This window comes from Nonomuraea roseoviolacea subsp. carminata, from assembly GCF_024172185.1.
Taxonomy (GTDB): Bacteria; Actinomycetota; Actinomycetes; order Streptosporangiales; family Streptosporangiaceae; genus Nonomuraea; species Nonomuraea roseoviolacea.
Map to the genome: position 1 here is coordinate 3,957,293 of NZ_JAMZEC010000001.1, position 114,994 is coordinate 4,072,286.

Genomic DNA, 114,994 nt, shown 5'->3' on the forward strand with positions numbered 1-114,994 from the left:
GCGGCAAGGAGCAGGAGATCCGCAAGGGCATCATCCAGGACGACCGTCTCGAAGCCGTCATCGGCCTGGCGCCCAACCTCTTCTACGGCACCGGCATCCCCGCCTGCATCCTCGTCCTGCGCGGCACCGATCCCCGACCGGCCGCGCGGCACAACAAGGTCCTCTTCATCAACGCCGACCGCGAGTTCACCGCCGGACGCGCCCAGAACTACCTCGACCCGCAGCACGCCGAGAAGATCGTCGCCGCCTACGAGTCGTACGAGGACATCCCCGGCTTCGCCCGCGTTGTGGACATCGAGGAACTGCGCGAGAACGACTTCAACCTCAACATCCGGCGCTACGTCGACAACACTCCCCCGCCCGAGCCACAGGACGTCCGCGCCCACCTGCACGGCGGCATCCCCAAGTCCGAGGTCAAAGCCAAGGCCGGTCTGTTCCGGGCGTTCGGCATCGACCCGGCGACTCTGTTCGCCGAACGAGACGCCGATTACTTCGATTTCCTGCCCGAAGGCTGGCAGGCGACGGCCTCTCGCCTGCCCGGGCTGGCCGCCCCTGCCGAGGCGCGTCTGCGGGCGGCGTTCGCGGAGTGGTGGGTACGGCACAGCAAGCGGTTGATCGAACTGCCCGACACCCACAAGGTCATGGAGGTCCGCGCCGACCTTCTCGACTCTTTCGTTACCGAGCTCCTGCCCGTCGGCATCCTCGACCGCTTCGAGCTGGCCGGTGTCGTGGCCGCCTGGTGGGGCGAGGCCCAGTACGACATCAAGACTCTGGGACTCAACGGTTTCGAGGGCGTGGTCGAGGGCTGGCTCACCACGATCGAGTCGGCGTTCGAGCTGGATGAGGAGGAGCTCGAATACTGGGACAAGGCCAAGATCGCCTCCGAGAAGCGCAAGGCCCGTGATCATCGCGTTGTTCCGGCGCTCATCCCCGACTACCTCGCGGAACTCGATGAGGCAGAGGCCGCCTATGCCGAGCTGAACGCCCAGCTCAAGGCCGCCGCAGTCAAGCCCTCGGAGGAGGACGAAGAGGTCGACGAACCGGCCGAGGACCAGCTGTCCGAGGCCGAAATCAAGGCCTTGAAGTCTCGTACGGCTGCCGCCAAAAAGAAGGTCTCAGCCTTGAAGGAGCACTTCCTGCCGCGACTCCGCATGGCTGTCGGCGCGCTCGACGAATCCTCACGCCGCGACCTCGTGCTTGAAGTCCTTCGGCTGCAGCTCTCGACTCGCTTGGAGTCTCGTACGGCTGTCGCTCGCCGGCTGTTCGAGACGGCGTTCCATACCTGGGCCGACAAGTACGCAGTAACGCTCAGGCATCTAGAGGCTCAGCGTGATGCCGCTACCAGCCAGCTCAATATCTACCTGAAGGAGCTTGGCTATGCCTAGCCGAGAATGGATATCGACCTTCGTTGGAGATCACGCAGAGGTACGTGCCCGCATCGGATGGCGAGGGCTATCGTCATCCGAATACGTACCAGATGGTCCTTTCTTGATCGCAGGAAAGCATATTGAGTCCGGGAAGGTATCCTGGTCCTCATGTGATCATCTGTCGTGGAAGCGATATCGAGAATCTCCCGAGATTGCACTTCGCCCTGGCGATGTGATCGTGTCAAAAGACGGGACTATCGGTCGTGTCGCTCGGATAGATGAACTGCCTGCGGAGGCGACACTGAACGGCACCATGATGCTGGTCAGACCCAAGAGTCAGCTCAACTATCGCTACCTCTACCATGTCCTTTCCAGCCGAGCTTTTCAGGCTCTCGTCAACGAACGGACTTCTGGAAGCTCCATTCCACATCTGTTTCAACGAGATATCGTTAACCTTCCAATCAAGCTACCCTCCACATCCGAGCAGTGGCGGATCGCGGAGATCCTCGACGCATTTGACGATAAGATCCACGCCGCGAGCGAGATGCCCAAGAAGCACGCTGCACTCAAGGAGCGCCTCATCGACCAACTCCTCGCAAGCGAGGGAACGATCCCACATGTCTCACTTGAGTCCTGCGCGCCACAAGATCGGCCATTTCTAAAAGCGGGACCCTTCGGATCATCACTTAAAGGGAGCGACTGGGTAGAGGCAGGTACGCCGGTAGTCACGATCGCTGCTCTCATTGATGGCGCTATCGATCCTGGCGAACTCTACTTTGTGACCGGCTCAAAGGCATCCAGCCTTTCGGCTTATCGCCTATTTGAGAATGATATTCTTTTCTCCCGGGTGGCCGATGTCGGCCGATCGGCTGTTGTCAGAAAGCACCAGGAGGGCTGGATCATGTCTTCCAATCTGATGCGCATTGCCGTGAATTCCCGCCAGATGAATCCTGATTTTCTTCAAATAGTCATCGCAGGCTCATCTGGCGTTCGCGAACAGATCCGCCGCCTTACAAACTCAAGCGGTCGAGAGGTTATCAACGATCGCATCGTCCGCCACCTACTTTTCCCGAGACCGCCAATCGGCGGACAGCTCAGAATCGTTAATATCGTTCGCGAGTTTGACAACAGCCAGGAGATTGCAGTCCGAATCATTGAAAAACTGAAGCTCGCCAAACATGGACTCATGGAGGACCTGTTGACTGGGCGGGTTCGTGTGGACGCGGCGGAAGCCGTCCTCGAAGATCTCTAGCCCTTATCGGGGCAATGAAAGGTCGCCCCGATGCAGGGTGATTTGTCGGGGGATAACGACAATCAGGCAGTTAGCGAGGGGAGTCGGACGGTGACCGACTATGAATACCTGCTCGTCGAGAAGCCACTCATCGAACAGCTCAAAGATATGGGCTGGGAACACCGGGCGGGAGCCGAGCACGGCGCGGTGATTCCGCTCTACCCGAGGATGTCGGACCGGGGCAGCTTCGACCAGACGATTCTCGAAGACAGGTTGCGCGACGCCATCGAGCGGATCAACGGCACCTGGCTGGACGAGCGCAAGGTGAGCCAGGCTGTCAACGCCATCACCCGGATCCCCACGACCAACTTGTTGGAAGCCAACAAGCAGGCGACCGCCCTGCTGATCAACGGAATCCCAATTGAGGACCCGGCGACCGGCAAGTCCAGGACCGTGCATTACATCGACTGGGAAAATCGTCCGGGCAGCAACGAGTTCACCGCAATCAACCAGTTCCGCGTCGACGTCCCGGGCACTGGCGGTCACAAGCAGATCGTCCCCGACATCGTCCTTTTCGTGAACGGCATCCCCTTGGTCGTGATCGAGTGCAAGAAGACCACTGAGAGCAATCTGGACAAGGCCGTGACCCAGCTTCGTCGCTACCGCGACAGCCGTACTGGGCTGTTCCGGCCGGTGCAGCTGACGGTCGCGACGAGCGGTGAGGATGCCCGGCTCGGCACGTTAACCGCCAAGCTCGAACACTACGTGCCGTGGCGTGACCCGTATCCGATGAGGAAGAAGCAGCTCGCCGACCGGCTGGACAAGGCGGAAGAGCAGCTGAGCAAGCAGGAGATCCTGGTCGCCGGCGTGCTGGAGCCGAACAACCTGCTCAACATCGTCCACAACTTCGTCACCTTCATGACCACCGATGAGGGCGTCACCATCAAGGTCGCCCCCCGGTACCAGCAGTTCCGGGCGGTCGAGCGCGCGGTCGAGCGGTTGTTGACGGGGGAGCCGGAGCATCGCGGTGGCATCATCTGGCACACTCAGGGGTCCGGTAAGAGTCTCACCATGACCTTCCTGGTACGGCGGTTACGGTCGCTGGACAGGCTGGCGCACTACAAGGTCGTGGTGGTCACCGACCGTACCCAGTTGCAGGACCAGCTCACCGAGACGATGGCGCTGAGCGACGAGAAGGTGGACGTCGCCAAGAACACGGCACGGGCCAGGACCCTGCTCGGTCGCAAGGGCCCCGGGCTGGTCTTCGTCATGATCCAGAAGAACCAGAGCGGTCAGCCCAAGGACCGCATGGAGCTGGGTGAGATCAACACCGACGAGTCGATCGTCGTACTGATCGACGAGGTGCACCGCTCGCACACGGCCGCACTGGGCGCCAACCTTCGCCAGGCCATGCCTAACGCCGCCAGGATCGGCTTCACGGGCACGCCGATCATGAAGAAGCGGGGACAGCGGAAGACCAGCGTGGAGCTGTTCGGACCGTTCATCGACACCTACCGCCTCCGTGAAGCCGAGGAGGACGGCGTGATCGTGCCGATCCTCTACGAGGGCATCAAGGTCAAGGGCGCGCTGCAGAACGGCCAGGACATGGACGAGCTCTTCGAGGAGGAGTTCGAGGAGCTGACCGACGAGGAACGCCTGCAGCTGCAGGCCCGCTGGGCCACCAAGGGTAACGTGTCGACGGCGCGGAAGCTGGTAGACGTCAAGGCCAAGCACATGCTCCGGCACTACGTGGACAAGGTGCTGCCCGAAGGCTTCAAGGCGCAGGTGGTCGCCTACGACCGGGAGACGACCGTACGGTACCGGGAAGCGCTCATGGAGGCCCGCGACGAGCTGGTCCGCGACATCGAGAAGCTCCCACCGCACCTGCTCACCCGGACCATCGAAGAACTGAAGCCGCGCCAGGCCCAGCTCGTGAAGGCCCACAAGCAGCTCGACCTGTTGAAGCGGATGGACTTCGTGCCGGTGATCTCCAAGGGAGACACCGAACACGAGGACCGCTACGCCGAGTGGACCGACGAGGCCAAGCAGAAGACCCGGATCGAGGGCTTCACCCGGCCCTTCGGGGAGAACGACATCGCCTTCGTCATCGTGAAGTCGATGCTGCTCACGGGGTTCGACGCGCCGATCGAGCAGGTGATGTACCTCGACCGGAAGCTGGAGATGCACGACCTGCTCCAGGCCGTGGCGCGGGTGAACCGTACGGCCGGCAACAAGCCCTTCGGGTATGTCGTGGACTACCGCGGTGTGGCCCAGAACCTGGTAGAGGCGCTGCGTATCTACGCCGACGAGGAATTCGAGACCGACGAGAGCCTCGACGTCTCGGGCGCACTGCGCGACCTGAAGACGGAGATCGGGAAGCTGGAGCCGCGCCGGCAGCGACTTCGGATGATGTTCCGCGACTACACCGACGTCGAAGGCTGCGTGCAGGAGCTGGCGGATCCGCAACTGCGTGACCGGTTCGGCGTCGAGCTGGCCCGCTTCTCCCGGACGATCAACACGGTGTTGCCCGATCCGGCGGCCACGCCGTACCTGGCCGACGCCAAGCACTTCGCGGTCATCAGGCTCACCGCGAACCGGCGCTACCGGGTCGACGGCGGCGAGTTCGACCCCGGCGCGTACGGACAGAAGATCAAGCTGCTCATCGACGAGCACATCACCGCGCTCGACATCGAGCAGCAGCTGCCGCCCATCGCACTGACCGCGACCAACTTCGCTGAAAGGGTCGAGGCGATGACCGGAGGCTCACGGGCCAAGGCGTCGGAGATGGAAAACGCCATTCGGCATCACATCACCGTCAACGCCGGCCAGGACCCGGCCCGCTACCAGTTGCTGAGCGAGCGATTGGAGCAGATCCTGACCGAGCTCAAGGACGACTGGGACGCCCAGTTGCTGGCGTTCAAGGACCTGATGTCCGACGTGGTGGAGGACCGGCGGGACAATCCCCACGAGTTCAGCCCCGCCGAATTCGCCCTCTACGGGGTGCTGCTTCAGGAGCTGGCCACCTCCGACGCGGACCTGGAAGACCAGCGGTTCGTCAAGGCCACCCGCGAGATCATCCGGCTGGCCGGCCGGACCATCCACCGGCACGGCTTCTGGGACAAGCGTCCCGACGTCGCCGACTTCCGTGACGAGATCTTCGAGATCCTCGTGACCGCTGACCTCGGCGATGTCCATCAGCTGGAGAAGGTGGCGGACAAGGCCCGGGACGCCGTCAAGAACAACCACGCGACGATCCCCAAAGCCTGACCCTGGCATGCTGGTGACCGTGAGTGAAATACCGGGAGTCCTGCGAGTCGGCGACCTGGAGGTCGCCGTCTCGGTGAGCGATCGGCGCAAGAGCGTGCGCCTGACCGTCGAGCGGGACGCCTCGATTACCGCGGTCGTCCCACCCCAGCTGTCGAAGTACGAGTTGGCCAAGGTGGTGGAGGCCAAGAGGCCCTGGCTGTACGGCAAGCTCGCGGAGAAGCGGGAGCTGGGCGACGCCCCACCTGCCAAAGAGTTCGTCACAGGCGAGGGATATCGCTATCTGGGCCGTTCCTATCGGCTGCGCCTGGTGGACGTCGGCGAGGTGCGGCTCATCCGAGGGCGTCTGGAGCTGCCCAGAGGAGGCAGCGCGAAGGAGCTCGTCGGCTGGTATCGCCGCGTCGGTCACCCCTGGCTGTCGAAACGGGTGCGTCCTTGGGCGACGCGGCTCGGTGTCGAGGTGAGCGGATTGCGCGTCCGACCGCTCGGTTACAGATGGGGATCGTGTTCGCGGGACGGGCACGTCAACATTCACTGGGCCACCATGCAGTTGCCTCCGAGCCTGATTGACTACGTGCTTGTTCACGAGCTTGCGCATATTCAGAGGCCTGATCACGGGTCCGAGTTCTGGAGCACCGTAGAGCGGGCGCTGCCAGGGCATGAGGATTATCGCGAGCGGCTCCGCCGTGCCGGAAATGAGCTTTGGTTGCCGGAGGAGGGGCTCTGATGCAAGACGACGTCCTGGTCAATGCCGTTGACATCGCACGGATGGCCGACGTCGGTCGGGCCGCGGTGAGCAACTGGCGCAAGCGGTTCGACGACTTTCCCCAACCTGTGGGCGGCACTGCTTCAAGTCCTGCCTTCTCGCTGAGCGAGGTGGAACAGTGGCTTCGTGATCATGATCGTTATGTCGAAGTGTCGCCGCTGGAACGGTTCTGGCAGCGATTGCGCAGCAGCACTGACGATCTGCGTCTAGGTGAGGTAGTGGCCGAGGTCGGTGCGGTTCTGCTGGAGGAGAGCGCCGAGCTTGACGATGCCCTGGCCAGAGAGGCTCGCGAAATCGGGCAGGCGGAGGGCGCAGTCGCCGCGTTCGACGGGATCTGCGAACGCTACGTCGATCTCCATTCCCGTCGCCTGCTGGCCACTCCGCCAGCAGTGGCAAGGCTGATGACCACGATCGGTGGTACGGAGGGCGGCACGGTACTCGACCCAGCCTGTGGAATCGGCACGATATTGCTGGAAACCCATGGCAGCCAGGTAGCGGGCCAGGAGCTGAATGAGAGCGCCGCAAGACTGACCAGCGTCCGGCTCCGACTTCATGGCTATGAGGCGCAGATCGAAGCCGGTGACTCGCTACGCGACGATGCCTTCGCCGGTGTTCAGTTCGACGCCGTGGTGTGCAACCCGCCGTTCAACGAGCGCGGCTGGGGATACGAGGAGCTGACCAGCGATCCACGGTGGGAATTCGGGCTGCCACCGCGCGGCGAGTCCGAACTCGCTTGGATGCAACACTGCCTGGCGCATGTGAAGCCAGGCGGGCTCGTCGTGATCATGATGCCGAGTGTGGCTGCCAATCGCCGTCCCGGGCGGCGAATCCGAGGAAATCTGCTGAGAGCTGGAACATTGCGAGCCATCATCAGCCTCTTTCCCGGCGCCGCTCCCGCGTCCAGCGGCCCACCCGACCTGTGGGTCCTCCGCAAGCCTGTCGAGGGGGGTGAGCCGCCGTCGGACGTATTGATGGTCAACGCGGGCGAGGATCTGTCTCTGGCCGAGACGGCATGGCGGGCCTACTGCGAGAAGGCGGAGCTGCCGGAGAACAGCCGGGTGGTACGCATCATCGATCTTCTCGATGAAGAGGTCGATCTGACCACGAGCCATCGAGTAGTGACGCAGGAGCGCACTTCCGGGTACCCAGTGATGAGTGACCGCCTCTCATCCGTGGTGAAGGAACTCAGGCTTCCTCGGATCGCGGCGAAACCCCGCCGGGATCTTGTCATGACCAACCTCGGTGAGCTGGCTCGGGCAGGAGTCGTCACCATCATGCAGGGCCCGCTCAAGCTTCCGGAGGGCGGTGACCTTCCCCTGCTCACGGCGAAGGACCTCTTGCTCAACCGAGAGCCCAGCGGCCGTACTCAGGACACTCCAGGTCTTGTCCGCGTCCAAAAGGGCGACGTGATCGCCTCCCTGCTCCTTTCCAGTGGCGCGTTGCCACGGGTGATGACCCAAGCGGGTGCTGTACTCGGTTCGCAGCTTTTGCTTTTCCGAACCGATCCGGAACGTCTTGACCCCCATTTTCTGGCCGGCTGCCTACGTGCCGAGGGTTCCACGGGGAGCCATCACAGCTCGGCCGTCAGGAGGGATCCACGGCGGGCGTCGCTACCCAGACTTCCGATCGAGGAACAGCGCCGGTACGGAGAGTCGTTCGCTCAACTTCTCGCGCTTGAGGACACAGTAAGAGCGTTGCGGGAGATCAGCGATAATCTTGTTGTCGCCGGGATCGACGGGCTTCTCGACGGGAGCCTGACCCCGGAGTAACCCCCGGGAGGCCTGGTGTCCCACTTTCTCGGCCGCTATCGGCTCGACCCGCTCAGGCTCGGCTGCGGTGGAATGGGCGAGGTGTGGGGCGCCGACGACATCGTGCTCGACCGACGAGTGGCGATCAAGTTCGTCCTTCTCCCCGATGAGGAGCTGCACCAGAGGTTCACCCGGGAGGCCAAGGCGCTGTCCAGCCTCGCTCACCCGGGTGTTCCTGCTTTGTACGACTTCGGAACGGTTGACGGCCGCCACTACATGGTCATGCAGTTCATCGACGGGAATGGTCTCCATGACGTCATCGCTGAGCACGCACCGCTCTCCATCGGCTGGGTGGCATCCATCGGCGCCCAGATAGCGACGGTCCTGGAAGCTGCTCATGAGCAAGGCATCCTGCACCGGGACCTGAAACCGTCCAATCTCATGCTTTGCAGAGACGGTTCGATTCGGGTCCTCGACTTCGGCCTGGCGTTCATACATGACGCGGACATGACGATGCTCACTCAGACCGGACAGCAGCTCGGGACTGCCGCGTACATGTCTCCCGAGCAGGTCGAAGGCAAGCGGAGTACGAAGCACGCCGACATCTACTCCTTGGGATGCGTGCTCTACGAGGCGGCCACCGGCCACCGACTGTTCACCGGGCCCAATGACTACAGCGTGAAGACCCAGCATGTCACCACGTCCCCGGTGCCGGCCGGACGGCACCGGGCTGACATTCCACGTGGGCTGGACGAGCTGCTGATGGCCATGGTGGAGAAGGACCCGGCGGATAGGCCCGGCAGCGTTCGCGAAGTGTACGAGCGGCTCATGCCGTACCTCTCCGGTACCGCGCCGCTGGGCGACATGACCGATGCCCTCCCAAGCCCCTTGACGCTCTACGCACGCGCCCTGAGCCGCACCACCATGACCGGCCCCGCACTGCCAGCGACAGAATCCCGAGCCGTCCGAGACGATTTCAGCCACGGCGACGCTCGTCGTGCTCGCCGCAACGCTCAAACTCTGATCAGGGAGTCTCGGTACACCGAAGCCACCTCGATGCTGGAGGAGGCCCTCACCCGTACGCCCGACGCGCCCGGACTTCGGGAACAACTGGCCGAGGCCTATATGGGCGCGGGTGACTACCGACGAGCAGCGCAGGGATTCAGCGAGTTGGCGGCGTCGAGCGAGCCGGGTCAGGCGTTCCACTACCGGCTCCAGGAGGCCACATGTCACGCTCAGCTAGGCGACGTTGACCTGGCACTGCACCTCTTGACGGCGCTGGTGGCCGACGTTCCAGAAGAAGATGACCCGCAAGCTCTGGAGCTGAGGCGCCAGATTGGCGAGCTGGAGCTAAGCTCCGGCTTCTTGGAACGGGCTCGGCGCACCCTCACCGCACTGCTATCTGATCTTGAGCGGATCTATGGCACTGAGCATGCAGCGACGGAGCGCGTGCGGCAGTTGCTCACAGCAACACGATGATCTGTAGATCGGCTCAGCTGCTAAACATATGGGCCTGGCACACGGCATCGTCATCGCCACCGACCGGGTCGCCACCCTTGGCCCCACGGCGCCAACCTGTCGTGATCGCTGGTTCCCTGCACCTTGACCCGGGTGCTATACGTCTTGACCTGTGAACACGGGCAAGGACGCGGCCAGCCCGTAGTGCCTCATCGCGATCGCGCCCCTGTCCGCTACGGGTCTCGTTCGGCCTGCCGCTGTACGGCGGCTGCCTGACCCCATGCCTCCTGCTCGGCGACGTTGGCCTCGACGACAGCAGCGTCGGCCTGTTCGCGGGTCTGCCGGATCTGCTCTGCGGCTTCATCTTGGGCACCGCTCACCCGCTCGTCGGTGCCGCGCGGCGCGATCGCGGCACACCGGGACTGTCGGTGCCGGATGCTTGGGTGGGGGCATGCGTTACGGCATCGACGTCGCGATCCTCGGCGACCTCGCGGAGCCGGCACATCTGGTCACCCTCGCCGGGGAGGCCGAGGCCGCTGGATGGGACGCCGTGCTGGTGTGGGACCACTTGGCCTTCACCTGGGGCATGCCATCGGTCGACCCGTGGGTGACGTTAGCCGCAGCGGCGCAGGTGACCTCGCGCATCAAGCTGGGCACGGCGGTGACGGCCGTGACCCGGCACCGCCCGGAACGGCTGGCGCAGACGGTGGCGACGCTCGACAGGCTGAGCGGGGGCCGCGCGATACTGGGCGCCGGGCTGGGCGGCGTGAGGCAGGAGTTCACCGCCTTCGGCTCAACGCGTCCCGGTGGGGTGGTGCTCGACGAGGCACTCGACGTGATGGTCTCGCTGTGGTCCGGTGAGGAGGTGCACCATCGGGGCGCTCATTACACCGTCGACGGGGTCCGGCTCGCGCCGCTGCCCCTCCAGCGGCCCCGGGTGCCGGTGTGGATCGGGGGCACGGCTCCGGGCGCCCTTCGGCGTGCCGCCCGCTGGGACGGCTGGATCGTCGCCGGCGATGACCAAGAGGGCCGCATGACGCTCTCGCCCGGCTCCCTGGCCGCTCAGGTCGGCGAGCTGCGCCGGCACCGGGTCAACGCGGGCGACCTCGACGTGGCGGTCATCGGGGTGAGTGAGCCAGGCTCGTCTGTCCGGGCCTACGCCGACGCGGGCGCCACGTGGTGGCTGGAGCACCTCCACAGTTACCGGGGGTCGATGGAACGACTGGTGCGGCGCGTCAAGGCGGGTCCGCCCGTGTGAAGCACCTGCGATGCGCGTCTGGCTCGGGACAGCTCGATGCACAAGCTCACAGCGTCCCGGCGTGCCAAGGCGGTGCGCGAGATCACCTCGGCGGTCACCGGAGCAGAGCGTGCCCAAAACACAGCCTCACCTCAGCGGGCCGCGCCAAGGTCAGGTCGAGCGGCGACTGCGTCACGTAGGAAGGTGCGCTTGGAATAGTAGGTACGCTCCTGCGCCAGCCCGCGAGCGGTCAGATAATCCTGGAGCCAGCCTCCGATACGGTCCATCTCCGCCACCACCGTGTCCTGGTCGTGGTCCAGCAACTGCGCGAGCGCCGGTATTCCACCTCGCATTGCGAGAGCACCACGTCCGGTGCAGCGAGGAGCGAGCAGTGGTCGAGGAAGATGCCGTAAATGTGGCCCGTGGCCATGGACTCGCACTGGACGTCGTAGCGGACGCAGCGGAAGGGCGGCATGGCCCGCACCTGAAGGCCCATCTCCTCACGCAGATACTCCTCGAAGCCGCCCGGGGAGACCTGCACATTGGGGGAGAGTCGCTCGCGGCGCGCGAAGGTGTCCTCCGCGTACCACTTTCGCTTCAGCACGTGCCCGCCATTCGCTGCCCGGACGAAGGAGGCGTAGCCGAGTTCCTCCTCGGGCCCAACGACATCGAAGAGGTGGTTCTCAGTGAACTAGGTCTGGAGTTCATCCCGGTATTCTGGTCGGCAGCCGTCCAGGGCGCCGTGACGCAGAGCCTTCAGCAGCTCCATGGCGGTCGCCCAAATGTCCGTTCCCGGTGTCAGGTTGTACTTGAACTCCAGCTCGGTCCCGGCGAAGTGGGTGTGGAAGTACCTCTTATGGTTGTTGAGACGAAGCGCTGAAGCGGCGTGCGCAGCGAGCGCGGGCTCCAGCCAATGCAGCGCCTTCACCGGCCCCGCACCGATCGGTTCGTTGGTGATCCGGAGGAAGCAGGCGTCTTCAGCGTAGAACCGGATCTGCGCGTACACGTGGTAGGCGTCGTGGTGCTCGGCCGGTTAGCACAGCGGCACGAGGCCGGGTGCGGCCGCGTCGCCGACCCGCGCGCGCAGGCGAGCCGCGATGGCGGCGATCACAGCGACCGAGGGCAGGTTTCTCGGTGGGCGTCCGCCGTACGGGTACACGCTCCAGGATGCTGGTCCGCACCCGAACCCCGGTAAGGCGGCCGATGGGCGGAGGCTGCGGCGGCTGTTGCCCGATCCGGTCACCTCACGGATGGTGCGGTGGATCTACAGCGACTTCCTCAAGGGGCGCGGTTATCTGGACATCGCCGAGGATCTGACCCTGCAGGGCATCTTGTCGCCCTCCGCTATGACCCGGAGCGGAACAAGCATCGGGATCAGCGGGCGTGGTCGAAGTACGCCGTCCGGGTGATCCTCACCAATCCGCGCTACACCGGCCGCCAGGTGTGGAACAAGCAGCGCAAGGACGAGATTCTCCTGGATGTGGAGAACGTCGCGCTGGGGACGACCACAAAACAGCGGTGGAACACCAAGGACAAGTGGATCTGGTCGGAGCGCCCTGTCCATGACGTGATCGTGAGTGTTGAGGAGTATCAACGCGTTCAGGAGGTTCTCGCCACGCGTGCCAGGGGCACGTTCAGTCAGCGACCCCACCCCACACGGCCGTCCCTACGCCTTCCGGGGCGTGCTGTTCTGTGGGTACTGCGAGCGCCGTATGCAGGGCAACTGGAACAATCGGCAGGCTTACTATCGGTGCCGCTTCCCCGCTCAGTACGCCATCGTCAACGCGACCGCGCCTAGAGGGCGAACTGAAGGCGATTTCGGTCGCCCAGCCCATCAGCGTCGCGGAGATCAGGTCGATGATCGAGAAGGTCGGCGACTTGGTGCGGCTCGTCGGACAGGCTGATCCCGACGACAAGGCCGAGCTCTACACGCAGCTGGGGCTAAAGCTCACGTACTACCCGGAAAAGCAGTATGTGGGGGCCCGGGTCGAACCGGAACCCCCACATGTGCGAGCGGTGTGTGTCCGAGGGGGGACTTGAACCCCCATGCCCATCACTGGGCACTAGCACCTCAAGCTAGCGCGTCTGCCTATTCCGCCACCCGGACTTGGTGCCTGCACGCGGGACCGTCATCTCGCGTCGGCTCAGTTAGGTTAGCAAACTCTGAGGGGTGCGTGATACCGCGAATCTGAGAGAGCGGGTGACCTGGCGTCCGGCGGGCGGTGCGAGAGCGCCCCGCGCGCTGCCGGACGGCCCGCCGTGCGGGGCTTTCCGCGTCCGGCGGAGTCTCGCGCGCAGGCCCCTTCGGCTCCCCATCGGGCGCGACAACCGGCCTCGGAGCGTCGGGAGAACGACCGTCGGGCGGTTCGTGGTGATTGGTGAGGCTTGGTGCCGCTGGGGCTTGACTGATTCATGGGTCTCCGCTGAAAACGGCTTGCGATCACCTTGGGTGCTGCTACGGTTACGGACCGTTGAGGGGTGAGTCCAGGAACCGGCCTCACGACGTGAGGCCGGTTCCGGAGCTTCGGGAGGTCACGTGACACGCACGCCGGTGCGACGGCCCAGGGCGATGGCCCGAGCCGTCTTCGGCGCGCCCGTGCCCGTGGCCGTCCCGGCAGGCGAGGCGATCACCGAGCGGGCGGACCGGATGGCGCGGTTCGCGGCCGGTGCCCGCCGGGTGGTCGCGCGGGCGGCCGTGGCCGGAGGCGTGATCGCCGCCGGCTGGTTGCTCGCCGTCCTGTTCGGGATGTTCTTCTCCGCCACGCCGGCCGCCGCGAGCACAGCGGCGGCGCACCTGGCCGCGGCAGACGCGGCAGACGCGGCGGGCGGAGCCGCCACGGGAGTCACCGCACGCGACGACTCCCGCTCCAGCACCTCTCACGCCGTCACCGGGTCCATCATGGACGGTTTCCCCACGGGCGACGGCGGCATCTCGGCGGCGGACGACGCCGAGGCCATGGCAGGGCGCACGGTCGACGGGCTGACCAGCCAGTCCGACCCCGGCCTGCCGCCCTCCTCCACCGCGAGCAAGATCCTGGGCACCGACGGACTGGTGCCCGGCGGCGGTGGCGGCCCGTTCGGGCCGGGCATGGGGGACATCGCGAGGTCCGTGTACGACCCGGGGCTTCAGGCCAGGCGCGTCGTCGTGGCTCGCGAGCTTCCCCCCGTCGTCCGCACAGCGGCGGACGACCCTTCTTTCTCACCTGACTGACCCCGCCGTAGCGGCCGGTCCCCACGGGCCGGCGGCGGAGCGCGGCCATGGCCCGCACTCGCCCGGAACCCCCAAGGTTCCGCTCGCCCGGGACCGGCAGGTTCCACCCCGGTCCCGATCGCCCGGGACCGGCGGGTTCCCTCCGGTTCCACTCGTCCGGCACTGTCACGGTTCCACGCGCCACCGGCCTGCATGGCCCGCGGCCGACGCAGCCAGACGCCTGCCACGCAGGGCGCCCGCCGCACAAGGACGGGCCCCACGCGGGACGCTCGTCACACCACGGCGAGCAGTCAGGCAGGACGCCCGCCACGCCAGGGCGGTCGTCCGGCGAAGGCGCTCGTCGCCGGGAAGCGGCCGGCACGCGAAGGGGCCGTCGACCGGATCGGGCGAGGCGACACGGGCGAGAGTCATGGTTCCCGTCCGAGACGGGCCGGGCCCCGGCGACCAGGCCGGCGGCACCGTGAACCCGCCCGTACGAACCGGTGGGGCATGAGCCCCTCCGCCGGCGGGCGACACGTCAGTCATCACTGAACCGCGGTCCGCGAGGTCCCGCTTGTACGGCGACGCGTCACGCTCCCGTACGGCCTCGCCTCCCGCGGTTCGTCAGGCGCAATTCATTTCCCCCTGAAGTCATAGGAGCACTCATCATGCGTACGTGGGCGAAGGCTTCCACACCCGCGGCTCTGCTCGCGGTCGCGGTCATGTCGTTCGGCGGCGGCACCGCGTTCGCCGACACCTCCGGCGACCACTCCGTCGGCGGCGGCAACCAGGTCAACCTGCCCGTCACCTTGCCGATCGACATCAGCGGCAACTCCGTCGCCGCGGTCGGCGAGTCCCGCGCCTCCTCCGAGGGCGGCGCGTCGGTGGAGAACACCGGCCGCTCCAGCATCCCCGGCAGGACGTCCGGCAACTCCAGTGTCCTCGGCGGCAACCAGGTCAACGCGCCCATCACCGCCCCGATCAACGCCTGCGGCAACGCCGTCTCCCTGTTCGGCAGGTCCGACGCCGGCTGCAAGGGCGGCGCCACCGTCAAGAACAACGGCCGCGGCGGCCCGGGCGGCAACCGCACCTCCGGCGACCACAGCGTCCTCGGCGGCAACCAGGTGACGGCGCCCATCACCGCGCCGATCAACGCCTGCGGCAACGCGGTCGCCGTCTTCGGCGAGGCCACCGCCGGATGCAAGGGCGGGGCCTCGGTCAAGAACAACGGCCACGGCGGCGGCGCCGGCCACAACACCACCTCCGGACGCAGTTCCGTCCTCGGCGGCAACCAGGTGGTCGCGCCGATCGCCGCCCCGATCAACGTGTGCGGCAACGCCGTCGCCGCGTTCGGTGAGGCGTTCGCGGGCTGCAAGGGCGGCTCGTCGGTCACGACCGGGCGTCCGGGCGGGCACCACGGTGGGGGCTACGGCGGCGGGCACGGCGGCCACGGCGGGCCGGGCTCCGGGGGCAACGACACCGACGGCCGCTTCGGCGCCGGCAGCGGCAACCAGGTCATCGCCCCGATCAGCCTGCCCATCACCGCCTGCGGCAACGCCGTGGGCAACGCGGTCGCCGGGTGCAAGGGCGGCGCGTCCGTGGAGGGCTCCGGCGGCCGCGGATCCGGCGCCGGCGGCAACCGGACGTCCGGCCGCAGCTCGGTGCTCGGCGGCAACCAGGTCGTCGCCCCGATCACCGCGCCGATCAACGTGTGCGGCAACGCGGTGGCCGTGCTCGGCGAGGCCTTCGCCGGGTGCAGGGGCGGCGCGTCGGTGAAGAACGGCGGCGGGCAGGGCGCCGGCGGCAACCGGACGTCCGGCCGCAACTCGGTGCTCGGCGGCAACCAGGTCGTCGCCCCGATCACCGCGCCGATCAACGCCTGCGGCAACGCCGTCGCGGCCCTCGGCCTGGCCCAGGCCCGCTGCAAGGGCGGCGCCAGCGTCTCGCCGCAGCACGGCTCCAGCGCCGGCGGCAACACGACGTCCGGCCGCGGTTCGGTGCTGGGCGGCAACCAGGTGGTCGCGCCGATCACCGCGCCGATCAACGTCTGCGGCAACGCCGTCGCCGTCCTGGGCGACGCGGCCGCCGGGTGCCTCGGCGGTGCGCACGTCGGCAAGCCGGCCGACGAGGGCCACGGCGGTCACGGCGGGCCCGGGCGTCACCCGTACGCGGCGAGCCCCGGCGCCCAGGGCGGCGGGATGCTGCCCGCCCTGCCCGCGGTCCCGGCCGTCGGCGGACTGGAGGGCGCGGGCAACGTGACGCGTCAGATGCAGGGCGCGGCCGGTATCCCCGTCGTGGGCGACATGTCCGACTCGCTGGGGCTGCCGGTCCTGCCGTCGCTGCCGGGCCTGCCCGACCGCCCGGCCCGGCCCGCGACCCCCGCGCACCCGGCCAAGCCCGCCAAGCCCGCCAAGCCGGTCAAGCGCGGCAAGCACGCCAAGGAGGTCGTGAGCAACGCCGGCGGCGTGTCCGGCCCGCTGTCCGCGGTCTCCCCGGCGACCTCGCTCGTCGCCTCGACGCCGGTCGGCGGCGCGGCCACCTCGGCCACCCGTTCGCTCCCGGTCGGTGACATCGGTCTCATGAGCGCCGCCCGGCCCGCCGGGGTCACGGGGATGAGCTTCGGCGCCCTGGTCGCGCTGCTCATGGGCGGGATGTGCGCCGCCTCGGCGACGCTGTTCGCGGCGACCCGCCGCTTCCGCCTCGGCCGGAAGTAGTCACAGACAGCCGGAGACAGCCGGCAGCGGTCGCCGAAGCCGGTGCGGCACAGGCACGCGGAGTAAGCGACCGGCCAGTCTCACCTGACGTCCCGCGCCTCTCACCCGCTGGTAAGGGCTGACGTCAGCACCCATAAGAAGAGGTACGGTCCGCCGCTCACGCCATGGGCGGCCGGACCGAAAACCCCGCCAGGCTCCGCACCAGGAGGCGGGCGGGTTCACAGACGCTTTGCCCGTCTCGGGGGCGCGGCCCGGGACGGGCAAAGCCATGTCCGCGTCCGGGAGGCGGGACGAGCCCCGCGGGCGGGCCGCGGAAGCCTCTGGAGGCCCTGTACGTTGAACAGACGTCGGAGGGCGTCGGCCGAGGTCCGGCCGAGGTCAGGCGAGGTCAGGCCGAGGTCAGAGGGTGCTGCGGACCCGCATGACCTTGCGGCGCAGCCGCACGTGCCGGCTCCCGTCGGGGTGCAGGCGCACCCGGGAGAGCTCCCACTGTCCGTACTCCGCGTGCTCGGTCAGCAGCTGACGTGCGGCTTCGCGGGAGAGGTCGCGCGGAATGAAGATATCCATGTAGGAGTAGTCGAGCACAACGATTAGTCTCCAGGGTGAGTCAGGGCGCGGTGCCGCTCGTTGGGCCTTATTCTGCGTGCTTGTGGGTGGACCCGAAAGCTAGTGGGTAGCCCCGGGGGAAGGAAATTTCCGCGAGTCGGGTTACCTTTCAGATCTGTGCCGGCTCCCGGCAGGGGGAATTGCAAGCGAACAGCGAGGTAGGAAGCAGCGTGCCAGCCAACAACGGCAGCGCCGGCGGAACACGCCTGGTCATCGTCGAGTCGCCCGCCAAGGCGAAGACGATCGCCGGGTACCTCGGGCGCGGCTACATCGTCGAGTCCAGCATCGGCCACATCCGCGATCTGCCGGAGAAGGCCGATGACATCCCCGAGAAGTTCAAGGGGGAGGCGTGGGCACGCCTGGGCGTCAACGTCGATCACGGTTTCGAGCCGCTGTACGTCGTGAACCCCGACAAGAAGGCGCAGGTCAACAAGCTCAAGCAGCTGCTGCGCGACGCCGACGAGCTGTTCCTGGCCACTGACGAGGACCGCGAGGGCGAGGCCATCGCCTGGCACCTGCGCGAGGTGCTCAAGCCCAAGGTGCCGGTCCACCGCATGGTGTTCCACGAGATCACCCCGCAGGCGATCCGCGACGCCGTCTCCAACCCGCGTGACCTCAACCTGCGCCTGGTCGACGCCCAGGAGACCCGGCGCATCCTCGACCGCCTCTACGGCTACGAGGTCAGCCCCGTCCTGTGGAAGAAGGTCAAGCCCCGCCTGTCGGCGGGCCGCGTGCAGTCGGTGGCGACGCGGCTGGTCGTGGAGCGCGAGCGCGACCGCATGGCGTTCACGCCCGCCCACTACTGGGACCTGCAGGCGCTGTTCGACAGCAACAAGCCCGAGGAGAAGCCGCGCGACTTCACCGCGACGCTGACCGGGGTCGACGGCAAGCGGGTGGCGCAGGGCCGCGACTTCGCCAGCACCGGCCTGCTCAAGAGCAACGACGTGCTGCACCTGTCGGAGGCCGCCGCCGGTGAGCTGGCCGCGCGGCTCCAGGGCGCCTCGTTCTCGGTCCGTTCCGTCGAGCGCAGGCCGTACACGCGCAAGCCGTACGCGCCGTTCCGGACGACCACGTTGCAGCAGGAGGCCAGCCGGAAGCTGGGCTTCTCGGCCAAGTACACGATGCAGGTCGCGCAGCGGCTGTACGAGCAGGGCTTCATCACGTACATGCGTACCGACAGCATCACGCTGTCGGAGACCGCGATCGCCGCGGCCCGCTCGCAGGCGATCAAGCTGTACGGCGCGGCGTACGTGCCCGACAAGCCGCGCGTCTACAGCAGCAAGGTCAAGAGCGCGCAGGAGGCGCACGAGGCGATCCGCCCCTCGGGCGAGGAGTTCCGCACGCCGGGCGAGACCGGGCTGTCCGGCGACATGTTCCGGCTGTACGAGCTGATCTGGCAGCGCACGGTGTCGTCGCAGATGAAGGACGCCGCCGGTGAGTCGATCTCGGTGAAGGTGGGCGGCCGGTCGGCGTCGGGCGAGGACGTCGAGTTCAGCGCCTCGGGCCGGACCATCACCTTCTACGGCTTCCTGAAGGCATACGTGGAGGGGGCCGACGACCCGTCGACCGACCGCGACGACTCCGAGAAGCGGCTGCCCAACCTGGCCGAGGGCGACGCGCTCGGCCTGACGCGGCTGGACGTGGCCGGCCACTCGACCAAGCCGCCGGCCCGCTACACCGAGGCGTCGCTGGTCAAGGAGCTGGAGGACCGCGAGATCGGGCGACCGTCCACGTACGCCTCGATCATCGGCACGATCCTCGACCGCGGCTACGTGTTCAAGAAGGGCACGGCGCTGGTGCCGTCGTTCCTGGCGTTCGCCGTGGTCAACCTGCTGGAGCAGCACTTCGGCAACCTCGTCGACTACGACTTCACCGCCGAGATGGAGAAGGTCCTCGACGACATCGCCAACGACCGGGCCGAGCGGGTGCCGGAGCTGCGGCGCTTCTACTTCGGCCAGGACGGCGACGAGGGCCTGAAGGAGATGGTCACCGACCTCGGTGACATCGACGCCAAGGAGATCAGCTCCTTCCCGATCAGGGGCACCGACATCGTGATCCGGGTCGGCCGGTACGGCCCGTACCTCGACCGCGACGGCGCCCGCGTCAACGTCCCCGAGGACATGACGCCCGACGAGCTGACCGCCGACAAGGCCGAGGAGCTGTTCTCGCGGCCGACGGGCGACCGGGAGCTGGGACACGACCCGGCGACCGGGCACATGATCGTGGCCAAGGACGGCCGGTTCGGCCCGTACGTCACGGAGGTGCTGCCCGTCGCGCAGGAGGAGGGGGCGCCGAAGCGGCGCACCAAGAAGGCCGACGCGCCCAAGCCGCGCACCAGCTCGCTGTTCAAGACCATGTCGCTCGACACGGTGACGCTGGAGGACGCGCTCAGACTGCTGTCGATCCCGCGGGTCGTCGGCGAGCTGGAGGGTGAGCAGGTCGTCGCCCACAACGGCAAGTTCGGCCCGTACCTGAAGAAGGGCACCGACTCGCGGTCGCTGACCTCCGAGGACGACCTGCTCACGGTCACGATCGAGCAGGCCAAGGAGCTGTTCGCGCAGCCGAAGCAGCGGGGCAGGGGGCGGGCCGCCGCGGCGGCGCCGCTGCGCGAGCTGGGCGAGGACCCCAACTCCAAGAAGCCGGTGGTGGTCAAGGAGGGGCGGTTCGGGCCGTACGTCACCGACGGCGAGACCAACGCGTCGCTGCGCAAGGGCGACACCGTCGAGGACATCACCATCGACCGGGCCGCCGAGCTGCTGGCCGAGCGGCGCGAACGGGCGCCCGCGCCGAAGAAGACGGCGGCGCGCAAGCCCGCCGCCAAGAAGCCGGCCGCGGCCAAGAGCACGACCGCGAAGAGCACCGCCGCGAAGAGCACCGCCGCCAAGAGCACGGCCGCCAAGACGGCGGCGGCGAAGAAGCCCGCGGCCAAGTCCTGAGCCGCGTCTCCCGTCGAGAGGCCCCGGGCGGGTTGCCCGGGGCTTCTGGCTGAGAGGGCTCTCAGGGCGGGCCGTCGCTCCGGGCGTCGCGGCTCGTAGCATGACGGCGTGGTCTTGGGCTTCGTCTTCACGATGGTCGCGGCGGTCGGCGCCGTCCACCTGTACCTGTGGCACCGGCTGGTGCGCTCCACCACCCGGCCGGGGCGGCTGCGGCGTGCCCTGACCTGGGTGGTGGCCGGGCTCGGGGCGCTGGTCGTGGTCACGTTCGTGGGCTCGCGGGTGGAGGCGGGGCACTGGCTGGCCTGGCCGGGGTACCTGTGGCTGGCGATCATGTTCTATCTGCTGGTGTTCCTGCTGGTGCTGGAGGTGCCGCGGGCGGTCGCGTGGGCGGTCGTGCGCCGGGGCGGACGGCGGACCACGGCCAGGGCGCGGGTCCTGGAGACGGTCCCGGCCGACGGTGACGGCGGTACGGCGGCAGTCGTTCCGGGGCCGGAGGCGGCTGCGGATGCCGTTCCGGGGGCGGGTGCGGCTTCCGTTCGCGGGCCGGCTGCGGCTGGTGTTCGCGGGCCGGCTGCGGCTTCCGTTCCGGCTGCGGAGGCGTCCGGGATGAGCCGGCGGCTGTTCCTCGGGCGGGCCACCGCCGCCGTCGCGGGCGTGAGCGCGATCGGCACCGTCGGGTACGGCGTGCGCACCGCGCTGGGCGATCCCGTGATCGAGCCGGTCAAGGTCACGCTGCCCCACCTCGACCAGCGGCTGAGCGGCCTGCGGTTCGCCGTGGTGAGCGACATCCACCTCGGACCGCTCACGGGCCGCGCGCACACCGAGCGCATCGTCCGCATGATCAACTCCCTGAAGCCCGACGTGGTGACGATCGTCGGCGACCTGGTCGACGGCACGGTGGCCGAGCTGGGCCCGCTGGCCCGGCCGCTGCGCGACCTGGAATCCCGGTACGGGGCGTTCTTCGTGACGGGCAACCACGAGTACTACACGTCCAAGGGCCCCGGCGAGTGGATCGAGGAGCTGGGGCAGCTCGGCGTGCGGTCGCTGCGCAACGAGCGGGTCGAGATCCGCCACCAGGGCGGCGTGCTCGACCTCGCCGGCGTCAACGACGTCAACGGCGCCACCATGGACGACGGCCCCGACTTCGCCAAGGCCCTGGGCGGGCGCGACACGAGCCGGTCCACCGTGCTGCTCGCCCACCAGCCCGTGCAGGTCACGGACGCCGCCCGGTACGGGGTGGACCTCCAGCTCTCAGGCCACACGCACGGCGGGCAGATCGCGCCGTTCAACCTGCTCGTGCCGTTGCAGCAGCCGGTCGTGTCGGGGCTCGCGACGGTGGACGGGGTGCAGGTGTACGTGACGCGGGGCGCCGGGTTCTGGGGCCCGCCGGTACGGGTCGGCGCGCCTCCGGAGATCACGCTGCTGGAGCTGCGATCGTGACTTTCCGCGATCCCCTGGTCACCGGAGCCCGCCTGGCGTAGTATCCGACGGGATACGCGGGAGGTGGCGATGACGTCTTCACCGGCCGGGAGCATGTACGAGCGGGGCGGCGTCCCCGACGTCACGTTCTGGGCGCAGCGCGGCGGCTGGCTGTTCAAGCAGGCCAGGCACGCCGCGAGCATGAAGCAGGCGGCCCTGGCCAGCGCCAGCGGCACGTCGCGCACGACGCTGTCGGCGTACGAGCACGGGCGCAAGTCGCCGACGCTGGAGACGGCCGGGCGCATCCTCGACGCCGCCGGCTTCCGGCTCGCCCTGGAGCCCAAGGTCGAGTTCACGCGCGGCGTCGCCGACGACGGCAGGCCGTTCCACGTGCCGAGCCGGCTGCCGAGGTTACCGCCGGCACGGGCGCTCGCCTCGGTGACGGTGCGGGGGCGGACGTACGAGCTGGCCGACCGCGCGCAGCGGCGGGAGGCGTACGCCGCGCTGCTCGGGGCAGGCGGACCCGATGATCTGCTGGCGCATGTCGACGGGGTGCTGCTCGTCGAGCTGTGGGACGAGCTGCCCCTGCCCGCCGCCGTGCGCTCGGCCTGGCTGCCGCTGGTCCGGCACGCCCGCGGCGAGCCGGAGCCGGAGCCGTAGCCAGGCCGTCCCGGGGGCCCATTCGCGGTGTGAAACCTGCGCGCCGGCCTGCCGACGTAATACTCTCAGGCGGCGGACAGCCGGGCGTGCCCGGTCCGTCGCATGCCTTCCCAGTCCCGGCGAGCACCTGGATACGCTGACATCATGACCGTCCCTGGCCGACGCCGACCCACCAACGTGCTGGCAAACGCACCGTTCCGCCGGCTGTGGACGGCCATGTCGGTGTGCAGCCTGGGTGACTGGCTCAACATCCTGGCCCTGACCGCATTGGCCGGCAATCTCACCCGGGGCGACGACTACCGCGTCCAGTCGCTGGCCGTCGGCGGCGTGTTCATCGCCAAGATGCTGCCCGCCGTGCTGCTCGGCCCGCTGGCCGGGGCCTTCGCCGACCGGTTCGACCGGCGGCTGACGATGTTCGTCTCCGACCTGGCGCGCTTCGCCGTGGTGCTGTCGATCCCGATCATCGGCAGCTACCAGTGGATCATCGTCGCGACGCTGCTCGTGGAGTGCGTCAACCTGTTCTGGGTGCCGGCCAAGGACGCCACCGTCCCCAACCTGGTGCCCAAGGACCAGCTCGAGGCGGCCAACCGGCTCAACCTCCTGGTCACCTACGGCAGCGCGCCCGTCGCGGCCCTGCTGTTCGCGGCGCTGTCGGTGGCGGGCGACACCCTGCGCAGCCTCGTGCCGTCGCTGTCCGGCCTCGACCCGACCAGCGTGGCCCTGGCGCTCAACGCCCTGGCCTACCTCGCGTCGGCGTTCCTGATCTTCACGCTGCGCGACATCCCGAAGCGCGACGGCGCGATCTCCACCCCGTCGGTGCTCAAGCAGGTCGTCGAGGGCTGGCGGTTCGTCGGCGGCGACCGGCTGGTGCGCGGACTGATCATCGGCATGCTCGGCGCGTTCGCGGCGGGCGGCGCGGTCGTGGGCGTGGCGAAGATCTACGTGATCGCGCTCGGCGGCGGCGACGCGGCCTACGGCGTGGTGTTCGGCGCGGTCTTCGTCGGCATGGCGCTGGGCATGTTCTTCGGGCTGCGGCTGCTGAGCGAGCTGTCCAGGCGGCGGCTGTTCGGCCTGGCCATCACCGTCGCGGGCCTGGTGCTGGTCGCGATCGCGCTGATCCACAACCTCGCGATCGTGGTCATGCTGACCGTGGTGCTGGGGGCGTGCGCGGGCATCGCGTGGATCATCGGCTACACGCTGATCGGCCTTGAGGTCCAGGACGCGATGCGCGGCCGCACGTTCTCGTTCCTGCAGTCCACGGCACGGGTGACGCTGCTGCTCGTGGTCGCCGTGGCCAACCCGCTGGCGGCCCTGTTCGGTGAGCACCGGTTCGACGCGGGGGAGCTCTCCTACCGCTTCGACGGGTCCAACCTGGTGCTGCTGCTGGGCGGGGCACTGGCCGTGGTCGTCGGCTTCCTCGCGCTGCGCCACATGGACGACCGCAAGGGCGTGCCGCTGTCCGACGACCTGATCGCGGCGGTGCGCGGCGAGCGGTTCAGGACCGAGGGGGGCGAGGACATGCCTGGCCTGTTCATCGCGTTCGAGGGAGGCGAGGGCTCGGGCAAGACGACCCAGTCCCGCATGATCGCGATCTGGCTGCGCGACCAGGGCTACGACGTCGTGCAGACCCGCGAGCCCGGCTCCACCAAGACCGGCATGCGGCTGCGCGCCATCCTGCTCGACGCGGCCGAGCGTGGCCTGTCGCCGCGCGCCGAGGCGCTGATGTACGCGGCCGACCGGTCCGAGCACGTGGAGAAGGTCATCCGGCCGGCGCTGCGGCGGGGCGCGATCGTGGTCTGCGACCGCTACGTCGACTCGTCGCTGGCCTACCAGGGCGCGGGGCGGGCGCTCGACTCCGAGGACGTGGCCAGGGTCAACTCCTGGGCCACGGGCGGCCTGCTGCCGGACCTGACCGTGCTCATCGACACGCCGCCCTCGATCGGGCTGACCCGGCTGGGCGGCGCGGCCGACCGGATCGAGTCGGAGCCGCTGGAGTTCCACGAGCGGGTGCGCAAGGAGTTCCGCGCGCTGGCCGCCGCGAGCCCCGAGCGCTACCTGGTGGTCGACGGCACGCTCACGCCGGAGGAGATCACCCGCGCCATCCAGGACCGCGTCCACGAGATCCTGCCCGACCCGGTGCCCCAGGAGGCCGAGGACGCCACGGGCACGATGCCGGCCATCCGCGACTAGCCTTTGTCCGTGACAGTTTTCGCCGATCTCGTCGGGCAGGACCAGGCCGTCTCCGTCCTGTCGCGGGCCGCCGCGGCCGCGCGCGAGGTGGTCGAGGGCGGGCGCGGCGCCGGCATGACGCACGCGTGGCTGTTCACCGGCCCGCCCGGCTCCGGCAGGGAGGACGCGGCGCGTGCGTTCGCCGCCGCGCTGCTCTGCCCCGACGGCGGCTGTGGCCACTGCGACCAGTGCCACCAGGTGCTGATCGGCTCCCATCCCGACCTGGAGTCGGTGCGCCCCGCCGGCCTGTCGTACAGCGTGAAGCAGACCAGGGAGCTGATCCTGCGCGCCGCCGGCGCGCCCACGCAGGGCAGATGGCGGGTGATCCTGTTCGAGGACGCCGACCGGGCCACCGAGTCGGCGGCGAACGCCCTGCTCAAGGCCATCGAGGAGCCGCCGCCGCGTACGGTGTGGCTGCTGTGCGCCCCGGCGCCCGACGACATGATGATCACCATCCGGTCGCGCTGCCGCGTCATCACGCTGACCACGCCCGGCACCGAGGCGGTCGCGCACGTGCTGGCGACGCGTGACAGCGTGCCGTGGGAGACGGCCCGGTTCGCGGCCCGCGCCGCCCAGGGCCACATCAGCCGCGCCCGCGCCCTCGCCCTGGACGAGAGCGTCAGGGGGCGGCGCGAGGCCGTCCTCGGCATCCCCCGCTCGCTCACGGGCGTGGGGGAGTGCGTGGCGGCGGCGGAGCGCCTGGTGAAGACCGCGGAGGAGGAGGCCGCGGCGGCCACGGCGACGCTCAACGAGGCGGAGACGTCCGAGCTGCGCCGCCTGTACGGGGAGGGGTCGTCGGGCAAGGGGCTCAACCGGGGGCTGGTGCGGGGCGGCGCCGGGGCGCTGAAGGAGCTGGAGGACCGGCAGAAGTCGCGGGCCACGCGCATCAAGCGCGACTCGCTGGACGCGGCGCTGCTGGAGCTGGTCTCGTTCTACCGCGACGTGCTGGCGATGCAGTTCGGTGCGGCGGTGGAGCTGGCCAACGACGACATCCGCTTCGACCTGGACCGCATGGCGCGGGAGTCCACGCCGGAGGAGACACTGCGGCGCATCGACGCGATCATGCGCTGCCGCGAACGCCTCGAAGCCAGCGTCAACCCGCAGATCGCCGTCGAGGCGATGATGCTGTCTTTGCGCGGAGCGTAGTTCTCACGGTCTGGCCCGCTCTGTCATGGCCGGTCGGGCGTTTCGGGGTTACGGCCGTCCCTGTCGCCCCGGCTTGCCGGCCGTGCGGGCGCTGTTCCTTGTTCTCGGGGTTACGGCACAGCCGAGTTGCCCCACAGGCCGTCGTCGGTGGCCATCTGTCACGGCCGGTCGTGAAGGCTCACGGGCTGGGCGCCGTGACGAGCGCGTTGCCGGCCGTCTTCTTCGGTAGCCGATGCCGCTCTCTGCCACTCCAAAGATGGCCCCCAGGCGAGAACTCTCGTCTGGATCGCGGAGCCGAGCAGCAAACTGGATCCCCGTGCGTCTCTGTGATGTGGAAGTCGAACTGCTCTCCCATCGGGAGGCCCTGACCCGGGATCGCGTGGATGTGGCGACGATCTTCGCCGAGCATCACGTCGGTCTCGTGCGCCTGGCACTGATCATGGTCGGTGACCGGGCGACCGCCGAAGACGTCGTCCAGGACGCCTTCGCGCGCACCCATGCCGGGCGGTCCCGGCTGCGCGACCCCGACAAGGCGCTGGTCTACGTCAGGTCGGCGGTGCTCAACGGGTGTCGTTCGGTGCTGCGCAGGCGTGCCACCGTGTTCCGGCGTGCCGTGCCGTACGAACCGCCTGTCTGGTCGGCGGAGAGCGCCGCGCTGGTGGGGGAGGAGCGTCGCCAGGTGCTCGTCGCCCTGAGCGCGCTGCCGCCCAGGCAGCGCGAGGCGCTGACGTTGCGCTACTACCTCGACCTCACCGACCAGGAGATCGCCGACACCATGGGGATCAGCGGCGGCACGGCGAGATCCACCATCGCACGAGGGCTCGCGGCCCTCGGCCGAGCACTTGGGGAGGCATTGTGAACAGCCCTGTGGAAGACCGTCTGCGCGAGGCGCTCGGCGAGGCGGGGGCCACGGTGGAGGTCGGCACGCTGCGGCCGCTGATGGTGCCGGATCGACGACGGTTCGGCGTGAACATGAGGCTCGGACTGGTCGGGGCAGCGGCGGTCGTGGTCGCGGGGGCGGCGACGGTCGTGGGCTTCACGGTCTCGGGCGCCGGGGAAGAGGTGAGCGTGGCGTCGGCCCGGGCGCAGGCTCCTGACCCGGCAGATGTGTCGGTGTTCCTGTGCACGGGGCTGGAGGAGGGCAAGCAGGCATGCCAGGGGCGCGCCGCCACCGAGCAGCAGACCAAGGCCCTGGCCGAGTCGCTGGGCCGGCTGCCCGGGGTCGCCAAGGTCTTCTTCGAGGACCGCAGGACCGCCTATGAGCGCTTCCGCAAGGCGGTCGCCGACCGACCGGACATCGTCGCCCGGGTGAAGGCGGACGACGTGCCGGCGTCCTACCGGATCACCCTCGAACCGGGCGCGCGGCCGGAGCCGGTGTCCGCTGCGGCCAAGACTCTGCCCGGCGTGGCGATGGTCTCCGATCGGACCATGACGGACGCCGCCGCGGCCGTCCCCAACAAAGTGGACATCTCGGTGTTCCTTTGCGTTGGCTCGTCCGACCTGCCCTCCTGCGAGAGCTACGAGGCGAGCCGTAAGACCTCGAAGCGCGGCAAGGGCATCACCGCCGAGGACACGGACGCGCTGGAGCGCGAGATCAAGGCGATGCCCGGGGTCCAGAAGGTCACCTTCGAAGATCAGCAGCAGGCGTACAAGAGATTCAAGAAGGCGTACGCCGGCAACAAGACCCTTCTCACCGCCGTGAAGGTCACGGACATGCCCTTGTCGTTCCGCGTCCGCCTGAAAGCCGGGACCGATTCCGCCAAGGTGGCCGCCACCTTGCGGACACGGCCGGGTGTCTCACAGGTGGTCGAGCAGAAGTGCTCCCTCGCCCTATTCAGGCTCATGGCGGACCACGGCATTTCGCGGACGTTCACGGACGTCTGCAACTGACACCCCTCACCACGAGCGGGCTCGCGCACGTAGGGTGGCAACCGAAGGCCGTAAGACCCCCGAGGCCGACAGGAGGCGAGCCGTAGCCCATGGGCATGATCATGGCCGTGAGCTTCACACGCTACGGGAGGCTCTACTACCTCGACCCGGGCCCGCACAGCCCCAAGGTGGGCGACAAGGTGCTGGTGCCCACCGACGCGGGTCCCGAGGTGGCCGAGTGCGTGTGGGCGCCGCAGTACGTGAGCGAGGACATCGACGGGCTGCCGGTGTGCGCGGGCCTCGCGGAGGAGGAGCAGCTCAGCCGCGACGAGACCAACAAACGCCGGCGTGCCGAGGCGCGCAGCGTGGCCAAGCGGCTGATCAAGCGGCACGCGTTGCCGATGAAGGTGGTGGGCGTCGACTACCTTGACGCCGACAACGTCTTCACCGTCTACTTCTCGGCCCCGCACCGCGTCGACTTCCGCGCTCTCGTCCGTGACCTGGCCCGCAACCTGCGGGCCAGGGTGGAGCTGCGGCAGATCGGCCCGCGCGACGAGGCCCGGTTGCAGGGCGGCATCGGTCCCTGCGGCCGCGACCTGTGCTGCGCCACGTTCCTGAAGGACTTCGAGCCGGTGTCGGTGCGCATGGCCAAGGACCAGGACCTCCCGGTCAACCCGCTGCGCATCGCGGGGGCCTGCGGCCGGTTGATGTGCTGCCTGAAGTACGAGCACCCGCTGTACATGGAGACCCGCTACCGGATGCCCCGGGTCGGCAGCCGCGTCAGCACCCCGCAGGGTGAGGGAAGCGTGGTGGGCCACAACGTCCCGTCCGACACGGTGACGGTCAGGCTGGACGACGGCGGCCGCCGCTGCGCCTGCCCGTCGGCGTCGGTCTGCTCGCCTCGCCAGCAGCACGACAAGATGTACGGCTCCGACGCGTCGCCCGGCGCACCTCGACAACCGGAGGCATGACGACGACCTGAGGCCGTTTCCCGAACCGCGCCGCCGGGCTGGATGCTGACGCTTGTTCCCGACCCGCGACACCGGCTGGATGTTGACGCTCCTTCCCCAGGACGCGAGACCGGGCCGGGCCGGACGCTCGGTCCCCACCCCGATGCCGTCTCACGGTGGGGGACGCCCGTCACTCCTCCTGCGCGTCGCCTCTCCGCTGTTCGAAGCTCGCACCACGCGTTCGGTCGGGTCCGGCGCTTCGGGGTCCTGGAGGCGGTCGGTCAGCAGGAAGCCGGGCAGTTCCCAGTCCGGCGCGTGCTCGCGCTCGGTCAGCAGGAACGTCCCGCCCCGGGCGTCCGGGTCCCAGCCGGCCGCCAGGCCGCGTTCGATGACCGCGCGCACGTCGGACGGAAGCGGGTAGGAGTTGTCGGTCGCGCACCCCCACGGGGCGAGGCCGTTGGACAGCAGGTCGGCCTGCAGGGCACGGCCGTTCTTCCCGGAGCCCCACACCCGCAGCCGGACGCATCGGTGGCAGTCCCCGGAGCCGGACACGTGCCGGATGTCGGCCGTCCACACGAACTCACGGCCGCCTGTGGACAACGTCCGCAACCTCGTACCCATGCCGACCACCCCTGTCAGTGCTGGACCTCAGGGAGCAGTCTGCACGGAGGCGGCCTGGACGTGCGACGCATATTCGGGGCACGGCGTACAAGAGACGGCGCGTACGAGGCGCTGAGGAGGGAGGTCGCGCGGGACAGGCTCTAGAGGTCGGCGAAGGGGCCGCGCAGCCGTTCGGTCACCTCCCACAGCCGCCGTGCCGTGGCCGTGTCGTACGAGGCCGCCGAGGACCTGACCGGTTCGTGCCGGTTGTAGTACTGGCCCGCTCGCACGTCCGCGTCGACGGCCAGGGCGGTCACCGGTTCGGCGCCGCGCCGGGCGGACAGCCCCATGGCGGTGACCAGGGCGACCCGCAGGCGCGGGAACTGGCGGCCCAGATTGGTCTTCACCAGGCCGGGGTGCAGGGCGACGACGGTCATGTCGGGCCTGCGCCGTTGCAGTTCGTACGTGAAGAGCAGGTTCGCCAGCTTGGACCGGCTGTAGGCGAGGAACGGATCGTAGGACCGCTCGCTCTGCAGGTCGTCGAAGTCGAGCTCGACGGGCCCCGAGCCCATCATGGGCGCGCGATGCCCCTCGGAGTTGACGTTGACGACTCTGAGGTTCTCGACCGCCAGCGCGGCTGTCAGGGAGTAGGGAGCCAGGTGGTGCACGGCGAAGTTCAGCTCGACGCCCTCGGACGTGGCCTGCCGCTGCGGCGCCATGATCCCGGCGTTGTTGACGAGCACGTCGACCGCGTCCACCGAGGCGGCGAGTTTGCCGATCCCGTCGCGGGTGGACAGGTCGGCCTGGACGAACCTGGCGTTGTCCAGCGTGCGCGCGAGCTCCTCGCCGCGGCGCCCGTCGCGCCCGGACAGGATCAGGTGATGTCCCTGGGCGGCCAGTTGGACGGCGACCTCGCGGCCGATGCCGGAGGTGGCCCCGGTCAGCACGACGCGCTTCATGCCAGCCCCAGGGGCCCGGTCAGCACGACGCGCTTCATGCCAGCCCCAGGGTCCTGGTCAGCAGCCTGTCGCGGAGCCGGGTGGGCAGGCGCGACAGCAGGACCAGCGCACGGGCGTCGGCGCCCACCACGTAGCGGGGGCGTGGCCGCCTGGCTTCGACCGCGCGCACGATGGCGTCGACGACCGCGGTGACCGGGCTGAGCCGTTGACCGGCCAGCATCTTGTCCAGGGCTTCGAGCTGCTTGCCGTACAGCGTCCTGCGTTCGGCGGGGGCCTGGGCGAGCGCGGTCCTGGCGGCGGCGCCCGCCTTGTCGAAGATGGGGGTGGCCATCGCGCCCGGCTGGATGAGGACCACGGGGATGTCCCAGGGCGCCAGCTCGATCCGGGCGGCGTCGGACAGCGACTCGAGCGCCGCCTTGCTCGCGGAGATGGGGGCGAGGAAGGGGATCGCCGTACGGGCGGTGGGGGCGCTGATGTTGACGATGCGGCCCTTGCCCTTGCGCAGCAGCGGCAGGAAGGCCCGCATGACGTTGGCCGGCCCGTACACGTTGACCTCGAACTGCCGGCGCAGCTCGGCCTCGGGGACCAGCTCCAGGGGGCCCTGCACGATGACCCCGGCGTTGTTGATCACGGCGTGCAGTCCGTCGGCGGCCACGTCGGCCGCGACCTGCTCGGCCACGCGCTCCACACTGGCGGGGTCGGTGACGTCCATGTCCAGCTCCGCGCCGCGGCCGCAGGCGTGGACGGTGAAGCCCCGCGCGGCCAGCCGTTCGGACAGCGCCCGGCCGACCCCGCCGTTGGCCCCGGTGATGAGAACAGATCTCATGGTGGATCCCTCACGTGTTCTAGGGGACATGTACTTAGGAACATGAGGAGCATGCACCTGGCCTGTGGGACATGTCAATATGTCCACGAGGAAGGGAGGCGGCGGATGTCGCTGCGATACGGGCTGCTCGGGTTGCTCGCGGAGGGGCCCGCCAGCGGCTACGACCTGACCAGGCGGTTCGAGGAGGTGCTCGGCCCGGTGTGGCCCGCGCAGCACCCCAAGATCTACGCCGAGCTGGGCCGGTTGACCGCGGACGGCCTCATCGAGGTGGACAGCTACGGGCCGCGGGGGCGCAAGGCCTACCGGATCACCGAGGACGGGCTGGCGGCCGTCCGGACCTGGCTGGCCGAGGACGAGGTCGACCACACCATGCGGCTGGAACCGCTGCTGCGCTCGTTCTTCTTCTGGCTGATGACACCCGAGCAGCTCAGCGATCACCTGGTCCGGGAGCAGGAGTTCTTCGCCTCGATGGCCCGGCGCTACCAGTCCTACGCCGAGCGGAAGGACCGCGGCGAATTCGGCCACAGCCCGCGGACGCAGTCGATGCGCGTGGCCATCGAGGCCGGCGTCCGCATGTACGAGGCCCTGGCCGGCTGGGCCGAATGGGCCAGGACGGTGCCGCCCGCCAAGCCCTGAGGCCACGGGCACCTGATCGCTGGACGGCGGGCGCCCCCGCCCGGCTTCTCGAAGAGATCGGCGTCGACTGGGAACCACGCCTCGGTCCCACGGCAATCACAGGAGTCATTGCCGACACCGAAAGGCAACCAGATGCGACAACAGAGCCGGCTGACGCCCGACCGGGCGCCCGGATCGACCCATGATGCCGCGGTGATCCCGATACTGGAGCCGGAGCCGTCCGACGACGCCTCCGTGATCGCGCGATCCCGGCACGACCCCGAGCACTTCGCCGCCCTCTTCACCCGCCACGCCCCCGCGATCAAGCGGTACGTCGTCCGCCGGCTGGGCCTGGAGGCGGCCGAGGACGTCGTGGCGGAGACGTTCGTGGCCGCGTTCCAGCAGCGCGCGAGCTACGACCTGACCCGCGCCGACGCCCGGCCGTGGCTGTACGGCATCGCGACGAACCTGATCGGCCGGCACCGCCGTCACGAGATCGGCCAGTACAAGGTGCTGAGCCGGACGGGCGTGGACCCCGTCACGGAGCCGTTCACCGACCGGATCGACCAGCGGGTCGCGGCCGGCGGGGCGCGCGGCCGGCTGGCCGCGGCCCTCGCGGGCCTGCCGACCGGACACCGGGACGCGTTGCTGCTGGTCACGTGGGGTGAGCTGACCTACGAGCAGGCCGCCCTGTCGCTCGGTGTGGCCGTGGGAACCGTGCGTTCCCGGGTGAACCGGGCCCGTAAGAAGCTGCGCCGGGCTCTCGGCGACATCGACCCGACCGCTGTGACCGAGGAGTTCCGTTCATGAACGAGATGTCCCTGCTCAACCGCCTGCGCGACGAGGTGCCGCCGCAGACCGAGCTGCGGGCCGAGGAGAACCGGCTGCTCGCCGAGATCCGGACCGGATCGGACGCTCCCGCCCCGGCCCGTGCCAGGCTGTCGAGGCCCCGCGCGCGCTGGGGGATCGCTCTGGCCGGCGCGCTCGGCACGGCCCTGGTCGCCGGCGTCGTGACCACGGCCGTGACGGGGCCGGACCGGACCGGCGCCGTGCCGTCCCAGCGGATCCAGGCGTCCGCGCCCCTGGCCCGCTCGCAGCAGCCGAGCGCCGCCGCCGTGCTGGAGAACATCGCGCTCGTGGCCGAGAAGTCCAAGATGCAGGAGGTCCGGCCGGACCAGTGGACGTACCAGAAGGTAAGCCAGCCCGACACGCCGGGGCCCACGTTCGAGATGTGGATGCGGATGGACGGGACCCAGGACGCCCTGCGTGAGAACGGCGGCAAGATCAAGATGGGCCACGAGAAGGGGCCGACGTACCCGCTGAAGACGCAGCAGGAGCTCGACGCGTTCCCCGACGACCCGGACGCGCTGCTGGCGCACCTGCGCGGCCTCAAGCAGAGTCGTGCCGCCCTCTCGTTCTGCCCGCCGGGGTGCCCGGCGGGCACCGAGGAGGACGTGAAGGCGTACGGGGCCATCCAGTGGTACCTGGAGGCCGGGCCGGTGATCCCACCGGCCAAGGCGGCGGCGATGTACCGGGCGATGGCCAAGATCCCGAACGTCGCGATCGAGGAGAACGTGGCCACACCGCAGGGACGCAAGGGCATCGGCGTCGTCCTGGACCTCGGGGAGGCCGGCAAGATGTACACGATCCTGGACGCCGAGGACTACGACTACCTCGGTGCGATGACCGTGACCGACTCCCACAAGAGCGCCCTGTGGGTCCTGGCCTCCGGCGTCGTCGACAAGCCCGGCGACATCCCGTCCTCCTGACCGCCTCGCCTCCCGGCGATCCGGGCCGCGCCCAGGACAAGCCCCGCGGCAACAGGGGCCCGCGGGGCGTTGTCCACAGGCGCCCGTCGGTGTCCACAGGCGACCGTGCGGCGCCGCGGGAGGCCGGGTGACGGGGCGTAGGATCCCCACCCATGTGGTTCCGTGCCCTGACCGTCCTCGTCGCGGTCGCGCTGCTGGCCGCCGGCTGCGTCCGCGACGAGCGGCCGCTGTCCGCGACCGGGGCTCTGGCCTGGACGGACTGCGGGGACGGGTTCCAGTGCGCGAAGCTGGCGGTGCCGCTCGACCACGACGTCCCGGACGGCGAGCGGATCCGGATCAGCGTCATCCGGCTGCCCGCCACCGGCGACCGTATCGGGTCACTCCTCCTCAACCCGGGCGGTCCCGGCGGCTCCGGCGTGGCGTACGCGCGGGCGGCGCAGGCGGTGGTGAGCCCTGGCGTGCGGGCGCGGTTCGACATCGTCGGATTCGACCCGCGCGGCGTGGGGGAGTCCGCGCCGGTCGACTGCCTGGACGACCGGCGCCTCGACGCGTTCCTGGCGCTGGACGCCACCCCGGACGACGCGGCCGAGCGGGCGGCGCTGGAGCGCGGGTCACGCGAGTTCGCCCAGGGCTGCGCGGCGCACGCGGGCAAGCTGCTGCGGCACGTGGGAACGGTCGACGCGGCCCGCGACATGGACGCGCTGCGCGAGGCGCTGGGCGACCGGAAGCTGACCTATCTCGGCAAGTCCTACGGCACCTTCCTGGGGGCGGTCTACGCCGACCTGTTCCCGGGGCGTACGCGGGCGCTCGTGCTCGACGGGGCCGTCGACCCGGCGCTGTCGAGGTTCCGGTTCAACGCGGACCAGGCGGCCGGGTTCGAGGTGGCGTTCCGGGCGTACGTGGACGACTGCCTCGCCCGCGGCGACTGCCCGTTCCGCAGCCGCGACGCCGACGGCGCCCTGGAGGAGCTCACGGAGCTGCTGCGCCGTACGGACCGGCACCCCCTGCCCGCCGGAGCCGGAGGAGACGCGGGGGACCGCGTGGTCACCGAGCCGCTGGCCCTGCTCGGCGCGCTGACCCCGCTCTACGACCGCGGCGGCTGGCCGATGCTCACCGAGGCGCTGACCCAGGCGTTCAAGGGCGACGGCACGATGCTGCTGCACAACGCCGACACGCTCGTGGACCGCGCATTCGACGGCTACTCGAACCAGACCGAGGCCAACATGGCCGTCAACTGCGTCGACGGCGTCTACCCGAAGGACGTCGCCGCGTACGAGCGGGCCGCCGCCGACCTGTCCCGCACGGCGCCCCGCTTCGGCCCGTACATCGCCTGGAGCTCCCTGCCGTGCGCCTACTGGCCGGCCCGCCCCACCTTCCAGAACCACCCGCTCACGGCGAAAGGCGCACCCCCGATCCTCGTCGTCGGCACGACCCGCGACCCGGCGACCCCGTACGCCTGGGCCCGCTCCCTCGCCGGCGAACTGGAGTCGGGGGTCCTGCTGACGTACGACGGCGACGGGCACACGGCCTACAACAGCGGCGACACCTGCGTGGACACGGCCGTGGACCGCTACCTCGTCACCGGCGCCCCGCCGAAGAACGGCGCCACCTGCCCGTAGCGCGGGAAGATCGGGGGCGGGCGGGAGCGAGAACCCCTTGGGCTCCTGTAGACTCGGTCACGCCGCACGGCACGCCGCCTTAGCTCAGTCGGCCAGAGCACTTCACTCGTAATGAAGGGGTCTGGGGTTCGAATCCCCAAGGCGGCTCCAGCGCAAAGGCCCTCTCGGACGATCCGGGAGGGCCTTTGACGTTGCATGGCCCGGTCCAGCGGAATCCTGTTGCCCGAGTTCCGGGCGTGCCTTTAGTGAGTGCCGGGCAGCGTCATCGGTATGAATGGCAGAAGACGGACAAAGACCATCATCGGCACCATTTTCGCCGGCTCGGCCCTGCTCGCGGCCGCGGCCTGTGGGGAAGCTCGGATTCAGCCCAGTGCTGTCGAGGCGCCGCCCGCGGGAGACGCTGTGGCCGGCCTCATGTCATCGTCGGCGCCGCTCGCCGAGCCCAGCGGCGACTCCGGTCAGCAGTCCGGTGATACGGCCGGCGAGAGGGCGAGCGCCGCCGCCATGAACGCCGTCGAGGGCTCCAAGGTCCTCTCGATCCAGTCAGAGAACGGCGGCCGGATCTGGGAGGTGCAGCTGGCCGCATCCGACGGCACAGAGCGGCTGCTGGAGGTGGACACGTCGGGCAAGGTCTCGGCGGTCAGGGTCAAGGACACCGGCGAAGGGGAGAAGGCCAGGGTCATGGGCATCGTCAAGGACGCCGAGCTCACCTTCAAGGACGCGGCGGAGAAGGTGTCGACCGCGGTGCCGCAAGGCAAGATCCTCCACATGAGCTTGGACAGGTACGGCGACAACCTCCTCGTCTGGGACGCCGATGTCATCACCTCGGACGGGGCGTGGCACGGGGTCAAGGTCGACGCCAAGACCGGCACCGTGACCAAGACCGGCTAGTGAGGCTGCACTCGCCTCTGCGCGGCGCCATTCTGGGTGGCCGACGTGCCGACCTGCTCGCGACCGACCCGACCCGACCTGGCCCGACCAGACCCGTCTCCGGCCCGGCCCACCTGGCGCGACCCGGCCCGGAATGACGGAGCCGGCCTATATGGTCCCGGGCATGAACTCCGCTTCTTCGAACATCTCGGGCTCGTGGCGAGCGCAGCTGACCGGCGCCTTCGAGATCCTGCTCGGCCGCCCGCTGACGAGTTTCGACGCCGACGCCGTCTACGCGACGTTCTTCGGCGGCGACCTCATCAACGAGCTCGGCTTCACGCGGGACACCGCCTGGGTGAACGCGGCCGCCCTCGGCGGCGCCGAGCCGGTCGTCTGGGACTACCCGGTCTTCGACCTGGACGATCCGTTGCCGGCGTTCGACGCGAGCCGGTCGGTCTTCGAGTTCGACAAGGCCGGGCTGCCGCCGGCGTTCGAGGCGGATCTCGCGGCGGCGTGCTTCTCGGGCCGGCTCGTCCTGGGCGGCGACCTGGTTCCCCTGCTGGCACGGTACGACCTCACCGCGTCCGATCTGCGCGACACCTGGACCGCCTGCTACCCGCGGCTCGTCTCGGACGGCACCCTCTTCGACGCGATGCGGGTCGCCACCGCGCTCGGCACGGGCCCCGAAAGCCTCCTTCCCCTTGAGGCGGAGGCGGCCGAGGAGTGGCGGGAGGCGCTGGCCGACCTCACGCCGCCCGAGCTGTTCGCCCACCTGAGCTACTTCTGCACCGAAGGCGAGGAGGGGCTGATGTACCTGCGAACCGAGCGGTCGGGCGGCGACCTGCTCGCCGACGAGGGTTGCAGGCTGATCGCCAACTGGGAGGAGGGCCAGAGCCAGGTGGAGTTCGCGGTCGTCCAGGCCGGCGAGCTCCTGGCGGGGCCGCGTCAGTCCTGACGTCCACACCGGACTCGCCTCACGGGACGATGGCGCAGAACACCGAGAGCGCCCGATACCTGACGAAAGTCATGGTCAGAGCCTGCCGATCGGGCGCTGCCCGGCCGCCTCACCGGCTTCTAGCGTTCGTACGCCGACGAACGAACAGCTTGAGGAACCATGATGAAGACCGGAAAGAGCGCCGCCATCGCCGTTCTGACAGGGGCGTTGCTGCTGACAGGCGCGACAGCCGCGACCGCCTCCCCGAAGACACCCCATGGGTCGAACGCGCCGAAGGCCGGCGAGCTGACCGCCGCCACCATCGACGCCTACATGCGAGACTACGCCCAGCGGACCGGCCTGCCCGGCGCGCTGGTCGCGGTCACCAAGGGCGATCAGGTCGTCCAAGTCGCGGGCTACGGCCACACGGCCGACGGCCAGGCGATCACCAAGGACACCCCGATGCCGCTCGCCTCGCTCTCCAAGTCGTTCACCGCCCTGGCGGTGCTGCGACTCGCCGACCAGCACAAGATCAGCCTGGACGAGCCCGTCCGGAGCTACCTGCCGGAGTTCACCATGGCCGACCCCCGCGCCGGGAAGATCACGGTGCGGCAGCTCCTCCAGCAGACCTCGGGCATGAGCGACCGGACCTTCCCCGAGCTGACCCTCCCCGCGCCGGACACCCTCAAGGACGCCGTCGCGATGCTGCGGACCGCCCCGCTCGCCACCGACCCGGGCACCAAGATGGCCTACCACAACCCCAACTACGCCGTCGCGGCCCGGCTGACCGAAGTGGTGACCGGGATGCCGTTCGGCGACTACCTGGCCGCCAGCGTGTTCCGCCCGCTCGGGATGACGTCCACCACCACCGTGAACACCACCCGCGACCACCCCGGCGGGGCCGCCGGCTACATCCGCGCGTACGGCCGGGTGCTGGAGCGCGGACACCCGAAGTGGTTCGTCAACGGCAGCGCCGGCGTCGTCAGCACCGCCGCCGACCTGGCGAAGTGGCTCATCGCGCAGAACGGCTCCAGCCGCGCCTTTCCCGAGCGAACCGTGAAGACCGCCCAGACCCCGTCCGGCGTGGGCGGCAGCACGTACGGCATGGGCTGGCAGGCCGGGAAGACCGCCGGCGGAGCGCCCGAGCTCCAGCACACCGGCTGGCTGCTCACCCACAACTCCGCCCAGACCCTGCTGCCCCAGAGCGGGTACGGCATCGCCGTCGTCACCGACACCGGGATGATCTCCGGCGACGACGCGCTCCTCATCACCGACGGCCTGATCGACATCATCGAAGGCCGCCCCGACGCCGGCGCGGCACCCTTCACCATGTCCGCCGACCCCTGGCTCGCCGGTCTGTCCCTGCTCAACCTCGGACTGGGCGTCCTCGGAGTGCTGCGCGCCCGCCGCTGGGCCCGCCGCCGCGCGGGTCGCCCCGTGTGGCGGCTGATCGCCCGCCTGGTCCCGTACGTGCTGCCGATCGCCCTCTTCGCCGGCCTCGCGGACCTGATCGGCCTCCTGATGAACAGGGTCGGCACGATGGAGATGATCACGTACGTCTGGTTCGCGCTCTACGTCTGGGCCGCCACCGCCGCGCTGGCCGCCACCGCCGTCATCGTCGCCCGCACCGTCCACACCGTCCGCGCCCGCCGCCCGCATGTGCGACAGGAGCCCGGCGTCGGCGTGGCCGAACCGACAGCGCCCTTCCAGGCGTGAGGCGCCATTTGTCGAACCGGCGTCCTGTCTTCCCTTGCCCGTGCTCGGCAGCACGTCGCCGCCGGGGCCGAGGGCCAAGCTCCGCACCTCTCCACTGTGCTGCTTCAGCAGGTGAAGTGTCCGGCGCGGGGCTCTCTGGAGGCGTGTCCACCAGGGTTCCGAGCTGTGAGCGTGGCTCAGTCGGCAGGGCCGAACTCGGCCTCCAGCACCCCCATGAACAGGCTGATCGGATCGTTCCAGTCGCCGTTGACGTTCTGGACGACCATGCGCTCCCCGTCGCGCGTGCCGTACGCGAAGGAGAACGAGCCGTTGATGGCGCCGCCCATGCCCCAGACCGTCCGGCCGCCGGGCAGCCGCAGCGAGGACATGCCGAGGCCGTAGGCGGGCGTGCCGGGGATCCACTTGCCCTCGGGGGTGGGCTCGGCGGCGAACATCTCCTCGTGCTGCGCCCGCGGCAGGAGCTCGCCCTTGAGCAGGGCGGTGAAGAAGCGGTCGAGGTCGGCGGCGTGGGACACCATGCCACCGGCGGCCCAGCCGACGGAGACGTTCATGTCGGTGACGTCGTGTACCTCGGCGTCGGCGTCGGGAGCGTAGTTCGTGGAGTAGTGGCGGGCGTGCGGGCCGTGGATCCCCACCTCGTCGCCGGGCACGTACGTCCCGGTCAGGCCGAGGGGGCGGACGACGCGGCGCGAGACCTGCTCGGCGAACGTCTCGCCGGTCACCCGCTCGATGATCATGCCGGCGAGGACGTAGCCGGTGTTGGTGTAGGTCCAGCCCTGGCCGGGCGCGAAGTCGGGAGCGTGGGACATGGCGGTCCGCACCAGTTGCTCGGGGGTGTGGTGGTCGTAGCGGTGCTTGAGGAAGGCCGGGCCGTAGTAGCGGCGCAGCATGTCCGGGTCGAGGGAGTAGTTGCTGATGCCGCTCGTCATGTTGAGCAGTTGCCTGACGGTGATGGCGCGGCCGTCGTGCCCGTTGCCGCTCACCAGGCCGGGCAGCCAGGCGTCGACCGTGTCGTCGAGGCTCAGCTTGTCCTCGGCGGCCAGTTGCAGCACGACCGTGGCCGTGAAGGTCTTGGTGATGCTGCCGACGCGGAAGCGTTCCTCGGGCCGGCGCCGCTCGCCGGTGCCGGTGTCGGCGACGCCGGCGGTGCCGAACCGGGCGTCCTCGCCGTCGCGGACGATCGCGAGGATGCCGGGCAGGCGGCGCTCGGTCACGGCTCGGTCGAGCGCCTGCTGGACGGTGGGACGGGGGAAGGTGGTGGCCATGACAAGCAGCTCCCTGCGATCGCCGATCATTTTCCCGAACACGTGAAAGCTACATTGCGTTTCTCGCCGCTTCAATGTTCGATGGCATCCGTAAAGCGCGTATAGGCAGCTCATGCAGTAGATAATTCTTGCAATGAGGTTGTCGGTTAACGCAAAGATGTGTTGCAATGAGATGGCGGTGAATGCATACTGACGGCGTCCCACCACCCGTACGAGGGAAGGAGGCGGCGCGCATGCCTGGCGGCAGGCTCACCCAGCCGGAACGCAGGCGCATCGCGGCCGGGCTGGCCGAGGGGCTCAGCTACTCCGAGATCGCCCGAAGCCTGCGGCGGCCCACCTCGACCGTCACCCGCGAGATCGCCCGCAACGGCGGCCCCTCCGGCTACCAGCCCGACCGGGCCCACCTGGCCACCGAGCGGCGCGCCCGGCGGCGCAAGCCGGGTGTCCCCGCGCGGCCTGCGCGAGTCCCGGCCGCGGCGCACGGGCGCGACCCCGAAGCGGTGGACGAGCTCCTGCGCGGCCTCACCGCGCTGCTCGCCACCACCGGGCTGCCGCGGATGATGGCCGGGGTGCTGGCCTGCCTGTACACGAGCGACAGCGGCAGTCTCACCTCGGCCGAGCTGGTCCAGCGGCTGCGGGTCAGCCCGGCCTCGATCTCCAAGGCCGTCGGCTATCTGGAGGAGCAGGAGCTGATCCGGCGCGAGCGTGACCCGCGGCGGCGGCGCGAGCGCTACGTCTGCGACAACGGGGCCTGGTATCGGGCGTTGCTGGCCAGCGCCAGGGTGAGCGCCGAGCTGGCCGACCTCGCGGAGCGGGGAGTAGGCGTCCTCGGACCGGCCACACCCGGCGGCGCCCGGCTGGAGGACATGAGCCGGATCCACCGCCACCTCAGCCACGACCTCCTCCAGCTGACCGAGCGCTGGAGGCCGCTCCTCGTGAGTGAGCCGTTTCTCGTGGGCGAGCCGCTTCTCATGGGCGAAAAGGGACGACCCCCGGCCGCCGAAGCGGGCCGGGGGTCGTCGGCGATCCCGTCGGGAGACGGGATCAGGGAGGCGTGGATCAGCCGGTGAAGCCGACGATCGCGTAGTCCAGCGACTGGTAGCCCTTGGCGCCCCAGTTCGCCAGCGTCTTCTTGGTCGCCTGGATGTCGGGGCGCTGGTACAGCGGGATCGTGTGCACCATGTCCCAGATCAGCTTGTCGGCGGCGTTGGCCTTCTCGATGGCCTTGGCCGGGTCCATCTCGCTGACCGCGGCGTCGATCGCGGCGTCGAGCGCCGGGTCGCTGCCCTTCGGGAAGTTGCTCTCGGAGCCGGTCTTGTAGATCTGCGGCAGGGAGCCCATCGGCAGCGGCGTGCCGATCCACGAGAACGGAACCAGGTCGAAGTCGCCCTTGATGATGTAGTCCGTGAAGAACTTGTCATCGGGGACCGGGCGGATCGTCAGCTTGATCCCGGCCTCCTTGAGCATGGCCTGGGTGAGCTCGCCCTCGGTCTTGGCGTACGGCAGGCCCGCCGGGACGGTGAAGCTCAGCGCGAACTCCTTGCCGTCCTTCTTGCGGTAGTCGCCCTCCTGCTTCCAGCCGGCCGCGTCGAGCAGCTCCTTGGCCTTGGGCAGGTTGTACTTGCCGAGGTCGCCGGAGTTGTCGACGTAGCCCTTGTGGTTGTTCATGAAGACGTGGTTGCCGAGCGTCTGCAGCGGCCAGTCCATGTCCTTCAGGTCGGACTGCGTGATCACGTCACGGTTGATCGCGTACTCGACGGCCTGGCGGACCGACTTGTCCTTCAGGAACGGGCTCTGGTTGTTGACCGTGATGTGCCGCCAGTTCGGGCTGAGCGCCTTGCGGATGTCCACGTTCGGGACTTCCTTGGCCCGCTTGAGGTCGGCGGGGCTGCCCGGCGGGACCTCCACGCCGTCGAGCTCGCCGTTGGCGAAGGCGTTGACCTGCGCGGCGGGCGTCTCGATGGTCCGGAAGATGATCTTGTCGAGCTTGGCCTTCTTGCCCCACCACTTGTCGTCACGCACGACGGTGAGGGTCTTGGTGGCCTCGTCGATCTTCTCCACCTTGAAGGGCCCGGCGGTGATCGGGATCTTCTGCAGGTAGTTCTTCTCCTCGGCCTCCGGCGTCTCGTTCGCCGAGGCGGGGTAGAAGTGCGGCGAGCGCGAGAGCAGGCCCTTCCAGTCCGGGTACTGCTTGGCGAAGGTCATGACGGCGACCTTGTCCGAGGAGCCCTTGGTGACCGACTCGATCCGGTCCCAGCCGTCGGTGGAGGCCGGCTTGTACTTCTTGTTCTTGCCGTTGTTGGCCTTCCACATGCCCTCGACGTCTTTCCACGTCATCGGGGTGCCGTCGGACCACGTGGCCTTGTCGTTGAGGGTCCAGGTGACGACCTGCTTGCCGGAGGACGTGTCCATCTTCACGTCGGTCAGGTAGTCCGGGTTCGGCGTGAAGTTCGCCTCGGAGTCGGACACCATCAGCTGCGGCATGATCGGGTCGAGCATGTCGGCCGTGTCGGCCTGGTTGCCGTCGACGTGGTTGCCGTTCCACTGGGTCGGCCACTGGCCGACCGCGAGGGTCAGGGTGCCGCCGTCCTTGACCTGCTCGTACGGGACCGGGTTGATGCTGATGGCCGGGGTCTCGGACATCTGCTTCTGCGCCTGCTGGGACTGCTCGGCGCTCGGCTTCTTCGCCTCGCCGCCACCGCCGCCGCAGGCCGCGACGGCCATGGCGAGGAGTGCGATTCCCGCCGCCGCCCGGTATCCAACCTTCACTGTTCCTCCTGGTGTTCCGAGGCCGTGATGACCTCGATCTCCTCCGCGTAGTGGCAGGCGGCGCCGTGATCCTTGGCGCGCGCGAGCCGGGCAACCGAGGGCTCTTCGTCCACACACCGCCGCTTGTCCGCCTCGCTCAGGCGGGCGAACTTGGGGCAGCGGGTACGGAACCGGCATCCCGATGGGGGATCGGCCGGACTGGGCAGGTCGCCTTCGAGCAGGATCCGCTTGCGGCTGCGCTCCATCTCCGGGTCGGGCAGCGGGATCGCCGAGAGCAGCGCCTGCGTGTAGGGGTGGGCCGGCCGGTCGTAGACGTTCTCGACGGCGCCGATCTCGGCGATCCGCCCCAGGTACATGACCGCGACCCGGTCGGCGAGGTGCCGCACCACGGCCAGGTCGTGCGCCACGAACAGGTACGACAGCCCGAGCCGGTTCTTCAGCTCCTCCAGCAGGTTGATGACGCCCGCCTGGATGGAGACGTCGAGCGCGGAGACCGGCTCGTCCAGCACGATGAGCTTGGGCTCCAGCGCGAGGGCGCGGGCGATGCCGATGCGCTGCCGCTGGCCGCCGGAGAACTGCTGCGGGTAGCGCTCGGCGTGCTCGGGCGCCAGCCCGACCAGCGTGAGCAGCTCGGCCACGCGCTGGGACACGTTCTTGCGCCCGTGGGCGCGCAGCGGCTCGGCGATGATGTCGCCGACCGGCATGCGCGGGTCGAGCGCCGCCATCGGGTCCTGGAAGACGATCTGCAGGTCGCCGCGCAGCGCCTTGCGGGCCGCCTTGTCCAGCCGGGAGCTGTCCTTGCCGAGCACGACGACCCGGCCGCTCTGCGGGGGCGTGAGCTGCATGATCTGCTGGAGCGTGGTCGTCTTGCCGCAGCCCGACTCGCCGACGAGGGCCAGCGTCTCGCCCTCGGCGATGTCGAACGTGATGCCGTCGACGGCGTGGACCGTGCCCACGCGCCGCTTGAACACCGCGCCCTTCATCAGCGGGTAGTGCCGGACGAGGTTGTCGAGCTCCAGCACGGTCTCGCGCTCCTCGCGCGGGACGCGGGCCACGTCGCTCGGCGGGATGACCGGCACGGGGAAGACGTCGGCGCCGGTCATGCCCTTGTGCTCGATCTCGCGCGAGCGGATGCAGGCGACGTACCGGCCGCCGCCGATCTGGGTGAGCGGCGGCTCCTCGTCGTCGCACGCGTCGATGTGCATCGGGCAGCGCGGCGCGAACGGGCAGCCGGGCGGCAGCGCCGCCGGCGACGGCGGGTTGCCCTCGATGGGGACGAGCGTGTCCTGCTCGCCGTCGACCCGGGGGATCGAGGCCAGCAGGCCCATCGTGTACGGCATGCGCGGCCGGTAGTAGATGTCGTCCACGACGCCCTGCTCGACGGGCCGGCCCGCGTACATGACGAGCACCCGGTCGGCCATGCCGGCGATGACGCCCAGGTCATGCGTGATCATCACGATGCCGGCGCCGGTCTCGGCCTGGGCGGTCTTGAGCACCTCCAGGACCTGCGCCTGGATGGTGACGTCCAGGGCGGTGGTGGGCTCGTCGCAGATGAGCAGGTCGGGGTCGTTGGCGATGGCCATCGCGATCATCGCGCGCTGGCGCATGCCGCCGGAGAACTCGTGCGGGAACGCCTTGGCCCGCACGTCCGGGTGCGGGATGCCGACCAGGTCGAGCAGCTCGACGGCGCGCCTGGCGGCCTTGTCCTTGCCGACCTTCTGGTGGACGCGGACGGCCTCGGCGATCTGCTCGCCGATCGTGTAGACGGGGGTGAACGCCGACAGCGGGTCCTGGAAGATCATGCTGATCGCCTTGCCGCGGACCCGGGTGAGCTCACCCTCCTCCATGCCCAGCAGCTCCTGGCCGTGCAGCTTCACCGAGCCGCTGACCACGGCGTTCTGCGGGAGCAGGCCCATGATGGCCAGCGAGGTCACGGACTTGCCGGAGCCGGACTCGCCGACGATGCCGAGCACCTCGCCCTGGGCGACGTCGTAGCTGACGCCCCGCACGGCCTGGATCCCGCCGGGGAAGGTGACGGTGAGGTCGCGGACCTCCAAGATGCTCATGAGTTGCTCCCGGGATCGAGCGCGTCGCGCAGTCCGTCGCCGATCAGGTTGATGGCCAGCACGAGGAGCACCAGCAGGCCGGCGGGGAAGGCGAACAGCCAGGGGTAGCCGGTGGCGTTCCGGGCACCCTCGGCGATCAGGGTGCCGAGCGAGACGTCGGGCGGCTGGATGCCGAAGCCGAAGAACGACAGCGCGGCCTCACCGATGACGGCGCCGCTGACGTTCAGCGTGGCGTCGATGATCAGCAGGGAGGACAGGTTGGGGACGATGTGCCGCAGGATGATCTTCCAGCGGGGGATGCCCATGTAGAGCGCGGCCTGGACGTACTCCCGCTCGCGCAGCGACAGCGTCATGCTGCGCACGACCCGGGAGGTGATCATCCAGGCGAACGCGGCCAGCAGCACCACGAACCACAGCCACGAGGCGCCGCGCAGCCGGGGGGAGATGATCGCGATGATGAGGAAGCTGGGCAGGACGAGGAGCAGGTCCACGCCCCACATCAGCACCTTGTCCACCCAGCCGCCGAAATATCCGGCGAAGGCGCCGACCAGCGCGGCCAGGCCGGTGGCGAACAGCGCCACCAGCAGGCCGATGACGATCGACTTCTGCATGCCGCGCAGCGTCACCGCGTACATGTCCTGGCCGATCGATGTGGTGCCCCACCAGTGGTCGGCGTCGGGCGGTGACAGGAAGGCCAGGAAGTCCTTGTCCGTCCAGTCGTACGCGCCGAGGTAGGGGCCGATGTAGGCCAGCGCGATGAGCAGGATCAGGGCGATGCCGCCATAGCGGGCCTGCCGGTTGTGCAGGAGCCGCCCGAGTACGACCTTGGAACGCACCTAGCTCACCCGCACCCGAGGATCGAGGGACGCCACCAGCAGGTCCGACAGGAAGGCGGCGAACAGCACGCAGACGGCGGTGAACAGGCTCACCGCGGCGACGGAGTTGACGTCGTTCTGGTTGATCGCGTCGACGAGCCAGGCGCCCATGCCGTGCCAGGAGAAGATCTTCTCGGTGAAGATCGCCCCGGTGAGCATGGTGCCGAACGCGAACGCGAAGTAGGTGGCCGACGGGATCAGCGCCGTGCGCAGCGCGTGCTTGAACAGCGCCGTCCGGCGCCGCAGGCCCTTGGCCATGGCGGTGCGGACGAAGTCCTGGTTCAGCACGTCGAGCATCATGTTGCGCTGGATGCGGCTGTAGAAGGCGATCGAGCCGAGCGTGAGCGAGATGGTCGGCAGGATCAGGTGGTTCAGCCGGTTGAGGAACTGGTCCCAGCCCGACAGCCGCGGGTTGTACTCGCCGGTGTACTCGATCAGCGTGAAGCCGAGCCCCCGGTTCAGGTTGTAGGTCGCGATGGCGAGCAGCGTGGCCAGCAGGAACACCGGGACCGCCATGACCACGAACGAGCTGACGCCGATGGCCCGGTCGCTGAACCGGTACTGCCGGACGGCCGAGTAGGCCCCGACCGCGACGCCCAGGGCGAAGCCGAGCAGCGTGCCGATGAGCAGCAGCCGCAGGCTCACCATGATCCGGCGGCCCATCTCCTCGTTGACCGAGCCGCCGTTCCACGTCTTGCCGAAGTCGCCGGTCACGACGCCGCCGGCCCAGGTCAGGTAGCGCTCGAAGACCGGCGTCTTGTCGTTGAGGTTGTAGGCGTCAAGGGTGGCGTCGATGACCTCTTCGGCGACCGGCGGCTGCCGACCCTCGTACGCGCCACGAGGATTCATCGTCGTGGCGGCGAGCATGTACGCCAGGCTGGCCGCCAGGGCAATCAAGATCACATTGGTTGCCAGCCGGCGGAGCAGGAACTTGCCCATTTCCCTCCGTACACCGTGCACGGGGGTCGAAGTCCGAGGTGGAGGGCCCCCGCAAGGAAAAGCCGTCGCGTCGCCAAAAATCACTTGACGTGACGGCGACACGCAAGCCGCAGAATATCCATCCAAACCTTGCAGCTAGCAAAGCGTTGATATAACAGTCAGGTCACTACACAAAGTCGCGACATGATCTCCCTGCGCGGGAAAGCCCTTCGAGCTGGGGTGATGCGCCGTTTGGTGGTCTTTTTCGGGGGCCCAGAGCGCGGCAAGTGTCACAAAACCCGGACAAACCTGACTGCGACGCAGAGTGAGCGGAACGTTAACGAACGGCGACCTGGCGGCCGTGTGCGGACGGTCAGGCCAGATGGCGATCACGGGCGTCGAGGAGCGTCTCCATGTGCTCCCGCGCCCAGGAGCACATCGCCGCCATCGGCTCCAGCAGCGTGCGGCCGAGCGAGGTCAGCTCGTACTCGACGCGGGGCGGGATCTCGGCGTACGCGGTGCGCGTGAGCAGCCCGTCGCGCTCCATCGCCCGCAGCGTCTCGGTGAGCACCTTGGGGGTGATGCCGCGCAGCGGCACGCGCAGCTCGGAGAAGCGGCGGGGGCCGTTCTCCAGGCATCGGATGATCTTGCTGGTCCACTTGTCGCCGATCTGGATCAGCGGCGTGACGTTCGCGCACTGGGCGAACATGTCCGGATCGAGGGCGTCAGTCACTCTGCCGAGCGTACGTAACTATCGTTGCGGGAACCAAGGGGGCGGCCGTTAGCGTCCGCACAGCGCCGATGACCCCCATCGGCCTGTGCGAACGGAGCTGTCCCATGAGCGAGATCGTTGTGTTCGGCGCCGGTGGCCGCGCCGGGCGGGCCACGGTGGCCGAGGCTGCCGGACGGGGTCACCGGGTCACCGCGGTGGTCCGCGACCCGGCCCGCCACCCCGACCTCGGCGGTGCGGGCGTGACGGTGGTCGCCGGCGACGTCACCAGCGCCGAGGACGTCGCGCGGATCGCGGCGGGCCACGACGCGGCCGTGAACACCGCGCTCCGCCTCGACATGCCGTCGACGGACTTCCTGCCGGCCGCGACCGCGGCGCTGGCCGAGGGCCTGGGCCGGGCCGGCGTGAAGCGGGTGGTGCTGGTCGGCATCGGCACCACGCTGGAGAGCGCCCCCGGCGTGCTCGTCCACGACGCGCCCGGCTTCCCGGCGGAGTACCGGGCGTTCTCGCTCGGCCACCTGGCCGCGGTGGAGGCGCTGCGCGACGCGGACCCGGCCCTGGACTGGGTGGTGCTCGCCCCGCCGCCCACCATGCTGGACGCCGACGCCCGCGCACCGGGAAGTACCGGATCGGCGGCTCGGCGGTCCTGCCCGACGCGGACGAGCGGCTGTTCGCCTACGCCGACCTGGCGGTGGCGCTGGTCGACGAGGTCGAGAACCCCCGGCACCACCGCGCCCTGACGGCCGTCGGCTACTGACGGCTCACCGCGAAGGCGCGGACGTCCTCGACCAGGAGGTCCGGCGCCTGCAGGGAGGCGAAGTGCCCGCCCCGGTCGTACTCGGTCCACCTCACGATCGCGTACTGCCGCTCGGCGAGCGTGCGGATGGTGCTGTCACCGGGGAAGAGCGCGACGGCGGTCGGCGCCTCGACGCGCGGCCCGCCGCCGAAGGCCGCCCTCGCCTCCCGGTAGAGGCGCATCGACGACCCGGCGGTGCGGGTCAGCCAGAACGTGGTGACGTTCGTGAGGATCGCGTCGCGCTCGACCGGGGTCTGCACGGCGCGGGCGGGGTCGTAGTCGACGAACCATTCGAGGTTCCAGGCGAGCAGGCCGAGGGGCGAGTCGGTGAGGGCGTAGGCGAGGGTCTGCGGCCGGGTCGACTGGATGGTGGCGTAGCCGGAGCGCTCGCGCCACTTCTCGGCGGTGGCCCGGGCCTTGGCCAGCTCCTCCGGGGTGAGCCCGGAGGTACCGGGGGCGGGCGTGGAGGCGGTGACCACGGCGTTGAGGTGGACGCCCATGACGTGCTCCGGCGCCACCCGGGCGACCTCGGGGGAGATCAGGGACCCGAAGTCGCCGCCCTGCACGAGGTAGCGGTCGTAGCCGAGGCGGCGCATCAGCTCGGCCCAGGCACGGGCGATGCGGGTGACGTCCCAGCCGCGCTCTCGGGTGGGTCCGGAGAAGCCGAACCCGGGCAGTGACGGCAGCACCAGGTGGAAGGCGGGCACGCCGGCCTCGCCGGGCTCGGTCAGCGGGCGGACGATGTCCAGGAAGTCGGCGACGGTGCTCGGCCAGCCGTGGGTGACGAGCAGCGGCACGGCGTCCGGCTCGGGGGAACGCACGTGGGCGAAGTGGATGTTCTGCCCGTCGATCTCGGTGGTGAACTGCGGCAGCTCGTTGAGCCGGCGCTCGTGCGCCCGCCAGTCGTACCCGTCGCGCCAGTGCCCGGCAAGCTCCTCCAGGTAGCCGGAGGCGACGCCGTAGTCCCAGTCGGCGCCGGGCAGCTCGTCGGGCCAGCGGGCCGCGTCGAGCCGGCGCGCCAGCTCGTCCAGGTCGGCCTGCGGGACGTCGATGCGGAACGGCGTGATGTCGTGGCTCATGGACGGCGAGATTAGGAGGCGATGCGGCCGATTCGCTTCCGCATTGCGGGGACGGCTGTCATCGTTAACTATTAAGAAGGTTTACTTATCAATCCCGGTCCGAGCGGGAGGCGACGAGGGATGAGGCGGACGGCCCCGGCACTCGTCCTGATGACGGTCCTGCTGCTCGCGCTGCCCGGCTGCGGCGCCCGCGGCACCCCGGCGCCCCCGGTGAACGCCCAGGACGTGATGTTCACGCAGATGATGATCCCGCACCACCGGCAGGGCATCGAGATCGCGAAGCTGGGCGCCGCCCGGGGCCGCTCGCCCGAGGTGCGGACCCTCGCCGCGGCCGTCGCCGCCACGCAGCAGGACGAGGTCGAGATGATGCTGCGCTGGCTGTACGCCTGGGAGCAGCCGCTCACCGCGCCCTCCGGGGCGCACGACCATCACGGCGGGATGCCGGAGACCGACCGCGCGCGGATCGCCGCGCTGGCCCGGTCGAAGGCGTTCGACCGGGACTTCCTCACCCTGCTCATGGCCCACCAGGACGACGCGGTCCGGATGGCCGGGACCGAGGCGGCGAGCGGGGCGAACCCGGAGGCCAGGAGCTGGGCCGAGCGGGTGCGCGAGTCCCGCCGCGCCCAGATCGCCCAGATGAGGAGCCTGCTCCGCCGGTGACGCGGAGGTCAGCGGCCGACCCTGGTCGCGAAGTCGCGTAACGCCCGCTCGTAGCGGGCCGGGTCGGTGTTCCACGAGCCGACGTGGCCGCCGCCCCGGGTCCGTACGAGGGTCACCAGGTCGGGCCGCGCCGCGGCGAACCGCAGCGCCGGTCCGACCGGCACCGACGCGTCGGCGTCGTCCACGAACAGCAGCACCGGCACGCGGAACTCCCGCGCGTGCCGCACGTGGTCGAGGTCGTCGAGGGAGGCGCCCGTGCGGCGCTCGACCACGAACTTGCCGACCGAGGCCAGCCACCGCGGCACCCCGCGCTGGTCGGCGCCGAGGTCGATGGGCGCGTTCCAGTCGAGCACCGGGCTGTCCAGGATCAGCCCCTTGACCGGCTCACCGGGCATCCGGCGCACGGTCATCGGCACGATGCCGCCGCCCATGCTGAACCCGTAGAGCAGCACCCCGGTCGCCCCCTGGCCGCGGGCGTAGGAGATGGCCGCGGCCACGTCCCGCCACTCGGTCGCGCCGAGGTGGAACAGGCCGTCGCCGGCGGGCGCCCCCTCGTCGTTGCGGTAGGTGATCCCGAGCACCGGCATCCCCAGGCTGTGGAAGACCGGCACGAACCGCAGCGCCTCCGACGCGGTGGCGTTGCGGCCGTGGACGGCGATCACCCAGGTCGTGGAGGAGCCCTCGGTGCGCCAGGCGGGCAGCTCGCCCAGCTCGCCGGGCACGCTCACCGTCCGGTACGGCAGGCCGAGCGCCGTGCCGGGGTCCTCGTGCCCCCACATCCACCGGTCGAGGTAGGCCCGCACGCCGGGCCGCAGCGTGCCGCGCCGCACCTTCTCCACCCGCCGCACCACATCGCCGCCGCTGGAGACCACCGCGCCGAGCGTGGCGCTGCCGCCGTCCCAGGTCAGCCCGTACGTGCCGGGCGCCGCGGTGTCGTCCCCGCCCCGCAGCGTCACCAGGTCGCCCGTGTACGCCACCACCTCCAGCGGGTACGAGGACCCGTGCGAGGGCTCGATCACCAGGCCGGAGTAGTACCACCCGGCCGCGCCCACGCCGGCGACGGACAGCACGAGGAGGACGGCCACCACCCACGCCAGGACACGCCGGAGACGCTTCATGGCCGGAAAAATACTCTCCTCAAAGACATGAAGCCCTCATAGACGTGAAGCCCGTTAAGTGATTAGATCACTTGATATGTCCGAGGTTGTGCGGCCAACCCTGTCCGACGCTCTGACCGAGCGCATGCTGGAGCTCATCCGTGCCGGTGGGCTCCGGCCGGGCGACCGGCTGCCCTCCACCCGGGAGCTGTCCCAGCGCTTCGCCGTCACCACCCCGACACTGCGCGAGGCGCTCCGCAGGCTTGAGGCCACCGGGGCCATCGAGATGCGGCACGGTTCCGGCATCTATGTCGGAGCCGACATCGAGCGTGTCGTGCTGCCCAACCCCAACATGCGCGAGATGGACGGCGAGCAGCTCCTGGAGCTGCTCGGCGCCCGCGTGGTCATCGAGCCCCCGCTCGCGGCCATGGCGGCGCAGCGCGCGGCGGGCGCCGAGCTCGCGGCGCTGGAGCGAGTGCTGGACGAGGCCGCCCGGCACCTGCGCGGCGAGGACGCGGAGCTGCACGAGACCAACATGACCTTCCACCGGGCCACCGCGAGGCTGGCCGGCAACAGCGTGCTGCACGAGATCGTCGACTCGCTGCTCACGGTCCACGGGGCCGAGCAGCGGGCGATCCTGCAGCTCTTCGACGACCGTCGCCGGGACTACGAGGAGCACCGGGCGATCCTGGAGGCCATCGTCGCGGGCGACGCGGCGGCGGCCGAGGAGCGCATGCGGGCTCACCTGGTGGACGTCAGGACCGTAGTTGAGCAGAGGTTGCACAACCCCCCCAAGTGAAACAAGGAGGCCGGGGCATGATCCGGTCAGGCATGGCCACGCTCGGCGTGGCAGCCCTCTTCCTCGCCGCCTGCGGCGGCACCGGCGGCGGAACCCCGCAGAAGAAGACCGAGCTGACGCTCTACAACGACAAGGGCGCCTGGACCAAGTACTTCGACGAGATGGGCGCGCTGTCCAAGCAGAAGATCGGCCTCGGCATGAAGCCGACGGGATACACCGACTCGGCGCAGTACCAGGCGTTCATCAAGGCGTCGTTCCGCACCAACGTCAAGCCGGACCTGTTCACCTGGCAGACCGGGGGGATGCTGGAGGAGATCGTCAAGCAGAAGCAGGTGGCCGACACCACGGCCGTCTGGCACGAGGCGATCAAGGCCGGCGACCTGTCGCAGGACCTCGCGCCGTACTACACGATCGGCGGCAAGCAGTACTGCGTGCCGATGAACGTCGCCTACTGGGGGATGTTCTACAACAAGAAGCTCTTCGACCAGCACGGCCTGAAGCCCCCGACGACCTGGGACGAGCTGGTCAAGGCCGCCGCCACGCTCAAGAAGGCCGGCGTCACGCCCTTCTACCACACCAGCGTGCTGTTCTCCTTCGTCTGGTTCGAGCAGCTCATGGCCGGCTCCGACCCCGACCTGTACGACCGGCTGTCCACCGGCAAGGCCAAGTACACCGACCCGGGTGTGGTCCAGGTGATGGAGAAGTGGAAGGAGCTCATCGACGCCGGATATTTCGTGAACCCGGGTGACAAGACGGACCCGGGGGACGTGATGAAGAACGGCAAGGCCGCGATGATCTCGTTCGGCACCTGGTTCAACACCAGCATGACCCAGCGGGACATGAAGGCCGGCACCGACTACGGCTTCTTCGTGATCCCCAACGTCAACCCCGCCCTCCCCAAGACCTCCGTGATCTTCGAGAGCGGCCCGCTGTGCTCCCTCGCCAAGGCCGCCGACCCGGACGCCAGCACGAAGTACCTCAAGTGGTGGACCAGCGCCGAGGCCCAGGAGAAGTGGGCCACCAGCCGCGGCGACGTGAGCGCCAACCCCAAGGTCCAGATCAAGGACGAGGCGCTCGGCCAGATCACCAAGGACGCCGGCAGCGGCAAGTACCGCCTGGTCAACCGGTACTTCGAGGCCACGCCGCCGCCCGTACTGACGGCCGCCCTCGACGGCTTCGGCAAGTTCGTCACCGAGCCCGGCACGTACAAGGAAGTGCTGGCGACGATCCAGAAGGAGGCCGACGAGTACTGGAGCACCCACCAGTGAGCGAGGGAGCGCCGTCGCCTGGACTGAGGAGCGGCGGGAGCGCAGCGACCAGAGCGACGAGGGAAGGCGACGGGTTCGAGCGACCGAGCCCGCCTCACGGAGTGAGGCCATGAGACGGAGTTCTCCCATTCTCGGGCGGTTCCGGTACGGGTATGTGGCGCCCGCGGCCCTGCTGGTCGCGGGGCTGCTCTACGCCCCCTTCGTGTGGACCGCGTACCTGAGCCTGACCCGATACGACGGCCTGGCCCCGCCCGAGTGGGCGGGCCTGGCCAACTTCGGCAAGCTCTTCGACGACCCCGCGCTGCTGACCTCCCTGCGCAACACGCTGCTCTGGGTCGTCGGCACGATGGTGCTGCCGGTGGGTCTCGGGCTGCTGGTGGCCGTCCTGTCCTACGACATCAAGGGCGGCGCCTGGTACCGGGTGCCGTTCATGCTCCCGTACGCGCTCAGCGGCGCCGGGCTCGCCCTGGTGTGGAGCCCGATCCTGTCGCACGGCGGCATCGCCAACGTGCTGCTCGGCGTGGACACCGCGTTCCTGCAGAGCGCGCCGGTCAACACGCTGGCCATGCTGCTGGTGTGGACCTGGCAGCAGCTCGGCGTCAACACGCTGCTGTTCGTCGTGGGCCTGCAGTCGATCCCCAAGGAGCCGATCGAGGCCGCCCGGCTGGACGGCGCGTCGGGGTGGCGGCTGTTCCGGCACATCACCTGGCCGCTGATGCGCCCGCTGACCGCGGTCGTCGTGGGCCTGGCGCTGGTGGCGAGCCTGAAGACGTTCGACATCGTCTGGGTGCTGACCCAGGGCGGGCCCGGGCGCAACTCCGAGACGCTCGCGGTGACCATGTACAAGGAGACGTTCGTGGCCAGCGACTACGGCTACGGCTCCGCGGTGGCGGTCATGCTGACCGTCGTCACCGGCCTGGCCTCCTACCTCTACCTCAAAAGGCAGGTGGCCTCGTGATCCGGCGCGCCGTGCTGGTCGTGCTGGGCCTGGTGTGGCTGTACCCGACGTATCTGCTGCTGGTCAACGCCGCGCGCCCGGCCGCGTCGTACGACCCGGCCACGGCGTGGGCGCCTTCGGGCGACTTCGCGCTGTTCGCCAACTTCGCCGCCGCGCTGGACAAGGCGGACCTGGGCTCCAGCCTGGCCAGCACCGCGCTCTACAGCGTGGTGTCGCCGCTGCTCGGCGTCGTGATCGGGGCCATGGCCGGGTACACCATCGTGGTGCTGCGGTTGCGTCACGGCTTCTGGTGGTTCCTGCTCATCTTCGGCGGCACGGTGTTCCCGTCGCAGATGCTGCTGGTGCCGCTGTTCGTCGGCTACAGCGACGCCGGGCTGTACGACACCAGGGCCGGCATGCTGCTCGTCTACACGGCCGTCAACGTCCCGCTGGCCGCGTTCGTGCTGCGCAACTTCTACAGCGGAGTGGCGTTCTCGATCTTCGAGGCGGCCCGGATGGACGGCGCGTCCACCTTCCGCATCTTCTGGCGGGTCTACCTGCCGATCTCGACCAGCGCGCTCGCGGCCGTGTTCATCCTGGAGTTCACCTTCATCTGGAACGACCTGCTGTTCGGCCTGACCCTGACCACGACCGAGAGCGTGCGGCCCGTGATGACCGCGCTCGCCGGTCTGATGACCGACGTCTACGCGGGCACCCCCGTGCCCGTGGGGCTGGCCGCGGGCCTGATGTGCTCGCTGCCGACGGTCCTGCTGTTCCTCGCCACCCAGCGCCTCTTCGCCCGAGGCCTGTCCCTAGGGAGTGTCTGAATTGACCAGCCGGTTGCTGCAGCGGAGCCTCGGCTCCCCCGACTACGACGGGATCAGGCAGGCGCTGCGCAACGACACCTCGACCCCCGTCATCGAGCTGCGGGGGCTGGAGGTGCGGGTCGCGGTGCTGCCGCTGTTCACGCACGACGGCCGCCAGGCGGTCCGAGTGTCGAGCACCCGCCCGCTGACGCACGTGCTGGTCGGGGTCGACAGCGCCACCGGCTCCGACGTCACGCTGCTCGTGCCCGAGGTGTCCGCGCCGCGCGCGTTCACGCTGGAGTCGCGTGACGACGAGGGGCTCGTCGGCTCGGCGCGGATCACGGTGACGCCGCAGCGCAAGTGGAGCGTGTTCGTCGTCCACCACTCCCACCTCGACATCGGCTACACCGACCCGCAGGGCACGGTGCTGCGCCACCACCTCGAATACCTCGACGCCGCGGTGCGCCTGGCCGAGGAGACCGCGTCCTGGCCGGACGACGCGAAGTTCCGCTGGACGGTCGAGTCGTCGATGCCGGCGCTGAAGTGGCTGGCGGCCCGGCCCGCCGAGCAGGTCGAGGCGTTCGCCGCGGCGGCCCGCGCGGGCGTCATCGAGGTGACGGCCCTGCCGTTCCAGCTCCACACCGAGGCGTGCTCCACCGAGGAGCTCTACCGGCAGCTCCGCTTCACCTCCGAGCTCCAGCGCGAGTACGGCTTCGCCACGCGCTCGGCCATGCACACGGACGTGCCCGGCGCCGTGGTCGGCCTGGTCGACGCGCTCAACGCGGCCGGGGTCCGCTACCTGGCCGCGGCCCACAACTGGGCCGGCCGGTCGGTGCCGTACCTGCACGGCGGCGACAAGCTGACCCGGCCGTTCCGCTGGCGGGCGCCCAGCGGCAACGAGCTGCTGGTCTGGTTCACCGACACCCCGCACGGCATGGCGTACATGGAGGGCAACACGGTCGGGCTGACCGACTCCTACGAGCTGGCCGACGACCTGCTGCCGCGCTACCTGGCCGCCCTGGCCACGCGCGGCTACCCGTACGGGCCGGGCACGTTCGGCTGGCAGGGGCCCGACGCGCCGCGCGAGCCGTACGAGCTGGACGTGCTGCACATGCGCGTGCAGGGCGCGCACGCCGACAACGCCGGCCCGTCCATCGTGCCCGCGGCGATCGCCCGCACCTGGAACGAGCGGTGGGCCTGGCCGCGCCTGCGCTCGGCCGTCAACAGCGACTTCTTCGAGCACGTCGAGGAGCGCTACCACGACCGGCTGGCCGTCCACGAGGGCGACTGGACCGACTGGTGGGCCGACGGGCTCGGCTCGGGCGCGCGCCCGCTCGGCTACGTGCGGCGGGCGCAGTCCGCGCTGCGGGCCGCCGAGACCCTGCACACGCTCGCCGGGGCCGACGCCACCGCCCGCATCGACGAGGCGTACGACAAGGTGGCGCTGTTCAACGAGCACACCTGGGGCGCCGCCAACCCGTGGGAGGACGCCGAGGAGGCCGGCGACTCGGGCGGGCTGCAGTGGACCCGCAAGTCGTCGGGCGCCTACGACGCCCAGGACGACGCGGCCGACCTGCTGCACGCCGCCGTGCGCCGCTTCGGCGCCGCGCTGGCGGAGGACGGCGACCTGCCCGAGGGCACGCTGGCCTCGTTCGCGGTGTTCAACCCCGCGACGCGGGCCCGCACCGACCTGGTGCGCGCGTTCCTGCCGCGCGACGTGGTGGCCGCCGACATCCCGATCGCGCTCGTGGACGCGCGCACCGGCGAGACGCTCGCCCATCATGAGGAGTACGTCCACCCCGAGGACTGGCCGACCCGGCCCATCGGGCGGCACCTGCACGCCGTGGTGCCCGACGTCCCCGGCAACGGCTACGCCCGGGTCGACGTGGTCACGGCCGCGAGCCAGGCCGCCGAGCCGGTCGAGGCCGACCCCGGCGGGGTCATCGAGAACGAGTTCTACCGGGTGACGTACGACGTCCGCGAGGGCTACATCGGCTCGATCTTCGACAAGGTCGCCGGCCGGGAGCTGGTCAACCGCGACGCGGCGGCCGGGTTCGGCCAGTACGTCTACGACAGCTACGCCACCGCCCCGCACTTCAACCACCTGTCCGGGCACGTGGGCGCGCACGACCGCACGCTGCTCGGCGACCGGGCGATCGGCCGGGGCGCCACGATCGTCAAGGCGCAGCGCACCGCCGTGAGCGAGCGGCTGGTCGTCGAGCTGCACGGCAAGGGCGTTGACTGGCTGCGCACCACGATCGAGCTGCACCGCGGCGTGCCCCGGCTCGACCTGACCTACCAGCTCGCCAAGCAGGGCACCCCGGCGAAGGAGGCGGTCTTCCTGGCCTTCCCGTTCGCCGCCGGCCCGGCGACGGCGTGGGAGCTGACCGGCGGCGTCGGCGGGCGCGACGTGCCGCAGGTGCCCGGCTCGGCGGCGTACATGCTGCCGATCCGTCACTGGATCGCCTTCGACGACCCCGAGCTGACCGTCGCCTGGGCCACGCTGGAGGCGCCGCTGGTGCAGCTCGGCACCATCCACATGCCGTACGCGCCGTTCCCGCCGACGCTGGAGCAGGAGGACGGCACCGTGTACTCCTGGGCGCTCAACAACATCTGGGACACCAACTTCCCGTCGCAGCAGCAGGGCGAGACCACGTTCCGCTACGCGGTCATGTCGCAGGCGGGCGCCGACGGGCGGCGGCTGGGCGCGCTCGCGGCCTCCGGGCTGACCGAGCCGTTCGCGGGCGTGCTGGTCACCGGGCCGTCCGGCGCCGCCGCCCGCTCGTACGCGTCGGTGGACCACCCCGACGTGCTGGTCACCTCGATCGGGCAGGCGGGCGCGCAGCGGGTCGTCCGGCTCCAGTCGCTGGCCGCCGAGCCGGTCGAGGTCGTGCTCACCCTGCCCGGCCTGCGCTCGGCCGAGGTCAGCGCGGGGCTGGAGCGCGGGCGCGAACCCGCCGAGGTGGCGGGCGAATCGGTCAAGGTACGGCTGCCCGCGTGCGGGGTCGCCGCGGTCTGGGGGACGTGCGCGTGAAGATCGTTGACATCCGGGCCACCACCGTCGCCGTCCCGCTGGAGGCGCCGCTGCGGCACAGCAACGGCGCCCACTGGGGGCGCTTCGTCCGCACGCTCGTGGAGGTCGAGACCGACGAGGGATTCGTCGGGCTGGGCGAGATGGGCGGGGGAGGCGAGAGCGCCGAGGCGGCCTTCCGGGCGCTCCTGCCGTACCTGAAGGGGCACGACCCGTTCCAGCTCGAAGCGCTCCGCTTCAAGATCGCCAATCCGACGGCGTCGCTCTACAACAACCGCACCCAGCTCCTCGCGGCCATCGAGTTCGCCTGCCTCGACGTGATCGGGCAGCGCCTCGGCGTGCCCGTGTGCGACCTGCTCGGCGGCCGGGTCCGCGACGAGGTGCCGTTCGCCTCGTACCTGTTCTTCCGGTACGCCGCCGAGGGCCACCCCGAGATCCGCACCCCCGACCAGCTCGTCGGGCACGCCCGCGACCTGAAGGAGGCGCACGGGTTCACCGTGCACAAGCTCAAGGGCGGCGTGTTCCCGCCGGACCACGAGCTGGAGTGTTACCGGGCGCTCGCGGAGGCGTTCCCCGGCGACCGGCTGCGCTACGACCCCAACGCGGTGCTGTCGCTGGCCGAGGGGCTGCGCTTCGGCCGGGCCATCGAGAACCTGAACAACGACTACCTGGAGGACCCGGTCTGGGGCCTGGAGGGGCTGCGCGCCGTGCGCGAGCAGGTCCGGGTGCCGCTCGCGACCAACACCGTCGTCGTCAACTTCGAGCAGCTCGCCTCCAACGTGCTGCGCCGCGCCGCCGACGTCGTCCTGCTCGACACCACGTTCTGGGGCGGCATCCGGCCGTGCGTGAAGGCGGCGGGCGTGTGCGAGACGTTCCAGCTCGGCATCGCCGTGCACTCCTCCGGCGAGCTGGGGGTCCAGCTCGCGACCATGCTGCACCTGGGCGCGGTGCTGCCCAACCTCACGTACGCGGCCGACGCCCACTACCACCAGCTCCGCGACGACGTCATCGAGGGCGGCCCGCTGCCGTACGAGGGCGGCGCCATCGCGGTGCCCACCGCGCCCGGTCTCGGCGTGCGGCTGGACAAGGACAAGGTGGCCCGCTACGCCGAGCTCTACCGCGAGCTGGGCGGCTACCCCTACGACCGCGACCCGGGCCGGCCCGGGTGGTACGCCCGGGTGCCCAACGAGCGCTTCGCCGACCCGACCGTCTCCCAGGAGGTCCCGCTGTGACCACCAGCCGGTAACCACCGGCGCACCGCTGCCTCTTACCCGACTCGGCATGTCATACCGGTCCGTATTCGGAACGACACGCTAGGTTACCGATCAAGGACGGTCCCTCGTCGGGGAGGCAGCAGTGAGGACGATCATCCGCGTGGCCGGCGCCTGCGCCGCGGCCGCGTCGCTCAGCCTCGCCCTGCCGGCGGCATCCGCGCTGGCCGGGCCGGACGGCGGCTGCGACCGGGGCGCGGTGTGCCTGTACGCGTACTACGGCTACAACTACAGCGGGGCCTACCCGCGCGACCTGTGGCGCGACTTCACCGAGAGCGACGCCTACCTGGGCGACGACCTGTGGCTCCAGGGTGACACGGCGGTCGAGACGTCCCGGATCGTCAACAACGACGCCAGCTCGGTCAAGAACCGCAGCGGCTGCGAGGCCGTCCTCTGGCAGAACCCCCTCTTCACCGGCGCACACAGCACGTTCGCGGCCGGTCGCGCCGACCCGTTCCTCGCGAACGGCACGGTCGGCAACAACACCGCGAGCTCCCTCAGCATCTGGTGCGCCTGACCACATGCGGCGGGGCCGGTTTCCGGATCGGGCCTCCGGAGACCGGCCGCCGCGGACCCACGCGCGGCCCGGCGCTCCTCGGCGCGCTGCTGACCGGCGCCTGCGCCGCCGTCTGCGCCGCGGGCTGCGCTCCCGCGCCGCCGCCCGCCACCCTGCCGTTGCCGCCCTCCGCTTCGCCGCCAGGCGCTGCCCCGCCACTGCGGCCGTCCGTGCCGCTGCCGCCCGGCGCTCCGCCGCCGGTCCGGGTGGCCGACCTGGTGCTGCCCTTCGACGCCTACCGCCCCACCCCGGGCCAGCGCGCGCTGATGGCGCGCGCCCGCGCCGCGCTGCTCGCCCGCTGCATGCACCGCCGCGGGCATGCCGTCTCCCCGCCCCGCCCGGACGCCGCCGCCTACGCCGCGGGCGACCCCGGCAACAGCCGCCGCTACGGCGTCGCGGACCCGGCCCGGGCCCGCCGCCACGGCTACCACCTGCCAACGTCCGGACCGCCGGGCCCCGGTTGGGACGCCGCCCTCGGCCGGTCCGCCCGCCGCGACCTCCACGGCACGCCAGGCCGTACGGGCTGCGACGAGCGCGTCACGGCCGAGCTGGACCGCCGCACCAACCCGGGAGCCGACTGGCAGTGGCTGGCGCTCCAGGACGCGCGGACGGTCGAAGGGACCGCCCGGCACCCGGCCGTCGTCGCGGCCGTAGCCCGCTGGAAGACCTGCATGGAACGCGCCGGACACCCGTACCCGTCGCCGGAGGCGGCCATCGCCGACCCCCGCTGGGACCTGCGCTCGGCCGCCGTGACGGCCCGCGAGAAGCGCACCGCGACGGCCGACACGGGCTGCAAGTGGTCCTCGGGGCTGGTGCCCGCCTGGTTCGCCGCCGACACGGCGGCGCAGCGGGCCGTCATCGCCGCCGAGCCGGCCCGCTTCGCGAGCCTGCGCGACGACCTGCGCGCCCGCCTCGACCGGGCCGCCGAGGTCTTAGAACGCTGACGCCCGCGCGCTGGGGCGGCGGCGCGCGGGCGTGGTCAGTCGGGTAGGGCGGCCGGGTTCCGCGCCAGCAGGCCGCCGTCGACGCGGTGCTCCGCGCCGGTGATGAACGACGAGCGGGGGCCCGCGAGGAAGGCCACCAGCTCGGCCACCTCCTCGGGCCGCGCCACGCGGCCCAGCGGATGGGCGCGGCCCCACTGGGCCACCTGCTCCTCCTGCGACAGCGGCCCGCGCCACAGGTCGGCCGCCCAGCGAAGCATGGGCGTGTCGACCGAGCCGGGGCACACCACGTTGACCCGGATGCCGTCGGCGGCGTGGTCCAGCGCCATCGCCCGGGTCAGGCCGTTCAGGGCGGCCTTGCTGGCGGTGTAGGCGGCGACCTGCGCCTGCGAGGCGAACGCCTGCACCGACGACATCACCACGATCGAGCCGCCGCCGCGCGCCCGCAGCCGGGGCACGGCCGCCTTGCAGGTGAGGTAGACGCCCTTGAGGTTGATGTCCATGACCTCGTCCCAGACGTCCTCGGGGGTGTCCTCGACCGTGCCGTACCTCTGCACGCCCGCGCACGTCACCACGATGTCCAGCCCGCCGTACTTCGCGACCGCGAGGTCCACCAGGTCGCGCATGTCGCCGGCGCGCCGCACGTCGGCGACGACGCCCGTCACGTGCTCGCTGTCGAGCGCCGCCTCCTCGTCGGCGCCGCAGAACACCACGGACGCGCCGCCGTCGGCCAGCCGGTCCACCACCGCGCGGCCGATGCCCATCGACCCGCCGGTGACCAGCGCCACCTTGCCGCCGAACTCACTCATGCCAGAACCTCTGCCCGCATCGTCAGCGTCCTCGTCCCGCGCGGTCCCAGGGTGAGCGCGGTGCCGTTGGCCACCGCCCGCGCCAGCCCGTCGGTCGGCATGCCGGCGAACGGCTCAAGACCGACCGTGTACAGGCGGCCCCACCAGGGGTAGTCCTGCCAGGCGCCGAGCTCCTGCCACATCCACAGGTACGGCAGCACCTCGGCGTCCCACTCGACGCGCATCCCCACGTCGGCGACGATCTCGTACCAGCCCTCGGTGAACCCCGTCAGGTAGACGACGTCGCCGGGCGCCCCCGGCTCCGGGACCACGCTCAGGTCGGTCTCGCCGCCGCCGTCGGCCGGCACGACCGGCCAGCTCCACGGCCCTCCGGCCCGCACGCGGCGGCCACGCGGGTTGACGGCCGTCTCGTGCGGGATCACGGTGACGCCCTCCGGCAGCCGGATCCGCGCGCCCGGCCGCAGGAACGGCCGGCCGAACACGATGTGCTGTCCCCACATCGCGTGCAGCTCCAGGTCGGACTCGTTGTGCACGCTGCTCTCGACCTCCAGCGCGGCCGTGCCCGCCCGCAGCCGGAAGGTCTTGTCCACCCGGTACGGCAGGCGCCGGGTCCGCACGCTCAGCCGTACCGCGACCTCCTCCTCGGAGTCGGCCGTGACCGCGCAGTCCCAGGGCAGCCCGGCGACCTCGCCGTGCTGGGCCAGCCGCGCCCCCCGGTACTCGCTGGGCGCGCCACCGCTGGGGAAGATCTCCTGCCAGCCGCCCTCGTAGTGGTCGACGAACTGGGCGACGTCGTCGGCGGCACCCTGGAGGTGGTGAGCCGGGTCGCGCAGGCCCTGCGGCGAGAGCCAGACGAAGTCGGTGTCGGTGGGCTTGTGCAGGAACTCCACCACGTCACCGCCCTTGCCGGGCACCACGGTCACGCGCAGCCGCTCGTTCTCGAGCACGACCGCCCGCAGCCCGTCGATGGTGACGGACCGCAGGCGCGCCGCCCAGTTGCGCCTCACCCGAAGCTCACGTCGATGAAGCGAGGCCGGTAGATCGAGGAGTCCCGGTAGTGGTCGGTGTTCACGAAGCTGTTCACGTTGTACGACACGACCAGGCCCTTGCCCGACACCTCCGGGTGCGCGTGGGCGTTGTAGGTGAAGATGTTCCCGTTCGTCTCGGGCGTCGTGTAGACGTGCTGCTTGCCGGTGAACGGCCCGAACGGCGAGCACGAGGAGTAGGCCACGATGTTGGCGCTCAGCACCTCGGTCGTGTCGTGAGTGATGAGCACGTAGCCGTCGCCGACCTTGGTGACGCTGTACTCGTTGGCCACGCCGCTCATGATCCGGGCCGAGTCGGCCTCGTCCGGCGACCACGTGTTGTCCGCCTTCAGGTACTCCCAGCTGCCGAGCAGGCTCTGCCCCTTGACCCGGGCGAGGTGCATGTACTTCGGCGAGCCGAGGTCCTCCACGCCGTAGACGTAGGTGTAGCCGCCGTCCTTGAGTGTGGCCGAGGCCCAGGAGACGCCGTGCCCGGAGGGCAGGTCGTGGACGCTGACCGGCCGGTCCAGGCGACCGGGGGCGAACCTGGCCACCACGTTGCGGTGCCAGCGCCAGTCCCACGCGCCGGTGCCGTAGCGCTCGTACTCCTGGTAGGTCACCTCGACGAGGCCGCCGGCGAGCGTGGCGTCACCGGCCCAGTACCAGTGGTTCCTGTCGCGTGGCGGCATCACGGCGACGGGCTTGTCGGGGGTCCCGGCGTGGATCGTGGACAGCCGGCCGTCGCGCTCGGTGGCGAAGGTGTTGTTGAGGAAGACGGTGGTGCCGCCCTCCTCGACCACCGGCGGCCGGGAGCCGTCGGGGTTGATCCGGCCGAGGAACGTGTCGGAGAAGATCCACAGCTCGCGGCCGCCGGGGAGACGCAGCGAGTAGGTGCCGTCGGCGCCGGTCCAGTCGTCGAGCCGGCTGTTGTCGTTGCCGTACGCGGTGAACAGGCTGGTCAGCCGGGCGTCGGTCGCGGCGCCCTTGACCGTCGGCGCGCACGCGGACGGGCTCGTGAGCGTCGTGGCGGACCGGTCGGCGGAGACGCTCGGCACCGGTTTCGGGGGTGCGGCGACGGCCTGGGAAGGCAGTGCGGTGAGGCCGAGGAGCGTGGCGGCCAGGGGGATGAGGGCAGCACGGAATCGCGTCATGGCACGTCCTTAGGGGGGCGATTCCTACAGTTCTAGTCATTAGATCACTTGCTGTCCACCCCTGTGGTGAAGATCGGCTACTGTCGCCTCCTTGAACGGTGCTGTGCCGCGCACCCCCCAGCCGAGCCGGAGTCCGCCGATGTCCCCAGCCGTGGTCCGCCTGTTACGCCTCGGCGCGGTCTGCCTGTCCGCCACGCCCGTCGTGCTCGTCGCGGTTCCCTGGGGGTCCTACGGCTGGTCCTCCTACGGGCCGCTGGTGCGGGGCCCGGTGACTCTGATCGCGACGGAAGCGCTGGCCTGGGCCGACCCGCTGCTTCCCGTGGCCCTGGCCCTGCTCGTGCTGTGGGCGCCCACGCGGACCCGCCTCCTCGGGCTGCCGCTCACGCTGCTCGTCATCGCGGCCGACGTGGTGATCCCGCTGCGTTACCCCTGGATCCCGCCGCTGCCGCGCCAAGGTGGCGCCCTAGCGGCCCTGGCCGCGGCGGCGCTCCTGCTCGCGGTCGCCCGACCCGCGCCAGGGACGGCGGGACGGAGGGCGGCGGCCGGGTGGACGGCCGCGCTGCTCCTCGCGCTGTGGCCGGCGCTCCGTCTGCGCCTCGGGCTCGCGGACCCCGGCCGGTGCGGTGACTACGTCGACGGGGTCCTGGCCGGCGACGGGCTGACCAGCTTCAGGCTGACGGCCATGATCGCGTTCCACTCCGTCGTGGTCGTGCTCGTGATCACCGCGGTCGCCGTCGCGGGACTCGGGCCGCGCGGCGCACGCGTCGTCGCCCTCGTCACCGCGGCCGGGGTGGCGCTGCTGGCGCTGCCGGTTGACGGCCTGCCGTTCGAGACGACCTGCCTCACGGACATGGCGCGCTGGCCGTACCTGGTGGCCGCCATGTGCGTCCTGGTCGCTGGCCTCGGGACACCGGTGCGGCGGCTTCGCCCGTGGCCGGGGTGGCGGATATGAAGGGGAGATGCCCTTCGCGAAGGGGAGCCGGCCCGAGCGGCTGACGGTGATCCTGGTCCTGCTCACCGGGGTCACGGGCGTGGTCGAGGCCGTGAGCTTCCTCGGGCTCGGCCGCGTGTTCACGGCGGTGATGACGGGCAACGTGCTGTTCGCCGGGTTCGGAGTGTTCAACGACGCGATCCGGCCGGCCGGGCCGGTCATCGCCCTGGCGGCGTTCGCGGCCGGGGCCATCGCCGGTCACTGGGCGCACGGCGTGCTGGTGAGGTGGCGCGGGCCGCGGTGGCTGACGTTCGCGATCGCAAGCGAGGGCGTGCTCATCCTGGTCGCGGCGCTGCTCGCGCTGCTGCTCGGCGACCGCCTGCAGCACGATCCGCACCGCTTCGCGGTGATCGTCACGCTCGCCCTGGCGATGGGCTCGCGCAACGCCACCGTGCTGCGCGTGGCGGCCCACGACCTGCCGACGACGGTGGTGACCCGCGCGCTGGCGGGGCTGTTCATGCTGTCGTCACTGGCGACCGCGGAACGGCGCTTCGCGACGGTCGCCGCCACCTTCGCCGGAGCGGCGCTGGGGGCGCTGCTGCTCGGTGTTCATCCCGCCCTGCCTCTCCTGGCCGCCGCCGCGATCGAGATCGTGGCGGGCGTCGTCTGCCCTCCCGCCGCTAGGTGAACAGCCGGTCCAGGTGGGCGGTCAGCAGGGCCACGGCCTCCGGGCCGTCGTACTGCCCGGCCAGGACGCTCGACTGGAGCCCCGTCACCAGGGCGAGCACGATGGCCGCCGCGACCCCCGGGTCCTCGTCCCCGGACGCCTGACCGGCCTCCTGCGCCTCCCGGATGTGGCGGGCGACCAGGTCGCGCAGCGCGTTCGCGTACGTCAGGCCGTCGGGGGCGAGCTCCGGCCGGGTCAGCGTGAGCGTGTAGTGGGCCTGGTAGGCAAGCACGATCCGGCGGCTCTCGTCGTCCGTGGGGATCAGCGCCGGCAGCGCGCCGTACAGGAACGTGCGCGGCGTGACCGGCTCGCCCAGCGCCGCCACGGCCCGGGCCACCCGCTGGGCGATCAGCCGGCCCAGGTGCGCGAGCACGCCGCGCAGCAGCTCCTCCTTGGTGTGGAAGTAGTACTGCACCAGCCGCAGGGAGACGCCGGCCTCGGCGGCCACCTCCCGCATGCTGGCCGCCTCCAGGCCGCGTGACGCGGCGATCCGGACGACCGCCTCGGCGATCTGGCTCCGGCGCTCCTCGTGGTCCACTCGCTTCGGCACGTTTTCATGGTACACATGTATCAAGAACGGGGTCGAACGGAGGGAATCCATGGCAGATCACCCCAAGATCGGTCGGTTCCGCAACGACAGGGCGGAGGAGCGGTACTTCGCGGGCTACGACGCGGCCATCCGTGACTTCCCGGTGCCGCTGGAGCCGCTCGACGTCCCGACCGCCTACGGCAGCACCCGCCTCTACCGCACCGGCGCCGCGGACGGGCTTCCGGTGGTCTTCCTGCCCGGCCACGGCGGCAACTCCCTGGGCTGGATCCACACCAGCGGCCCGGTCGGCGCCGCCCACCCCGTCTACCTCGTGGACCCGGTCGGCGCCGCCGGCCGCAGCGTCCAGAGCCGGCCCCTCGACGGCGCCGGCGACCTGACCGACTGGCTCGGCCAGGTCCTCGACGGCATCGGCGCGCCCGCCGCGTACCTCGTGGGCTTCTCCTACGGCGGCTGGCAGGCGCTGCACGCGGCCATCCGCATGCCCGGGCGCGTGGCCGGGATGACGCTCCTCGACCCGGCCGCCTTCCGGGTCGCCGGCCTGCGGCACTACGCGTGGGGCTTCGCCTGCGGGCTCGGCCTCCACGCGCCGCCGTGGATCAGGCGGCCCCTGTCCCGGCTCATCCACACCGACTCGATCAACCGCAAGAGCCGGATCCTCATGGTCGCCATCTCGGGCACGTACCTGTACGAGCAGGCGCTCCCGCCGATGGTGCCGCTGACCGACGACGACCTGGCCGCCGTCACCGTGCCCGCCCGGATCGTGTTCGGCGCCCACAGCACCATGCAGGACTCGGCCGCGGAGGCCCGGCGGCTGGCCCGCCTCACCCCGTCGACCGAGGTCGAGCTGGTGCCCGGGTGCGGCCACTCGATCGCGTTCGACGTGCCGGATCTCATCAACGCGCGCATCCTGGAGCACGCGGGCCGCGTGGCCCGGCGGCCCGGCTGAAAACGGAATGACCGGGTCGCCCGCGCCCGGGTACCCTGCGCGAGGCGGATCGACCGAGGGAAGGCGCCATGGGGCATGTGGAGATCGGGCATCTGACGTACGTGCTGCCCGACGGGCGGCCGCTGCTCAACGACGTGTCCTTCCGCATCGGCGAGGGGGTCAAGGCCGCGCTCGTCGGCCCCAACGGCGCCGGCAAGACCACGCTGCTGCGGCTGATCGCCGGTGACCTCCAGCCCGTCGAGGGCAGCGTGGCCAGCTCCGGCGGGCTCGGCGTGATGCGCCAGTTCGTGGGCAGCGTCCGCGACGGCAGCACCGTCCACGACCTGCTGCTCAGCGTCGCCCCGCCGGCCGTGCGCAAGGCCGCCGAGCGGCTGGAGGCGGCCGAGCTGGTCATGATGGAGCGCGACGACGAGAAGGCGCAGCTCCGCTACGCCCAGGCCATCACCGACTACACCGACGCGGGCGGCTACGACATCGAGGTCCTGTGGGACACCTGCACGGTCGCCGCGCTCGGCGTGCCGTACGACGACGTGAAGTACCGCGACGTGTCCACCCTGTCGGGCGGCGAGCAGAAGCGGCTGGTCCTGGAGGCGCTGCTGCGCGGCCCCGACCAGACGCTGCTGCTCGACGAGCCCGACAACTACCTCGACGTGCCCGGCAAGGAGTGGCTGGAGCGGCAGCTCAGGGAGACGCCCAAGACGGTCCTGCTGGTCAGCCACGACCGCCAGCTCCTCGCCAACGCCGCCGACCGCGTCGTCACCGTCGAGGCCGGCAACATCTGGATCCACGGCGGCGGCTTCGTCACCTACGCCGAGGCGCGCAGGGCCCGCAACGAGCGCCTCGACGAGCTGCGCAGGCGCTGGGACGAGGAGCACGCCAAGCTCAAGGCCCTGGTCAACATGCTGAAGAACAAGGCGCGCTACAACGACGGCATGGCCGCCGCCTACCACGCGGCGCAGACGCGGCTGCGCAAGTTCGTCGAGGCCGGCCCGCCGGAGGTGCCGCCCGCCGACCAGAACATCAGCATGCGGCTCAAGGGCGGACGCACCGGCAAGCGCGCCGTCATCTGCGAGGGGCTGGAGCTGACCGGCCTGATGCGGCCGTTCGACCTGGAGGTCTGGTACGGCGAGCGGGTCGCGGTCCTCGGCTCCAACGGCTCGGGCAAGTCCCACTTCCTGCGGCTGCTCGCCGGGGAGCCGGTGCGCCACGACGGCACGGCCCGCCTCGGCGCCCGCGTCGTGCCCGGCCACTTCGCGCAGACCCACGCCCGTCCCGACCTGCTCGGCCGCACCCCGGTCGAGATCGTCATGACCGAGCACGCCCGCGACAAGAGCCAGGCCATGAAGGCGCTGGCCCGCTACGAGCTGGCCGGGCTGGTCGCCGAGCAGCGCTTCGACACGCTGTCCGGCGGGCAGCAGGCGCGGCTGCAGATCCTGCTGCTGGAGCTGTCCGGGGCCACGCTGCTGCTGCTCGACGAGCCGACCGACAACCTGGACCTGGCCAGCGCCGAGGCGCTCCAGCAGGGCCTGGACGCCTTCGACGGCACGGTGGTCGCGGTCACGCACGACCGCTGGTTCGCCGCCGACTTCGACCGCTTCCTCGTCTTCGGCTCGGACGGCGCCGTCTACGAGTCGCCACACCCGGTGTGGGACGAGACCAGGGTCGTGCGCGCGCGTTAAAGATTGGGTACGGCAGGCGCGTGTCCTCTGCCAGCCGTACCCATGAAGCGGCTATCACGGCAAAGTGATCCCGCGTAGCCGAACCGTCAGCCTCCTCGCACTCGGGGCGATCTGCCTCACCGGGTGCTCCACCGAGGTGCCGTCAGAACCCAAGCTCAAGCCGCTCACGCTCAAGGAGCAGGTCTCGCACGTCACGAAGTCGTCCGACGGGTACGTCGTCAACTGGGCGGGGGTCCTCGCCAACGACAACCCGTGGCACTTCGGCGAGCACGTGGTGGCCACGATCGTCGGCCGCGACGCCGGCGGGCATGAGGTGGTCCGGATGGACCAGCCGCTCGACGCCGTGCCGCCCGGCGGCGAGCTGGCCTTCACCGGCCACGCCAACGCCGAGCACAAGCCGGTGAAGGTGTCCATCGAGTACCGGCCCGCCCAGTGGCGGACCGCGGCTCGCGTCCCGTCGGCGTTCCGGCCGTTCCCGGTCACGCGGGTGCAGACGCTGCCGCAGAAGGACGGCTCCGTCGTGGTCACCGGCTACGTCGGCAACCCGTACCGGCTGCCGGCGGGCAGCCTGGTGGTCAACGCGCTGGTCCGCGACCGGGACGGCAAGCTGCTCGGGGGCGGCAGCACGTTCGTGGACGACGTCAAGCCGGGCCGGACGCCGCGTTTCGTGCTGACCGTGGAGGGGCTGCCGGGCAAGGCCAAGCCGGCCGACGCCGAGGTGACGGCCCGTACGTGGGGCTCGACGGCGCGGCCGTACGAGGAGCTGGCGCTGGGCGGCGCGGTGCCGCTGCACACGATCAAGCCGTCCATGCCGCCGTTCGCGGTGGACCGGGGCAGCTCGGCCCTGACCGAGCACAAGGAGTGATCGGGGCCGCGTCCGTTTCCTCCCGGGACGCGGCCTGCCGAGTAATGCGAAATATTCTCTAAAATAGCTGATAAATGGGTTTGGGGGATTTATTGCGGAGCGGTTCCGCCCGGCGAGGTGAAGGAGCCACGCCGGAGGCTCCGAAACGGTAGAACTACAAGTTACTAATCCATTACATTCGGTCATATGAATGACCGCGTCCTGGTCGAAGCGCTCCGCGCCGGCGACCCGGATGCCCTCGCCGCGCTCTACGACGCGTACGCCGAGGGCATCTATAGATACTGCTGGTCCCTTCTTCCGCACTCCGACAGCGCCCAGGTGGCCCTCCGCGACACCCTGATCGCGGCGGCCGAGCACGCCGGTTCCCTTTCCGATCCCGGGCGTCTGAGGACGTGGCTCTACGCGCTCGCCCACGCCGAGTGCCTGCGCCGCCGGCTGGCCGCCGGCCGCCCCGACGCCGCGGCGCCGGCGGACGCGCCAGGAATGTCCGTCGCCGGCCCCGGCTGGCCGGCCGACGAGCCGTCCTTCCCGGCCGATCCGTCGTTCCGGGCTGATCCGTCCCTTCCGGGCGAGCCGTCCTTCCAGGGGGAGCCGCCCTTCCCGGGCGAGCCGCCCTTCCTGGGTGAGCCGTCCTTCCGGGACGAGTGGTCCTTCCCGGCCCAGCGGGCTTTCCCGGCCGAACCGCCCGCCGCGGGAGAGCCGCCCGGCGACCCCGCCGACGCCGACCTGCGCGTCATGGCGGCCAACGCGGTGCGCGGCCTGCCCGTCGCCGACCGGGCGGTGCTGGAGCTGACGACCCGCCACGGTCTGACCGTCCCCGAGGTGGCGGCGGTGCTCGGCGTGCGCCAGCGCCAGGTCGAGGCGGCCCGCGCGCAGGCCCGCGACCGCCTGCGCGACGCGATCACGGCCGAGGTGCTGGCCCGCAAGGGCCCCTACGACTGCGCCACGAGGGCCCGCATCCTCAGCGGCTTCGCCGGCGAGCTGACACCGCGGATGCGCGAGCAGCTCGTCCGGCACCTGTCCCGGTGCGAGACGTGCGCGCCGCACCGCGACCGGCCGGTCTCGGAGTCCAAGGTCTTCGACCTGGTGCCGCCGGTCCCGCTGCCCGCCGCGCTGCGGGTCAGGGTGCTGAGCTGCTTCGCCGACCCCGAGCTGATGCCGTACCGGCGCTACGTCGCGAGGCGATCGGGGGCGCTCGGCCCCGACGGGTTTCCCGAACCCGGTGACAGGCGGCCTCGCCGCTGGCCTCAGGCGCTGGCGGGCACACTGGCGGCGGTCGCGTCCATGGTGGCGATAGCCGCCGTCTTCCACCAGTTCCAGGGCGACCTGCACCAGGGAGGCGGCACCCCGGCGGCGCTCCCCGCGACGGCCGGGCCGCCCGGCGCCCGCATGCCGTGGCCGCCCGCGCCCGACGGCCAGCCCGTGGACGTCAAGCCCATCGTCGAGCCGATCGTCGACTCCCGGGCGACGTTCCCGTACGGGATGTTCCACTCGATCACGCCGGTGGAGCCGGCGCCGACCGCGGCGATCGTCCCCACGCAGGGCGTCCCCACCCAGGGCTCCCTGCCGTCCAGCACGAGCGCCACCGGCGCCCCCGCGACGCCCTCGTCGGCACCGGGCCGCCCGACCCGCGACCCGGGCACTCCCGTCACGCCGCCGCCCCCCGGCACCCCGGCCGACCCCGGCGGCAGGGAGCACCAGAGCCACGGCCCGGCCCCCACGCCCTGCCCCACCGGCAAGCCGACCGCCGCACCCACCGGCAAGCCCACCGGAAAACCCACCGGAAGGCCCACGGGCAAGCCCACCGGCGACCCCACCGGCCATCCCGTCCCCAGCCAGGTGTCCAGCCCGCCGGCCGATCCCCACCCGACCCCGGTTCCCGCCCCCACCCCGCCCCCGGCCGCCACGCCCGTCCCCACCCCCGAGCAGCCCCCCACGCCGTCCTCCTCGGCGACCGCCTGACCCCGCCGATGCCCGAGGCCTACCAGCTCCGCGACGACCCGCATCTCGGTTGCCGGGTCTGCCCGCTGCCCGTCCGCGCGGAGCTGGCCGAGGCCGTGGCCAGGAGCCACCGGATCACCTGGCCGACCTGGATCGACCGCGGGCCGCGCATGCTCCGCCACGTCCTGGAGCTCTGCCGCCTGCGCACCGCCCGCGGCCTGGCCCTGCTGCACTGGCTGGCCGCCGACCTGCCGCCCGGCGAGCTCGACTGGTTCTGGCTCCCGCTGCGGCTGACCGGCCCGCGGCAGGACCGCATGTACGCGGCGGCCGCCGCGGTGCCCGCACCGGTGCTCGCGCTGGTCGTGGCCAACTGGACGTGGGTCCTGGCCAGCCCCCACGGCGGCCGGATCACCGCGTCCTACCTGGCCGGGGCGGCGTACCGGGGCGACGGCTTCCTGGCGGCCGACGCGACCATGACGCTGTACCAGACCTACGACCGGCACCCCGAGGCGCGCCCGGCCCTCGCCGCGGCCTGGGCGGCCGCCCGGGTGGGGGCCGACTGGTGCAACGCAGCCGACCTGAGCGCCCGCTACCAGGCGCCGGCGCCGGTCTTCACCTATCCGCGCGACACCCTTCCACCACCCCTGGGTGTACGACCTTGGATCCAGCGCCTGTTCCGCCTTGAGTGAACACGCTCGGTGAGCCTCACGTGTGCGAAGAGTGACCTCTGGGCAAGGTGGTGCGTAATGCCACCATCGAGGAGGGGGAAGCATGCGCTCCGTGAGGGTGGGCCTCGCCGCCTGCCTGGTCGTCGCCCTGTGCCCGCCGGCCAACTCCGCGTCCGCCCCCGTCCTCGCGCCCGGTCTCGCCCCCACGCCCGGTCTCGCCCCCGTCCTCGCGCCCGGTCTCGCCCCCACGCCCGGTCTCGCCCCCGTCCTCGCGCCCGGCCTCGTCGACGCGGCCTGGCGGCCGCCGTCCACCCGTGAGGTCTCGCGCGCCCGCCGCGCCGTACGCCGGCGCACCAAGGAGCTCGGCGTCGCCAGCGCCGCGCTGGTCGAGGCCCGCGCCCGCCTGGACGAGCTCACCGCCAGCGTCGAGCGCCTGGTCGAGGCGTACAACGGCGAGATGGTCCGGATGCGGCAGGCCAGCCAGGAGTACGACCAGGCGCGCGCCCGGCTGGCCTCGGCCGACGCGCAGGTCGAGTCGGCGCGGACGAAGGTCGCCGCGCTCGTCGCGGAGAGCTACGGCGGCTTCGACCTGAGCAAGCCGTACCTGTTCATGATGAACGACACCGGCGACGCCGACGGCTACCTGTACCGGGCCAGCGTGCTGGAGCACATGAGCGCCGAGCGCGCCCTCATCCTCTCCCGGCTGCGCGACAGCCAGTCCGTCGCCGGGATCCTGCGCGCGCAGGCGGCCGACGCCTACGCCGCCCAGCAGGAGGCGTCGGAGCGGGCGGAGCGGGCCAAGGCCGCGGCCGAGCAGGCCGTCGCCAGGCAGCGGGAGCAGACCAGGAGCCTGCGCAGGGAGCTCCACGCGCTGGAGCACCGGGTCGACGCGGCCCGCAGCAGGGCCGACCGGCTGGCCAGGGAGCGGGAGGCGGCCCGCCAGGCCCGGCTCGCCGGCCTCGGGGCCGCCGGCCTGGTCGCCAAGGGCTCGGCCGGCGGCGACCTGGCGGCCAACTGGGCGCTCACCCAGCTCGGCAAGCCGTACGTGTGGGCCGCCGCCGGGCCGTCGAGCTACGACTGCTCCGGCCTGACCATGCGGGCCTGGGAGCAGGTGGGAGTGCAGCTGGACCACTGGACGGGCACCCAGTGGACCTCCGGCCCGCACATCCCGTACGACCAGCTGCGCCGCGGCGACCTGCTGTTCTTCGGGTACGAGAGCGCCGACCCCGGCACCATCCACCACGTGGGGATCTACGTGGGAGACGGCATGATGGTCCACGCGCCCCAGACCGGAGACGTGGTGCGCGTGGCCTCGATGTGGCGGCCCGACCTGGTGGGCGCCACCAGGCCGGCCTGAGAGGGGTGGGTCAGTGGGCGTGCCCGGGAGGTCAGTGGGCGTGGCCCTCTTCGCGCGCCCGGTCGAAGGAGCGCTTGATCTCGACCTCGGCCTCCATGCGGCCCACCCAGTTGGCGCCCTCGACCGACTTGCCGGGCTCCAGGTCCTTGTAGACCTCGAAGAAGTGCTGGATCTCCAGCCGGTCGAACTCCGGCACGTGGTGGATGTCGCGGATGTGCTCCATGCGCGGGTCGGTGGACGGGACGCAGAGGACCTTGTCGTCACCGCCCTTCTCGTCGGTCATCCGGAACATGCCGACCGCGCGGCAGGTGATGTAGCAGCCCGGGAACGTCGGCTCCTGGAGCAGCACCAGCGCGTCGAGCGGGTCGCCGTCCTCGCCGAGGGTGTTCTCGATGAAGCCGTAGTCGGCGGGGTACTGCGTGGAGGTGAACAGGAGCCGGTCAAGCCTGATCTTCCCGGTCTCGTGGTCCACTTCGTACTTGTTCCGTTGTCCCTTGGGAATCTCAACGACAACGTCGAACTCCACCGCGGTTCCTCCGCTCATACCCCCCGGCACCCCCGGGCGGGCGTTAATGTCTCGTAGGCGAACACCAGGAGAGAGGTCAGGGACGTGGCGCGGCACGAGCGGTGGGTGATGCTGACCACGCTCGCCCTGCTCCAGATCCTGACGATCGTCACCGGCGTCTACGCGGTGACGAGCGGCCTGGACCTGGACGCCCTGACGAGGCAGTCGTCACCGGACGAGCCGACGGCGTCTCCCGAGGGGTCTCCCGCGGCCCCCGTGGTCACCGCTGGCCCGGTTCTGTCCGGGCTTTCGGCGAGGGCCGGAGACGGACCTCTCCCGACTAAGAGTACTTTGACCCGTCAGCTCACCGACGCCCTGGGTGACAAAGAGCTGGGGGCCCGGGTGGGCGCGGTCGTCCTCGACGCGGCCACCGGACAGCGGATCTTCGCCGCCAACGCCGACACCGGCATCACCCCCGCCTCCACCACGAAACTGGTCACCAGCACCGCCGCCCTGGCCTCGCTCGGCCCCGACACCCGCTTCGCCACCCGCGTCGTGCAGGGCGCCACGCCGGGCGCGGTCGTGCTGGTCGGCGGCGGGGACCCCACGCTGGCCGGCCCGTCGGCCAAGCCCGGCGCCTACCCCAAGCCGGCGTCGCTGGCCATGCTCGCCGCGCGCACCGCCGCGGCGCTGAAGGCCAAGGGCGTCACCAAGGTCACGCTCTCGTACGACGCCACCCTCTACACCGGCCCGCGGGTGTGCTCCTGCTGGAAGCCGAACTACATACCCGACGGCGAGGTCGCGCCGGTGTCCTCGCTGGTGATCGACGAGGGGCGCCGCTACCCCAGCCAGTCCACGCCGCGCGTCACCGACCCGCCGCGCTTCGCCGCCGCCGCGTTCGCCCGGCTCCTCGGCCGCCAGGGGATCGGCGTGTCGGGCTCCGCGCGGCCCGCCAAGGCCCCCGCGGGCGCGGCCGAGCTGGCCCGCGTCGAGTCGCCGCCCGTCTACGCCCTGGTCGAGCACACGCTGACGTTCAGCGACGACGACCTGGCCGAGGCGCTGGCCCGCCAGGTGGCCGTCAAGGAGGGGCAGCCCGCCTCCTTCGACGGCGGCGCCGCGGCGACCCTGCAGGTGCTCAAGCGGCTCGGCTTCCCGGGCGGGGTGCAGATCCGCGACGGCAGCGGGCTGTCGCCGTTCAACCGCATCAGCCCCGACGCGCTGGCCCGGGTCATCGCCACCGCGAGCAGCGCCGCCCACCCGGAGCTGCGGGCGGTGGCCTCCGGCATGCCCGTCGCCGGCTTCTCCGGCACGCTCGGCAACGGCCGCCGCTTCACCTCCGCCGACAGCAGGGGACAGGTGGGGCTGGTCCGCGCCAAGACGGGCACGCTCAACAACGTCAACACGCTGGCGGGGCTCGCCACCACCAAGGACGGCCGCCTCGTCACGTTCGCCTTCATGGCCGACCGCGTCCCCCTCAACGCCGAGCCCGTGCTCGACAAACTCGCCGCCCTGGTCGCCCGCTCCTGAGCTCTCCTCAGTCCAGACCTCGGCGCTCCTTCGCGTGTCTGATGGCGATCCTGCGGATCGCGGCTCAGTCGCTGGGGTCCGGTGTCTTCCCTCGTCGGTCGGTCGCTTCGCTCCCTCTCTCCTCAGTCCAGACACCGGCGCTTCTTCGCGTGTCTGATGGCGATCCTGCGGATCGCGGCTCAGTCGCTGGGGTCCGGTGTCTTCCCTCGTCGGTCGGTCGCTTCGCTCCCTCTCTCCTCAGTCCAGACACCGGCGCTTCTTCGCGGGTAAGGATCGGACAACGTACGGTGGACGGTATGCAGGTGATCGACTGGGATCTGGCCGTCTCGACCGGCACGCGCCTCGTGCGCCCCGGTCCCCAAGTGAGCCGTGAAGAGGCCAGACAGGCCGTCACCGAGCTCCGCACGCTCTCCCGCGAGGCCGAGGGCCACGTGCGCGAGTTCACCAAGATTCACGCTGACACCGCCCCCCAGACGGCGACGGTCGTCGACCGGCCCGGCTGGATCAGGGCCAACGTCGAGGGCTTCCGCGTCGTGCTGGAGCCGCTGACCCAGCGCATCGGCAGCGGCGCCAACCCGCCGCCGCCCATCGTGACCGCCGTGGGCTCGCGCATCACCGGCGTCGAGGTGGGCGCCGTGCTCGCCTTCCTCGCCTCGCGCGTGCTCGGCCAGTACGAGCTGTTCCTGCCGCCGGACCCGTCGGGCCGCGAGCCGGCCGGCCGCCTGACGCTGGTGGCGCCCAACATCGTCCACGCCGAGCGGGAGATGAACGTCGACCCGCACGACTTCCGCCTGTGGGTGTGCCTGCACGAGGAGACCCACCGGGTGCAGTTCACCGGCGTGCCGTGGCTGCGCGAGTACATCCGCTCGCAGATGACCGAGTTCCTGCTCGCCTCCGACCTCGACCTCGGCACGATCGTCGAACGCCTGCGCGGCGCCGCCGACACCGTGGCCGACGTGGTGCGCGGCGGCGAGGGCAACCTCATCGACGTCATCCAGTCGCCGGCCCAGAAGGAGATCCTCGACCGGCTGACGGCCGTGATGACGCTGGTGGAAGGGCACGGCGACTACGTGATGGACGCCGTGGGCCCGTCCGTGGTGCCCTCGGTGGCCGACATCCGGGCCAAGTTCGCCCAGCGCCGCGAGGGCGGCTCCAAGCTCGACCGCACCATCCGCCGCCTGCTCGGCATCGAGCTGAAGATGAAGCAGTACGCCGAGGGGTCGGCCTTCGTGCGCACCGTGGTGGGCAAGGTCGGCATGGACGGGTTCAACCGGGTGTGGACCTCGGCGGAGACGCTGCCGACGACGGGTGAGATCTCCGACCCGGACGCCTGGATCCGCCGCGTCATCGGCGCCCCGGCGCTGCCGGCCTGACCGGAGCCGCCGCCCGTGGGTCCGCATCCGGCCGTGGCCGACGTCCGGCGGGCCGTGCGTGAGGCGCTGGCCGCGCTGACGCCGGACGTCCCGGCGCGGGACGAACCGGCGCGGGAAAAGCCTGCGCCGGGTGTCCCGGCATCGGGTGTCCCGGCGTCGGGCGGGCCCGCGCCGGAAGGGCCGGTGCTCGTCGCGTGCAGCGGCGGCGCCGACTCCCTCGCCCTGGCGGCGGCGCTCGGCTTCGTGGCGCCCCGCGCCGGCCTCAAGGCGGGGCTGCTCACGGTGGACCACCAGCTCCAGCCCGGTTCGGCCGAACGGGCCGAGCAGGTCGCCGCCCTGGCCGCGCCGCTGGGCCTTGACATGGCCGAGGTGCTCACCGTCGAGGTGGGCACCGAGGGCGGGCCGGAGGCGGCGGCCCGCGAGGCCCGCTACCGGGCCCTGGCCGAGGCCGCCGACCGGCTCGGGGCGCGGGCCGTGCTGCTCGGGCACACCCGTGACGACCAGGCCGAGACCGTGCTGCTCGGCCTGGCCAGGGGCAGCGGGCCGCGCTCGATCTCGGGGATGGCCGCGCGGAGCGGACGCTATCTCCGCCCGTTCCTCGACATCCCGAGGGCGACGACGGTGGCGGCGTGCCGCGCGCTCGGCCTGACCCCGTGGGACGATCCGCACAACGAGGACCCGCGCTTCACCCGGGTCCGGGTGCGCGCGCGGATCCTGCCGCTGCTGGAGGCGGAGCTCGGGCCGGGGGTGGCCGAGGCGCTCGCCCGGACGGCCGCGCTGGCCCGGGAGGACGCCGACGCGCTCGACGAGTGGGCGGATCGGGCCTACCAGGATTGCGCTCTTAGCGATATCGGCGGATCAGTGACGCTGTCCGTTCCGGCGCTCGAAGCCCTGCCCGGGGCGGTGCGCAGGCGGGTCCTGCGGCGCGCGGCGGTCGCGGCGGGCTCGCCGCCGGGGTCGCTGTCGGCCACGCATGTACGCGCCGTGGACCGCCTGGTCACGCACTGGCGCGGCCAGAAGCCCGTCGACCTGCCCGGGGGTCGGGCGGCCGTCAGGCGGTATGGCACCCTGATAGTCGCCATCAGTCCCATCCCGTAAGGAACCACAGGTGGACGCTGCCGACATGGGCCAGGACCTGGAGAAAGTCCTCATTCCCGAGGACGAGCTCCAGGCGAAGATCAAGGAGCTCGCCGAGCGGATCGACCAGGACTACGCGGGCAAGGACGTCCTGCTCGTGGGCGTGCTGAAGGGCGCCGTCATGGTGATGGCCGACCTGGCCCGGGCCTTGCACGTGCCCGTGCAGATGGACTGGATGGCGGTGTCGTCGTACGGCGCGGGCACCCGGTCGTCCGGCGTGGTGCGGGTGCTGAAGGACCTGGACACCGACATCATGGGCCGCCACGTGCTGATCGTCGAGGACATCATCGACTCCGGCCTGACCCTGCACTGGCTGCTGGAGAATTTGAAGTCGCGCAATCCCGCGTCGCTGGAGATCTGCACCGCGCTGCGCAAGCCCGACGCGGTGAAGGTGCCGATCGACGTGAAGTACGTGGGTTTCGACATTCCCAACGAGTTCGTCATCGGTTACGGACTCGACTACGCGGAGCGCTACCGGAACCTGCCGTTCATCGGAACGCTCGCGCCGCACGTTTACGAGTAGCAATCCGAAGAGGAGCCGGGAACACTACCAGACCTGACGTACGTTGGTAGGGCAAGACCGGTGTAGCGGGCGGTCCCTCCGCGCGCTCTGCCGGTGTACCTTCTGACTCCTGAAGGGTGACCGCGCGTCCTCTTCGGGTAGTCGGAAGATCTCGCGGTATCGGATGCCGCGGCCCCCGGGACGCGTCCCGGGGTTCAAGGCCATGGTCAGGAAGGGACGGGCCCGCAAGGGGTTCCGCATCGGATGGATCTCAAGCGATTTACACGTGGGCCACTGCTGTGGATCCTGGGCATCGTCGTGCTGCTCCTGCTCGTCACCCAGCTCTGGAGCGGCGGCGGTAACTTCAAGCAGGCCGACACGTCCACGGTCCTTCAGCAGATTCGCAATGGAAACGTCAACAACGCGAAGATTGTCGACAAGGATCAGCGGATCGAGCTGACGCTCAACAGCCCGATCGTGGTCCGGCCGGGCGACACCCCGACCAAGACGATCCAGTCTGACTGGGTGGGCGGCTACGGCACCAAGCTGACCGAGGAGCTGCAGGCCCAGGTCGACGCCAAGAAGACCAAGAGCTTCACCACCGAGGTGCCGCAGGAGAACTTCCTCGTCAGCATCCTGGTGAGCTTCCTGCCGCTCGTCATCATCGTCCTGATCTTTCTGTTCGTCATGAACCAGATGCAGGGCGGCGGCTCGCGGGTCATGAGCTTCGGCAAGTCCAAGGCCAAGCTGATCACCAAGGACACGCCGAAGACGACCTTCGCCGACGTCGCGGGAGCCGACGAGGCCATCGAGGAGCTCCAGGAGATCAAGGAGTTCCTGCAGGCCCCGGCCAAGTTCCAGGCGATCGGCGCCAAGATCCCCAAGGGCGTGCTGCTGTACGGCCCGCCCGGCACCGGCAAGACCCTGCTGGCCCGCGCGGTCGCCGGCGAGGCCGGCGTCCCCTTCTACTCGATCTCCGGTTCCGACTTCGTCGAGATGTTCGTCGGTGTCGGCGCCTCCCGCGTCCGTGACCTGTTCGAGCAGGCCAAGGCCAACGCGCCGTCGATCATCTTCATCGACGAGATCGACGCCGTCGGCCGCCACCGCGGCGCCGGCCTGGGCGGCGGTCACGACGAGCGCGAGCAGACCCTCAACCAGCTCCTCGTCGAGATGGACGGCTTCGACGTCAAGGGCGGCGTGATCCTCATCGCCGCGACCAACCGGCCCGACATCCTCGACCCGGCGCTGCTGCGTCCCGGCCGCTTCGACCGTCAGGTCACCGTCGACCGGCCCGACCTGGAGGGCCGCAAGGGCATCCTGCGCGTCCACGGCCGCGGCAAGCCGTTCTCGCCGGAGGTCGACCTCGACGTCATCGCCCGCCGCACGCCGGGCTTCACCGGCGCCGACCTGGCCAACGTGATCAACGAGGCGGCGCTGCTGACCGCGCGCGCCGACCAGAAGCTGATCACGATGGACGTCCTAGAGGAGTCGATCGACCGCGTCATGGCAGGGCCCGAGCGCAAGACCCGGGTCATGTCCGACAAGGAAAAGAAGATGATCGCCTACCACGAGGGCGGTCACGCGCTGGTGGCGCACGCGCTGCCGAACTCCGACCCGGTCCACAAGATCACGATCCTGTCCCGGGGCCGCGCGCTCGGCTACACGATGACGCTGCCGATGGAGGACAAGTTCCTCGCCACGCGTTCGGAGATGATGGACCAGCTCGCGATGCTGCTCGGCGGCCGCGCGGCGGAGGAGCTCGTCTTCCACGAGCCCACCACCGGCGCCTCCAACGACATCGAGAAGGCCACGGCCGTCGCCCGGCGCATGGTCACCGAGTACGGCATGAGCGAGCAGCTCGGCGCCCGCAAGTTCGGCACCGGCCAGGCCGAGGTGTTCCTCGGCCGCGAGATGGGCCACGAGCGCGACTACTCCGAGAAGATCGCCTCCACGATCGACGAGGAGGTCCGCCGCATGATCGAGACGGCGCACGACCAGGCGTGGGACATCCTGGTCCAGTACCGCGACGTCCTCGACAACCTCGTCCTGGAGCTGATGGAGAAGGAGACGCTCTCCCGCGAGCAGGTCCTCCAGATCTTCGCTCCGGTCGTGGTCAAGGAGCACCGCCCGTCCTACGCCGGCTACGGCAAGCGGCTCCCGTCCGACCGTCCGCCGATCCTGACCCCGAAGGAGCAGTCGGCCAACGGCTCGCTCACCCCGGGCCACCAGGACGCGCTTCCCTCCGGAGACGGTGCGTGAGTTCGCACGACGTAGACCTGGGCCGGATCGAGAAGGCCGTCCGCGAGATCCTCTACGCCATCGGCGAGGATCCCGACCGTGACGGCCTGCTCGACACCCCGGCCCGGGTCGCCCGCGCCTATGCCGAGCAGTTCTCCGGCCTCGGCCAGAACCCCGAGGACGTCCTGAACAAGGTCTTCGACGTCGACCACGACGAGATGGTGCTGGTCAAGGACATCGAGGTCTACTCCACCTGCGAGCACCACCTGGTGCCGTTCCACGGGTTCGCGCACGTGGGCTACATCCCCAACGACCGCGGCCAGGTGACGGGCCTGTCCAAGCTGGCCCGCCTGGTCGACGTCTACGCCCGGCGCCCGCAGGTGCAGGAGCGGATGACGTCGCAGATCGCCGACGCGCTCATGCACGTGCTGGAGCCGCGCGGGGCGATCGTGGTGCTGGAGTGCGAGCACCTGTGCATGACCATGCGCGGGGTCCGCAAGCCGGGCGCCAAGACCGTCACCTCGGCGGTCCGCGGCGACTTCCGCACCAGCGACAAGACCCGCGCCGAGGCGATGGCCCTGATCCTCGGGCGCCTCTAGTTCTCTTCTGTTACGGCACAGCCGGCTTGACGCCAGTCGCCGCACGGGGCTGAGGGCCTCCAGGGAGACGCCTGCTGAACCCGCACATGGCCGGCCGCCGTCACGCGCGCGACGCCGGCCATGGCTTCCCTCAGCCGTTGGCCGGAGCCGCACGCCCCCTCTTCGGCCGTGTCGTGGGTGTGGGGGCTTGCCGGGCGGGGTGTAAAAAGCCGCCAAAAACATACGGACCGACGGCAAGCAGCCCTGCGTGGGATTCGTTATCCACAATGGGGTACCCATGACATCAACAGGTCTGGGCAAGCGCCTAGGCTTGGGCCATGACAAGCGGGCCGACAAGCGTGCCAGGACTGGCACCCGAGGAGCGGTGCCTCGTCATGGGCGTGGTCAACGTGACGCCCGACTCCTTCTCCGACGGTGGTCTGTGGTTCGGCGAGGAGGCCGCCGTCCGGCACGGGCTGGAGCTGGTCGATGAGGGAGCCGACATCGTCGATGTGGGAGGAGAGTCCACCCGGCCCGGAGCGGCGAGGGTGTCCCTGGAGGAGGAGCTGGCCCGCGTCGTGCCGGTCATCAGGGAGCTCAGCGCGCGCGGTGTGGCCGTCAGCGTCGACACGATGCGCGCCGAGGTCGCCAGGGCCGCCGTGGAGGCCGGGGCGCGCCTGGTCAACGACGTGAGCGGCGGGCTGGCCGACCCCGAGATGCCCCGCGTGGTCGCCGACACCGGTGTCCCCTACGTCGTGATGCACTGGCGCGGCCACAGCGCCGACATGGACGACCGGGCCGTCTACGCCGACGTGGTGACCGAGGTGCGCGAGGAGCTGGCCAAGCGGGTCGATCTGGTGCTGGCCGAGGGCGTGTCCGAGGAGCAGATCGTGCTCGACCCGGGGCTCGGCTTCGCCAAGAACGCCGACCACAACTGGGCGCTGCTGGCCGGCCTGCCACGGCTCGCCGACCTGGGCTACCCCCTGCTGGTCGGCGCCTCCCGCAAGAGGTTCCTGGGGCGGCTGCTGGCCGGCGACGACGGCGCGCCCCGCCCGTTCAGCCGTAGTGACGACGCCACCGTGGCCGTGACGGCGCTGGCCGCACGCGCCGGCGCCTGGTGCGTCAGGGTTCACAAGGTGGCGCCCAACGCCGACGCCGTCCGCGTGGCCGCCGCGTGGGAGAGAGCAGGAGCCGATACATGAGCGTCGACACTGCCGCCATCGAGACGGTCAACCAGGACTTCTACACCGCGATCGAGGCCGGCGACCTCGACCGGATGACCGAGATCTGGGCCGAGGACTCCGCCGACGAGCAGGTGAGCTGTGTCCACCCCGGCTGGTCCCTGCTGGCCGGGCGCTCCGAGGTGCTGCGTTCGTGGGCGCTCATCATGGCCAACACCACCTACATCCAGTTCGTGCTGACCGACGTCAGCACGACCGTGCTGGGCGACGTGGCGGTCCTCACCTGTGTCGAGAACATCCTCACGGCCGGCGACGAGGGTGAGTCGAGCTTCGCCGCGGGCAAGGTCGTGGCGAGCAACGTCTACGTTCGCACGCCGCAGGGGTGGCGGCTGTGGATGCACCACGGCTCACCGGTGCTCCAGGGCGACGACGACGAGGAGGAGGACGGCGAGCTTGAGCACTGACCGGATCACGCTGAAGGGCCTGCGCGCCAGGGGGCGGCACGGGGTGCTGCCGGCCGAGCGGGAGCTGGGGCAGGAGTTCGTGGTCGACGCGACGTTGTTCCTCGACCTGGCGCCCGCCGCGGCGGCCGACGACCTCACGCTCACGGTCCACTACGGCGAGCTGGCCCAGGCGCTGGTCAAGGTCGTCGAGGGGGAGCCCGTCGAGCTGATCGAGACGCTGGCGCAGCGCCTGGCCGACGTGTGCCTGGCCGACGACCGGGTCCGCGCGGCCGAGATCAGCGTGCACAAGCCGGCCGCGCCGATCCCGCTGCCGTTCGACGACGTGATCGTGACGATCCAGCGGAGCCGCCCATGAGTCGCGTGCCCGCTCTCGATGCTGTGGACGATGTGTACGTGACGATCGAGTGGAGGCGCCCATGAGATGCGTCCTGTCCCTCGGCAGCAACCTCGGCCGGCGCTTCGACACGTTGCAGGGGGCCGTCGACACGCTGTTCGACGCTCCGGGCATGGAGTTCGTCGCGGCGTCGCCCGTCTACGAGACCGACCCGGTGGGCGGCCCCGCCGGGCAGCGGCCGTACCTCAACGCGATCGTGATCGCCGAGACCTCGCTGCCGCCGCGCACGCTGCTGGAGCGGGCGCAGAGCGTCGAGAACGCGTTCGGCCGGGAGCGGCTGGAGCGGTGGGGCCCGCGCACGCTCGACGTCGACCTCGTGGTCGTGGGCGACACGGTGTGCGACGACCCCGACCTCACGCTGCCGCACCCGCGCGCCCACGAGCGGGCGTTCGTGCTGGTGCCGTGGTGGCGGGCCGACCCGGAGGCCGAGCTGCCCGGTCACGGCCGGGTGGCCGACGTGCTGGCGGGCCTCGACCAGCGGGGTGTGCGGCTGCGCGACGACCTGAAGCTGCAGAGGCCCGATTGAGGCCGACCCGTCCCGGCGTGCTCGTCGGTCTCGTCGTCGTCGTGGCCCTGCTCACCTGGATGGTGGTGCGGCAGTTCTACGCCGATCTGCCCATCGTTCCGTGGACCGCGATCCCTACCGTGCTGCTGCTGGCCCTCGGTGAGGCGTACAGCGCGTGGATGACCAAGGCCCGGCTCGACCGCAAGCCGGGCACCAAGCCGGTGGAGCCGCTGGCGGTGGCGCGGCTGGCCGCGCTGGCCAAGGCGTCGTCGTACGTGGGGGCGGTGTTCGGCGGGATGTTCGCCGGGTTCGCGCTGCACACGGTGCAGCTCCTCACGCGGGAGACGCCGCGCACGGAGTTCTTCATCGCGACGGGCTCGTTCCTCGCGTTCGTGGCGCTCATCTGCGCCGCGCTGTTCCTGGAGCACTCCTGCCGCATCCCCGAGGGCCCCGAGGACGCGGGCCCGCGCTAGGCCGTCTCGTCTCCGCCCAGGTAGTAGACCGGCTCGCCCTGGACGAAGGACGTGTCGACCGTACGGATCTGATCGACGAGCAGGTGGGTACGCCGCCCGCCGAACTCGATCTCATGGGCGCGCCGGATCACGTCGCCGGGCCGCTCGCCCGGCCGGGCGGCGGTCCGGATGATGCGCTCGTCCTCGGGGCGGGCCGGGAACACGATGACGGTCATGTCTCAAGGATGGCGGGGTGTCGGGCTCGTGTCCTCGGATCGGGCGGGGCGGGGGCGGCCGAAGAGGTAGATGACGGGGAGCGTGCAGACCAGCGGGCCCAGGATGGCGATCGGGCGCTCCAGCCACCACTTGAGGTCCGGCGGCACCTTCCCGCCCAGCGTGCCGAACAGCCACCACGACACCCCCAGCGCGATCGCCATCCCCGTGGTGTGGAAGAGGAACAGCGGCAGCGCGAAGCGGTTGATCGTGTCGTTGACGCGCCGCCAGCCCGGCCGTTCCAGGACCCGCTCCATCGACGGCCGCAGCACCTCGACCAGCCCGATCTGGAAGATCAGCAGGGCGACGATGACGAACGTGGGCGGCGCCATGTTCGACCACTTGTCGCCCGGCACGCCGACCATGGACCCCGGGTAGATGCCGGAGTAGACCAGGCCGAACAGCGCGAACAGCCCCGTCCACAGCACGCCCACGTCGTAGCGGCGGGGCAGGACGACGATCCGGTCGTAGAAGAAGCCGGCCTGGTGGGCGAGGCCCCAGACCACGATCATGTTGAGCCAGCCCGCCCACTCCACGCCGTACCGGAAGCGCACGACGTCCACGACCAGCGCCGCGCCGCCGAGCCAGATGAGCGCCAGCACGTCGTAGCGGCGGTGCAGCCACAGCGCCACCGGCAGCAGCGCGATGAGCACGAGGTAGACGCCGAGGAACCACAGCGGGCTGAGCACGAGCAGCACCACCCGCCACATCCACTCGACCTTGAACACCCAGGTCACGACCGCGCCGACGATCGTCCACGCGCCCGACAGGAAGAGCGCCGGGACGGCCAGCGCGCGGATGCGCCGCCACACGAACGCGCCGATGCCGACGCCGCGCGCCTTGGCCCGCTCCCACGACAGCAGGTGGACGTGCCCGCCGACGTAGAAGAACAGCGGCAGCACCTGGAGCAGCCAGGTGAGGATCCACAGCCCCGAGGTGAACCCGAGGGGGCTGGTCGGCTCGGGCCCGCCGGGCTCCCACTGCAGGATCGTGAACGCCCAGTGCCACACCACGACGACGATGAGGCTGAGGGCGCGCAGCCAGTCGACGTACTTGTCACGGGCGACGGCGGGGGGCGCCGGGGATTCGGGGGCGGTCACTTGTCGATGTCACCCACGACGAAGAACATCGAGCCGAGGATCGCCACCATGTCGGCCACCAGGTGGCCGGGCAGCATCTCGCGCAGCACCTGGATGTTGTTGTAGGAGGCCGAGCGGAGCTTGAGCCGCCACGGCGTCTTGTCGCCCTTGGAGACGAGGTAGTAGCCGTTGATGCCGAGGGGGTTCTCGGTCCAGGCGTACGTGTGGCCCTCGGGGACCTTCAGCACCTTGGGCAGGCGCTGGTTGACCGGGCCGGGCGGCAGCGAGCGGAGCCGCTCCACGCAGGCGTCGGCCAGGTCGAGGGAGACCTTGAGCTGTTCCAGGAGCACCTCGAAGCGGGCGTGGCAGTCGCCCGCCTCGCGCGTGACGACCTTCACGGGCAGCTCGGGATAGGCGAGGTATGGCTGGTCGCGCCGCAGGTCGAAGTCCACTCCGGCGGCGCGGGCGATGGGGCCGCTGACGCCGTACTGCATGATCTGCTCGCGTCGGAGCACGCCCACGCCCTTGGTGCGGGCCAGGAAGATCTCGTTGTGCAGGATGAGGTCCTCGATGTCGGGGACGCGGCGGCGGGTCTCGGCGACCGCCTCCGACACCCGGTCCAGCCAGCCGTACGGGAGCTCCTCCTTGAGCCCGCCGACCCGGTTGAACATGTAGTGCATGCGGCCGCCGGAGATCTCCTCCATGACGGCCTGGATGCGCTCGCGCTCGTTGAAGGCGTAGAAGACCGGGGTGATCGCGCCGAGTTCGAGGGGGTAGGAGCCGAGGAACATCAGGTGGCTGAGGACCCGGTTGAGCTCGGCCAGCAGCGTGCGGGCCCAGACGGCGCGGACGGGCGGCTCCATGCCGAGCAGGCGTTCGGCGGCGAGGACCACGCCCAGCTCGTTGGCGAAGCCGGACAGCCAGTCGTGCCGGTTGGCCAGCATGATGATCTGCCGGAAGTCGCGCACCTCGAACAGCTTCTCGGCGCCCCGGTGCATGTAGCCGATGATCGGCTCGGCGGTGGCGATGCGCTCGCCGTCGAGCGTGAGGCGCAGCCGGAGGACGCCGTGGGTGGACGGGTGCTGCGGACCGATGTTGAGGATCATGTCCTCGGTCGCCAGCTCCTTCGCGCCCGCGCCGATGCCGACCACGCGTTCCGTCATAGGGCCATGCTGCCACCGGCCGCCGTGGTGATCCAGCGCGGGGTGGCCGGCCGTCGTCCGGGGAGCACGGTCAAGGAACGGTATGGAGGCGCATCGGTAAAACCGGACTAGGGGAGATAAAGCGGTATCGGGGGGAGGTATTCCCATGAAGAGAATCGTGTTCGATGTAGCCGCGTTGATCTCGCGCGTCCTGATCGGCGTCATCTTCGTGGCTTCGGGATTGCAGAAGTGGCAGGCCGGTTTGGGTGCCACGTCCAAGATGTTCACCCAGAGTGGCGTGCCGCTGCCCCAGCTCGCCGCCGCGTACGCGACCATGGCCGAGACCCTGGGGGGCATCCTACTGATCATCGGCCTGGCGGTGCGGCTGGGGTCGCTCGCGCTCCTCGTCGTGCTCGGAGGCGCCTTCGCCTTCGTCCACGTGGGGCACGGGATCTCCAGCAAGACCGGCGGCTGGGAGTTCGTGGGCGCCCTGGCGGCGACCTGTGTGCTGCTGCTCGCGCTGGGAGGCGGGCGGATCGGCGTCGACGCGGTGCTGTCCGGCTGGTACCGGCGTCGCCGCACCCAGAAGGAGGCGGCCGTCGCTCCCGCCGGCGCGGGCAAGGCAAAGGCCCCGAAGACGGCCCCGACGGAGCCCATGTACCGGGGGCCGATCCCGGCCGTGCCGAAGGCCCCACCAGCTCCAGCGGAAGCCGCGACACCTCCGGCCGAACCCGCGGCACCTCCGGCCGAGCCGACGCAGCCCATGCACAGGAGCGCGGCTCCAGGGGACCCGGGTGGCCCGGCGGCGGAGGACACGACGCCCCGGCACCCCTACGGTGACCAGGGACGCCGTCCCGGGGACCTCAACGAGGAGGACATGAGCGACATCGACGCCCTCTTCTCCGAGGAGCACCCCACCCGCAAGCCGCCCAACCGCTGAGCGAAGAGGGGACGCGCTCAGGCGGTGGTGCCGCGGGCCGCCAGGTCGCGGAGGGCGGCGACGAGGCGGTCCACGTGCTCCTCCGTGGTGCCGATCCCGACGGAGGCCCGCACCGCCGACGCGGTGCCGTCCTCGCACCCGCCATCCGTGGTGCCGAGCAGGTGCCGGACGAACGGGTGCGCGCAGAACTTCCCGTCGCGCACCCCGATCCCGTACTCGCCCGACAGCGCCTCGGCGACCTCGCGCGCCGCGAGCCCGTCCACGGTGAACGACACGATGCCCACCCGCGGGTGGTCCGGCCCCCACAGCGACAGCTCCCGTACGCCCTCGATCGAGGCGAGCCCGGCGCGCAGCCGCGCGATCAGCCGCTCCTCCTCGCGCACCAGCGCGGTCCAGCCCGTGGCGGTGAGCGCGTCGCAGGCGGCGGCCAGCGCGATGGCGCCCAGCACGTTCGGCGTGCCGGCCTCGTGGCGCGGCTCCGGGTCCTCGTGCCACTCGGTGTCGCCGGAGCCGGCTGGGGCGACCGAGCGGACCGCTCCGCCGCCCTTCAGGTACGGCTCGCCCGCCGCCAGCCAGTCACGGCGCCCGACCAGCACCCCGGCGCCGAACGGCGCGTACAACTTGTGGCCCGAGAAGGCCACGTAGTCGAGGTCGAGCGCGGTCAGGTTGAGCGGCCGGTGCGGCACGAGCTGGGCGGCGTCCACCAGGATGCGGGCCCCGTGGCGGTGCGCGATGTGCGCCAGCGCCGCGATCGGCCACAGCTCGCCGGTGACGTTCGAGGCGGCCGTGACGACGAGCAGCTTGGGCCCGTCCAGGGCGGCCAGCGCCTCGTCGGCCGCGCGGACCGCCTCGCCGGGGAACGCGGGCGGCGCGAGCCGCACCACCCGCTCCCACGGCAGCAGCGAGGCGTGGTGCTCGGTGTCGAACACGACGGCCGTGGCGCCGGCGGGCAGGCAGCCGGCCAGCAGGTTGGTGGCGTCGGTGGTGTTGCGCGTGAAGATCACGGCGTCTTCGGGACGGGCGCCGACGAAGGCGCGGACCGTGTGCCTGGCCTGCTCGTACCGGGCGGTGGTGAGCTGGGAGGCGTAGCCGGCGCCGCGGTGGACGCTGGAGTAGGCCGGGAGCGCGGCGGTGACGGCGGCGCTGACCGGCTCCAGACAGGGCGCGCTGGCCGCGTAGTCCAGGTTGGCGTACCCGACGAGGCGCCCGCCCTTGACCGGCACCTCCAGGTCGGCGCCGAGCACGGCGGGGATCGGGCGGCGCTCGCGCGGCTGCGCCGGCGCGGCGGCGGACTGGGCGGGGACGGTGCCGAAGATGCTCAACGTGGACAAGGCGAACCTCCTGGAGGGCCATCGGGCCCCTGGAGCAGCCTCGGAGCCCGCGCTTGCCCGCCACACCTCGTGACGGACCAGGTCTTCACCCGGGGCACCCCGCCGCGGACGCGAGGGTTGCCGGCCAGCGAGCCGGGGCTTGGCGCTGGCACTCATGACCTACGTCCCGAACTATAACCGACGCCCCCGACCCGATCGCAAGCTCGCGAACTTCCCCGGACCCTGAGTCGTTGGTCCGGGAAACCCGCAGACCCCGGCGCGAACGTGGAGGTAAGCAGATGCTGGACTGGGTGGCCGACCCTCAGATCTGGATAGGGTTCTTCACCCTTGTCGCCCTGGAGATCGTCCTGGGCATCGACAACATCATCTTCATCTCCATCCTGGCCGGCAAGCTCCCGCCCGAGCAGCGCGACCGGGCCCGCGTGATGGGTCTCGCGGCGGCGCTGGTCAGTCGGCTGCTCCTGTTGCTGGCGCTGTCGTGGGTGGTGCGGCTGACGGCTCCGCTGTTCGAGGTGTTCGGCCACGAGATCTCGGGACGTGACCTGATCCTGCTGCTCGGCGGGCTGTTCCTGCTCGCCAAGAGCGTCACCGAGATCGGCCACAGCATGGAGCTGAAGGAGGAGGACGGCAAGAAGCGCGCGGCGACCTCGTTCGTCTCGGTCATCGTGCAGATCATGGTGCTGGACGTCGTCTTCTCGCTCGACTCGGTGATCACGGCGGTGGGCATGGTGGACGAGCTGGGCGTGATGATCGCCGCGGTGATCGTGGCCGTGCTGGTGATGCTGTTCGCCTCGGGGCCGATCAGCCGGTTCGTGGACCGGCACCCGAGCATCAAGATGCTGGCGCTGGCGTTCCTCGTGCTGATCGGCGTGGTGCTCATCGCCGAGGGGTTCGGCCAGCACATCTCCAAGGGCTACATCTACTTCGCCATGGCTTTCTCCGTCATCGTGGAACTCCTGAACATCCGCATGCGCAGCCGTCACGCCAGGCAGCTCGCCGCCTCGGAGGAGCCTCCTAAGATGCAGTAGTGCGCTTTGACCCCCGGAATCCGGTTTTCGTCGCCCATCCGTACGACGTCTACGACGAGCTGCGCCGTACGGCGCCGGTGACCTACTACGAGCCCACCGACCAGTGGCTCATCTCCCGGCACGCCGACGTGAACGCCCTGCTCAGGGACCGCCGCCTGGGCCGGACCTACCTGCACGTGGCCACCCACGAGGAGTTCGGCCGGCGGCCCGAGCCGGACTTCCAGGAGCCGTTCTGGCGGGTCAGCAGGAACGGCATGCTGGAGGTCGAGCCGCCGCTGCACACGCGGCTGCGGCGGCTCGTGTCCAAGGCGTTCACGCCGCGCATGGTCGAGTCGCTGCGCCCCCGGGTGCGGGCGATCGCCGGGGGCCTGGTGGACGCGTTCGTGGAGAAGGGCGGCGGCGACCTCATCGCCGAGGTCGCCGAGCCGCTCCCGGTGACGGTCATCGCGGAGATGCTGGGCATCCCCGAGTCCGACCGGCACCTGCTGCGCCCCTGGTCGGCGGACATGTGCGGCATGTACGAGCTGAACCCCACGCCGGAGGCGCAGCACGCCGCGGTGCGCGCGGCCGAGGAGTTCGAGGCGTACCTGAAGGCGCTGGCCCGCGAGCGCGCCGCCGCCCCCGGCGACGACCTGATCAGCGCCCTGGCCGGCATCGAGGAGCTGACCGAGGACGAGCTGGCCGGCACCTGCGTGCTGCTGCTCAACGCCGGTCACGAGGCCACGGTCAACGGCACGGGCAACGGCTGGTGGTCGCTGTTCAGGCACCCGGAGGAGCTGGCCAGGCTGCGCGCCGACCGGTCGCTGCTGCCCACGGCGGTCGAGGAGCTGCTGCGCTACGACACGCCACTCCAGCTCTTCGAGCGGTGGGTGCTGGAGGACATCGAGGTCCACGGCGTGCGCATCCCGCGCGGGGCCGAGGTGGCGCTGCTGTTCGGCTCGGCCAACCGCGACCCCGAGGTGTTCGCCGATCCGGACCGGCTCGACGTGGGCCGGGCCGACAACCCGCACATCTCGTTCGGCGCGGGCATCCACTTCTGCCTGGGCGCGCCGCTGGCCCGCATCGAGATGGTCGAGTCGTTCGGCGCGCTGCTGGACCGGACGAGCGAGCTGGAGCTCGTCAGCGAGCCGTCATGGAAGCCGGGGTACGTGATCCGCGGGCTGCACTCGCTGGACCTGCGCGCGGCCTGACTGTGACGTTTCAGCGGCGCTGGGCGAGCCAGCCGAAGCCGCCCAGCCCGCGCGGGTCGATCAGCTCGGCCTCCTCCGAGGCGCGCGCCAGCGCCCGGAGGTAGGCCCGCGGATCGCTGCGCGCCAGCTCCAGCGGCGGCCGGGTCCCGGTGATGCCCAGGGACCGCAGCGCGGCGCGTTGTGTGGACAAGGTTGTGGATATCGCGCCGGCGCGCACACCGGCCTCGGCGCACGCGTCGAGCGCGACGTGCGCGGTGATGTCGCAGGTGCCGTCGGGTATGGGCGCCACCACGGCCCCGTCGCGGTACCCGGTCAGAGTGCCCCGAGCCGGACGGTTATCCACAGGGTGTGCATAATCCGCCGCGACCGCGAGCCCGCCCGCCAGCCGTCCGACGACCGCCGCCCAGGCGGCGTCGCGAGGGCGGCCGATCTCGGCGCGCGAGCCCACGCAGGGCAGCGGCCACCAGCGGTCCAGCCACGCCCGGTCCTCGGGGCTCACGGGGTCGCCGAGCCGCTCCTCGCCGGTGCGGGTGTTCACCAGGACCAGGCGCGGGCCCTCCGAGGTCTGCTCGGCGACGTCCATCGGGACGTTGTCGAGCCACTCGTTGGCGATCGCCAGGCCGGTGACGACCGGCGGCGGCTCGGCCGCCCACGCGATCGTGAGCGGCAGCCCGAGCGGCCTGGGGGAGAGGTCCACGGCCGTGACGCGCAGCCGCCGGCGCAGCGCCGGCCCGGCCGCCTCCAGCACGTGCCGCACCAGCAGCCCCTCGCCGGCCCCGATGTCGACGAGGTCGAGGACGTCGGGCTGGCCGAGCGCGGCGTCCACCTCGGTCAGCAGCGCGAGGACCGCGTCGGCGAAGGCCGAGCTGGCGCTGACCGAGGTGCGGAAGTGGCCCGAAGGGCGTTCGAGCAGGTAGAAGCCGCCCTCGCCGTAGAGGGCGCGCTGCATCGCGGCGCGCCAGGTGAGCCACTCGGCCTCGTCGGCCGCGGGCGGGTCCGCAGCCGTCGCCGGTCGGCCTCCCCGCCTCATGGCCGGTCGCCGGTGTCTCGCGCCGCGTGGTGCCGCAGGCCGAGCACATGCTTCACGATCTGCGCCACATCTCACATCCTACTGGGAGATCGGTCGAGCGGTGATCTTCGCGGGCCTCCCGCCCGAGGCCGCGAGTCGCCTCGGAGGTGTCTGACCACGGGACCGTTTCATGATCTCCCCATGACACGCGCCGTCATTGCGCGACTACCCTATGTCATCCCCTTGCGCTAGTCTTTGCCTTACGCCGCTGTGGGTCCAATGCGCTTAGTGCTTCGACGCGGGTCCATGGCGCGCCGCCGAGCGCGTTCGGCACGGAGGAGGGGTCGGGCGCGCTGGGTGACGCTCAGGCGTGCGGAGCTCGGGCGGCCAATGGCGGCCTGCCCGAGCTCCGGTTCCCGGCCGGCCAGTCGGCGGATGGACGGCCAGGGGCGCGCACCTCCAAGGGGCTCGCACACCGGTGCGGTCACCGGGTCGGGTCGGCGACCCGGTGGCCGTGACCGTGCGGGTGGACCCTCTCCTCATCTCTTCCGACAGGAGATACGCTCACATTTAGCTTCCCTTGTCCCAATTGTCGCTAACTCAACATGCGGCAAAACCCCGGTCACGTCGGCAGTGACGCCCGGCCGTTACGCTGGTCGGCAGGCCATCAGGTCGACAGGGGTGGGAACGCATGGACGCAGGCGATCGCCCGGCACGGCTGGCCGTGGGCGTGCTGGGAGCAGGCAAGGTGGGCTCCGCGCTCGGCGCCGCGCTGGCACAGGCCGGGCACCGGATCGTCGCCGCCAGCGGGGTCTCCGACGCATCGCAGCGCTGGGCCGCCGAGCGGCTGGGCGTCGCGCCCTCGCCGCCCGACGAGGTCGTCGCCGCCGGCGAGCTGATCCTGCTCACGGTGCCCGACGACACGCTGCCCGACCTGGTCGCCGGTCTCGCCCAGGCAGGTGTCGACCTGCGGGGCAAGCTGCTCGTCCACACCAGCGGCGCGTACGGGCTGTCGGTCCTGGAGCCGGCCTCGCGGGCCGGGGCGCTGCCGCTCGCGCTGCACCCCGTGATGACGTTCACGGGCCGCGACGACGACCTCAACCGCATCACCGGCTGCTCGTTCGGGGTGACCGCCCCCGACCCGCTGCGGCCCATCGCCGAGGCGCTGGTGATCGAGATGGGCGGCGAGCCGGTCTGGATCGCCGACACCGACCGGGCCCTCTACCACGCGGCCCTGGCCAATGCCGCCAACCACATGGTCACGCTCATCGCCGAGTCGTCCGAACTGCTCCAGCGCATCGGCGTCGAGCACCCGGGCCGGATGCTCGGGCCGCTGCTCGGGGCGGCCCTCGACAACGTGCTCAGGCTCGGCATCTCCGGCCTGACCGGGCCCGTCGTGCGCGGCGACGCGGGCACCGTGCGCCGCCACGTCGACGCGCTCATCCTGGCGGCGCCCGAGGCCGCCGACGCCTACGTCGCGCTGGCCCGGCTCACCGCCGACCGCGCCCTCGCCGCCGGACTGCTGAAACCCGAGGAGGCCGAGCGCCTGCTCGACGCGCTCGGAGGGAACATATGGACGTGACCGTCGCCGATGACCGGATCGACCTGACCAAGGCCCGCGGCGAATGGGCCGCCGGCGAGCGCGTGGCCCTGGTGCCGACCATGGGCGCGCTGCACGAGGGGCACCGCTCGCTCATGCGGGAGGCGCGGGCGCGGGCCGACCGGGTCGTGGTGAGCATCTTCGTCAACCCTCTCCAGTTCGGGCCGGGCGAGGACTTCTCCCGCTATCCCCGTACGTTCGACGCCGACCTGGAGGTGTGCCGGGCCGAGGGCGTCGACGTGGTGTTCGCGCCGTCCGCCGAGGCCATGTACGGCCCCGACCGGCAGGTCAGCGTGTCCTCCGGGGCGATGGGCGAGGTCGTGGAGGGCGCCAGCCGTCCGGGCCACTTCGACGGCGTGCTGACCGTGGTGCTCAAGCTGTTCAACCTCGTCCAGCCTCACGTGGCCGTCTTCGGGCAGAAGGACGCGCAGCAGCTCGCCCTGATCCGGCGCATGGTGCGCGACCTGGACGTGCCGGTCGAGATCGTGGGCGCGCCGACGGTCCGCGAGCCCGACGGCCTGGCCCTGTCGAGCCGCAACCGCTACCTGTCCGACGCCGAGCGCGGCTCCGCGCTGGCGCTGTCGCGGTCGCTGCGGGCGGGGGCGGCCGAGAGCGCGCCGTCGCGGATCCTCGCCGCGGCCCAGGCCGTGCTGGACGCGGCGGCCTCGGAGATCTCGCTCGACTACGTCGTGCTGGTCGACCCGGCCACGTTCACCCCTGTGGGCGAGGCTTACGCGGGGGAGGCCGTGCTCGCCGTCGCCGCCAGGGTGGGGAGCACCCGCCTGATCGACAACATGGTGCTCACACTGGGCACCTCCGGGGCTCAGACCGCCTGAGAATCTGGCCGTCTGAGGATCAGGCCGTCCGCCCACGGTGACCGGGCGGCCCGCGCCTCCGCCCGCGCCATGGACGCCGCCCTGGCTCGGCCCCGGCCGACGCCTCCGCGTCTCGGGCCTCCGCGTCTCGGGCCTCCGCGTCTCGGGCCTCCGCGTCCCGCCGGCCTCCGCGTCCCCGACCCTTGCGCCGCCAAGCTTGCCGCGCCCTTGAGCCGCGCCGGGGGCCCGACTCCCTGAGCCGCGAGCGTCGCTTCTGCGTCCCCATGGTTCGCGCCGCCGCCCCCGACGACGCCCTTCCGCGCACCGCCGGCGTTCGTGGGACCCCGCGGGCGGTGCATCGCCGTCGAGGCGTTATCGTCATTCTGACGAAATCGCCCAGTGCGAGGAGATCCCATGAGTACCCCGCCGATCCCCCTGCGGCTCACGGCGCCGGCTCCCGGTTGGGAGGTCGAGGCTGACGTGGTCGTCGTCGGCTCCGGCGTCGCCGGCCTCACCGTGGCGCTGCGCCACGCCGAGCTCGACCCCGCCGCCAAGGTCCTCGTCGTCACCAAGGACGTCCTGTCCTCCGGCTCCACCCGCTGGGCGCAGGGCGGCATCGCGGCCGTGCTCGACCCCGCCGACACCCCGGAGGAGCACCTGAGCGACACCCTCGTCGCCGGTGTCGGCCTGTGCGACGTCAAGGCCGTCCGCACGCTCGTGACCGAGGGCCCCGGCGCGCTGCGGCGGCTGATGGCGCGCGGCGCGCGCTTCGACCGGACCCCGGACGGCGACCTCCAGCTCGGCCGCGAGGGCGGTCACCGGCGCGACCGGATCGTCCACGCGGGCGGCGACGCGACCGGCGCCGAGGTGCAGCGGGCCCTGGCCGAGGCGGTCCGCGCCTCCTCCTCGATCGAGGTCATCGAGCACGCCCTGGTCCTCGACCTGCTCAAGGACGCGCGGGGCCGGGCGGCCGGCGTGACGCTGCACGTCATGGGCGAGGGCGCGCGCGACGGCGTGGGCGCGGTGCGGGCCGGCGCCGTGGTGCTCGCCACCGGCGGCATGGGACAGGTGTACGCGGCCACGACCAACCCCGCCGTCTCCACGGGCGACGGCGTGGCCCTCGCGCTGCGGGCCGGCGCGGTGGTGCGCGACCTGGAGTTCGTCCAGTTCCACCCCACGGTGCTCTGGCTCGGCGCGGACTCCACGGGCCAGCAGCCGCTCATCTCCGAGGCGGTACGCGGGGAGGGCGCGTTCCTGATCGACCACGAGGGGAACGCGTTCATGCGGGGCGTCCACGAGCTGGCCGACCTGGCGCCGCGCGACGTCGTCGCCAAGGCCATCACCCGGACCATGCGCCGGACGGGCCGCGACCACGTCCACCTGGACGGCCGGCACTTCGGCGCCGACCTGTGGGCCACGCGCTTCCCCACCATCCTCGCGGCCTGCCGCGAGCACGGCATCGACCCGGTCACCGAGCCGATCCCGGTCGCCCCGGCCGCGCACTACGCCAGCGGCGGCGTCCGCACGGACCTGTCCGGCCGGACGTCCATCGACGGGTTGTACGCGTGCGGCGAGGTGGCCTGCACGGGCGTCCACGGCGCCAACCGGCTGGCCTCCAACTCGCTGCTGGAGGGCCTGGTGTTCGCCGAGCGGATCGCCGCGGACGTCCACGCCACGGCCGCCACCCGCCGTATCCACGCCGCCTCCCCGTCCGCCTCGGACCCCGAGGTCGCGGCCCCGGCCGGTGACGCGGTGCCGTCCGGCCTCGTGGACCCCCGGGTGCGGGCGCGGGTCCAGGCGCACATGAGCCGCGGCTCCGGCGTCCTGCGGGAGCGCGAGTCCGTGGCCGCCACGGCCCGGGCGCTGCGCGACGCCCGCTGGACCCCGGTCGAGGTCGCCCCCTGCACCGAGTCGTGGGAGGCGACGAACCTGCTCACGGTGGCGACCGTGCTCACCGCCGCGGCCGCCGCCCGGCTGGAGACGCGCGGCTCCCACTGGCGCGAGGACTTCCCCGACCGCGACGACGACGAATGGCTGGGCCACCTGGACGTGACCCTGACCGAGGAGGGCCTGAGCATGACCTACACCCCGCACGCCGACCGGCTCCCGCCGCGCCTGGCGCAGGAGCTGGCCGCCGCCGGGCTCGACCCCGACGAGATCGACGCGCTGGTCGACCGGGCGCTGGCCGAGGACCTCCAGGAGGCCGGCGACGTGACGAGCCTGGCCACCATCCCGGCGGACGCCCGCGCGGTCGCCGACGTGGTGGCCCGCGCCGACGGCGTCGTGGCCGGCCTGGCCGCCGCCGAGGCCGTGTTCGCGCGGCTGGGCGCGACCCGTACGGAACGGCGGGCCAAGGACGGCGAGCGGGTGCGGCGGGGCGACGTGCTGATGAGCGTGGAGGGCCCGACCAGGGGCCTGCTGACGGCCGAGCGCACCGCGCTGAACCTGCTCACCCACCTGTCCGGGATCGCCACGCTCACCGCCCGGTGGGTGGAGGCGGTCAGCGGCACCCGGGCGCGCGTGCGCGACAGCCGCAAGACGCTGCCGGGCCTGCGGGCGCTGGAGAAGTACGCGGTGCGCTGCGGCGGAGGCGTCAACCACCGGATGTCCCTGTCGGACGCGGCCCTGATCAAGGACAACCACGTGGTGGCCGCGGGCGGCGTGGCCGAGGCGTTCCGCGCGGTCCGCGAGCGGTACCCGGACCTGGTGATCGAGGTGGAGGTGGACCGCCTGGACCAGATCGAGCCGGTGCTGCGGGAGGGCGCCCAGGAGATCCTGCTCGACAACTTCAGCGTCGAGGAGATCGCCAAAGCCGTACAAATAGTTCAAAATCAGACGAGTAACACGAGTGAGGCGAGTAATCAGACGAGCACGGATCGAACGATGGAGCGCGGCCAGGTGAAGCTGGAGGCTAGCGGCGGCCTGACGTTGGAATCGGCGCGGCACGTGGCCGAAACTGGCGTGGACTACCTTGCGGTGGGAGCGCTCACCCATTCGGCGCCGGCCCTGGACATCGCACTGGACCTACGGGGGTAAACGGATGCTGCTCACGATCGACGTCGGCAACACGCACACGGTGCTCGGTCTGTTCGAGGGTGAGGACGTGATCGAGCACTGGCGGCTCGCCACCGACGCGCGCCGCACCGCCGACGAGATCGCGGTCGTCCTGCAGGGGCTGCTCGCGCAGTCGCCCCTGCTCAAGGGCGCCGACATCAGCGGCATCGCGATCTGTTCCACGGTCCCCAGCGTGCTCAACGAGATGCGCGAGATGTGCCGGCGCTACTACGGCGACGTGACGGCCGTGATCGTGGAGCCGGGGGTACGCACCGGCGTGCCGGTGCGTATGGACAACCCCAAGGAGGTCGGCAGCGACCGCATCGTCAACGCGCTCGCCGCCATCGACCAGTACGGCGGCCCCTGCATCATCGTCGACTTCGGCACCGCGACCTCGTTCGACGCGGTGTCGGCCAAGGGCGAGTACGTCGGGGCCGTCACCGCGCCCGGCATCGAGATCTCCGTCGACGCGCTGGCGGCGGCCGGCGCCCAGTTGCACAAGGTCGAGCTGGTCCGCCCCCGCTCGGTCATCGCCAAGAACACCGTCGAGGCGCTCCAGGCGGGCATCATCTACGGCTTCGCCGGCCAGGTGGACGGCATCGTCGAGCGGATGGCGGCCGAGCTGGCCGACGACCCCGACGACGTGACCGTGGTCGCCACCGGCGGCCACGCGGCGCTCGTGGTCAGCGAGTCGCGCTCCATCGACGTGCACGAGCCGTGGCTGACCCTCATCGGCCTGAGGCTCATCTACAACCGCAACACCGCCTGACGGGCGGCGGACGCGGACGAGCGGCCCCCCGCTCGGGAAGGGGGCCGCTCGCGTGGGTGGCGCCGGGCGCCGGCTACTCGTCCTCGGCGGTGTAGATGTACTCCCAGCGGCCGCACTTGGTCTGGTACGAGCCGTGCTCGCCGACCTGGCAGACCTTCACCCGCACGCTGGAGGAGTCCTCGGTGTGGAAGCTGAACCGCTTGAAGCCGGGGAAGCCGCAGTACTTCCTGCTGTAGACCGGCGACCAGTCGTGGTCGAAGTCGCTGGACTCGAACTTCACGTACGCGCACTTGCCGCCCTCGTCGTAGTCGCGGTCGTCCAGGTCGAAGAGCCGGCCCCTGACGTCCACGGTGTTGGACTCCTGGTCCTCGTCCCAGTCGACGTTGATCCAGCCGTCGGCCTTGGCGAGGTGGTCGCGCGAGAACACCGGGCCCCAGGAGTCGCTGTCGCGGTGCGCCGCGGAGGCGGTGGTGGCGCTCGCCGCCGGCGACATCGACAGCGCGAGGGCGGCGGTCGCCGCGGCGGCCAGGACACCGGTCGCGATCTGCTTGATCATGATCTCTCCCTGAGCTCTCTCCCAGGGCCGGCTCCCTGCCAGGCCCCCCCTGAGCTCTTGGGTCATGGGTAACGCGGAGGTCTTGCAGAGGCGTTGCAGTGCAACTGCAACGAGCCGACGAGCCCTTGCAGTTCGCCATATCCCCTACTCTTTGATGCTGTGAGCGACGAACTTCCCGAGCAGATGCGCATCCGGAGGGAGAAGCTCGACCGCCTTCGCAGCGAGGGCGTCGACCCCTATCCGGTGAGCTTCCCGCGCACGGCGACCAACGCCGAGGTCAGGGCGACACACGAGGGCCTGGAGCCCGACACCGCGACCGGTGAGCAGGTCGGGGTCGCGGGCCGCGTCATGCTCAACCGGATCGGCGGGAAACTCTGCTTCGCCACGCTCCGCGACGGCAGCGGCGACCTCCAGGTGATGATCTCGCTGGACCGCGTCGGCGAGGAGTCGCTGGCCGCCTGGAAGCGCGACGTCGACCTGGGCGACCACGTGGGCGTGACCGGCGAGGTGATCACCTCCCGCCGCGGCGAGCTGTCAATCATGGTCGAGAGCTGGCAGATCACCTCCAAGTGCCTGCGCCCGCTGCCGGAGAAGCACGTCGGCCTCACCGACCCGGAGGCGCGGGTCCGTCAGCGCTACGTCGACCTCATCGTCAACGACGAGGCCCGCGAGATGGCCCGCATCCGCAGCGCCACCGTGCGCGCGGTGCGCGACTTCTGGCACGAGGAGGGCTACCTCGAGGTCGAGACGCCCATGCTCCAGCCGATCCACGGCGGCGCGGCGGCCCGGCCGTTCAAGACCCACATCAACGCCTACGACATGGAGCTCTACCTTCGCATCGCGATCGAGCTCTACCTCAAGCGGCTGGTCGTCGGCGGCATCGAGAAGGTCTTCGAGGTCAACCGCAACTTCCGCAACGAGGGCGCCGACTCCACGCACAACCCCGAGTTCACCATGCTCGAGGCGTACGGCACCTACCTCGACTACAACGACATGGCCGACCTGACCCAGCGGATGTACCAGAAGGCCGTGGTCGCGGCGCTGGGCACCTCGGTGGTCGTGCACGACGGCGTCGAGGTCGACCTCGGCATCCCCGAGTGGCCGCGCGTCACCCTGTACGGCGCCGTGTCCGAGGCGGTGGGCGAGGAGATCACCACCGAGACGCCGATCGGCCGCCTGCGCGAGCTGGCCGACAAGCACGACGTCCACCACGACCCCAAGTGGGGGCCGGGCAAGCTGGTCCAGGAGCTGTTCGAGGCGCTGGTGGAGCACACGCTCATCCAGCCGACGTTCGTCATGGACTACCCGCTGGAGACCTCGCCGCTGACCCGTCAGCACCGCGACAACCCGCTGCTGACCGAGAAGTGGGACCTCATCGGGTTCGGCACCGAGCTGGGCACCGCCTACTCCGAGCTCATCGACCCGATCGAGCAGCGCCGCCGCCTGGTCGAGCAGTCGCTGCTGGCCGCGGGCGGCGACCCGGAGGCCATGCAGCTCGACGAGGACTTCCTGCAGGCGCTGGAGTACGCGATGCCGCCGACCGGTGGCATGGGCGCCGGCATCGACCGCATGATCATGGCGTTCACCGGCAAGAACATCCGCGAGACCATCCTCTTCCCGCTGGTCAAGCCCAACCGCTGACGGCCTTCCCGTCGTCCCGCCGCGCCCGGCGGCGGGACGACCTCGCACGGACGGCGGGCTGACGTCCCGCGGCGGGCGCGGAAAGGCGTCCCGAGTACGGGTCGCACGCAATTGCGGGATCGTGCCGGACGAAATACGCCGCCCGGCGACCGCGTCAGGAACCTTTGTGAGGCCCTGTAAGGGCTGCTGTGATCGCGCAGCGTGCCCCGAAGTGCCGACATCCGCCGAGTCCCCCACATACGACGGATCAAGTCAATGGCGGCCGTCAAGTGCCACGAATATCGCGCTTGACGGCCTTTCCCGTATGCGTTTAACGTCTGCGGAGCGAACAGCTTTGCACGGGCCGACGACGACTCCGAGACTGCTGTTGGGGGGAGGGCTCCCGATGGATGTGCTCACCGATCAGGTTGAGCTTAGCCACGCCGATCTAGCCTTGCTGGCGGAGCTTGCCAAGGGAGTCACCGTCGATCGGGTGGGCAGACGCCTCGACATCAGCGGGCGCACCGTACGCCGCCGGCTGCGCGGCATCTGCGACCGTATCGGGGTCGCCACGGCCATCGAGGCCGTGGCGTGGGCCGCCCGCCGCCAGCTCATCTGACCCCGTCCGCGCGCGTGGACGTGCGGACGGCTCAGTCGGCGACGCGGACGGCGCCCACGAACGGCCGGTTGACCAGCGACGCCACCCTGACGACGTCACCCGTGCGCGGCGCGTGGACCATCATGTTTCCGCCGATGTAGATGCCGACGTGGTGCAGGTCGCCGTAGAAGAAGACCAGGTCGCCGGGGCGCAGCTCGTCCCTGGAGATGTGCCGGCCGGCGGTCCACTGGCTGCCGGTGTAGTGCGGCAGCGAGATGCCGACCCGCCGGTAGGCGGCCATGACCAGACCTGAGCAGTCGTACGAGCTCGGCCCCTCGGCGCCCCACACGTACGGCTTGAGCTGCTGCGAGAGGGCCCACCTGGCGGCCGCGGCGGCCTTGCCCTCGCCCGCGATCGGCAGGGCGACGCGCTGGGCCCGCGTGCCGGGCCGGCCCGCCTCGCCGATCGCCCGCCTGAACAGGTTGCTCTCCACCTTGGCGACCAGATCGACGATCTTGTCCCGCTTGGTGTCGAGGTCGCTGACGAGCTTCTCGACCTCGTCGATGTGGGCCTTGGCCTCGTCCTTGGCCTTCCTGGCCTGCTCCATGGCCGCGACGACCTGGTTGACCTCGGCGCCCGCCTCCTGCTGCAGCGCGTAGCTGGTCGCGGCCCGGTCGAGGAAGCCGTCGGGGTCGTCGGCGCCCATCATCGCGAGGGCGTGGCCGAGCCCGCCCGTCATGTACTCCTGCTGGGCGAGCTGCCGGGTGCGCGAGCGCTTGGCGGCGAGGTCGGCCTCGCTGGTGGCCAGCACCTTCTTGGCCTGCTCGGCCGTCCTGCGGGCGTTCTTGAGCTTCTCGCGCTGGCCGTTGTACTGCTCACTGAGGGTCTCGATCTCGGTGTGCATCGCCTCGACCTGCTTGGACAGCTCCTCCAGGGAGGGCTTGGGCTTGGCGGTGGCGGCCCCGGACGGGATCACGAAGGAGAGCGCCACCACGGCGGCGCTCAGGACGGCGAAACGGCTCAGCAGAGCCCGTTTCGGGGGGCGGGCATGCCGGCCCGCCCTCGTCCTTCCGCGACCGCGCGTGCGCTTCACCGACCAGCTCCTCTCATCGACGCCTACCGGGTTAGCTGACGGGTTCGGGCCGGAGCAGCCCTACCGAGCGTGGTGCTCGGATTCACCCCAGGTGGTGGCACTCGAGAGCTCGCCACCGGCGGGTCCCCGGCTCCCCCTGCGGGGATTGGGCGCGTCTCCACGCGGGGGTCGCGCGGGTGACATCGTCGCTGGACATTAGTGCACCTCGGGTTCCTGCTCAACCAGAACTGCCAACTCTGTAGAGGTATCGCTACCGAAGGGTCACCAGGTGACAACGAGTCCCGTGCTGCCTGTCCGACTTTATGTCTACTTTGCCATGAGTTGAGACGCCCGTTGCCCGGGCGCGGCACCCTGGAGTGACATGTCGGATGCCGGAGGCAGAGCGGATTTTGGTACGAGCCGTAATGGGATCTGTACTCTGGATGCCCATGGAACAGGTCGCCGAAGTCACCGTGTCTGACACCGACATCGTGGTGCGTCGCGCCCGCACGTCGGACGTCAGGACGATCAGGCGCCTGGTCGACACCTACGCCGGTGCCGGTCCACGTCTCCTGGAGAAGGCCACCGTCACGCTGTACGAGGACGTGCAGGAGTTCTGGGTCGCCGAGCGGGGCGGCGCGGTGGTCGGCTGCGGCGCCCTCCACGTGCTCTGGGAGGACCTGGCCGAGATCAGGACGGTCGCCGTGGATCCCACCTTCCGCGGGCTGGGCATCGGCCACCGGATCGTCTCCGCGCTGATCCGTACCGCGAGGGAGCTCGGGCTCAGCCGGGTGTTCTGCCTGACCTTCGAGGTCGATTTCTTCGCCCGCCACGGATTCCGGAAGATCCAGGGCACTCCGGTCTCCCCGGAGGTCTACGCCGAGCTTCTGGCCTCGTACGACGAGGGTGTGGCGGAATTCCTCGATCTTGAGCACGTCAAGCCGAACACCTTGGGCAACACCCGCATGCTGCTCCATCTGACATCCGGTGACGCCGACCTTGACCGACGAGAAAGGTGATTGTTGATCCCTATGTCGATACGTTGGGCAGCACAGGCATGTGTCCTGACATGTGCTACATGCACTCTCGAAGCGAGGTGACACGGTGAGCACCGGACAGCCGCCGTATCCACAGGACGAATCCGGCGAGAACGCTGCCGGGAATCCCCCGTACGGACAACCCACTCCGAACCGCCCCCACGGTGAGGCCGACCCCGACGCGACCGTCGTGGGCTACCGAGCCGAGGACTACGGCCAGCCCGGCTACGGCCAGCCGCAGTACGGGCAGCAGCAGGGCTACGGTCAGCAGGGCCAGTCGCAGCCCGGCTACGGCCAGCAGCCCGGCTACGGGCAGCCGCAGTACGGGCAGCAGCAGGGCTATGGCCAGCAGGGCCAGTCGCAGCCCGGCTACGGCCAGCAGCCCCCGTCGGGTCAGCAGTACGGCCAGCAGCAGTACGGCCAGCCCTCGGGCCAGCAGTACGGGCAGAACCCCGCATACGGCCAGCAGCCCCCCTCCCAGCCCGAGTACGGCCAGCAGCCGCCCGCCGGCCAGCCGTACGGCCAGCCCGGCTACGCGCCCCCGCCGCAGCAGGGCTACGGCCAGCAGGGCCAGTCGCAGCCCGGCTACGGCCAGCAGCCCCCCTCGGGCCAGCAGTACGGCCAGCAGCCGCCCTCCCAGCCCGGCTACGGCCAGGCGCAGCCGCAGTACGGCCAGCAGGACTACGGCCAGCAGCAGTACGGGCAGCAGCAGGGCTACGGTCAGCAGGGCCAGTCCCAGCCCGGCTACGGCCAGGCCCAGCCGCAGTACGGCCAGCAGGACTACGGCCAGGGGCAGTACGCGCAGCAGGACTACGGCCAGCAGCAGTACGGCCAGCAGGACTACGGTCAGGGCCAGTACGGGCAGGCCCAGCAGTACGGCCAGCAGTTCGGGCAGCAGCCCGGCTACGGTCAGCCCTTCGGCCAGCCGATCGGCCTGCAGCCCCCGGGCGCCCCGGCCCCGCTCGCCGAGTGGTGGCAGCGGCTGGTGGCCAGGATCATCGACGGTGTGATCTTCGGTGTGCTGAACCTGATCATCGGAGGGATCTTCGCGGCGGTCCTGCTGTCGAGCTACGACTGGTCCACCGGCACGATGTCCGGCGGGCTCAGCGCGAAGGCCGTCGGGTTCATCGTCGGCCTGGTGCTGACCCTGCTGTACGTCGGCTACGAGTTCCTCATGACCAAGATGAGGGGGCAGACCCTCGGCAAGATGGTCATGGGCATCAAGATCGCTCCGGTCGGCGGCCCAGTGCCGCCGGAGGGCCTGCCCACCGATGTCGCTCTCAAGCGGGCCGGCGTGACCTGGGGCGGTTACGTCCTGGCCGCGCTTCCGATCCCGCTCTCGACGACTCTCGGCGGACTGGTGGTGGCCCTCAACGGCGCCTCCCAGCTCTGGGACAAGCCGCTGCAGCAGACGTTCGCCGACAAGGTGGCGCGCACCGTGGTGGTCAAGATCAAGTAATCCGTGCACCCGAAACAGAGGCCGGCTCCACGCCGGCCTCTGTTTTGTGCCCGGGCCGTGTCACTATGAAGGTCACTGGTCCGGTGCCGAGCCGAGGTGCGTTATGGAGGCGACGCGGACGGGCGTGAGACCCGCTGAATGGTGGGAGCGCCTTGCCGCGCGGCTCATTGAGGGCGTTGCCTTCGGGGTGTTCTATTACATTCTGTTCATCGCCCTATGGGTCTCCTTCCGGACTGTCGGGGCGCCCGAGTTGTCGGCCGGTCGCTTGGCCGGGGCGGTGGCCTGGTTCACGGCCGGCCTGGCATATACCGCCTATGAGTGGGAGGCCCTTTGCGGCGTCGGCCGCACGTTCGGCAAGGCGATCATGAAGATTCAGGTGACGCCGGACGAGCTTCCTCGGCGAGCTCTGCTGAAACGCGCCCTGCTGTATCCGGGACCGGTCATGCTGTTGGGCATTCCGCTGGTCAATCTGCTGGCCGGAATCTTCCTGTTCGCCGTGGGGATGCTCATCTTGATCGACAGGCCGGAGCAGCGTGGTCCGCATGACCGGCTGGCCGGAACGCGGGTGGTCAAAGATCTTCGTTGAGGCGGGTGTACCTGCGGCGATGCCATTCAGCAAAATTTTCGCTTGATCCGGTAAGGAGCCTGGAGAGACTGGCATTAGGCTATGGGGCAACCAGGGCGGCCCAAGTCGGCGCCCCGGTCTGGCGCGGAGGGCTCACGTGCCGTCATGGTCCGGAGCCGAAGCCAGCGACCCCGAGCGGCATGAGCCCCGCTCATGCTCCCCGTGCCCGTCGTGCATAAAGGGAGCCCCCTGAAACCCCGTCCGCTGTGGAGGCGAGGACGAATGCAAGCCGTTACGGACGTATTGTCGGCGCTCATCCCCCCGGTGGTGGTCGGCGGCGCCTTCATCTTTGGCGTGGTGAAGTTGTGGCGCTCGGAGGCCGCCGGGCGCAGGTCAAACCGGCAGGATGAGGCCGAGAACCACAACTGATCGGCACTGACCGGTCAGTCAGCCGATTCGTGGTGGCGCTGAATTGTCTCCGCGCCTTTCCGGGTATATGTTTGGGCCAGCGAATGAAACAATGCTCCGGGAAAGGATTGCGTAGATGGCCAAGCAGATCCAGGAGATTCTCATCGATGACCTCGATGGGGGCGAGGCCAATGAGACGGTCAGCTTCGCCATTGACGGCTCCTCGTATGAGATTGACCTCAGCGACCTTAACGCCAAGAAGCTCCGGGACGCCCTCTCTCCTTTCGTCCAGCACGCACGCCGGGCGGGCGCCGTGTCGGCGAGGCGGCGCGGGCGCGGAAGCCAGCGGGCGATGAGCCGCGAGAAGAGCTCGGAGATCCGTCAGTGGGCGAAGGCTCATGGCCTGCCGGTCAGCGAGCGTGGCCGCATCGCCTCCACCGTCGTCGAGAAGTACGAAGCCGCCCACTGAGCGACTGCGGACCATGCGCTTATGGCGCTCGCCTAGGACCCCGGCGAACGCCATAAGCGCATGATCATTTTTATCCTCTCAAATGCTGGACACTCCGGGCGCTAATTGATCTTGGTTTCGCCGCATTGGGCGGGTATTTGGGCCCTGGCGTCCGTTCTCCCGTCCGTCGCCGAATGCCGCCGGCGTAAGGGTTTTTGCCCGCCGGTCCCCGGACACCGTTTCTTCGCCATGGCCCGTTCCACCCCCGCGGGCCCCTCGCCCCGCGCAATCCCGGCCGCCCGCCCCGTCGCCTGCTGACAGGCCCGGCGGGCGGTCCTCCGGCCTCCGGTAACCGGGCTGACCAGACTGCGGATTTCGCCGGTCGTGAACCCCTTCATGAACGATTGGCGGGCCTTAGAGACGGCACGTAGGATGTTGGCGCAGGGGTTTCGGACATGGTTACGCGTCATGTGCGGGCGGCGGTCACACCCGAGACCGGTTCCCAGGGCGTCCCGGCGGTGTCCGGCACCGGTGTCCGATGACAAGGTGATCCCACGTTCGGCACAACGATCCACCCCTGCTGGAGCGGCGAATTGGAGTCGCTTCCCCGAGTCCCCTAAACATCGTTCGCTTGCGGCGTATCGGGAACACGCCACCCCCGAACGGTAGTTGGATAGAGGGTGAACGCCCTGCTCTCGGGGAACGTCTCTGCTATAGAGCGTGTCAGCGGCAGTGGGCACGGTTCGCCGAGCCAGGGCTAGCATGCGGGATGACGGGACCGGACTAAACCGGCCTGACTGACCGCTCTGTGAGGAGCGACGAGATGTTCGAGAGGTTCACCGACCGAGCGAGGCGGGTTGTTGTCCTGGCGCAGGAAGAAGCCAGGATGCTCAACCACAACTACATCGGCACTGAGCACATTCTTCTTGGTTTGATCCACGAAGGAGAGGGCGTAGCCGCCAAGGCTCTGGAGAGCCTCGGCATCAGCCTTGAAGGAGTGCGCCAGCAGGTCGAGGAGATCATCGGCCAAGGCCAGTCGGCTCCGTCGGGGCACATTCCGTTCACCCCGCGGGCCAAGAAGGTTCTTGAGCTGTCGCTCCGTGAGGCTCTGCAGCTGGGTCACAACTACATCGGCACCGAGCACATCCTGCTCGGGCTCATCCGTGAGGGTGAAGGTGTGGCGGCCCAGGTGCTGGTCAAGCTTGGAGCAGATCTCAACCGTGTCAGGCAGCAGGTCATCCAGTTGCTCCACGGCTACCAGGGCAAGGAGCCGGCCGCCGCGGGCGGCCCTCAGGAGTCGGCCCCGTCGACGTCCCTGGTGCTCGACCAGTTCGGCCGCAACCTGACCCAGGCCGCCCGCGAGGGCAAGCTGGATCCGGTCATCGGCCGCGAGAAGGAGATCGAGCGGGTCATGCAGGTCCTCTCCCGGAGGACCAAGAACAACCCCGTTCTCATCGGCGAGCCCGGCGTCGGCAAGACCGCCGTCGTCGAGGGCCTGTCGCAGAAGATCGTCAGGGGCGAGGTGCCCGAGACGCTGAAGGACAAGCAGCTCTACACGCTTGACCTCGGCGCCCTGGTCGCCGGCTCCCGCTACCGCGGCGACTTCGAAGAGCGTCTGAAGAAGGTGCTCAAGGAGATCCGCACGCGCGGCGACATCATCCTGTTCATCGACGAGCTGCACACGCTCGTGGGTGCGGGTGCCGCCGAGGGCGCGATCGACGCCGCCAGCATCCTCAAGCCGATGCTGGCCCGCGGCGAGCTGCAGACCATCGGTGCCACGACCCTCGACGAGTACCGCAAGTACCTCGAGAAGGACGCGGCGCTGGAGCGGCGCTTCCAGCCGATCCAGGTGGCCGAGCCCTCGCTCAGCCACACGATCGAGATCCTCAAGGGTCTGCGCGACCGCTACGAGGCGCACCACCGGGTGTCCATCACCGACGGCGCGCTGGTGGCCGCCGCGCAGCTGGCCGACCGCTACATCAGCGACCGCTACCTTCCCGACAAGGCGATCGACCTCATCGACGAGGCCGGCTCGCGGATGCGCATCCGCCGGATGACCGCTCCGCCGGACCTGCGCGAGTACGACGAGAAGATCGCCAACGTCCGGCGCGACAAGGAGTCCGCGATCGACGCGCAGGACTTCGAGAAGGCCGCGGCCCTGCGTGACCAGGAGAAGCAGCTCCAGCTCAAGCGCGAGCGGCGCGAGAAGGAGTGGAAGGCCGGCGACATGGACGTCGTCGCCGAGGTCACCGAGGAGCTCATCGCCGAGGTCCTCGCCACGGCCACCGGCATCCCGGTCTTCAAGCTGACCGAGGAGGAGTCGCAGCGCCTGCTCCGCATGGAGGACGAGCTCCACAAGCGGATCATCGGCCAGGACGACGCCATCAAGGGCCTGTCGCGCTCCATCCGGCGCACCCGCGCCGGCCTGAAGGACCCGCGGCGTCCCGGCGGCTCGTTCATCTTCGCCGGCCCGTCCGGCGTCGGTAAGACCGAGCTGTCCAAGGCTCTGGCGGAGTTCCTGTTCGGCGACGAGGACGCGCTGATCAGCCTGGACATGTCGGAGTTCATGGAGAAGCACACCGTCTCGCGGCTGTTCGGCTCCCCGCCCGGCTACGTCGGGTACGAGGAGGGCGGCCAGCTCACCGAGAAGGTGCGGCGCAAGCCGTTCTCCGTGGTCCTGTTCGACGAGATCGAGAAGGCCCACCCCGACATCTTCAACTCGCTGCTGCAGATCCTGGAGGACGGTCGCCTGACCGACGCCCAGGGCCGCGTGGTGGACTTCAAGAACACGGTCATCATCATGACCACCAACCTCGGCACCCGCGACATCTCCAAGGGCATCGGGGTCGGGTTCGCCAAGTCCAACGACACCGAGTCCAACTACGAGCGGATGAAGGCGAAGGTCCAGGAGGAGCTCAAGCAGCACTTCCGGCCGGAGTTCCTCAACCGTGTCGACGACATCGTGGTCTTCCACCAGCTCACGCCGGTCGAGATCATCCAGATCGTGGATCTGATGCTCTCGCAGGTCGAGGCGCGTCTGAAGGACCGCGACATGGGGCTCGAGGTCTCGCCCGAGGCCAAGCAGCTGCTGGCCGACCGCGGCTACGACCCGGTCATGGGCGCCCGTCCGCTGCGGCGCACCATCCAGCGCGAGCTGGAGGACTCGCTGTCGGAGAAGATCCTGTACGGCGAGCTCCGTCCGGGGCAGGTCATCAAGGTGACCATCGAGGGCGAGGGCGACAACGCGAAGTTCATCTTCACCGGTGAGACCGCGTCGTCCCAGGTGCCCGACTCGGCCGCCGCCATCGCCGGCTCGATTCAGCACTGACGCCCGCCAGGGCGCACCGAGGCCCCCGTGTGACTCGCTCACACGGGGGCCTCGCCGTTTCCGGGGGAGTTCTCGCGGGAGCGCCCGCTGCCGATTTCCCGGTGCCGTCGCTCAGCCACTCCCGGCCCGAGCAGCGGCGTGGGACGACTCACAGGGTCGTTGCGGAAATGTTGGCCCGGAAACGTGTGCCTGCGACGACAAGTAGTACTACTCTGTGTAGAGCACCACCAAGTCTTCCCCAAGTAAGCCGCAAGATCGTTTACCTAGGGTGGGACTGCTCCCTGGGGAGTACGAGGCAGTCAACCCAGGGCGGACGCGTACGCCTCCCGGAGCGGGCATGCTCGGCAGGGTCTACGCGATCCCTGACCGGGTGATGCCGACGATCAATGCGAAGCCGTGGAGGAAACCGATGCGCCTGCGTCACGACGACGGAACGCTGGTACACCTCGCCTACAACGCGGGCGTCCACCCCGCCGAGGACCTGGAGAACCTGATCGCCCACCTGACCCGCTACGCGGTTCCGGTGCGCAAGCGGCTGGGTGTCGAGCGGATGGGCATCGGTCTGTGGCTCTCGCCGAGCGTGGCCGACCACCTCACGGCCGACCGCATCGAGCTCGTACGGCTGCGCCGCTCCCTGGAGGAGCGCGGCCTGGAGGTCGTGAGCCTGAACGGCACGGGCGGGCGCAACCAGGAGGTCCCGGGACCCGACTGGGCCAAGCCCGAGCGCTACCGCTACACGATGGCCCTGGCCAAGATCCTCGCGTTCCTGCTGCCCGACGACGTCAGGTTCGGCAGCATCTCCACCATCCCCATCGGCTGGCGCCGCGACTGGCCGGCCGACCTCCACTCGATTGCCACGCGCCGCCTGGAGCGCCTGGCCCGCGAGCTGCGCGGCATCTACAGCGTCACCGGCAAGACGATCCGCGTCGGCTTCGAGCCGTGGCCCGGCTGCGTCCTGGAGACCACGGAGCAGGCGCTGGAGCGGGTGTGCGGCATCGACTCCGAGCACCTGGGCGTGTGCCTGGACGCCTGCCACCTCGCCTGCGGCTCCGAGGAGCCCGGCGCGGCGCTGCGCGGCCTGGCCGCCGCCGGCGCGCCGGTGGTCAAGCTCGGCCACGTCCACAACCACACGGGCGAGACGCCCAGCACGGGCGCGGTGCTGCACGACACGCTCACGGCCATGCTGTCCGGGGCCGTCAGCGGCAGCGCGCACATCGAGGTGGAGACGCACAACCTCGCGGTCCCCGGCCGCGCCAAGGGGCCGGGCGCCCTGGTGTCCATGCTGGCGCAGGAGCTCGACTGGGCCCGCACCAACCTCACGGGCCTCGGCCTCCAGCTCGCCGCCTGACCGACCTCCGACCGCCCGGAAGGCACCACGGCCCGACCTGGACGCGTCTGCGGCGATCTTCCTGAGGTCGGACGCGTCGGTGGTGGCCTTCCTGAGCTCGGACCGTCGGCGGCGATCTGCTTGAGGTGGGACGCGTCGGCGGCCTTCCCCAAGGCCGGACGCGTCGCGGTGGCCTTCCCAGGGGCGCGCGCAGCGAGCCCGCCGAGGCTCCGTCCTCCTGCGGCCGCACGCCGTCGAGCTCCCCGAGGGTTGCCGTGTGCGGGAGCGAGTCCTTCTGAGCGCCGGACGGGCGGGCGGTCACGTCGAGGACGGCGGGCGTCGCGAGCTCCCCGTGGCCCCCGTGCCTGGCGAGCCCCTAAGAGCGTTGCCAGGCCGCCTCCCGACAGGACCGAGCGGCCCCGGGTCGGCGGATCAGGGCACCTGGGCGGCGGCCGAGCGCGTCACAGGCTGCCGAACCAGCCCGGGATGTCGAGGCGGCACAGGTGACTCACGGCCGCACCCGTGCGGCGAGGGGGTCGTGGGCGGTCAGGAGTGCGGGAGGCGGTAGGTGCCGTCGTCCAGGGCCTCGGCCAGGCCGTCGGCGACCAGGCCGTCCAGGGCGCGTTCCCGCTGCACCGCGTCGTCCCACACCGCGTCCAGCGCCTCCTTCGGCACCGGGCCGTGCGCCGCCCGCAGCACCGCGAGCAGGCGGCCACGGCACTGCCGGTCGGTGCCCGCGTACGTCTGCCCCTTGCGGGCCGGCCCGTCGTGCGGTGGCTTGCCGGCCAGCCGCCAGGCGCAGGCGTGGGTGACGGGGCAGTCGGCGCAGCGCGGGGCGCGCGCCGTGCACACCAGCGCCCCCAGCTCCATGACCGCCACGCCCCAGCGGGCCGCGCCCAGTTCGGGCAGCAGGGCCTCGGCCAGCCGTCGCTCGGCCGCCGACGTGGCGACCGGCGGGTACTCCTCGCCCCGCACCGCCCGCGCGAACACGCGGCGCACGTTCGTGTCCAGCACCGCGTGCCGGCCGCCGTACGCGAAGCTGGCGACCGCGGCCGCGGTGTACTCGCCGACGCCCGGCAGCGACAGCAGCGTGGCGTGGTCGGACGGCACCTCGCCACCGTGCTCCTCGGCGATGGCGCGGGCGCAGGCGTGCAGCCGCAGGGCGCGGCGCGGGTAGCCGAGCCGCCCCCAGTGGCGCACGGCCTCGCCCGGCTGCTCGGCCGCCAGCGCCTTGGGGGTGGGCCAGCGCTCCATCCACTCGTTCCAGACGGGGAGCACGCGCACGACGGGGGTCTGCTGGAGCATGATCTCGCTCACCAGCACGCCCCACGGGGTCGCGTCGGCGGCGCGCCACGGGAGATCCCGGGCGTTGGACTCGTACCACTCCAGAATGGGTACGTGCAGGAGGTTCGGCTCAACCACGCGCTCCAGCGTATGCCCACTCCGGCGGCATCGGCGTGTCGTCACGCTAAGTAGCCGTACCATTACCATGCTGTGAGTATGGACCCGGATACGATACGTGGCGACGGCGGCGACGGTGGCGGTGACGTCTACTGGCGGCGGCGGATGAGCGTGCTCATCGCGGTGCTGGTGGTCGTGGCCGTGGTGGCGTGGGCGTGCTCCAGCGGCTCCGACGGGCCGCAACGTTCCTCCAGCGCCGAGTCCTCCGCCAGCCGGTCGCCTTCCGCCGACCCGTTGCTGGCGGGCCTGCGCACCCTCGCCCTCGGCACGGCCACCCCGACGCCCCAGCCGAGTCCCAGCAAGGCCGCCACCCCCGCCGTGGCCGACGCCAGGCCCGACCGTCCCGGCCAGCCCTGCGCCGAGGACGACCTGGTGCTGAGCCTGCAGGGCAAGCAGGACGTCTACACCGGTGGCGCCTGGCCCAACTTCCTCGTCACGCTGGTCAACACCGGGCCCGTCATGTGCCGGGCCGACGTGGGGCCGCGGGCCCTGGAGGTCCGCATCACCTCGGGCGAGGACCGCATCTGGTCCACCGCCGACTGCGTGAGCGGGCCCGCCGGCGAGCAGCGCGAGCTGGAGCGCGGCATCCCGTACGTCCGCACGCTCGACTGGGACCGGCGCCGCTCCAGCGCCGACTGCCGCACCACGCCGGCCACGGCCCTGCCGGGCACGTACGTGGCGGTGGCCCGCATGGGCAAGCTGAAAAGCCCCAAGGGGGTCTTCCACCTCAGGTGAGGCCCTCGCCCGCCGAGGGTGCCCACCTCGCCGCCGGCACATTCCCCTCCTTTTGCCGACACCGCCCACCCCAGGCGCTCCCCACGCGGGGCGTGTACCCGCGGGCGGGGAGCGGAAGGATCGGGTGCCGGTGTGGACGCGCGGAAGAGGGGACGGGCGCTGCGCAGACGGCGATGGGAAGAACCGAGTGCCGGCGTGCACGCGCGGACGAGGAAACGGGACCCAAGCGGACGAGGAGGCCGGGAGCCCGGTCAGACGTAGCGTTCGAGGATGGAGGACTCGGCCAGGCGGGACAGGCCCTCGCGGACGCTGCGGGCGCGCGACTCGCCGACCCCGCCGACCGCCTGCAGGTCGTCGATGCTGGCCGCGAGCAGCTTCTGCAGCCCGCCGAAGTGGTTGACCAGGCGGTCCACCACCGTGGCCGGCAGCCGGGGGACCTTGGCCAGCAGGCGGAAGCCGCGCGGGCTGACCGGGGTGTCGAGGGTCTCGCCGCCGTCGTGGCCGAGGACGCGGGCCACCGTCGTCAGGTCGAGCAGGGCGCTGCCGGACAGCTCGTCGAGGTCGTGCATGGCCTCCGACAGGCGCCGGGCGCGCCGGCCCGACGGCGCCGGGAGGTAGTCGCGCACCACCAGCTCCCGCTCGGAGTCGACGCCCGCCACCAGCTCGTCGAGCTGGAGCGACAGCAGCCGGCCGTCGGTGCCGAGCTCGACCACGTAGCCCTTGATCTCGTCGGAGATGCGCCGCACCATCTCCAGCCGCTGGGCGACGGCCGCCACGTCGCGCACGGTCACCAGGTCCTCGATCTCCAGGGCCGACAGCGTGCCGGACACCTCGTCGAGGCGGTGCTTGTAGCGTTCGAGGGTGGCCAGGGCCTGGTTGGCCTTGGACAGGATGGCCGCCGACTCCTCCAGAACGTAGCGGATGCCGTCGAGGTAGAGGGCGATGATCCGCATCGACTTGCTGATCGCGATGATCGGCAGGCCGGTCTGCCGGGCGACCCGCTGGGCGGTGCGGTGGCGGGTGCCGGACTCGTCGGTGGGGATGGCCGGGTCGGGGACGAGGTGGACCGCGGCGCGCACGATCTTCTGGTCGTCGCTGACGACGATCGCGCCGTCCATCTTGGCCAGCTCGCGCAGCCGGGTGGCCGAGAAGTCGACGTCGAGCTCGAAGCCGCCGCTGCAGAGCTGCTCGACCTCGCTGTTGTAGCCGAGCACGATGAGCCCGCCGGTCTGCCCGCGCAGGATCCGCTCCAGGCCGTCGCGCAGAGGTGTGCCCGGGGCCACCGCGGCCAGGGCTTCGCGACGGCGGTCGTCCAGACTCCTGTCGTTTGGCACCAGACCCCCGTGTCGAAATAGTCAAGCCCAGCTTAGCGGCGCTATGTGACGTGTGTGAGAGCGTCCCAGACGTTCTCCGCCTCCACCACCTCGAATCCGGGGGCGAACGTGACCGATCCCACCGGCACCAGGGAGCGCTGCCCGTCACGTTTGCGCGTGCCCTCGTCGAGGGAGCCGGCGGGCACCAGGCCGCGGCGGAAGCCCAGCCTGGCGGCCTCGCTGAGGCGCCGCCGCACGTCCTTGACCGGGCGCAGCTCGCCCGCGAGGCCCACTTCGCCGAGGGCGACGAGCCCGGCCGGGAGCGGCTTGTCGCCGGCGGCGCTGGCCACGGCGAGCATGACGGACAGGTCGACCGCCGGGTCGGCCAGCTTGATGCCGCCCACCGTGGCGGTGAACACGTCGCAGCCGCCGAGCTTGGCGTTGAGCCGCCGCTCCAGCACGGCCAGGATCATCTGCACGCGGTAGGTGTCGAGGCCGGAGGAGGTGCGCCGGGGCTGCTGCGCCTCGGTGCGGGCGACCAGGGCCTGCACCTCGGCCGGGAGCGGCCGGGTGCCCTCGACGGTCACGGTCACGCAGGTGCCGGGCACCGGGCTGCTGCGCCGGGAGACGAACAGCCCGCTCGGGTCGGTGATGCCCTCGATGCCGCGCTCGTGCAGGTCGAAGCAGCCGACCTCGTCGGTGGGCCCGAACCGGTTCTTGATCGCGCGGACCATGCGCAGCCGGGAGTGGCGGTCGCCCTCGAAGTTGAG

General features: G+C 70.7%; 102 protein-coding genes, 2 tRNA genes and 2 riboswitches (2 of these 106 cut by a window edge). Of the genes, 74 read left to right on the forward strand and 30 right to left on the reverse strand.

The window, feature by feature from the left end; all coding sequences use genetic code 11:
* The 7 genes from HD595_RS18545 to HD595_RS18575 form a co-directional block, all read left to right on the forward strand.
* Positions 1-1,385, forward strand: the 3' portion of a protein-coding gene (locus HD595_RS18545; protein ID WP_253781228.1) for an N-6 DNA methylase. It extends 601 nt beyond the left edge of the window; only the last 1,385 of its 1,986 coding nucleotides appear in the window; its start codon lies off the left edge, out of view; its stop codon occupies positions 1,383-1,385.
* Between the two features lie 103 nt (positions 1,386-1,488).
* The gene (locus HD595_RS18550) at positions 1,489-2,619 is read left to right on the forward strand and encodes a restriction endonuclease subunit S (RefSeq protein WP_253770676.1); all 1,131 of its coding nucleotides are present in this window, start codon (positions 1,489-1,491) and stop codon (positions 2,617-2,619) included.
* A 90-nt stretch (positions 2,620-2,709) separates the two neighbouring features.
* Positions 2,710-5,865, forward strand: coding sequence for a type I restriction endonuclease subunit R (locus tag HD595_RS18555; protein ID WP_253770678.1), 3,156 nt, complete (start codon positions 2,710-2,712; stop codon positions 5,863-5,865).
* A 7-nt stretch (positions 5,866-5,872) separates the two neighbouring features.
* Positions 5,873-6,589, forward strand: a complete 717-nt coding sequence (locus HD595_RS18560) for a M48 family metallopeptidase (protein WP_253770680.1) — start codon at positions 5,873-5,875, stop codon at positions 6,587-6,589.
* On the forward strand, positions 6,589-8,397 hold the full coding sequence (locus tag HD595_RS18565) for an N-6 DNA methylase (protein WP_253770682.1): 1,809 nt from the start codon (positions 6,589-6,591) through the stop codon (positions 8,395-8,397). Before HD595_RS18560 ends, HD595_RS18565 begins: the two co-directional genes overlap by 1 nt.
* 15 nt (positions 8,398-8,412) lie before the next feature.
* Positions 8,413-9,855 carry a protein kinase domain-containing protein gene (locus HD595_RS18570; protein ID WP_253770685.1) on the forward strand — a complete coding sequence of 481 codons (1,443 nt, stop codon included), beginning with the start codon at positions 8,413-8,415 and terminating at the stop codon, positions 9,853-9,855.
* A gap of 430 nt (positions 9,856-10,285) precedes the next feature.
* Positions 10,286-11,092, forward strand: coding sequence for an LLM class flavin-dependent oxidoreductase (locus HD595_RS18575; RefSeq protein ID WP_253770688.1), 807 nt, complete (start codon positions 10,286-10,288; stop codon positions 11,090-11,092).
* Between the two features lie 229 nt (positions 11,093-11,321).
* Here the strand turns inward: HD595_RS18575 and HD595_RS18580 are convergent, their stop codons facing one another.
* Positions 11,322-11,675: a hypothetical protein gene (locus HD595_RS18580; protein WP_253770690.1), complete on the reverse strand. Its 354-nt coding sequence runs from the start codon at positions 11,673-11,675 to the stop codon at positions 11,322-11,324.
* Between the two features lie 87 nt (positions 11,676-11,762).
* Entirely contained in the window at positions 11,763-12,077 is a 315-nt protein-coding gene (locus HD595_RS18585) for a hypothetical protein (RefSeq protein WP_253770692.1), read from the reverse strand.
* Between the two features lie 252 nt (positions 12,078-12,329).
* Between HD595_RS18585 and HD595_RS18590 the strand changes: the two genes are divergently transcribed.
* The 3 genes from HD595_RS18590 to HD595_RS18595 are packed head-to-tail and all read left to right on the forward strand — an operon-like array spanning position 12,330 to position 13,111.
* On the forward strand, positions 12,330-12,869 hold the full coding sequence (locus tag HD595_RS18590) for a recombinase family protein (protein WP_308211179.1): 540 nt from the start codon (positions 12,330-12,332) through the stop codon (positions 12,867-12,869).
* Positions 12,784-12,975 carry a hypothetical protein gene (locus HD595_RS47245; protein ID WP_420540712.1) on the forward strand — a complete coding sequence of 64 codons (192 nt, stop codon included), beginning with the start codon at positions 12,784-12,786 and terminating at the stop codon, positions 12,973-12,975. The genes HD595_RS18590 and HD595_RS47245 overlap by 86 nt, the downstream gene beginning before the upstream one ends.
* The gene (locus tag HD595_RS18595) at positions 12,929-13,111 is read left to right on the forward strand and encodes a hypothetical protein (protein ID WP_253770696.1); all 183 of its coding nucleotides are present in this window, start codon (positions 12,929-12,931) and stop codon (positions 13,109-13,111) included. The genes HD595_RS47245 and HD595_RS18595 overlap by 47 nt, the downstream gene beginning before the upstream one ends.
* On the opposite strand, the gene HD595_RS18600 is transcribed toward HD595_RS18595, so the two are convergent.
* Positions 13,093-13,178: transfer RNA gene (locus HD595_RS18600), tRNA-Leu, on the reverse strand. The genes HD595_RS18595 and HD595_RS18600 overlap by 19 nt on opposite strands.
* Before the next feature lie 429 nt (positions 13,179-13,607).
* On the opposite strand from HD595_RS18600, the gene HD595_RS18605 reads away from it, so the two are divergent.
* Positions 13,608-14,282, forward strand: coding sequence for a hypothetical protein (locus HD595_RS18605; RefSeq protein ID WP_253770698.1), 675 nt, complete (start codon positions 13,608-13,610; stop codon positions 14,280-14,282).
* Positions 14,283-14,929: 647 nt separating this feature from the next.
* The gene (locus tag HD595_RS18610; RefSeq protein ID WP_253770700.1) at positions 14,930-16,975 is read left to right on the forward strand and encodes a chaplin family protein; all 2,046 of its coding nucleotides are present in this window, start codon (positions 14,930-14,932) and stop codon (positions 16,973-16,975) included.
* 399 nt (positions 16,976-17,374) lie between these two features.
* Here the strand turns inward: HD595_RS18610 and HD595_RS18615 are convergent, their stop codons facing one another.
* Positions 17,375-17,542, reverse strand: coding sequence for a DUF5703 family protein (locus HD595_RS18615; RefSeq protein WP_205302617.1), 168 nt, complete (start codon positions 17,540-17,542; stop codon positions 17,375-17,377).
* Between the two features lie 209 nt (positions 17,543-17,751).
* Here HD595_RS18615 and topA point away from each other — a divergent pair, with 209 nt between their 5' ends.
* From topA to HD595_RS18655, 8 genes are all read left to right on the forward strand, one after another.
* The gene (gene topA, locus HD595_RS18620) at positions 17,752-20,517 is read left to right on the forward strand and encodes a type I DNA topoisomerase (RefSeq protein ID WP_253770702.1); all 2,766 of its coding nucleotides are present in this window, start codon (positions 17,752-17,754) and stop codon (positions 20,515-20,517) included.
* Positions 20,518-20,625: 108 nt separating this feature from the next.
* Positions 20,626-21,957 carry a metallophosphoesterase gene (locus HD595_RS18625; protein WP_253770704.1) on the forward strand — a complete coding sequence of 444 codons (1,332 nt, stop codon included), beginning with the start codon at positions 20,626-20,628 and terminating at the stop codon, positions 21,955-21,957.
* A gap of 69 nt (positions 21,958-22,026) precedes the next feature.
* On the forward strand, positions 22,027-22,596 hold the full coding sequence (locus HD595_RS18630) for a helix-turn-helix transcriptional regulator (RefSeq protein ID WP_253770705.1): 570 nt from the start codon (positions 22,027-22,029) through the stop codon (positions 22,594-22,596).
* Between the two features lie 144 nt (positions 22,597-22,740).
* Positions 22,741-24,786 (forward strand): dTMP kinase, encoded by a 2,046-nt coding sequence (gene tmk / locus HD595_RS18635; protein WP_253770706.1) that lies wholly within the window; start codon positions 22,741-22,743, stop codon positions 24,784-24,786.
* Between the two features lie 9 nt (positions 24,787-24,795).
* The gene (locus tag HD595_RS18640; RefSeq protein WP_253770708.1) at positions 24,796-25,971 is read left to right on the forward strand and encodes a DNA polymerase III subunit delta'; all 1,176 of its coding nucleotides are present in this window, start codon (positions 24,796-24,798) and stop codon (positions 25,969-25,971) included.
* Between the two features lie 316 nt (positions 25,972-26,287).
* Entirely contained in the window at positions 26,288-26,830 is a 543-nt protein-coding gene (locus tag HD595_RS18645; protein ID WP_253770710.1) for a SigE family RNA polymerase sigma factor, read from the forward strand.
* A gap of 8 nt (positions 26,831-26,838) precedes the next feature.
* Positions 26,839-27,861 carry a permease-like cell division protein FtsX gene (locus HD595_RS18650; RefSeq protein WP_253770711.1) on the forward strand — a complete coding sequence of 341 codons (1,023 nt, stop codon included), beginning with the start codon at positions 26,839-26,841 and terminating at the stop codon, positions 27,859-27,861.
* 95 nt (positions 27,862-27,956) lie between these two features.
* Entirely contained in the window at positions 27,957-28,811 is an 855-nt protein-coding gene (locus HD595_RS18655; protein WP_253770713.1) for a PSP1 domain-containing protein, read from the forward strand.
* Positions 28,812-28,961: 150 nt separating this feature from the next.
* Here HD595_RS18655 and HD595_RS18660 read toward each other — a convergent pair whose 3' ends face one another.
* The 3 genes from HD595_RS18660 to HD595_RS18670 all read right to left on the reverse strand — a co-directional run bounded on the left by HD595_RS18660 (position 28,962) and on the right by HD595_RS18670 (position 31,175).
* Positions 28,962-29,411, reverse strand: a complete 450-nt coding sequence (locus HD595_RS18660) for a hypothetical protein (RefSeq protein ID WP_253770716.1) — start codon at positions 29,409-29,411, stop codon at positions 28,962-28,964.
* Positions 29,412-29,551: 140 nt separating this feature from the next.
* Entirely contained in the window at positions 29,552-30,349 is a 798-nt protein-coding gene (locus HD595_RS18665; RefSeq protein ID WP_253770719.1) for an SDR family NAD(P)-dependent oxidoreductase, read from the reverse strand.
* Between the two features lie 34 nt (positions 30,350-30,383).
* Positions 30,384-31,175: an SDR family NAD(P)-dependent oxidoreductase gene (locus HD595_RS18670; RefSeq protein ID WP_253770722.1), complete on the reverse strand. Its 792-nt coding sequence runs from the start codon at positions 31,173-31,175 to the stop codon at positions 30,384-30,386.
* A gap of 105 nt (positions 31,176-31,280) precedes the next feature.
* On the opposite strand from HD595_RS18670, the gene HD595_RS18675 reads away from it, so the two are divergent.
* The 8 genes from HD595_RS18675 (at position 31,281) to HD595_RS18710 (ending at position 38,698) form a co-directional block, all read left to right on the forward strand.
* Positions 31,281-31,811, forward strand: a complete 531-nt coding sequence (locus HD595_RS18675) for a helix-turn-helix transcriptional regulator (RefSeq protein WP_253770724.1) — start codon at positions 31,281-31,283, stop codon at positions 31,809-31,811.
* Positions 31,812-32,003: 192 nt separating this feature from the next.
* Positions 32,004-32,600 (forward strand): RNA polymerase sigma factor, encoded by a 597-nt coding sequence (locus HD595_RS18680; protein ID WP_253770726.1) that lies wholly within the window; start codon positions 32,004-32,006, stop codon positions 32,598-32,600.
* A complete protein-coding gene (locus HD595_RS18685) occupies positions 32,597-33,559 on the forward strand; it encodes a CU044_5270 family protein (protein WP_253770729.1) in 963 nt (320 codons plus the stop codon). The genes HD595_RS18680 and HD595_RS18685 overlap by 4 nt, the downstream gene beginning before the upstream one ends.
* Before the next feature lie 152 nt (positions 33,560-33,711).
* On the forward strand, positions 33,712-35,178 hold the full coding sequence (locus tag HD595_RS18690; RefSeq protein ID WP_253770731.1) for an alpha/beta fold hydrolase: 1,467 nt from the start codon (positions 33,712-33,714) through the stop codon (positions 35,176-35,178).
* A gap of 73 nt (positions 35,179-35,251) precedes the next feature.
* Positions 35,252-35,328: transfer RNA gene (locus HD595_RS18695), tRNA-Thr, on the forward strand.
* Between the two features lie 99 nt (positions 35,329-35,427).
* Positions 35,428-36,069: a PepSY domain-containing protein gene (locus HD595_RS46790; RefSeq protein ID WP_253770733.1), complete on the forward strand. Its 642-nt coding sequence runs from the start codon at positions 35,428-35,430 to the stop codon at positions 36,067-36,069.
* A 163-nt stretch (positions 36,070-36,232) separates the two neighbouring features.
* A complete protein-coding gene (locus tag HD595_RS18705) occupies positions 36,233-37,003 on the forward strand; it encodes a hypothetical protein (RefSeq protein ID WP_253770735.1) in 771 nt (256 codons plus the stop codon).
* A gap of 159 nt (positions 37,004-37,162) precedes the next feature.
* Entirely contained in the window at positions 37,163-38,698 is a 1,536-nt protein-coding gene (locus HD595_RS18710; RefSeq protein ID WP_253770737.1) for a serine hydrolase domain-containing protein, read from the forward strand.
* 176 nt (positions 38,699-38,874) lie between these two features.
* On the opposite strand, the gene HD595_RS18715 is transcribed toward HD595_RS18710, so the two are convergent.
* On the reverse strand, positions 38,875-39,963 hold the full coding sequence (locus HD595_RS18715) for a serine hydrolase domain-containing protein (RefSeq protein ID WP_253770739.1): 1,089 nt from the start codon (positions 39,961-39,963) through the stop codon (positions 38,875-38,877).
* Positions 39,964-40,196: 233 nt separating this feature from the next.
* On the opposite strand from HD595_RS18715, the gene HD595_RS18720 reads away from it, so the two are divergent.
* Positions 40,197-41,033: a MarR family transcriptional regulator gene (locus HD595_RS18720; protein ID WP_253770741.1), complete on the forward strand. Its 837-nt coding sequence runs from the start codon at positions 40,197-40,199 to the stop codon at positions 41,031-41,033.
* Here the strand turns inward: HD595_RS18720 and HD595_RS18725 are convergent.
* The 5 genes from HD595_RS18725 to HD595_RS18745 all read right to left on the reverse strand — a co-directional run bounded on the left by HD595_RS18725 (position 41,023) and on the right by HD595_RS18745 (position 47,324).
* The gene (locus HD595_RS18725; RefSeq protein ID WP_253770743.1) at positions 41,023-42,732 is read right to left on the reverse strand and encodes an ABC transporter family substrate-binding protein; all 1,710 of its coding nucleotides are present in this window, start codon (positions 42,730-42,732) and stop codon (positions 41,023-41,025) included. The genes HD595_RS18720 and HD595_RS18725 overlap by 11 nt on opposite strands.
* Positions 42,729-44,798 (reverse strand): ABC transporter ATP-binding protein, encoded by a 2,070-nt coding sequence (locus HD595_RS18730; protein ID WP_253770746.1) that lies wholly within the window; start codon positions 44,796-44,798, stop codon positions 42,729-42,731. The genes HD595_RS18725 and HD595_RS18730 overlap by 4 nt, the downstream gene beginning before the upstream one ends.
* On the reverse strand, positions 44,795-45,634 hold the full coding sequence (locus tag HD595_RS18735) for an ABC transporter permease (protein WP_253770748.1): 840 nt from the start codon (positions 45,632-45,634) through the stop codon (positions 44,795-44,797). Before HD595_RS18735 ends, HD595_RS18730 begins: the two co-directional genes overlap by 4 nt.
* Positions 45,635-46,612 carry an ABC transporter permease gene (locus HD595_RS18740; RefSeq protein WP_175590045.1) on the reverse strand — a complete coding sequence of 326 codons (978 nt, stop codon included), beginning with the start codon at positions 46,610-46,612 and terminating at the stop codon, positions 45,635-45,637.
* 352 nt (positions 46,613-46,964) lie between these two features.
* The gene (locus HD595_RS18745; RefSeq protein WP_308211181.1) at positions 46,965-47,324 is read right to left on the reverse strand and encodes a winged helix-turn-helix transcriptional regulator; all 360 of its coding nucleotides are present in this window, start codon (positions 47,322-47,324) and stop codon (positions 46,965-46,967) included.
* Between the two features lie 104 nt (positions 47,325-47,428).
* Between HD595_RS18745 and HD595_RS18750 the strand changes: the two genes are divergently transcribed.
* A complete protein-coding gene (locus HD595_RS18750) occupies positions 47,429-48,061 on the forward strand; it encodes an NAD(P)-dependent oxidoreductase (protein WP_253770750.1) in 633 nt (210 codons plus the stop codon).
* A gap of 10 nt (positions 48,062-48,071) precedes the next feature.
* Here the strand turns inward: HD595_RS18750 and HD595_RS18755 are convergent, their stop codons facing one another.
* On the reverse strand, positions 48,072-49,196 hold the full coding sequence (locus HD595_RS18755) for an epoxide hydrolase family protein (protein ID WP_253770752.1): 1,125 nt from the start codon (positions 49,194-49,196) through the stop codon (positions 48,072-48,074).
* Positions 49,197-49,316: 120 nt separating this feature from the next.
* Here HD595_RS18755 and HD595_RS18760 point away from each other — a divergent pair, with 120 nt between their 5' ends.
* Positions 49,317-49,856 (forward strand): DUF305 domain-containing protein, encoded by a 540-nt coding sequence (locus HD595_RS18760; protein WP_253770754.1) that lies wholly within the window; start codon positions 49,317-49,319, stop codon positions 49,854-49,856.
* 8 nt (positions 49,857-49,864) lie between these two features.
* On the opposite strand, the gene HD595_RS18765 is transcribed toward HD595_RS18760, so the two are convergent.
* Positions 49,865-50,974 (reverse strand): alpha/beta hydrolase, encoded by a 1,110-nt coding sequence (locus HD595_RS18765; RefSeq protein ID WP_253770756.1) that lies wholly within the window; start codon positions 50,972-50,974, stop codon positions 49,865-49,867.
* Positions 50,975-51,050: 76 nt separating this feature from the next.
* On the opposite strand from HD595_RS18765, the gene HD595_RS18770 reads away from it, so the two are divergent.
* The 8 genes from HD595_RS18770 to HD595_RS18805 all read left to right on the forward strand — a co-directional run bounded on the left by HD595_RS18770 (position 51,051) and on the right by HD595_RS18805 (position 60,565).
* The gene (locus HD595_RS18770; RefSeq protein WP_253770758.1) at positions 51,051-51,752 is read left to right on the forward strand and encodes a FadR/GntR family transcriptional regulator; all 702 of its coding nucleotides are present in this window, start codon (positions 51,051-51,053) and stop codon (positions 51,750-51,752) included.
* Between the two features lie 17 nt (positions 51,753-51,769).
* Positions 51,770-53,020, forward strand: coding sequence for an ABC transporter substrate-binding protein (locus HD595_RS18775; RefSeq protein WP_253770760.1), 1,251 nt, complete (start codon positions 51,770-51,772; stop codon positions 53,018-53,020).
* A gap of 109 nt (positions 53,021-53,129) precedes the next feature.
* Positions 53,130-53,978 (forward strand): carbohydrate ABC transporter permease, encoded by an 849-nt coding sequence (locus tag HD595_RS18780; protein ID WP_253770761.1) that lies wholly within the window; start codon positions 53,130-53,132, stop codon positions 53,976-53,978.
* On the forward strand, positions 53,975-54,784 hold the full coding sequence (locus HD595_RS18785; protein WP_253770763.1) for a carbohydrate ABC transporter permease: 810 nt from the start codon (positions 53,975-53,977) through the stop codon (positions 54,782-54,784). The genes HD595_RS18780 and HD595_RS18785 overlap by 4 nt, the downstream gene beginning before the upstream one ends.
* Position 54,785: 1 nt before the next feature.
* On the forward strand, positions 54,786-57,797 hold the full coding sequence (locus HD595_RS18790) for a glycoside hydrolase family 38 N-terminal domain-containing protein (protein ID WP_301309537.1): 3,012 nt from the start codon (positions 54,786-54,788) through the stop codon (positions 57,795-57,797).
* Positions 57,794-59,026, forward strand: coding sequence for an enolase C-terminal domain-like protein (locus HD595_RS18795; RefSeq protein WP_253770767.1), 1,233 nt, complete (start codon positions 57,794-57,796; stop codon positions 59,024-59,026). Before HD595_RS18790 ends, HD595_RS18795 begins: the two co-directional genes overlap by 4 nt.
* A 124-nt stretch (positions 59,027-59,150) precedes the next feature.
* Positions 59,151-59,582 (forward strand): peptidase inhibitor family I36 protein, encoded by a 432-nt coding sequence (locus HD595_RS46795; protein ID WP_253770769.1) that lies wholly within the window; start codon positions 59,151-59,153, stop codon positions 59,580-59,582.
* Positions 59,573-60,565, forward strand: coding sequence for a hypothetical protein (locus HD595_RS18805; RefSeq protein WP_253770771.1), 993 nt, complete (start codon positions 59,573-59,575; stop codon positions 60,563-60,565). The genes HD595_RS46795 and HD595_RS18805 overlap by 10 nt, the downstream gene beginning before the upstream one ends.
* Before the next feature lie 35 nt (positions 60,566-60,600).
* On the opposite strand, the gene HD595_RS18810 is transcribed toward HD595_RS18805, so the two are convergent.
* The 3 genes from HD595_RS18810 to HD595_RS18820 are packed head-to-tail and all read right to left on the reverse strand — an operon-like array spanning position 60,601 to position 63,547.
* A complete protein-coding gene (locus HD595_RS18810; protein WP_253770774.1) occupies positions 60,601-61,371 on the reverse strand; it encodes an SDR family NAD(P)-dependent oxidoreductase in 771 nt (256 codons plus the stop codon).
* A complete protein-coding gene (locus HD595_RS18815; protein ID WP_253770777.1) occupies positions 61,368-62,378 on the reverse strand; it encodes a DUF4432 family protein in 1,011 nt (336 codons plus the stop codon). Before HD595_RS18815 ends, HD595_RS18810 begins: the two co-directional genes overlap by 4 nt.
* The gene (locus HD595_RS18820) at positions 62,375-63,547 is read right to left on the reverse strand and encodes a DUF4185 domain-containing protein (RefSeq protein WP_253770779.1); all 1,173 of its coding nucleotides are present in this window, start codon (positions 63,545-63,547) and stop codon (positions 62,375-62,377) included. Before HD595_RS18820 ends, HD595_RS18815 begins: the two co-directional genes overlap by 4 nt.
* A gap of 139 nt (positions 63,548-63,686) precedes the next feature.
* Here HD595_RS18820 and HD595_RS18825 point away from each other — a divergent pair, with 139 nt between their 5' ends.
* Entirely contained in the window at positions 63,687-64,499 is an 813-nt protein-coding gene (locus HD595_RS18825; RefSeq protein WP_253770781.1) for a hypothetical protein, read from the forward strand.
* Between the two features lie 7 nt (positions 64,500-64,506).
* A complete protein-coding gene (locus tag HD595_RS18830; RefSeq protein WP_253770783.1) occupies positions 64,507-65,166 on the forward strand; it encodes a DUF1275 family protein in 660 nt (219 codons plus the stop codon).
* Here the strand turns inward: HD595_RS18830 and HD595_RS18835 are convergent.
* Positions 65,159-65,755: a TetR/AcrR family transcriptional regulator gene (locus HD595_RS18835; RefSeq protein ID WP_253770785.1), complete on the reverse strand. Its 597-nt coding sequence runs from the start codon at positions 65,753-65,755 to the stop codon at positions 65,159-65,161. The two genes, HD595_RS18830 and HD595_RS18835, sit on opposite strands and share 8 nt — an antisense overlap.
* A 49-nt stretch (positions 65,756-65,804) precedes the next feature.
* Here HD595_RS18835 and HD595_RS18840 point away from each other — a divergent pair, with 49 nt between their 5' ends.
* The 6 genes from HD595_RS18840 (at position 65,805) to HD595_RS18865 (ending at position 73,211) form a co-directional block, all read left to right on the forward strand.
* The gene (locus HD595_RS18840; protein ID WP_253770787.1) at positions 65,805-66,701 is read left to right on the forward strand and encodes an alpha/beta fold hydrolase; all 897 of its coding nucleotides are present in this window, start codon (positions 65,805-65,807) and stop codon (positions 66,699-66,701) included.
* 68 nt (positions 66,702-66,769) lie between these two features.
* A complete protein-coding gene (locus HD595_RS18845; protein WP_253770789.1) occupies positions 66,770-68,380 on the forward strand; it encodes an ABC-F family ATP-binding cassette domain-containing protein in 1,611 nt (536 codons plus the stop codon).
* Between the two features lie 64 nt (positions 68,381-68,444).
* The gene (locus HD595_RS18850) at positions 68,445-69,245 is read left to right on the forward strand and encodes a hypothetical protein (RefSeq protein ID WP_253770792.1); all 801 of its coding nucleotides are present in this window, start codon (positions 68,445-68,447) and stop codon (positions 69,243-69,245) included.
* Between the two features lie 186 nt (positions 69,246-69,431).
* Positions 69,432-71,207, forward strand: coding sequence for a sigma factor-like helix-turn-helix DNA-binding protein (locus HD595_RS18855; RefSeq protein ID WP_253770794.1), 1,776 nt, complete (start codon positions 69,432-69,434; stop codon positions 71,205-71,207).
* Between the two features lie 8 nt (positions 71,208-71,215).
* Complete coding sequence (locus tag HD595_RS18860) at positions 71,216-71,875, forward strand: hypothetical protein (protein WP_253770796.1); 660 nt, start codon at positions 71,216-71,218, stop codon at positions 71,873-71,875.
* Positions 71,876-71,957: 82 nt separating this feature from the next.
* Positions 71,958-73,211 carry a C40 family peptidase gene (locus HD595_RS18865; RefSeq protein ID WP_253770798.1) on the forward strand — a complete coding sequence of 418 codons (1,254 nt, stop codon included), beginning with the start codon at positions 71,958-71,960 and terminating at the stop codon, positions 73,209-73,211.
* A gap of 31 nt (positions 73,212-73,242) precedes the next feature.
* On the opposite strand, the gene HD595_RS18870 is transcribed toward HD595_RS18865, so the two are convergent.
* Complete coding sequence (locus HD595_RS18870) at positions 73,243-73,737, reverse strand: inorganic diphosphatase (RefSeq protein WP_175590022.1); 495 nt, start codon at positions 73,735-73,737, stop codon at positions 73,243-73,245.
* Between the two features lie 84 nt (positions 73,738-73,821).
* Here HD595_RS18870 and dacB point away from each other — a divergent pair, with 84 nt between their 5' ends.
* The 11 genes from dacB (at position 73,822) to HD595_RS18925 (ending at position 84,088) form a co-directional block, all read left to right on the forward strand.
* On the forward strand, positions 73,822-75,243 hold the full coding sequence (gene dacB, locus HD595_RS18875; RefSeq protein WP_253770800.1) for a D-alanyl-D-alanine carboxypeptidase/D-alanyl-D-alanine endopeptidase: 1,422 nt from the start codon (positions 73,822-73,824) through the stop codon (positions 75,241-75,243).
* A 296-nt stretch (positions 75,244-75,539) separates the two neighbouring features.
* Complete coding sequence (locus tag HD595_RS18880) at positions 75,540-76,616, forward strand: zinc-dependent metalloprotease (protein ID WP_253770802.1); 1,077 nt, start codon at positions 75,540-75,542, stop codon at positions 76,614-76,616.
* A gap of 15 nt (positions 76,617-76,631) precedes the next feature.
* A complete protein-coding gene (tilS, locus tag HD595_RS18885) occupies positions 76,632-77,714 on the forward strand; it encodes a tRNA lysidine(34) synthetase TilS (RefSeq protein ID WP_253770804.1) in 1,083 nt (360 codons plus the stop codon).
* A gap of 10 nt (positions 77,715-77,724) precedes the next feature.
* Positions 77,725-78,276 carry a hypoxanthine phosphoribosyltransferase gene (gene hpt / locus HD595_RS18890; protein WP_253770806.1) on the forward strand — a complete coding sequence of 184 codons (552 nt, stop codon included), beginning with the start codon at positions 77,725-77,727 and terminating at the stop codon, positions 78,274-78,276.
* Between the two features lie 243 nt (positions 78,277-78,519).
* Complete coding sequence (gene ftsH, locus HD595_RS18895) at positions 78,520-80,514, forward strand: ATP-dependent zinc metalloprotease FtsH (RefSeq protein ID WP_253770807.1); 1,995 nt, start codon at positions 78,520-78,522, stop codon at positions 80,512-80,514.
* Positions 80,511-81,092, forward strand: a complete 582-nt coding sequence (gene folE, locus HD595_RS18900) for a GTP cyclohydrolase I FolE (protein ID WP_175590018.1) — start codon at positions 80,511-80,513, stop codon at positions 81,090-81,092. Before ftsH ends, folE begins: the two co-directional genes overlap by 4 nt.
* A gap of 317 nt (positions 81,093-81,409) precedes the next feature.
* A complete protein-coding gene (gene folP, locus HD595_RS18905) occupies positions 81,410-82,273 on the forward strand; it encodes a dihydropteroate synthase (RefSeq protein WP_253770809.1) in 864 nt (287 codons plus the stop codon).
* Entirely contained in the window at positions 82,270-82,716 is a 447-nt protein-coding gene (locus HD595_RS18910; protein ID WP_253770812.1) for a nuclear transport factor 2 family protein, read from the forward strand. The genes folP and HD595_RS18910 overlap by 4 nt, the downstream gene beginning before the upstream one ends.
* Complete coding sequence (gene folB / locus HD595_RS18915) at positions 82,706-83,071, forward strand: dihydroneopterin aldolase (RefSeq protein WP_175590015.1); 366 nt, start codon at positions 82,706-82,708, stop codon at positions 83,069-83,071. Before HD595_RS18910 ends, folB begins: the two co-directional genes overlap by 11 nt.
* 61 nt (positions 83,072-83,132) lie before the next feature.
* Complete coding sequence (gene folK / locus HD595_RS18920; RefSeq protein WP_175590014.1) at positions 83,133-83,636, forward strand: 2-amino-4-hydroxy-6-hydroxymethyldihydropteridine diphosphokinase; 504 nt, start codon at positions 83,133-83,135, stop codon at positions 83,634-83,636.
* A 17-nt stretch (positions 83,637-83,653) separates the two neighbouring features.
* Positions 83,654-84,088, forward strand: a complete 435-nt coding sequence (locus HD595_RS18925; RefSeq protein WP_308211183.1) for a DUF3180 domain-containing protein — start codon at positions 83,654-83,656, stop codon at positions 84,086-84,088.
* On the opposite strand, the gene HD595_RS18930 is transcribed toward HD595_RS18925, so the two are convergent.
* From HD595_RS18930 to HD595_RS18940, 3 genes are read right to left on the reverse strand one after another with little or no spacing between them, the layout of a single operon-like run.
* On the reverse strand, positions 84,085-84,303 hold the full coding sequence (locus tag HD595_RS18930) for a hypothetical protein (RefSeq protein WP_253770817.1): 219 nt from the start codon (positions 84,301-84,303) through the stop codon (positions 84,085-84,087). The genes HD595_RS18925 and HD595_RS18930 overlap by 4 nt on opposite strands.
* A gap of 3 nt (positions 84,304-84,306) precedes the next feature.
* Entirely contained in the window at positions 84,307-85,440 is a 1,134-nt protein-coding gene (locus HD595_RS18935; RefSeq protein WP_253770819.1) for an acyltransferase family protein, read from the reverse strand.
* Positions 85,437-86,582 carry an NADH-quinone oxidoreductase subunit D gene (locus tag HD595_RS18940; protein ID WP_253770822.1) on the reverse strand — a complete coding sequence of 382 codons (1,146 nt, stop codon included), beginning with the start codon at positions 86,580-86,582 and terminating at the stop codon, positions 85,437-85,439. Before HD595_RS18940 ends, HD595_RS18935 begins: the two co-directional genes overlap by 4 nt.
* A gap of 145 nt (positions 86,583-86,727) precedes the next feature.
* On the opposite strand from HD595_RS18940, the gene HD595_RS18945 reads away from it, so the two are divergent.
* A complete protein-coding gene (locus HD595_RS18945) occupies positions 86,728-87,501 on the forward strand; it encodes a DoxX family protein (RefSeq protein ID WP_253770824.1) in 774 nt (257 codons plus the stop codon).
* Between the two features lie 17 nt (positions 87,502-87,518).
* Here HD595_RS18945 and HD595_RS18950 read toward each other — a convergent pair whose 3' ends face one another.
* The gene (locus tag HD595_RS18950) at positions 87,519-88,832 is read right to left on the reverse strand and encodes an aminotransferase class V-fold PLP-dependent enzyme (RefSeq protein WP_301309539.1); all 1,314 of its coding nucleotides are present in this window, start codon (positions 88,830-88,832) and stop codon (positions 87,519-87,521) included.
* Positions 88,833-88,876: 44 nt separating this feature from the next.
* A riboswitch (SAM riboswitch) is annotated at positions 88,877-88,992 on the reverse strand.
* A gap of 118 nt (positions 88,993-89,110) precedes the next feature.
* Between HD595_RS18950 and HD595_RS18955 the strand changes: the two genes are divergently transcribed.
* Positions 89,111-89,860, forward strand: a complete 750-nt coding sequence (locus tag HD595_RS18955; protein ID WP_253770826.1) for a TerC family protein — start codon at positions 89,111-89,113, stop codon at positions 89,858-89,860.
* Positions 89,860-91,050, forward strand: a complete 1,191-nt coding sequence (locus HD595_RS18960) for a cytochrome P450 (protein WP_253770829.1) — start codon at positions 89,860-89,862, stop codon at positions 91,048-91,050. Before HD595_RS18955 ends, HD595_RS18960 begins: the two co-directional genes overlap by 1 nt.
* A 10-nt stretch (positions 91,051-91,060) precedes the next feature.
* Here HD595_RS18960 and HD595_RS18965 read toward each other — a convergent pair whose 3' ends face one another.
* On the reverse strand, positions 91,061-92,080 hold the full coding sequence (locus tag HD595_RS18965) for an SAM-dependent methyltransferase (RefSeq protein WP_253770831.1): 1,020 nt from the start codon (positions 92,078-92,080) through the stop codon (positions 91,061-91,063).
* Between the two features lie 670 nt (positions 92,081-92,750).
* Here HD595_RS18965 and HD595_RS18970 point away from each other — a divergent pair.
* From HD595_RS18970 to HD595_RS18985, 4 genes are all read left to right on the forward strand, one after another.
* The gene (locus HD595_RS18970) at positions 92,751-93,641 is read left to right on the forward strand and encodes a Rossmann-like and DUF2520 domain-containing protein (RefSeq protein ID WP_253770833.1); all 891 of its coding nucleotides are present in this window, start codon (positions 92,751-92,753) and stop codon (positions 93,639-93,641) included.
* Complete coding sequence (panC, locus tag HD595_RS18975) at positions 93,632-94,495, forward strand: pantoate--beta-alanine ligase (protein ID WP_253770835.1); 864 nt, start codon at positions 93,632-93,634, stop codon at positions 94,493-94,495. The genes HD595_RS18970 and panC overlap by 10 nt, the downstream gene beginning before the upstream one ends.
* A 393-nt stretch (positions 94,496-94,888) precedes the next feature.
* Positions 94,889-97,510 carry an L-aspartate oxidase gene (locus tag HD595_RS18980; RefSeq protein ID WP_253770838.1) on the forward strand — a complete coding sequence of 874 codons (2,622 nt, stop codon included), beginning with the start codon at positions 94,889-94,891 and terminating at the stop codon, positions 97,508-97,510.
* Positions 97,511-97,514: 4 nt separating this feature from the next.
* Positions 97,515-98,297: a type III pantothenate kinase gene (locus HD595_RS18985; RefSeq protein ID WP_175603234.1), complete on the forward strand. Its 783-nt coding sequence runs from the start codon at positions 97,515-97,517 to the stop codon at positions 98,295-98,297.
* A gap of 73 nt (positions 98,298-98,370) precedes the next feature.
* Here the strand turns inward: HD595_RS18985 and HD595_RS18990 are convergent, their stop codons facing one another.
* A complete protein-coding gene (locus tag HD595_RS18990; protein WP_253770841.1) occupies positions 98,371-98,853 on the reverse strand; it encodes a hypothetical protein in 483 nt (160 codons plus the stop codon).
* A 159-nt stretch (positions 98,854-99,012) separates the two neighbouring features.
* On the opposite strand from HD595_RS18990, the gene lysX reads away from it, so the two are divergent.
* Complete coding sequence (gene lysX / locus HD595_RS18995; protein WP_308211184.1) at positions 99,013-100,494, forward strand: bifunctional lysylphosphatidylglycerol synthetase/lysine--tRNA ligase LysX; 1,482 nt, start codon at positions 99,013-99,015, stop codon at positions 100,492-100,494.
* Between the two features lie 385 nt (positions 100,495-100,879).
* The gene (locus tag HD595_RS19000) at positions 100,880-101,092 is read left to right on the forward strand and encodes a LuxR C-terminal-related transcriptional regulator (RefSeq protein WP_175603236.1); all 213 of its coding nucleotides are present in this window, start codon (positions 100,880-100,882) and stop codon (positions 101,090-101,092) included.
* Positions 101,093-101,123: 31 nt separating this feature from the next.
* On the opposite strand, the gene HD595_RS45910 is transcribed toward HD595_RS19000, so the two are convergent.
* On the reverse strand, positions 101,124-102,164 hold the full coding sequence (locus tag HD595_RS45910; RefSeq protein WP_308211185.1) for a C40 family peptidase: 1,041 nt from the start codon (positions 102,162-102,164) through the stop codon (positions 101,124-101,126).
* 5 nt (positions 102,165-102,169) lie between these two features.
* Positions 102,170-102,326: riboswitch (cyclic di-AMP (ydaO/yuaA leader) on the reverse strand.
* Between the two features lie 266 nt (positions 102,327-102,592).
* On the opposite strand from HD595_RS45910, the gene HD595_RS19010 reads away from it, so the two are divergent.
* From HD595_RS19010 to HD595_RS19035, 6 genes are all read left to right on the forward strand, one after another.
* A complete protein-coding gene (locus HD595_RS19010; protein WP_253770843.1) occupies positions 102,593-103,162 on the forward strand; it encodes an amino-acid N-acetyltransferase in 570 nt (189 codons plus the stop codon).
* A gap of 85 nt (positions 103,163-103,247) precedes the next feature.
* On the forward strand, positions 103,248-104,639 hold the full coding sequence (locus tag HD595_RS46800) for an RDD family protein (protein WP_253770845.1): 1,392 nt from the start codon (positions 103,248-103,250) through the stop codon (positions 104,637-104,639).
* A gap of 103 nt (positions 104,640-104,742) precedes the next feature.
* On the forward strand, positions 104,743-105,225 hold the full coding sequence (locus tag HD595_RS19020) for an RDD family protein (protein ID WP_253770848.1): 483 nt from the start codon (positions 104,743-104,745) through the stop codon (positions 105,223-105,225).
* Between the two features lie 523 nt (positions 105,226-105,748).
* Entirely contained in the window at positions 105,749-106,081 is a 333-nt protein-coding gene (locus HD595_RS19025; RefSeq protein WP_175603240.1) for a histone-like nucleoid-structuring protein Lsr2, read from the forward strand.
* An 802-nt stretch (positions 106,082-106,883) separates the two neighbouring features.
* Complete coding sequence (locus HD595_RS19030) at positions 106,884-109,388, forward strand: ATP-dependent Clp protease ATP-binding subunit (protein ID WP_253770850.1); 2,505 nt, start codon at positions 106,884-106,886, stop codon at positions 109,386-109,388.
* 409 nt (positions 109,389-109,797) lie between these two features.
* A complete protein-coding gene (locus tag HD595_RS19035; RefSeq protein ID WP_175589993.1) occupies positions 109,798-110,736 on the forward strand; it encodes a sugar phosphate isomerase/epimerase family protein in 939 nt (312 codons plus the stop codon).
* A gap of 525 nt (positions 110,737-111,261) precedes the next feature.
* Here the strand turns inward: HD595_RS19035 and HD595_RS19040 are convergent.
* Positions 111,262-112,137, reverse strand: a complete 876-nt coding sequence (locus HD595_RS19040) for an HhH-GPD family protein (protein WP_253770853.1) — start codon at positions 112,135-112,137, stop codon at positions 111,262-111,264.
* A gap of 78 nt (positions 112,138-112,215) precedes the next feature.
* Between HD595_RS19040 and HD595_RS19045 the strand changes: the two genes are divergently transcribed.
* On the forward strand, positions 112,216-112,911 hold the full coding sequence (locus HD595_RS19045) for a hypothetical protein (RefSeq protein WP_253770857.1): 696 nt from the start codon (positions 112,216-112,218) through the stop codon (positions 112,909-112,911).
* A gap of 251 nt (positions 112,912-113,162) precedes the next feature.
* On the opposite strand, the gene disA is transcribed toward HD595_RS19045, so the two are convergent.
* Positions 113,163-114,245, reverse strand: coding sequence for a DNA integrity scanning diadenylate cyclase DisA (gene disA / locus HD595_RS19050; RefSeq protein ID WP_253770859.1), 1,083 nt, complete (start codon positions 114,243-114,245; stop codon positions 113,163-113,165).
* A 41-nt stretch (positions 114,246-114,286) separates the two neighbouring features.
* A protein-coding gene (gene radA / locus HD595_RS19055) for a DNA repair protein RadA (RefSeq protein WP_253770861.1) crosses the window boundary here: on the reverse strand, positions 114,287-114,994 show its 3' portion. Its footprint extends 699 nt past the window's final position; the window shows 708 of its 1,407 coding nt (coding positions 700-1,407); the start codon falls outside the window, past its right edge — the gene reads right to left on this strand; the stop codon is at positions 114,287-114,289.

Excerpts from the sequence above, each read along its gene's own strand:
- HD595_RS18830 (WP_253770783.1), top strand. The coding sequence starts at position 64,507 with ATGCCCTTCGCGAAGGGGAGCCGGCCCGAGCGGCTGACGGTGATCCTG.
- HD595_RS18770 (WP_253770758.1), top strand. The coding sequence starts at position 51,051 with ATGTCCGAGGTTGTGCGGCCAACCCTGTCCGACGCTCTGACCGAGCGC.
- HD595_RS18820 (WP_253770779.1), bottom strand. The coding sequence starts at position 63,547 with ATGACGCGATTCCGTGCTGCCCTCATCCCCCTGGCCGCCACGCTCCTC.
- HD595_RS18610 (WP_253770700.1), top strand. The coding sequence starts at position 14,930 with ATGCGTACGTGGGCGAAGGCTTCCACACCCGCGGCTCTGCTCGCGGTC.
- HD595_RS18880 (WP_253770802.1), top strand. The coding sequence starts at position 75,540 with ATGCAGGTGATCGACTGGGATCTGGCCGTCTCGACCGGCACGCGCCTC.
- HD595_RS18940 (WP_253770822.1), bottom strand. The coding sequence starts at position 86,582 with ATGACGGAACGCGTGGTCGGCATCGGCGCGGGCGCGAAGGAGCTGGCG.
- HD595_RS18965 (WP_253770831.1), bottom strand. The coding sequence starts at position 92,080 with ATGAGGCGGGGAGGCCGACCGGCGACGGCTGCGGACCCGCCCGCGGCC.
- HD595_RS18565 (WP_253770682.1), top strand. The coding sequence starts at position 6,589 with ATGCAAGACGACGTCCTGGTCAATGCCGTTGACATCGCACGGATGGCC.
- HD595_RS18930 (WP_253770817.1), bottom strand. The coding sequence starts at position 84,303 with ATGACCGTCATCGTGTTCCCGGCCCGCCCCGAGGACGAGCGCATCATC.
- HD595_RS18755 (WP_253770752.1), bottom strand. The coding sequence starts at position 49,196 with ATGAGCCACGACATCACGCCGTTCCGCATCGACGTCCCGCAGGCCGAC.
- HD595_RS19030 (WP_253770850.1), top strand. The coding sequence starts at position 106,884 with ATGTTCGAGAGGTTCACCGACCGAGCGAGGCGGGTTGTTGTCCTGGCG.
- HD595_RS18955 (WP_253770826.1), top strand. The coding sequence starts at position 89,111 with ATGCTGGACTGGGTGGCCGACCCTCAGATCTGGATAGGGTTCTTCACC.
- HD595_RS18855 (WP_253770794.1), top strand. The coding sequence starts at position 69,432 with ATGAATGACCGCGTCCTGGTCGAAGCGCTCCGCGCCGGCGACCCGGAT.
- HD595_RS18670 (WP_253770722.1), bottom strand. The coding sequence starts at position 31,175 with ATGAGATCTGTTCTCATCACCGGGGCCAACGGCGGGGTCGGCCGGGCG.
- HD595_RS18860 (WP_253770796.1), top strand. The coding sequence starts at position 71,216 with ATGCCCGAGGCCTACCAGCTCCGCGACGACCCGCATCTCGGTTGCCGG.
- HD595_RS18665 (WP_253770719.1), bottom strand. The coding sequence starts at position 30,349 with ATGAAGCGCGTCGTGCTGACCGGGGCCACCTCCGGCATCGGCCGCGAG.
- ftsH (WP_253770807.1), top strand. The coding sequence starts at position 78,520 with ATGGATCTCAAGCGATTTACACGTGGGCCACTGCTGTGGATCCTGGGC.
- HD595_RS18685 (WP_253770729.1), top strand. The coding sequence starts at position 32,597 with ATGAACGAGATGTCCCTGCTCAACCGCCTGCGCGACGAGGTGCCGCCG.
- HD595_RS18690 (WP_253770731.1), top strand. The coding sequence starts at position 33,712 with ATGTGGTTCCGTGCCCTGACCGTCCTCGTCGCGGTCGCGCTGCTGGCC.
- HD595_RS18970 (WP_253770833.1), top strand. The coding sequence starts at position 92,751 with ATGGACGCAGGCGATCGCCCGGCACGGCTGGCCGTGGGCGTGCTGGGA.
- HD595_RS18740 (WP_175590045.1), bottom strand. The coding sequence starts at position 46,612 with ATGGGCAAGTTCCTGCTCCGCCGGCTGGCAACCAATGTGATCTTGATT.
- HD595_RS18990 (WP_253770841.1), bottom strand. The coding sequence starts at position 98,853 with ATGATCAAGCAGATCGCGACCGGTGTCCTGGCCGCCGCGGCGACCGCC.
- panC (WP_253770835.1), top strand. The coding sequence starts at position 93,632 with ATGGACGTGACCGTCGCCGATGACCGGATCGACCTGACCAAGGCCCGC.
- HD595_RS18865 (WP_253770798.1), top strand. The coding sequence starts at position 71,958 with ATGCGCTCCGTGAGGGTGGGCCTCGCCGCCTGCCTGGTCGTCGCCCTG.
- HD595_RS18840 (WP_253770787.1), top strand. The coding sequence starts at position 65,805 with ATGGCAGATCACCCCAAGATCGGTCGGTTCCGCAACGACAGGGCGGAG.
- HD595_RS18595 (WP_253770696.1), top strand. The coding sequence starts at position 12,929 with ATGATCGAGAAGGTCGGCGACTTGGTGCGGCTCGTCGGACAGGCTGAT.
- HD595_RS18655 (WP_253770713.1), top strand. The coding sequence starts at position 27,957 with ATGATCATGGCCGTGAGCTTCACACGCTACGGGAGGCTCTACTACCTC.
- HD595_RS18760 (WP_253770754.1), top strand. The coding sequence starts at position 49,317 with ATGAGGCGGACGGCCCCGGCACTCGTCCTGATGACGGTCCTGCTGCTC.
- HD595_RS19025 (WP_175603240.1), top strand. The coding sequence starts at position 105,749 with ATGGCCAAGCAGATCCAGGAGATTCTCATCGATGACCTCGATGGGGGC.
- HD595_RS18980 (WP_253770838.1), top strand. The coding sequence starts at position 94,889 with ATGAGTACCCCGCCGATCCCCCTGCGGCTCACGGCGCCGGCTCCCGGT.
- HD595_RS18845 (WP_253770789.1), top strand. The coding sequence starts at position 66,770 with ATGGGGCATGTGGAGATCGGGCATCTGACGTACGTGCTGCCCGACGGG.
- HD595_RS18730 (WP_253770746.1), bottom strand. The coding sequence starts at position 44,798 with ATGAGCATCTTGGAGGTCCGCGACCTCACCGTCACCTTCCCCGGCGGG.
- HD595_RS18715 (WP_253770739.1), bottom strand. The coding sequence starts at position 39,963 with ATGGCCACCACCTTCCCCCGTCCCACCGTCCAGCAGGCGCTCGACCGA.
- HD595_RS18720 (WP_253770741.1), top strand. The coding sequence starts at position 40,197 with ATGCCTGGCGGCAGGCTCACCCAGCCGGAACGCAGGCGCATCGCGGCC.
- HD595_RS47245 (WP_420540712.1), top strand. The coding sequence starts at position 12,784 with ATGCAGGGCAACTGGAACAATCGGCAGGCTTACTATCGGTGCCGCTTC.
- HD595_RS18765 (WP_253770756.1), bottom strand. The coding sequence starts at position 50,974 with ATGAAGCGTCTCCGGCGTGTCCTGGCGTGGGTGGTGGCCGTCCTCCTC.
- HD595_RS18910 (WP_253770812.1), top strand. The coding sequence starts at position 82,270 with ATGAGCGTCGACACTGCCGCCATCGAGACGGTCAACCAGGACTTCTAC.
- HD595_RS18615 (WP_205302617.1), bottom strand. The coding sequence starts at position 17,542 with ATGGATATCTTCATTCCGCGCGACCTCTCCCGCGAAGCCGCACGTCAG.
- HD595_RS19000 (WP_175603236.1), top strand. The coding sequence starts at position 100,880 with ATGGATGTGCTCACCGATCAGGTTGAGCTTAGCCACGCCGATCTAGCC.
- HD595_RS19035 (WP_175589993.1), top strand. The coding sequence starts at position 109,798 with ATGCGCCTGCGTCACGACGACGGAACGCTGGTACACCTCGCCTACAAC.
- folP (WP_253770809.1), top strand. The coding sequence starts at position 81,410 with ATGACAAGCGGGCCGACAAGCGTGCCAGGACTGGCACCCGAGGAGCGG.
- HD595_RS19045 (WP_253770857.1), top strand. The coding sequence starts at position 112,216 with ATGGACCCGGATACGATACGTGGCGACGGCGGCGACGGTGGCGGTGAC.
- HD595_RS18560 (WP_253770680.1), top strand. The coding sequence starts at position 5,873 with ATGCTGGTGACCGTGAGTGAAATACCGGGAGTCCTGCGAGTCGGCGAC.
- HD595_RS18985 (WP_175603234.1), top strand. The coding sequence starts at position 97,515 with ATGCTGCTCACGATCGACGTCGGCAACACGCACACGGTGCTCGGTCTG.
- tmk (WP_253770706.1), top strand. The coding sequence starts at position 22,741 with ATGACCGTCCCTGGCCGACGCCGACCCACCAACGTGCTGGCAAACGCA.
- HD595_RS18780 (WP_253770761.1), top strand. The coding sequence starts at position 53,130 with ATGAGACGGAGTTCTCCCATTCTCGGGCGGTTCCGGTACGGGTATGTG.
- HD595_RS19010 (WP_253770843.1), top strand. The coding sequence starts at position 102,593 with ATGGAACAGGTCGCCGAAGTCACCGTGTCTGACACCGACATCGTGGTG.
- HD595_RS18675 (WP_253770724.1), top strand. The coding sequence starts at position 31,281 with ATGTCGCTGCGATACGGGCTGCTCGGGTTGCTCGCGGAGGGGCCCGCC.
- HD595_RS18710 (WP_253770737.1), top strand. The coding sequence starts at position 37,163 with ATGATGAAGACCGGAAAGAGCGCCGCCATCGCCGTTCTGACAGGGGCG.
- HD595_RS18775 (WP_253770760.1), top strand. The coding sequence starts at position 51,770 with ATGATCCGGTCAGGCATGGCCACGCTCGGCGTGGCAGCCCTCTTCCTC.
- HD595_RS18750 (WP_253770750.1), top strand. The coding sequence starts at position 47,429 with ATGAGCGAGATCGTTGTGTTCGGCGCCGGTGGCCGCGCCGGGCGGGCC.
- HD595_RS18660 (WP_253770716.1), bottom strand. The coding sequence starts at position 29,411 with ATGGGTACGAGGTTGCGGACGTTGTCCACAGGCGGCCGTGAGTTCGTG.
- HD595_RS18575 (WP_253770688.1), top strand. The coding sequence starts at position 10,286 with ATGCGTTACGGCATCGACGTCGCGATCCTCGGCGACCTCGCGGAGCCG.
- HD595_RS18825 (WP_253770781.1), top strand. The coding sequence starts at position 63,687 with ATGTCCCCAGCCGTGGTCCGCCTGTTACGCCTCGGCGCGGTCTGCCTG.
- folK (WP_175590014.1), top strand. The coding sequence starts at position 83,133 with ATGAGATGCGTCCTGTCCCTCGGCAGCAACCTCGGCCGGCGCTTCGAC.
- HD595_RS18945 (WP_253770824.1), top strand. The coding sequence starts at position 86,728 with ATGAAGAGAATCGTGTTCGATGTAGCCGCGTTGATCTCGCGCGTCCTG.
- HD595_RS18810 (WP_253770774.1), bottom strand. The coding sequence starts at position 61,371 with ATGAGTGAGTTCGGCGGCAAGGTGGCGCTGGTCACCGGCGGGTCGATG.
- HD595_RS18630 (WP_253770705.1), top strand. The coding sequence starts at position 22,027 with ATGACGTCTTCACCGGCCGGGAGCATGTACGAGCGGGGCGGCGTCCCC.
- HD595_RS19020 (WP_253770848.1), top strand. The coding sequence starts at position 104,743 with ATGGAGGCGACGCGGACGGGCGTGAGACCCGCTGAATGGTGGGAGCGC.
- HD595_RS18705 (WP_253770735.1), top strand. The coding sequence starts at position 36,233 with ATGAACTCCGCTTCTTCGAACATCTCGGGCTCGTGGCGAGCGCAGCTG.